Origin of the sequence: Bradyrhizobium dasycarpum, from assembly GCF_042019905.1 — a bacterium.
Taxonomy (GTDB): Bacteria; Pseudomonadota; Alphaproteobacteria; order Rhizobiales; family Xanthobacteraceae; genus Bradyrhizobium; species Bradyrhizobium japonicum_B.
The window spans coordinates 6,694,027-6,806,573 of the sequence record NZ_CP169574.1 but is presented as its reverse complement, the minus strand read 5'-3'; the positions used below and the strand labels follow the sequence as shown (position 1 = coordinate 6,806,573).

The window sequence follows — 112,547 nt, the reverse complement described above, 5'->3', positions numbered from 1 at the left end:
CAGCGAGCACAATGTGCTGCAGCTTGCCGTCGGTCACGCAATTGAGCCGGAGGGACCTTGAGCAAGAAAGACCTGAGCCTTCTGGTCCTGATCCTCCTGGTCGGGACCGTCGTCGCCCTCATCAATCCGAGATTCCTGTACGTTGGCAACCTCTCCAATACGGCCAACCAGGTCGGGCTGTTCGGCATCTTTTCCATCGCGCAAGCCTTCGTCATCATCATCGGCGGAATCGAGCTGTCGGTTGGTTCCGTGATCGCGCTGCTCGGCGTCCTGTTCATCGACCTCATCGTCAATCACGACGTCGACTGGTTGGCGGCAACCGCGATGATCGTTGCGGCCGGGCTCCTGATCGGCCTGATTCATGGCACGCTGGTGACCAGGATGCGGATCCAGGCCTTCGTGGTCACGCTGTGCGGCCTCCTGATCTATCGCGGCGCGGCACGCTATTATACCGAGGACTCGACGGCGGGGTTCGGCTTCGGCGCGAGCTTTCCGATGCTGGAATGGCTGGCCGCCGGCCGCACAAATGTCCTCGGCTTTCCGCTGCCGCACAGCGTGGTGGCGCTTGGCGTGGTGACCATCATCGCCTGGGTGGTGCTTCACCGCTCCGTGTTCGGCCGCTACCTCTATGCCGTCGGCAAAAACGAGGAGGCAGCACGCTACTCCGGCATCCGCTCCGGCCGCGTGATCATCTCGGCCTATGTCATTTGCGGCGGGCTGACCGCATTTTCAGCCATCCTGATCGCGATGTACACCCGTTCGATTTCGCCGGCCGTGCACGGCTCGTTCTACGAGCTCTACGCCATCGCCGCCGCTGTGCTCGGCGGCTGCTCCTTGCGCGGCGGCGAAGGCTCGATCATCGGCGTCGTGCTCGGCACCGTGCTGCTCCAGATGCTGCAGAATCTGGTCAACCTGCTGGGCATTCCGAGTTCGCTCAATTTCGCAGTGATGGGAACGGTGATCCTGGCCGGAGTGCTCGGCGATCAGTATCTGGTGCAGCGACGCAGCCGCGTCGGGGCGACCAAAGGCCGAGGGCAGACGAGCGCCGCGGCCGCACCGATCGAGAAACTGAAGGCGGAGTGAAGGCGACGGTTTGCGCCGGTGTGTATCCGGCACGGACGGTCGATCACGGGAAGACGACAGCACTTCCAAAGTATCCGGAGCGCGTTGAGATGAGGAAGCATCGTCATCACGCTCCAGGCTATTGTTTCAGCATGAGCTTCTCGGAAAGCCGCTGCGCACTTCTCCGGATCAGGCCTTAGAACGTCACCCGCATCCCCGCATAGAACGCGCGCGGCCTGGCCGGGCTGAGCGAGCGCGGGTCGGTGAATTCGGCTCCCCCGTTGGCGAAGTTCGGCAGCGCTTCCCTGTCGAAGAACGTGCCGAGCGTGGAGTAGCGATTGTCGAAGATGTTGTTGACGCGCCCATAGAGCTGGATGTTCCGGGTGATCTGGTAGGAGCTGTGGAGATTGAACACGGCGTAGGACGGGAGCTGTGGAAACTGGTTGGACTCGTCGCCGACGTAATACTGGCTCGAAACAAAGAGCGCGTCGCCTCCGACTTTCCAGACGTCAGTCACCGCATATTCGACGCTGGCCTTGATGAGGTGCCGCGGCAAGCGCGGAATCTGGTTGCCCGGCAGGACCTGGATGTTGCCGTCGGCGTCTGCGAACGGGCTATCCGAGCCCAGCGTTAGCGCATCGAGGAAGCGCGCATCGAGGAATGCATAGCTCGCCTGGAACTGCAGCACGTTCGACTTCACGCTCACCTCGGCTTCGAGCCCCTGCCTGCGCGTGCGACCAATGTTCTGGAAGAAGCCGAAGCCGGTCAAGCCGGGGATCGGCGTCGCAACGATGTCGTCGTAATTGGTGGCCCGGAAAGCGCCGATCTTCCATCCGAGCGAACCGATCTGCAGTTCCTTGGTGCCGCGGAAGCCCGCTTCAACGGTCTTGGACACGACTTGCCGCAGCGGAGGATCGGCGACCAGGAATTGTCCGATGATGCAGGGCCTCGCCGGATCGGCGCAACCCAGCTCGAGCGGCGTCGGCACCCTGTTGGCCTCGGAATAGCCGGCATACGCCGTCACTTCGGGCGTGATCCTGAAGGTGCCTCCGACGATGGGATTGAAGCGGTAGAAGGCATGATCGCCGTTGAGCGCGGTGCCGAGCTGGTCCATCAGGGAAATCTGGGCGGCATTGAACCGTCCGCCGCCAGTGACCGCAAAACGATCCGTCACGTCGAACGTGTCCAGTGCATAGAGGCCCTGATACTGGTTGACGGTGCGAAGCGACACCGGACCGATCGACGTCGGCTCGCCCGACTGACCGAGGAATATGCCGCTTCCCGTGACGACGTAGTTCGTGCCGATCGTTCCCAGTTCGGTGCTGCCCGTGAAATGCGTCTTGCTGAGGTCGTAGCTTGCGCCGACCACGAAGCGGTTGCCGTGACCGAATAGCTGATCCGTGTTGGTCGCCTGCCCGGATATGCCGAACGACGTCGACTTGGTGGAGGTGCGATCGATCTGGCTGAGGATGGCATCGGGGCCGAAGGTATTGGCGAGCTGCACGCCATTCAGGCCGAACGCGGGGACGTCGTCGTCGTCGAAGCAAAGCAGCGTCGGGTCGGCGCAAGGCACGGTATCGGTCGGGTTACCGTCGACGGTACTTTGCTTGAAGTGCCGCAAACGCGCCGTGCCTTCGAAGGTCCAGGTCGGCGTTGCCTCCACCTTTCCGGTGAAGTTGAGATAGCCGACCTTGTTGGAGATGGTCTGCGGCGTCGTATAGGTGGCGCCCCAATATTGCTGGAGCAATTCGGCCGGAACGGTACTGGGGCCTGCCAAGGAGTTGTTGGCGACGCCGCCATTGAGATGGAATTCGCTGCCCTCGAAGCGATATCCGACATCGCCATAGAAGCGTCGCACGTCGGACGATGAAAAGTTGCGAAAGCCGTTGTCGTGAATGCCTTCGAGCGCGCCGTAGACGGACCAGTTCCTGTCGATCTGCTTGCCCCATTGCGCGGAGCCCTGAATGCGGCCGAACGAGCCGCCCATGACGTCGATCTCGGCGCCCTGATAGTTGAAGCCGTTCTTCATCTGCAGATCGATGGCACCGCCGAGCGCATTGAGCCCATAGGCGGGATTGTTGGTCACCGCGACGGCTGATCGGATCGCAGCCGTCGGAATGAGGTCCCAATTGACGATGTCGGAGAAGGCCTCGTTGATGCGGACACCGTTCTGGTAGACGGCGAGACCTTGCGGCGTCCCGGCGAGCGGCGACGCGACGTAGCCGCGAAACTGGATATCGGGCTGGAAGGGATTGCCGGTCACCTCATTGATGCTGACGCCGGGCACGTGCTGCTGCAGGGCATCGGCGATGTTCGGCGAGTTGGTGCGCCTGATCTGGCCGGCGTCGACCGCGTTGATCGCCGAGGGGACCTTGTCGACGTCGAGACCTCTGCCGCTGCCCGGCGAGGTCGGATAGACGTAAAGGCGGGTCCTCGGCGCGGCGGACGACGGGCCCCGATGCGCGCGACCGGTCGCGTCGGCGCCGCACGCCTCGCCGCCGATGGCGGCGCCGCCACTTCGACCGGCGGCAAGTTCTGGACGTTGGTCTCCTCGTCTTGCGCGGCCCCGCGGGGCTCGCGAAGACCATCCCGGACACCAGACCGGTCGACACTGACGCCATCAACGAACGACGCTTGAACCAGAGAACCTTGCCCATCCCCGCCTTCCCCATCCGTAACCACCGGCTGTTTTGCCTTTCGCCGATTGGTCGGGAGGAGTGTAATCGGCGGCAATTCGCGCGCCAGCCACAAAAGATCGGGCAATATCCGCACCCGTTTTCCCGACTAAATCGGGAATTTTTCCCGGTCATTTCGGGCGCGGTCAGGCGGCCGCGGTGGGAACCAGCGCCTCCACCGTCACCCCTCCGTCACCGGACACGACATTAAGCGTGCCGCCCAGCGCCAGGATCCGCTCACGCATCCCGACGAGGCCGAAGCCGAGCTTCTGGCCGGGCTCCATGCCGCGGCCGTTGTCGCTGACCCGCACCCGGGCGCAGGAGCGGCCATCGTGAGCCGTCCGCTCCGCCGGCTCGATGACGACATTGACCGAGGTCGCGCCGGCGTGGCGGAACACATTGGTGAGCGCCTCCTGCACGATGCGGTAGATGGTGAGATCGGCGGTCTCGCCGGTGGGCCCGAGCTCGGGTGAGATCACGGTCTCGACCGCGACATCCGGATGCGATTCCCGCCATAGCCGCGACAGCGATTCCAGCGCCTGGCGCAGGCCGAGCTCGGCGAGCCCGACCGGGCGGAGGCGCTCCAGCACGCGGCGATTGAACTGCTGCAGGGCGTTGATCTGCTCCAGCATGGCGCTGCCGTGCTTTCGCACGGCTTCCGCATTGGGAACCCGTCCGTCCGCCTGCTTCGCCAGCGCGCCGGCATGCGCGCGCAACGAGAACAGATACGGCCCGAACTCGTCGTGGAGCTCGCGCGCGATCTCCTTGCGCTCGATGTCCTGAAGCGAAACCGCTCGCTCGGCGAGGCGCCGCTTGTCCTCGACCGCCTCATGAAGCGTTGCGGCAAGGTGGTTGAGCCTGGTGCATATCGCGGCTAGCTCCGGCGCACCGCCCGGCGTGACGCGGGCCTCATAGTGTCCGCCTTCGAGCTTCCCCATCGCCTCCGCCAGCGACTGCAGCGGCGCCAGCGCCCGGCCGACCACATTCATCATCAACAGGAACAGCGCCAGCGCGATCGCCGAGCCGACCTCGAGCTGGGTCACGATGCCGTCCCAGATCTCCGCGATCTCGTCATCGGGATGCGAGGTGATCAGGAGCGAACCGGGCCGGCCATGGACCGTCACCGGAACGCTCACCGCGGTCTGGTCGGGATGAACCAGGCTGACGAACCAGGCTGGTGGCCCGTGCGTGTGGGCATCGGCATCGGCCCGCGGCGGCGTCAGCGGATGGCCGGCGGCATCCCGGAGCGTGATGCTGACATGGCGCAGACGGCTGAGATCGCGGGCGATCTGGTTCAGCCTGGCGTCCGGATCGGGGGCTTCGTTGAGGTCGGCCACGATCATTTCGATGAACTCGCGCGCGAGGCGGATCACGCTCTGGTCCTCGGCCTGCACGCGGGGACCTGCCTCCGCGACCTGGCGGCCGATATTGACGGCGAGCCCCAGCGCCAGCAGCAGCGCCAGCAGGAGGTTGATGCGCCCGCGCAAGGATAGATTTTGCCACATGAATATCGCTCGTGCCTCGCGAAGCTCTGCCCGCCGCTGTCCGATGACGTTGACAGGGGCGGAGCGGCGGATATCTAATCGGAAGCGTACAGCAATCCCGGCCGGGTTGCATGAGGCGAGCTCGGACACATCGCTCACGCGCCTGTCCCAGGTCGGTATCATGCGGCGCAGAGCAGGCAAGTTCGTCGCAGGAAACGCTGTCACGGGGAACGCCTATGCGCATTCTGATCGTGGATGATCATCCCATCGTCGCCTCCGGCTGCCGCGCCGTGCTGGCCGACGAGGGCGAGATCGAGATTTTGAGGCCGCCGACGCCGAAGACGGCGAGTGCGTCTTCATCGTCGAGCGTCCCGACCTCTGCATCATCGACATCAATTTGCCGACCGTCTCCGGGTTCGAGCTCGCGCGCCGCATTCTCGAACGCGCGCCCGAGGCCCGCATCATCATGTTCAGCATGAACGACGACCCGGCCTTCGCCGCGCGCGCGATCGAATGCGGCGCCAAGGGCTACGTCTCCAAGACCGGCGATCCCGACGACCTCGTCGAGGCAATCCGCGCCGTCGGCAGCGGCGGCACGTACCTGCCGAGCGCGATCGCACGCAGCATCGCCTTCGCGGGGCCGACGCTGGCGCAAAGCCCATTGTCGAAGCTGAACGCGCGCGAGATGGAGATCCTGCGGCTGCTCAGCGCCGGAAAGAGCCTGTCGGAGATCGCCTGGCTGGTGCAATCGTCGTACAAGACGGTCGCCAACACCTCCTCCATCATGCGGCAGAAGCTCGGCGTGAAGACCTCGGTCGAGCTGGTGCGGCTGGCGATCGACAGCGGTGTCGCCTGACGCGGGCCGCCGCCACACTTTCGCTCACACAAGCGCTGCAATGTTGATGTGGTGAGATGCCACGGAGCTAGGGCATGACGATTCAGACTGTCTCGACCAACAAATCCTACGGCGGCGTGCAAGGCGTATACCGCCATGCGAGCCAGGCGACCGGAACCGACATGGTGTTCTCGGTCTATGTTCCCCCGCATGCCGAAGGCGCGAAGCTGCCCGTGGTCTGGTATCTGTCCGGCCTCACCTGCACGCATGCCAACGTCACCGAGAAGGGCGAATTCCGCAAGGCCTCTGCCGAGCTCGGCCTGATCTTCGTCGCGCCCGACACCTCGCCGCGCGGGCCGGACGTTCCCGGTGATGCCAACAATGCGTATGATTTCGGGCTCGGAGCCGGCTTCTATGTCGACGCCACGCAGGAGCCGTTCGCGCGCAATTATCGGATGTGGAGCTACGTGACGGACGAGCTGCCCGAGCTCGTGGCGGGAAATTTTCCCGTCGACGCCAAGCGGCAATCCATCATGGGCCATTCGATGGGCGGTCACGGCGCGCTGACGGTGGCGCTGCGCAATCCGCACCGCTATCGCGCGGCGAGTGCGTTCGCGCCGATCGTGGCACCCTCGCTCGTGCCCTGGGGCATCAAGGCTCTGACCGGCTATCTCGGACCGCACAAGGAGGCCTGGCGCAGCCACGACACGGTGGCGCTGATCGAGGACGGCGCCAAGTTCTCCAGCCTGCTGGTCGACGTCGGCGAAGCCGACAATTTCCTGAAGGAGCAGCTCAAGCCGGAGCTGCTCGAAGCCGCCTGCACCAAGGCGGGCATCCCGCTGACGCTGCGCCGTCAGGCGGGCTATGACCACAGCTATTATTTCATCTCGACCTTCATGGGCGATCACCTGCACTGGCATGCAGAGAAACTGAAGGGGTGAGGCCCTCTTACCCTCCCCTGGAGGGTCCGGGACGAGCGTAGCTCGCCCGTGGGTCGCAGCGCATGAAGCGCAGCGGAATGCGATGCGGGGTGGGGTGATCTCTCCACTCGGGCACCGCCTCACAGGGGAGACTGTCACCCATCCATCCGGTACCTATCTATCCGGTCTGGACAGCGATCGACCCTCCCCCTCCAGGGGAGGATAAGAGTCCCCTACTCCGACCGTCCGTAATTCGGCGCGAGCAAGCGGTTGCGGATCAGGTAGCTCATCGCGCGCGTCCAGGCTTCATCGGTGTTGCCGCGCATGTCGACGCTCGCCGCGGTGATCATGGTGCCGGTCTTCACATCGCGCAGATAGACGTTGAGGTTGATGATCAGATTCGAGACCTTCTGCACCATGCCGGTGATCTCGAGATCCGCTCCCAACTGCCCGGCGAGCTTGAGATCGCAGCCGCCGCAGGCCTGTAGGTTGGCGCGGCGGGCGGCGTCCCGGACCGGCGCGATGTCCAACACCTGGAACCTGCCGGAATCGGTCAATTCCTTGCGGAGCTGCTCGCTGATGCGCAGGAGCCGCGCCTCTTCGGGCCTGGAGCCGTAGAACTCCCCGGGCAGGCTGGTGTCGATCAGCTCGAAATCGAACACGGCCAGCTTCGGCGGGTCGGCGCGCGCGACCGAAGGCGTCAACAACAAAGCGACGACCATCATCGATGCTCGCATGATCGTGATTCCGGACGCCGCCAGTGCGCGGACGAAATGCGGGGTTGCATGCCCTGACAAATTGGTCATGCTTGAAGCAGAGACAATTCTCCACCTGGGGTCAAGCCGGGGAGATCGTCCGGAGGAAACATGATCCGATGGTTGGCCGGTCTGATCGGCATTGGTCTTGCTGCGACGAGCGCGCTCGCGGCGGAGCCTATCCTGATCGGCGTCGGCTATCTCGGCGTCGCCGCTCCCCGATCGACGCTGTCGCTGATCGAGCAGCCCGCGGAGAATGACGGCGTCGCTGGCGCCCGCCTCGCGATCGATGACAACAACACCACCGGAAAATTCCTCGGCCAGCGGTTCGCGCTGGAGGAGCGCCGCCTCAAGGAAGGCGAGGACCCGGTGCAGGCCGCGACCGCGCTGGCCGAGAAGAACGGCTTCATCATCGCCGACCTGCCGGCCGATGCGCTGCTGAAAGTCTCGGATGCCCTGCGCGACCGTGGCACGCTGCTGTTCAATGCGGGGGCGATCGACGAGCGGCTGCGCGAGGCCGATTGCCGCGCCAACGTGATCCACACCGCGCCGACGCGCGCGATGCTGGCCGATGCGCTCGGGCAATATCTGGTCTGGAAGAAGTGGTCACGCTGGCTGCTGGTGGTCGGCTCGCACGACGAGGACAAGCTGTTTGCGGACGCGCTGCGGCGCACCGCCGCACGGTTCGGCGCCAAGATCGTGCAGGAGAAGACTTTCGAAGACAAGGGCGGCGCGCGGCGCACCGACAGCGGCGTCACGCTGATCCAGCGCCAGATGCCGGTGTTCACGCAAGGCGCGCCGGCCTATGACGTGCTGGTCGCTGCCGACGAGAGTGAGGTGTTCGGCGGCTACCTGCCCTATCGCACCTGGGATCCGCGCCCCGTCGCCGGCTCGGCCGGGCTGGTGCCCCGCAGCTGGGACGCATCGCAGGACCAGTGGGGCGCGATCCAGATGCAGAACCGCTTCGTCAAGCTCAACTCGCGGCGCATGACGGCGCGCGACATGCAGGCCTGGACCGCCGTGCGCATGATCGGCGAAGCCACCTCGCGCACCAATTCAGGTGACGTCAAGAAGGTCACGGACTTCATCAAGGCCCCGGATTTCTCGGTCGCCGCCTTCAAGGGCACGCGATTGACCCTGCGCGACTGGAACTTGCAGCTGCGCCAGCCGATCCTCCTGGTCGACGGCCGCATGGTGGTGTCGGTCTCGCCGCAGGAAGGATTCCTGCATCAGGTCTCCGAGCTCGACACGCTCGGCTATGATCGTCCGGAGAGCAAATGCAAATTGAAGTGAGCGAAGTGATGCGACGGAGCCTCCGCAGAGATGGTGCGCCCCCTCTCCCGCGTGCGCAGGGCTATCGCATATGGGAAGTGGCTATGGGCACCGACTGTCTCCACAGCGTCATGGCCGGGCTTGTCCCGGCCATCCACGCCTTTCCACGCGGCACAAAGAACGTGGATGCCCGGGACAAGCCCGGGCATGACGACCTCTGCAAAATTCAAGTGCGATTGCCCTGCCCGCGTGCGGGAGAGGGTTGGGGAGAGGGTCTCTCCGCTCGCGAGAGCCCCCAAGAGGAGAGAGCCCTCTCCCGTATCGCATCTGTCGATGCGATGCGACCTCCCCGCAAGCGGGGGAGGTAAAGACCGCCCGCGGACAGATGTCGCTCATGCTGGGGACAGCTTTGCTGGCGGCATTCGCGCTGACCACCGCGCCCGCGCACGCTTTCATCGCCTATGTCTCGAATGAGAAGAGCAACACGGTCTCGGTGATCGACACCGACAGCTGGACCGTGACCAAGACCATCAAGGTCGGTCAACGCCCGCGCGGCATCGATTTCACGCGCGACGGCAAGTTCGTGCTGGTCGCGGTCGGCGACGACGACACCATCCAGATGATCGACGCCAAGACGCAGAGCATCGTGGACAGCCTGCCCTCGGGCCCCGACCCGGAATTGTTCGCGCAGGATGCGGCCGGAAAGATCGTCTATGTCGCCAACGAGAACGACAACACGGTCACTGTAATCGACCTCGAGAAGCGGGTTCGGCTCGGCGACATCCAGGTCGGCGTCGAGCCCGAGGGCATGACCATCAGTCCTGACGGCAAGACGCTGATCAACACTTCGGAAACGACCAACATGGCGCACTTCATCGACACGGCCTCGCGCCAGATCGTCGCCAACGTGCTGGTCGACGCCCGGCCGCGCTTTGCCGAGTTCAAGCACGATTCGTCCGAAGTGTGGGTGTCCTCGGAGATCGGCGGCACCGTCTCGATCATCGATCCCAGGAAGCACGAAGTGATCGGCAAGGTCACGTTCGAGATTCCGGGCCTGCGGAAAGAGGCGATCCAGCCGGTTGGCATCGGCATGACCAAGGACGACAAGACCGCCTTTGTCGCGCTCGGACCGGCCAACCGCATCGCCGTGGTCGATGTCGCCTCGCGCAAGGTGACGAAATACCTGCTGGTCGGGCAGCGGGTCTGGCACATGGCGTTCACGCCCGATGAAAAATATCTGCTGACAACCAACGGCGTCTCGAACGACGTCTCCGTCATCGACGTCGCCGCGCAAAAGGTGATCAAGACCATTCAGGTGGGCGAACTGCCCTGGGGCGTCGCGATCGCGCCATGACCAGCCCCGCTCCGGTTCCCGAACCACAGGAGGCGCCGAGGCTGGAAGCGGCAACCCCGCCGGCGCTGTCGATCGACGGCGTCAGCCATGCCTATGGGTCGCGCCGGGCGCTGATCGATGTCTCTTTCGATGTGCAGCCGGCAAGCTTTACGGCCCTGCTCGGCCTCAACGGCGCCGGCAAGAGCACGCTGTTCTCGCTCATCACGCGCCTGTTCGGCATCCAGTCCGGCCGTGTCGTCATCTTCGGTCACGACATCAGCACGAGTCCCGGCGAGGCGCTGCGGCTGCTGGGGGTGGTGTTCCAGCCGCGCACGCTCGACCTCGACCTGTCGCTGACGCAGAACCTGCTCTATCACGCCGCACTCCACGGCATCGGCCGGAGCGACGCCGCAGCGCGCAGCGCCGAGCTGCTCGGCCGCATCGGGCTCGAAGAGCGCGCCGGCAGCAAGGTCCGCGATCTCTCGGGCGGACAGATGCGGCGGCTGGAGATCGCGCGTGCGCTGCTGCACCGGCCGCGGCTATTGTTGCTCGACGAGCCGACGGTCGGCCTCGATGTCAAGGCGCGCGCCGACATCATCGGCCAGGTCCGCCAGCTCGTGACGGAGCAAGGCATCGGCGTGCTCTGGGCCACGCACCTGTTCGACGAGATCATGCCCAGCGACGACCTCGTGGTGCTGCACCAGGGCAAGGTGCTGGCGCGGGGGCCGATGAGCCGCGTCGTCGCCGAAGCCGGCGCGCAGGATGTCAACACCGCCTTCATGCGCCTGACCGGTGCGCAAGCGATGCCGGGAGGCGGCGCATGAGCAGCATCACGGCGCGCGAGGCCCCGCGTGGCTTCTCATTCGCCGAGTACATGACCTGTCTCACCGGCATCGTCTGGCGCGAGGGCCTGCGCTTCCTGCATCAGCGCGAGCGCTTCGTCTCGGCGCTGGTGCGGCCGCTGGTATGGCTGTTCATCTTCGCCGCCGGCTTCCGCCAGGTGCTCGGCATCTCCATCATCCCGCCCTACGAGACCTACATCCTCTACGAGGTCTATATCGCGCCCGGACTGATGGCGATGATCCAGCTCTTCAACGGCATGCAGTCCTCGCTATCCATGGTCTACGACCGTGAGATGGGCAACATGCGCACGCTGCTGGTGAGCCCGCTGCCGCGCGGGTTTCTGCTGTTCTGCAAGCTGCTGGCGGGGACCGCGGTGTCGCTGCTCCAGGTCTATGCGTTCCTTCTGATCGCCTGGTTCTGGGACATCACCCCGCCGTCATCGGGCTATCTCACCGTGCTGCCGGCGCTGATCCTGTCCGGGCTGATGCTGGGCTCGCTCGGCATGCTGATCTCCTCCGGGATCAAGCAGCTGGAGAACTTCGCCGGCGTCATGAACTTCGTCATTTTTCCGATGTTCTTCGCCTCCTCCGCGCTCTATCCGCTCTGGCGGGTCCAGGAAGGCAGCCCTTATCTGTACTATCTCTGCGAGGCCAATCCATTCACCCATGCGGTCGAGCTGATACGTTTTGCACTCTACGGGCAAATCAACTGGATCTCGCTGGCGGTGGTCACAGCTTGCACAATCGTCTTCATGATCGGTGCAATTCTGGCCTATGATCCCTCACGTGGGCTGGCGCGACGGGGGCCCGCAGGAGGCGAAGGATGAAGGTTCTGGCGATGGCTGTTCTGGCACTCGCGCTGTCGGGCACGGTCGCCCGCGCGGCCGATCCGCGCTACCCCAACTGGCCGTGCACGCAGGCCAAGGTGCCGGAGATCTCGCTCGCCGCCGTCTGGGCGGGGCCCGCGCTCGACGACGCCGAGACCAGGTGGAAGAACGACACGAAAATCACCGCGCTGGTCGCAAAGCTGTCGGCGCGCAAGACGCCGATGGACGAGGCCGCGAAGCTGGTGAAGGACTTCCTGGCCGCCTCTTCCGCCGACAAGACGGCCAACGCAAAGCTGCTGTTCGCCGGCCTGTTCGATACGCTCAACGCCCAGCGTTCGCAGGTCATGAACGGACTCGAACGCGTCAGCCGCAAGCAGCGCGAGGCCGCCGAGAAGATCCGCGAGGAGGCAATCCAGCTCCAGGCGCTTCAGAGCGCCACGCCGCGTGACGAGGCCAAGGTCGAGGCGCTCAGCAACGAGCTGATCTGGAAGACCCGCATTTTCGAGGACCGCAACAAGGTGGTACGGTTCGTCTGCGAAGTTCCAACCACGATCGACCAGCGCCTGTTCGCGCTCGGCCGCGTGATTCAGCAGGAGATGGAATAGCGTCAGCGCCTGACGTCAGTCGTAAGTTCCCGCGATAACGTCACGATCGTTAACCCTTGCCGCGGCTATCCGGCGGAACCAAATCGATCTAGGATGGCTTGTCGAAGTGAACTCCAGAGTCGGGAGGCCTCGATGGGAACCACCAAGTATATCTGGGCGGGTGCTGCGGCCCTCAGCCTGCTCGCAACCAGCGCTCTTGCTGACGACATGACCGGCATGGTGATGCGGATCGATCGACTCAATGGCACGATCTCGATCCAGCAGACACAGAAGGGTACGGTCGGCGCCAGCACCGGAAGTGCCGGCGCGCTCCAGGAGTACAAGGCCAAGGACGCCGCGATGCTGGACGCCGTTCATGCCGGCGACAGGGTGAACTATTCCGCGACCGACAATAACGGCACCGGCACCCTGACGAAGCTGCAGAAGCAGTAGACGCCTGCTTTGCCTTCCCGCAAGCGCGGAGAGGCAACACGGCCTCGCTCGCTCGCCTATTGCTCGGGCCGCGGTTCCGGCTGCGACTCTTCTGTCGGAAGCTTGGCCCGCTCCCATCCGTCGGTGCCGTCGGGGTACCAGGCGATGTTGGAATAGCCATAGGCCAGCGCGCGCTTGGCGGCGTTCCAGGACATCCAGCAGTCGGCGAGGCAGTAGATCACCAGCAGCGCGGCCTTGTCGCCGCCCGAGGCACGAGCGAGCCCGCGCTGGAAATAGTCATCCATGGCCGCTGGCAAAGTGCCGTAGCCGGTATCCGGCAGCCAGACGCTGCCAGGAATGTTCCTGCGCGGCGCATCGCGCCACACCGTGCCTTCCGGAAGGTTCTTCGGCTTCGGCGGGCGCGGCAGCACGTCGATGAAGACGCCGCTCTTCGCCCGCCAGATCGCTTCGGCTGCCGCCGTCGTCAGCACGCGCGCGCCGGCCAGCGTCGCCGGCACCGGCGCGCGATAATTGTCGGCGCGATAATTCTCAGGCTCGAATGGCTCCTGCTGCTGCGCTTGAACCGGCACCGCCAGCACGGCAGCGACGAGCACAACGGCGGGAAGCCACCTCATGGCGTCTGCCTCACGGCGTTTTCTTGGCCGTCTCCGCATTGAGCGGCCGGTCGCTCTCATCGAGCAGCGGAACGCCGAAGTCGAGCAGGATCTTGTTGATCTCGCCCTGGTTCTCCTGGATCAGCTTGTTGAGCTGCCGTTTCCAGTTCTGATCGGCGGGACGCACGCCCATTCCGATGCGGTAGACCAGCTTCGGCCCCGTGGTCTCCTTCACCAGCGGCGTGACATGAAGCGATCCGACCTTCTTCGCGTAGTAGCCGGCCATCGGACCCCACAGCACGCCGGCGTCGATCTTGCCGGCCGCGAGGTCGTCGATCATGGCCTGCGCCGAATTGTCGTAGCGCGTGTCGACCATCAGCGGATAGGGTTTTGCATTGCTCATCAGGCCGGCAATGGCCATGTTGGTCGCCGGCGGGGTGCCGGCGACGATGCCGACATGCTTGCCCTTCAACTTCGGGTCCTCCAGCGTATCGACGCCGTCGAGCCCGCTGCCGGTCTTGGCGACCAGCGCATAGGTCGTGCGGTAATAGGGATTGGTGCCCTGCACGACGTCATCGCCCTGCGGAAAGCCCATGATGACGTCGCAGCGATGCGCGCCCAGCGTCATCCGCACGAAGCCCGTTGCTTGCGGGAAGAACACGTAGTCGAGCTTCTTCTTGAGCCTGTCTGCAAACAGCTCGGCCAGCTTGTTCTCAAACCCCTCGCCTTTCTCGTTCGAGAACGGCAGATTGCGTGGATCGGCACAGACGCGCAGCACGTTCGGGTCGACCAGCTCGAACGAGAGGTCGCCGCTGTCATTGGTCTGCGCAACGGCGACATCGCCGAGCGCGCAGGACGCAACCAGGACCCACAGTGAAACCAACCAGCGACGATGTCGTCCGGCCTCCGTCATCGCGCTTCCTCCTCGTTTTGTTAATGCTATCCATGCAACGCATGACGCGCCATGTTTTGCCAGACCTTGCTGGGTTTCTTTGTTGCAGTGCAATGCAGGCCATCCTTTGAACTGAGGCGGAAAAGTGTCTCGCATCGCTCGAGTGATCGCAGCCTTGTCCCTGCTGGGGACAGCAACGCTAGCACGGGCCGGGGCGGCCGAATTGCCTGTGAGCGAAGTCGCGCGGGGAATCTTCGTACACTCCGGGGCCATTGCCCTGATGAGCCGTGAGAACGAGGGCGACATTGCCAATGTCGGCTTCATCGTCGGCGATGATGCCGTGGCTGTCATCGACACCGGCGGCAGCGTGCGCGAAGGCGAGGCCCTGCTGGCGGCCGTGCGGGCCCGTACGCCCAAGCCGATCCGCTATGTCATCAACACCCACGGCCACCCCGACCATGTCTTCGGTAACGCGGCCTTCGCCACCGCAGGCGCAAGCTTCGTCGGCCATGGCAAGCTGCCCCAGGCGCTCGCGACGCGCGGACCCCACTATCTCGACAATTTTCGCCGCATCATGGGTGCCGAGCTGATCGATCCCGTGAGGATCATTGCTCCGACCCTCCTGGTTTCGGACACGATGACACTCGATCTCGGGTCACGTCGCCTGACCTTGCGCGCCTGGCGGGCCGGACATAGCGACAACGACGTCACCGTGTATGACGAGACGACCAAGACCCTGTTTGCAGGCGACCTCGTCTTTCTCCGCCACATTCCAGTCATGGACGGCAGCATCCGCGGCTGGCTCGACACGTTGAAGGAGCTGGAGGCGATTCCAGCGCAGCGTGTCGTTCCCGGTCACGGGCCCGTGAGCGACTGGCCCGCCGCGCTGGCCGACGAACGGCGTTACCTGTCAACGCTGCTGTCCGACGTCCGCGCGTCGAACAAGAAAGGCGAGCCGATCCGGGCCGCCGCCGACAAGGCGGCTGCCGAGGAGCGACCGCGCTGGGAGCTGTTCGGCGATTACAACGCCCGGAACGCAACTGCAGCATTCTCGGAAATTGAATGGGAGTAGCCGGCGCGCTAACATACGCACAAGATCGGCTTCGCTGACATCCGGGGACGAGATCGGCTTCGCTGACTCAGAGGACCATGACCATGACGGGATGCACACGCCGCCTGCCCCTGATCGCCGCACTGCTCGGCATCGCCTTTGCCCTGCCGGTGCAGGCCGAAGAAGCCTACGATCCCTGGCCGGGCCTGGTGCAGGACATCTTCAATGGCCGGCCGATGAATGACGGCAGCGCCGTCATCGGCATCGAGATGCCGTATCGCGCCGAGGACGCGGCGATCGTGCCGGTCACGCTGCGCAGCAAGCTATCGCCCGCAGACAGCCGACGGATCCGTTCGATCACGCTCGTGATCGATCGTAACCCGGCGCCCATGGCGGCGAAGTTCGAGCTCGGCGCCGATGCCAATGTCACCGAGATCTCGACGCGCGTGCGTGTCAACAATTACACCGACGTCCACGCGGTGGCCGAGCTCAGCGACGGCCAGCTCTATGTCTCGAAGGTCTACGTGAAAGCCTCCGGCGGCTGCTCGGCACCGGCGGGAAAGAATGTCGAGGAAGCCAACAGCCGGCTGGGCAAGATGCGCTACCGGCAGTTCGCGCGCGAGGAGGCGCCGGCGAGCCGCGTCCGCGAAGCGCAGATCATGATCGGCCATCCCAACAATTCCGGCCTGCAGATGGACCAGGTCACGCAGCTCTATATTCCCGCCTTCTTCATCAACCAGCTGAAGCTGATGCAGGACGACAGCCCCGTGCTGTCGATGGAAGGTGGCATCTCGATCTCGGAAGATCCCAATCTGCGCTTCACCTACGTCTCCAACGGCGCCAAGCGTTTCCGCGCGGAAGCCAGGGACACGGAGGGACACGTGTTCCGCAACGAATGGGACGTCGAGAAGCCAGGGACGTAGTAGTCACGCCGTCATTCCGGGGCGATGCGAAGCATCGAACTCCGGTGCGCAATTGCGCACCTGAGGTCTGGTCCTTCGGACCCGGAATGACGCGGCTAGATCAAAAACACCGCACTTCGGCTTCCGCCTGCGCCCGCCGCAGATCGTTCATCGCCGTGTTGGCCTGCTCCGAGGTGCGGAACTGGACGCCGAGATTGCCACGCACCTGCGACATGCTGAGCGCGGTCTCCGCGGTCACATAGCGCTCATAGGGGATGATCGAGGCCACCACGTCGATCGAGCAGGAACATTGCTCGATCGACTGCCGGCTCTCGCCGTTGGCCTTCATGCAGCCATAGACGTACTCCGCGCGCGCCGACGTGGGATAATCGTTGGCGTCCTCGGCCTGCGCAACGCACGCCGTCGCCGCCAGCACCGTCAATGCGGCGACAATCGGTCGTAGCTGTCCGGCCAGTTTCATGCGCATCCTCCCGCTGGTTGCGATCGAAGCTATGCTATGCGTATTGTCCTGAAAAGCACTCTGTCAGAGGAAACGGCTCACAAGGTGATGAGAGCACTTGGCCTGATAAGGGCATTTGGCCGACCGTTGGCGGTCGCGGCGACGCTGGCGCTGACGCTCGCCGCACCCGGCCGCGCCGCGGACACCATCCGCCTTGCGGTGCAAAAGACCGGAACATTCTCCTGGGAGCTGGCCGCGATCCGCGCCAGCGGGCTCGACAAGGAAGCCGGCCTCGCGCTGGAGGTCACCGAGCTCGCGAGCACCGAGGCCGGCAAGATCGCAATGCGCGCAGGCAGCGCCGACATCATCCTGTCGGACTGGCTGTGGGTGTCGCGCGAGCGGGCGCTCGGTGCCAAGCTCACCTTCTATCCCTACTCCAGTGCCCTCGGCGCGGTGATGGTGCCGGCGTCATCGCCGATCGAGTCGCTTGCCGACTTGAAGGGCCGCAAGCTCGCCGTCGCGGGCGGAGCAATCGACAAGAGCTGGCTGCTGCTGCAGGCGCGCATGAAGCTGGACGGCATCGACCTGAAGTCCGAGGCGACCGTCGTCTATGGCGCACCGCCCCTGCTCGCCGCCAAGGCGCTCGACGGCGAGATGGAGGCGAGCCTCAACTTCTGGAATTTCTGTGCCCAGCTCGAAGCCAAGGGTTTTCGGCGCCTCGCCGGCATCGAAGACATTTTACCGAAGCTGGGCGCCAAGGGCGCCGTCTCCGCGGTCGGTTACGTCTTCGACGAGAATTGGGCCGCGAGCCATCGCGACGCCGTGGCGCGCTTCATCGCCATGACCCGCAAGGCCAAGCAATTGCTGGTCAGCTCGGACGCGGCCTGGGACAAGATCGCGCCGCTGACGGGCACGAGCGATGTCACCCTGCTCAAGACCTATCGCGAGCGCTATCGCGACGGTATTCCACGCCGGAGCATCGCTGAGGAGGAACAGGACGCGCGCGTGCTGTATCGCGTGCTGGCCGAGATCGGCGGCCGCGACCTCGTCGGCCCCGCGGCCGAGCTCGATCCGGGCACGTTCTACCACGCCGTGCCTGGAGACTGAGGTGCTGCGTCTTCTCTCCTTCGCCCTGTTGCTCGCGACCTGGTGGATTGCCGCGCTGTTCGTCGGCGGCGCGAAGCTGCCATCCCCGCCGGCGGTGCTCGAGGTGATGATTGCGGAAGCCTCATCCGGCGCGCTGTTCCTGCATCTCGGCGCCACGCTGGCGCGCGTGGCGCTCGCCTTCGTGCTGGCGATGTCGCTCGGCAGCGCCATCGGCTACCTGATGGGACGGGTCAGGCTCGCCGACCGGCTCGGCGATCCCTGGCTGATCCTGCTGCTCAACCTGCCCGCACTGGTCGTGATCGTGCTGGCCTATATCTGGGCCGGGCTGACCGAGACCGCCGCGATCGCGGCGATCGCCATCAACAAGCTGCCGACCGCCGTCGTCACCTTGCGCGAGGGCACCCGCGCGCTCGACCGCTCGCTCGACGAGATGGCGAGCGTGTTCGCGATGCCGCGCTGGCGCGCATTCCGCCATGTCGTGCTTCCGCAGCTTGCGCCCTATACCGCGGCCGCCGCCCGCTCCGGACTGTCGCTGGTGTGGAAGATCGTGCTGGTCGCCGAGCTGCTCGGACGTCCGAACGGCGTCGGTTTCGAGATCGGCGTCGCCTTCCAGCTGTTCGACACGCCGCGGCTGCTGGCCTATTCGCTGACATTCGCCGCGGTCGTGCTCGTGATCGAAACCTTGCTGGTGCAGCCGTTCGAAGCCCGCACAACACGGTGGCGGCCCCGTGCGGCTTGAGGTCGACATCACAGGCAAGACGTTCAGGAGTGCCGCGGGTGGGACCCATGAGGTGCTCGCGCCGCTCAAGTTCGCGCTTTGCCCCGGCGAGGTCGGCGTACTCATCGGTCCGTCCGGCTGCGGCAAGAGCACGATGCTGCGCATCATCCTCGGGCTCGACGACGATTTCAGGGGCCATATCGCGCGGCCGCCGCAGGCGCGGATCGGAATGGTGTTCCAGGAGCCCCGGCTGTTGCCGTGGCGTTCGGTCGAGCAGAATGTGCGGCTGGCGGCCCCTGATGTGACCGAGGCGAAGCTGTCGGAGCTGTTCAGGATTCTGGAGCTGGAGGCGCATCGCAGCCACTTTCCCGGCGAGTTGTCGCTCGGCCTTGCCCGGCGCGTCGCACTCGCCCGCGCTTTCGCAGTCGAGCCCGATCTCCTGGTGCTCGACGAACCCCTCGCCTCGCTCGACGACGCCCTCGCCGGCCGGTTGCGCGACGAGATCGCAATGCTGGTGGCGCGGCGTCCGGTGATGACGCTGCTCGTGACCCATAGTATTGACGATGCGATCCGGCTCGGCGACCGCCTGTTGGTCTTGTCGCCGCGCCCCGCGCATATCGTGCAGGAGGTGCCGATCACCATTCCGCGCGCGATGCGTAGCGAAGCCGATCTCGGCCGCATCAGGGCCGAGCTCGCGGCCTTGCCGCTTGAATCGAAATGACAACGCGTGGTCAACTGGACCGACATATCGAGGGAGATTCACCCATGCGGCGAACGCTGATTGCGATCGGCCTCCTCCTGGTTGCGGTGCCGAACGCCGCACTGGCGCAGGCCAAGGGCAAGGGCATCAGGCTGTGGAACCTGACGACCGAGACGATCTCCGGATTCCAGCTTTCACCGGCCGGCAAGACCGATTGGGGTCCGAACCAGTGCCTGAACGACAAGGACAAGGAGGTCGACCACGACGAGCGGCTACGCATCGCCGGCGTCGAGCCCGGCCGCTACGATGCCAAGGTCGGCTATCCCAACGGACGTCAATGCGTGGTCCGCGACATCGAGATCAGGGCCGACGCAGTATTCTCGATCGCCGACAAGGATCTGAAGGACTGCACCAAGTAGCTAACCCCCTCATGGTGAGGAGGCGAAGTGCGTCCCCTCACCATGAGGGATCAAGGTTGCGAGGCATCACGCCTTGTCGTTCGGGTGCGGATATTCGCAGCGCCACCGCACCGCCTGCCACTTCGGATGCTCACCGACCCATTGCGCGATATAGGGCGGCGCCGCCATCGCGCATTGCTGGGGCGACCCCGAATAGTTGAACAACAGATGCTGCTCCTCGCAGGTCGCCGGCGAGAGCACCGCACACACAGTCACCACCAGGTCAATCGGGTTCATGCCGGATTCCTCTCGCAAGGGCGGCCAAGATTAACACAAAGAGCTACGCTCGATGGAGGGGTAAGTTTCAATTTGGCGGGGGGAATGAGCTGGAACTGGCTCGGTCGGTTCGCTGCTGGCGCATCGCAAAACGCCGCCACATCGTCTGACCGGGCTCGTCCCGGCCATGAGGTCCTCCTTCTAGAAGTTCACCCCGAACACCATCCGGGCCTGATGGCGCTCGAAATTGACGAGGTCGAGATTTCCGGTGGATCCGGCCGGGCGTCCCCAGGCCTGCATGCTCCAGCTCAAGGTCAGGCGTGAGCGGTTGGACAATTGGAAATAAGCGGTCGGGCCGACGAACAGGGCCTGGCCGGAAAGCTCGCCAAGGCCGATGCCGTCATATTGCCGGAAGTAGCGCAGCTCCCCGCCGAGCAGCACATTGGGCCGCACACGCACCAGGCCAGCCAACGCCGCGCCGATTGTCGAGCTCCTCTCGGACACGCCCGTCACCTCGAAGCGCGCCCATTCCGGCTGATAGATCAGGTTGAGAGCGCCGATGGCGAAGTTCGGAACGAGCTCGCGGTCGAACGCCAGCGTGAATTCGGTGCCGTACATCCGCCCTTTCGCGCCGCTGGTCTCGTCGATCCGGTCGCCATGGAGCTCTCCGGCGATGGTGAGGCCGAACGGCGCACGCGCGCGGTCGAGCAGGCGGTAGCGCAGATCGAGCGAGGCGCCCTGGAAGTTGAACTGGCGGCGGTCGTCGCTATCGGGGACGCCGGTGATGTCATGCAAGCTCGCCGTTCCGCCGACCTCGATGCGGACGTTCGGCACCGGCACGACTTCGATCTCGAATTCGTGCTCGAGGGCGCGATATGTACCGCCGCCCTTGCCGAAGCGCCCCGTGGTCTGGCTTTGGAATTCGCGCTCGCCGGGATTGCCGATATCGGTGCCGATCATGAAACCGAAGATGTGCTCGGTATCGAAGCCGTCCTCGGCGCTGACGCAGGCCGGCAGAAGCGTGACCGCGCAGGCAGCAATCGTCCAGAAGCTGTTGGCTCTCGCGCGCATTTCCGACACTACCACGGCTTCGACGGCGTTTGCCATCGAAGCCGCGGCAGGTCGTCAGACTTACTTGCGCGAAGCGCAGGCGTACATGTTGATTTCCATGCCGACCGGCACTTCCACGATCTTCGGAGCTTTCCAAGCCATTCGGGGTCTCCCGGTATTGAGCGCGACATCGCGCGGCGCAAAACCTAGGGCTGCGTCAGATGCAGTTCAAGCCTCGATCTGTCTGCCGAGCGCGTCTGTGTCGATTCTTCGCGGCTGCATTTCTCTCTCGGACAAAGCCAGTTCGCTCTTGGTCAAGCACGACCTGCGGAGACGCTGGCTGTGCGACGCAGCGCGCGTCGAATCGATACGAACGAGACCGCGCCGTCAGCAGCCTTTGTCGGCCATTGCCGAGCCGCTCGGCTTGGCGCCGTCGGCACGTTGAGCCGCCGTCGGCTCGCTTTGCATTTGCCGCTGCGCATCCTCAGACGACGCCGGCGTTTCGCCGCTCGCACGATTCATCGTGCTGGTCGGCGGATGCTGGCTGGAATCGCCGGCTGAACCGGACGAGTGCGATTGCGCTGCGCCCACGGTGACCGGACCAGAGCCAGCATCCTTGTCGGTGCTGGCACTGCCCGTGTTGCACGGTCCGGCGACGGCAAGGCCGGCGCTCAAGGTCAGGATCGCGCAGGCGGCGAGAACGGAACGTTTCGTGGTCATCTGCATCTCCTCTTCTCCCGCCGCGCGGCCCCGGCGCCGGGCGGGATATCGCGGAGAGAACAGACCGAGCTGGCTGATGTTCCCAGTGCCGGCTCGCAAAAGGCACCCTCGTCAGGCTTGTTCCGATTGCCCGCTCAGCGCATCAATCGCAACAGCGCGCGGCCGGCGCGGGAGTTCAGCTCCTTCGCGTCCAGCGTTCCATCCTTGTCGGGGTTGGCCGCATTGAAGCGCTGCTCGACCACGGACAGGTATTCGTCGAGCGTCAGTGTCCCGTCGCGGTCGGGATCGGCGGCGGCAAGTTGTTTCGCCGTCAACCGTCCGCGCAATTCGCGGGCATCGAGCGTGCCGTCGCGATCCGGATCGAGCTTTGCAAACAATCCGGCCGCCACCTTCTTGACCTCGGCCAGATCGAGCGTGCCGTCGTTGTCGGTATCGAACAATTTGGCCGCATTGCCGGAGGCCGACCACGCCGGACCGGACAACAATGCAATCGAGAGCGCAAGTGCAACTGAGCGACGCGAAATCATCAAGACCTCCAGACCAAGAGCCCCGGTGCGGGACGGGCCAGCAACGAGATAAAACCGCAAGCGGGTCCGGTTCAAGCCCTGAATTACAACTTGTGCGCGCCACAACTCACGGAAAACCCTGCGGCTCGGCCAGACCAGCCTGGATCGGAGCCGCTTCGTGGCGCGGAATTCTCCAGCGTCTCTGCACAAGTCGACCGGCTTCCATGAAGTAACCGGCGCGGTCGTCCAACGATCTCGGCACCACACTTACGACTTTCGTATTGACGAGTTTTGCATTCGGGCGGAGATTTGTACTTGCAGCGTCAAAAGGCGCGCATATTGGGAGGAACGGATGAAACGCTTTGCGATGGCCGCGGGCCTCATCGCGCTTGCGTCGACGTATGCAAGTGCACAGACCACCGAGCAGTTGGTCAAGGGCGCGACCGACACATCGAATGTTCTCAATTACGGGATGGGCTACCACCTGCAGCGTTTCTCGACGCTGAACCAGATCAACAAGGATACGGTCAAGAATCTCGTCCCGATCTGGAATTACAGTTTCAATGACGATCGGAGTGAGGAATCCCAGCCCATCGTCTATCAGGGCGTCATCTACGTGACCTCGCACAATGCCACGATGGCCGTCGAAGCCAAGACCGGCAAGCAGATCTGGAAAACCAAGGTCGAATATCCCGCCGAGACGCCCCGAATCGTCTGCTGCGGCATCATCAACCGCGGCGTCGCAATCCACGAAGGCAAATTGTTTCGTACGACGCTCGATGCCCATGTGATCGCGCTCGACGCCAAGACCGGCAAGGAGCTGTGGCGGCAGAAGGCGGCCGACTTCAAGGAGGGCTATTCGATGACGGTCGCGCCGCTGGTTGCCGACGGCGTCGTCATCACCGGCATCTCCGGCGCCGAGTTCGGTACGCGCGGCTTCATCGACGGCTGGGATCCCGCAACGGGCAAGCACCTCTGGCGCACCCATTCGATCCCCTCGCCGGAGGAGCCCGGCGGCGACACCTGGAAGGGCGATACCTGGAAGCTCGGCGGCGGCTCGACCTGGATCACGGGCTCCTATGACCCCGAGCTGAACACCGTCTATTGGGGCATCGGCAATCCCGGACCTTTCAATTCGGCGGTGCGTCCCGGCGACAACCTCTACACCTGCTCCGTGCTGGCGATGGATCCCAAGACCGGCAAGATCAAGTGGCACTATCAGTTCTCGCCGAACAATCCGTTCGACTACGACGCGGTCGCCGAGATGGTCCTCGCCAACATGAACGTCGAGGGCAAGCCGGCCAAGGTGCTGATGAATGCCAACCGCAACGGCTTCTTCTACGTGCTCGACCGCACCAACGGCAAGCTGCTCGCGGCCAATCCTTACGTGAAGGTGAACTGGGCGACCGGCGTCGACATGAAGACGGGCCGTCCGATCGAAACCGACGTCGCCAAGGATGCGCGCGAGGGCAAGAAAGTGACGGTCTATCCGTCGATCCTCGGCGGCAAGAACTGGGAGCCGATGTCGTTCAATCCGCAGACCGGCCTTGCCTACGCCAACACGCTGAACTTCGGCGGCAAGTACAAGGCCGAGCCCGTCACCTTCAAGCAGGGTGAATGGTATCTCGGCATGGACCTGAGCGATCCCTGGGAGTTTGGGGACGGACCGCGCGGTCACCTCAAGGCCATCGACCCCATGACCGGCAAGTCGAAATGGGAGGCGCCGAGCGACATTCCGCGCTTCTCGGGCGTGCTGTCGACCGCGGGCGGCGTCGTGTTCTCGGGCGCCCTGACCGGCGAGTTCGAGGCCTTCGATGCCGACACCGGCAAGAAGCTCTGGCAATTCCAGACCGGCTCCGGCATCGAGGGACAGCCGGTCACCTGGCAGCAGGATGGCGTGCAATATGTCGCGGTGACCAGCGGCTACGGCGGCGTCTACTCGCTGTTCTCCGGTGACGAGCGGCTTGCCAAGGTGCCGCCCGGCGGCTCGCTGTGGGTCTTCGCGGTCAAGCAATAAACGCAGGCACGATGCTGAGAGAAATGCTTCACAAGACGGTGGCGAGCCTCGCCACCGTCGCGGTGCTGACGGTCGCGCTTGCGGCGACCGTCCGTGCCGCGGACGACGCGAATGGCAATCCGCTGCAGGCTCAAATCGACCACGGCAAGTCAACCTATGCCTCGAAATGCTCGCACTGCCACGGCCCCAACCTGATGAATTCCGGCACCATCACGCCGGACCTGCGCGCCATTCCCGACGACAAGACGCGCTTCGTCACCACGGTGAAGAACGGCAAGAACAACAAGATGCCGCCCTGGGGCGACATCCTCTCCGACGACGAGATCGGGAATCTCTGGGCGTTCGTCTCCAGCCGGAGAAAGCCATGAGGAGCCGGTCCATTGCATGGAGCGTTGCTGCGCTGCTTTCGACGATGGCGTCGGTGGCGCTTGCGGCCGACGATCCCCTGAGGATCTGTCTCGACGAGGACCGACCACCGCTCTCGATGCATCGCCGCGGCAAGCCGGATGCCGGCTTCGACGTGCTGCTGGCGCAGGCGGTGGCCGAGCGGCTCGGACGGAAGCTGACGATCCAGTGGTTCGAGAGCAAGCTGGACGAGGATTCGAGTCCCCAGCTCGAGGCCAATGCGCTGCTCTCGGATGGGCGCTGCTCGCTGGTCGGCGGCTACGCGCTGACGCAGGATCTGCTGGTTGCCCCCGGAATGAAGACAGCGCGCTTGCCGGGCTTCGCCGGGGCCACGCGCGACGACCGACGGCGCCGCGTCGCCGTCGGCGTGCTCGCGCCGAGCCAGCCTTACGTGTATTCGCCGATGACCGTGGTGCTCGGGCCGAAGGCAAGCGGCCGCAAGATCGGCGACATCGGCGATCTCGCCGGGCTTCGCCTGGTCGTCGAAAGCGGCTCGCTCGGCGACGCCATCCTGATGACCTTCGACAAGGGTCGGCTGATCGACAGCATCACCCATCTCGTCCCCGGCCGCGACGATCTCCTCGACGCGCTGCAGCGCGGCGACCATGACGCGACGCTGATCGACCTTGCGCGCTTCGATGCCCACCGCGCCGGGCACCCCGACACGACGATCACGGGGTCGGGCTATTACTATCCGATCGGCGCCAATCGCGGCTATGTCGGGCTAGCCAGCGATGGCGCGCTGATCGAGGCCGTCAACAAGGCGCTGAGCGCCCTCGCCGCAGAGGGCAGGATCGCCGAATTCGGCAGGCAGGCCGGCCTCACCTATCTGCCGCCGCGCGAACCCGCCATTCTGGGCGACGTCTGGACGAAGATCATCCAGCGGTAACCGGAGAGGCTCGGCCTGCTGGCAGCGCGACGCTACGTCCGGGCCACCAACGCCGCGCTCGCCATGCCTCGCCTCTGCCCGACGGAATGCGCCAATCTGTCTCGCCTGACGCGCGTGGCAGCGCCAGCCTGGTGCAGTACCCTGCCCGGAACCGGGAGAGAATCATGTCCAAGAAAATCGATCGCCGCCACTTCATCGCCGCCGGAGCCGGCGCATTCGCGATGCCGTTCGTCTCGCGCGGCGCCTCGGCGCAGGCTGCATCACAAGGCCCTTGGCCGTCGCGGCAAATTCGCATGATCTGCAGCTATCCCGCCGGCGGGCAGACCGACCTGCTCGCGCGCGCCTACGGCGAATTCATCTCCAAGCAGGTCGGCAAGAACGTGGTCGTCGAGAACAAGCCCGGCGCTTCCGGCGCGATCGGCACGGCGGAGGTCGCCCGCGCCGAGCCCGACGGCCACACCATCCTCTGCTCGATCTCGACCACCTACATCATGAACCGGGTGGTGATGAAGAATCCCGGTTACGACATGGACAAGGATCTGACCCTCGTCAGCGTCATTCCGGGCGCCGGCCTGTTGCTGGTGGCCAACCCGAAGACCGGGGTCAAGACGCTGGAGGATTTCGTTGCCTTCGCGCGCAAGAGCGGCAAGGTGAACTTCGGCACTTACAGCGCGGGCTCGGCCCCGCACATGACGATCAACGAGCTCAACAAGCAGTACGGTCTCAACATCGAGCCGATCCATTACCGTGGCGAGGCCCCGATGTGGACCGGGATGCTCGAAGGCACGCTCGATGTCGCGATGGGAAGCTACACGGCAGCCCAGTCGGTCCTGCAAAGCGACCGCGGCACCGTGTTCGCGGTGCATTCGAAGAAGGTCGACGCAATTCCGGCCATCAAGACCCTTCCCGAGCAGGGCGCGACGTCGAAATTCTTCACCGTCAGCGGCTTTTCGGGGTGGGCCGTGCCCAAGGCAACGCCGCAGGCCGTCGTCGACCGTCTCGCGGAGCTCTGCGTCGCGGCCAACAAGGATCCGAAAGTGAAGGAGGTTCTCACCACCTTCGTGCTCGAGCCTGCCATCGGCTTCAAGGAGACCAACGAACTCTATCAACGCGAATTGCCGATCTGGATCGAGAGTGCGAAGTCCCTCGGCCTCGAACCGGCCTGAGTCTCCGGGCAGGCGCCGGTCGGTCTTCGCGGTCCGGGACTCGACCAAAGTCCAGTGCCGGACACGCATTCTGCCGCTATGATTGCGCGTCTCCGCCGACAACAAGGGCCGAGCGCATGACACCGGATGCAGTCGCCGTCGCCGTTTTGATCATCCTGCTCTTCCCGATGGGCTATTTCACGCTTGCCTCGCCCGCCTTCCTGCTGGTGAAGCTCGACATCCGGCCGGTCGGCATGCTGCTGCGCGGAATGTTCAACGCCCATTTTCTGGTGATGCGCGTTGCGGGACTCATCGCGACGGTGGCTTTGCTGCTCGATGGTCGTCCGCTCGCCGCGATCGGCGTCGGCCTGCTTGCAGCTCTCGCGATCGGCGGCCGCGGCTGGTTCTTGCAGCGGATGGACGAACAGCTCAGCGCCAGCGAAGCTGGCGATCCCGGTGCCGCGGGGCGGCTGCGGAGGCTGCACTGGAGCGGAATGCTCTGCAACGCCGTGCTGCTTGCCGCTCTCCTGGCCAGCATTCCCTACATGTCTGCGTCGGCGTGAGCGGGATTTGGTCCATCGAGCGAATTGATCGCGGCAGAGGCTTCGGCAGCGTCTAATCTAATGCTCGTTCGAGTTCGCCGCGCTCTGCTGCGCCTTGTGGATCGAGGACGGCACCACGCCGAAATATTTCCGGAACACGCGGCTGAAATGCGACGAGCTGGAGAAGCCCCAGGAGAAGGCGACATCGGTGATGGTCTTGCCGGCGTGAGCCTCGAGTTCCTGGCGGCAGTTCTGCAGCCGCGCCTGCCAGATGTAGTCGCTCACCGTGGTGCCGCGCTCCGAGAACAGCATGTGCAGATAGCGCTTGGAGCAGCCGAGCTCGGCGGAGATCTGGTCGATGCACAGATCCGGATCACGCAGATGCTCGCGGATGAAGAACTGCGCGCGCACATACATCGCTTCGGGCCCGACCCGGTCGAACATGGTGTCGGCTTCGCGCAGCGGCAGCAGCAGCAGGTCGATCAGCGAATCGGCGACGCCGACCGCGCTGTTCGCTGACAGCTTGGCCGCCTCGTCGAAGGTCGCATGGACGAAATCGTGGGCGATCCGTCCCGTGCCCGTCTTCGCCGACAACTTGCATGCCGGCATCCGCTGCGAGGGGAAGCCGCGGTCGCGCAGCAGCGCCTTCGGCACGATCACCACGTCGTGACGCGTGAAGGCCGGGCTGATGATCGAATGTGGGCAGGAGACGTCATAGGCGATGATATCGCCGGGATTGATTTCGATATGACGGCCTTCTTGTTCGAAATATGACACGCCGTAGGTCTGGAAGTGAATCTTGATGTAGGGGTGCTCATTGGCCTTGGCGCGCGCCAGCGTGTGCGCGATGCGATGCTGGCTCACTTCGATCTGGCAGAGCTTCAGGCGCGAGACGCTCGTATAGTCGATGCGGCCTTCGAGCGAGGACGCCTCCAGCGGATCGACGTCGAAATGCCCACACAGGCTCGTCAGCCCGTCGATCCAGCTCTGGATCTGGCGCTTCGGCGTCATACCGGTCGTCGAGAGCGTGTGAATGGTGTCGGACATTAATCCAGCCACTGTTTTGATCCGGAGATTCGACGCGAATCGCGACCAGTGCTTGCTGAAGCCCTCAGCCGTGATTGCGTGACGTTTACCTCGAATTTGAGCGGTCTCTTGGCACGAGCGCCATCGTTCCATTGCCACCCTTGAAAGTTAATCCTCCGCCTTAGTTGCACCGCCGTCAAGGGGAACCTGAGCGTTGAAAGCGCCTCCATGCCCCGCGGAAGCCGCTGAATTCGCTACTGCAAAATCAAAATCTTTTCCTCCGTGCGCTGTCGAGCAAACCGGGTTCTCTCTTGGGCAAGTTTCCCGATGACGAAGTCGTTAGGGATTGCGGCAGGAACAACAAGAACGGGCCGCTCCTGCACGTGGACCCGTGGCTCTCATCAGGAGGAGGAAACAGCACAGCATCGTTTCTGGTCCCGATCGTGACCGCCCTGCACGAGCAGACGCCGGACGAGAAGTCCGGTGAATCAATAAAGCTTCGGAAAAATAACGAGACCAACGGAGGAATGACTATGCGCAAGGTGCTACTGGCGACCTTTCTTGGCTCCGCGGCGGCTCTCGCCGTCGGGAGCGCCTCAGCCAATGACGAGCTGATGAAGATGTCGCAGAACCCGAAAGACTGGGTAATGCCGGCCGGCGACTACGCCAACACCCGATACTCCAAGCTCAACCAGATCAACGCACAGAACGTGGGCAAGCTCCAGGTGGCCTGGACCTTCTCCACCGGCGTGCTGCGCGGCCACGAAGGCGGCCCGCTGATCATCGGCAACATCATGTACGTCCATACACCGTTCCCGAACAAGGTCTACGCCATTGACCTTTCGCAGGAGAACAAGATCATTTGGAAGTACGAGCCGAAGCAGGATCCGAACGTGATTCCCGTGATGTGCTGCGACACGGTCAACCGTGGCGTGGCCTATGGCGACGGCAAGATCTTCCTGCATCAGGCCGATACCACCCTCGTCGCGCTCGATGCCAAGACTGGTCAGGTTGCATGGAGCGCCAAGAACGGCGATCCCGGCAAGGGCGAGACCGGCACATCGGCACCGTTGGTCGTGAAAGACAAGGTGCTGGTCGGCATCTCCGGCGGCGAGTTCGGCGTTCAGGCCCACATGACCGCCTACGACATCAAGACCGGCAAGCTGGTCTGGCGCGGATATTCGGAAGGCCCGGACGATCAGATCCTGGTCGATCCCGAGAAGACCACCGCGCTCGGTAAGCCCGTCGGCAAGGACTCGAGCCTCAAGACCTGGCAGGGCGATCAGTGGAAGATCGGCGGCGGCGCCACTTGGGGCTGGATCTCCTACGATCCCGAGCTGAACCTGGTCTATTACGGATCGGGCAATCCCTCGACCTGGAACCCGAAGCAGCGTCCCGGCGACAACAAATGGTCGATGACCGTCTGGGCACGTAATCCGGATACTGGCGTTGCCAAGTGGGTCTATCAGATGACGCCGCACGACGAATGGGATTATGACGGCGTCAACGAGATGATCCTCTCGGATCAGTCGATCAACGGCCAGCCGCGCAAGCTGCTGACGCATTTCGACCGTAACGGCCTCGCCTACACGATGGACCGCGCGACGGGCGAACTGCTGGTCGCCGAAAAGTACGATCCGAAGGTGAACTGGACCTCCGGCGTCGACATGGACAAGAACTCCCCGACCTACGGCCGTCCGAAGGTGGTCACCCAGTATTCGACGGAAGCAGGCGGAGAGGACAAGAACACCAAGGGCATCTGCCCGGCCGCGCTCGGCACCAAGGACGAGCAGCCGGCGGCCTACTCGCCGGACACGCAGCTGTTCTACGTTCCGACCAACCACGTCTGCATGGACTACGAGCCGTTCAAGGTGAGCTACACCGCGGGCCAGCCCTATGTGGGCGCGACGCTCTCGATGTACCCGCCCCCGGGCGAAACCCACATGGGCAACTTCATCGCCTGGGACAACAAGACCGGCAAGATCGTCTGGTCGAACAAGGAGCAGTTCTCGGTCTGGTCGGGTGCGCTCGCAACCGCCGGCGGCGTGGTGTTCTACGGCACGCTCGAAGGCTATCTGAAGGCGGTCGACGCCAAGACCGGCAAGGAACTCTACAAGTTCAAGACTCCCTCCGGCATCATCGGCAACGTGACCACCTATGAGAACGGCGGCAAGCAGTACGTCGCGGTGCTCTCCGGCGTCGGCGGCTGGGCCGGCATCGGTCTGGCGGCAGGTCTGACCGATCCGACCGCAGGTCTCGGCGCAGTCGGCGGCTACGCGGCCCTCAGCAACTACACGGCACTCGGCGGTACGCTGACCGTGTTCGCGCTGCCGAACTAGGCCCATCAGCATCGCTCCGGCGCGTGGATCAGCTCCACGCGCCGGCTCGTCTCCCCGGGCTCCTTCGAGGATAATCTCTTGCGTAGAATCTGCTCTGTCATTGCTGCGATGATCTTGGTTGCGTCCGGAGGAATTGCGGTCGCGGACGGTCCGGGCGATCCGGCCGCGGTGAAGAAGGAAGACGACGGCAAGTGGCTCGATAAAGAGGGAACACCGACCTACAAGATTTCGGCCGACGGCACCGTGGACTGGTTCACCTATTCCGGATACCGCCGCTATCACTCCGACTGCCACGTCTGCCATGGGCCTGACGGCATGGGCTCCACCTACGCGCCCGCGCTCAAGGATTCCGTCAAGACGATGAGTTACGGCGACTTCCTCGGCGTGGTGGCCTCCGGTCGCAAGAACATCTCGACCGCACAGGAGAACGTCATGCCGGCCTTCGGCGACAATCCGAATGTCGCCTGCTACATGGACGATCTCTACGTCTATCTCCGCGCCCGCTCCACCGAAGCATGGGGCCGGCAGCGTCCCTCCAAGAAGGAGGAGAAGACAGAGGCCTACACCAAGGCGGAAGACGCCTGTATGGGCAAGAAGTGAACGCTACGAGGACTGCCAAGATCAATTCCTGGCGTCTTATGAGAATTTGAGGAGCTACCGATGAAGACACGTGCCGCCGTCGCTTTCGAAGCCAAGAAGCCGCTCGAGATCGTCGAGGTCGACCTGGAAGGCCCGAAGACCGGCGAAGTCCTGGTCGAGATCAAGGCGACGGGCATCTGCCATACCGACGCCTATACGCTCGACGGCTTCGACAGCGAGGAATCTTCCCGTCGATCCTGGGGCATGAGGGCGCGGGCATCATCCGCGAGATCGGCCCCGGCGTGACCTCGGTGAAGCCGGGCGATCACGTCATTCCGCTCTACACGCCGGAATGCCGGCAATGCAAAAGCTGCCTCAGCCAGAAGACCAATCTCTGCACCGCGATCCGCGCGACGCAGGGCAAGGGCGTGATGCCCGACGGCACCAGCCGTTTCTCCTACAAGGGCAAGCCGATCTACCACTATATGGGCTGCTCGACGTTCTCGAACTTCACCGTGCTGCCCGAGATCGCGGTCGCCAAGATCCGTGAGGACGCCCCGTTCGACAAGAGCTGCTACATCGGCTGCGGCGTCACCACCGGCGTCGGCGCCGTCGTCAACACCGCGAAAGTCGAGCCGGGCGCCAACGTGGTCGTGTTCGGCCTCGGCGGCATCGGCCTCAACGTGATCCAGGGCGCCAAGATGGCCGGCGCCGACAAGATCATCGGGGTCGACATCAACGACTCCAAGGAGGAGTGGGGCAAGCGGTTCGGCATGACCCACTTCGTCAACCCGAAGAAGGTGACCGGCGACATCGTCCAGCACCTCGTCGGCCTCACTGACGGCGGGGCCGACTACACCTTCGACTGCACCGGCAACACCACGGTGATGCGCCAGGCGTTGGAAGCCTGCCACCGCGGCTGGGGCACCTCGATCATCATCGGCGTCGCCGAAGCCGGCAAGGAGATCTCGACCCGCCCGTTCCAGCTCGTCACCGGACGCAACTGGCGCGGCACGGCGTTCGGCGGCGCCCGCGGCCGCACCGACGTGCCGAAGATCGTCGACTGGTACATGAACGGAAAGATCCAGATCGATCCGATGATCACCCACGTGCTCAAGCTCGAGGAGATCAACAAGGGCTTTGACCTCATGCACGAGGGCAAATCCATCCGTTCAGTCGTCGTGTTCTAGCCCGAAACCGTCACCCCAAGGAGGATCGACCCATGACTGTTGCACTCCATCCCTCGATCGACAACGGCCTCAAACAGGGCAGCGGCAGCTTTGCCGGCGGCACGCTCGTCTGCAAATGCAAGGACCATCCGGTTAAGGTCGGCATCAAGGGCGACGTCGCCCACAATCATGCCTGCGGCTGCACCAAGTGCTGGAAGCCGCAAGGCGCGACATTCTCCGTCGTCGCCGTGGTGCCGCGCCAGAACGTCACCGTGCTCGAGAACGGCGACAAGCTCCAGATCGTCGATCCTTCCGCGGTGATCCAGCGCTACGCCTGCAAGGCCTGCGGCACCCACATGTACGGCCGCATCGAGAACAAGGGCCACCCGTTCTACGGCCTCGATTTCATCCACCCCGAGCTGTTCCAGGAGCAGGGCTCGCAGGCGCCGCAATTCGCCGCCTTCGTCTCCTCGGTGATCGAGTCGGGCGTGAAGCCGGAGCAGATGGCGGGCATTCGTGCGCGGTTGAAGGAAATCGGGCTCGAGCCCTATGATTGCCTGTCACCGGCGCTGATGGACGCGATCGCGACCCACGTCGCCAAAGCCAAAGCTGCCTGAGCAAGGCCGCCAGACGTTCGCCGGCCCCGTCCGCTCGATGGCTTCGACCAGCGCCAGCGAAGCGGACGGGCCCCGGCTCCGGGACGATCGCGGCGATGCCGCCTCCTCTGCAACTCACGTGTCCAGGAGGGTGACGAGCTCCCTCAGTCCTGGTCTCTGAATGACTGCGTAGCGCCGCCCACTTCCGTCTCGAAGTCCCGGCGTCTGCGTTTCTCCCTCCCTCGACTGAGGCATCCTGCTTCGTCCGTACAGTCTTGCTGGCGGACAAAGCCTTTTTCGCCGCAGTCACCGTTTTACGAACGCGACGTGCACGCGGCGCGCTGATGCGCCCTGCTTTTGACAAATCATCGATGCAGTCTTTTCCCGGTGAGAACACCCGGCTGTGAACGCCGGGCGGGCGCGATCTCTGCTACGATCGCGCCGTCACGATGCCGCGCGACATACAATCAAGAACAAACGGGAGGTATCGAACACATCCGGACATCGAGATTCGTATTCCTGACCCCTGCCGGGATCTGCCCGTGCGGGATCGTGGGCCGGGATGCGATGCAACTGGCATTACGCCGACCGGCGTCGGCGATTTTTCAATTTGGCATGCTTATGAAGAGCGAGGGATGACCATGATCAAGGTGAAGATCAACGGACAGGAACAGAGCTGGGACGGCGACCCGGATCTCCCGCTACTCTGGTTCCTGCGTGACGAGGTCGGGCTGACCGGCACCAAGTTCAGCTGCGGCCAGGCTCTGTGCGGCTCCTGCACCGTCATCGTCGACAAGCAGGCGGTGCGCGCCTGCGTCACGTCGGTCAACGACGTTGCCGGACGCGAGGTCACGACGATCGAGGGGCTGCATCCGAACGGCGATCATCCGGTGCAAAAGGCCTGGCGCCAGGTCAACGTGCCGCAATGCGGCTTCTGCCAGGCCGGCCAGATCATGCAGGCCGCCGCGCTTCTGATGGACAACCCGAAGCCCTCGCATGACCAGATCCGCGAGGCGATGTCCGGCAACCTCTGCCGCTGCGGCTGCTACCAGCGCATCGAGAATGCGGTCCATCTCGCATCGACGGGAGTGTGACATGAATTTCATCGACAATCCCCGCAAGCTTCGCGGCTTCGAGAAGCATATCAGGGTCGAGAAGGTCTCGCGCCGCAGCATCCTGAAGGGGCTCGGCGTCACCGGCGGCTTCGTCCTCGCCGCCCCCGTGATGTCGCGCCAGGCGCTCGCCTATGAGACCGGCGCCGGCAAGATGCCGCACGGCGTCGTGGTCGATCCGCGCGTGTTCGTTTCGGTCGCCCCGGATGGCATCGTCACCATCGTCGGGCACCGATCGGAGATGGGCACCGGCGTGCGCACCAGCCTGCCGCTGATCGTGGCCGAGGAGATGGAGGCCGACTGGAACAGGGTCAAGGTGCAGCAGGCCCACGGCGACGAGGTCAAGTTCGGCAACCAGGACACCGACGGCTCGCGCAGCACGCGGCACTATCTGATCCCGATGCGCCAGATCGGCGCCGCTGCCCGTACCATGCTGGAGCAGGCTGCGGCGAAGCGTTGGGGCGTACCGGCGACCGAGGTCAAGGCGGTCAATCATGAGGTCGTCCATAGCGCCAGCGGCCGCAAGCTCGGCTTCGGCGAGCTCGCAGCCGACGCCGCCAAGCAATCGGTGCCTGCAATCGAAGGCCTCAAGCTGAAGGACCCCAAGGACTTCCGCTACCTCACCAAGGGCCAGATCGGCATGGTCGATCTCCACGACATCACCACCGGCAAGGCGCGCTACGGAGCCGACGTGCGGCTGCCGGGCATGAAATATGCCGTGATCGCGCGCCCGCCGGTGACCGGCGGCAAGCTCGTCTCGTTCGATCCGGAGGCGGCGCTGAAGGTCCCCGGCGTCGAGAAGGTGATGAAGGTTCAAGGCTGGCCGTGGCCGTCGAAGTTCCAGCCGCTCGGGGGCGTCGCCGTGATCGCGCGCAACACCGGCGCGGCGATCAAGGGCCGCGACGCATTGAAGCTGACCTGGGACGATGGCGCCAACGCCAAGTATGACTCGGTCGCCTACCGCAAGGAGCTCGAGGAGGCCTCGCGCAAGCCGGGCCTCGTCGTGCGCAAGGAGGGCGATGCGGAGGCGGCCTTGAAGGGCGCGGACAAGGTGATCGTCGGCGAGTACTACCTGCCGCATCTTGCTCATGTCAGCATGGAGCCACCGGTGGCGGTCGCCGACGTCAAGGGCGACAAGGCCGAGATCTGGGCGCCGGTGCAGAGCCCGGGCGGCACCCGCGAGGATGTCGCCAAGACGCTCGGCATTCCCGAAGGCAATGTCACGGTCAACGTCACGCTGCTGGGTGGCGGGTTCGGGCGCAAGTCGAAATGCGACTTCGCGCTCGAAGCCGCCCTGCTGTCGAAGGAGCTCGGCGCACCGGTGAAGGTGCAGTGGACGCGCGAAGACGACATTCACAACGGCTTCCTGCACACCGTCTCGGTCGAGCGGATCGAGGCCGGCCTCGACAAGAGCGGCAAGGTGATTGCCTGGCGCCACCGCAGCGTGGCTCCCAGCATCGCCTCGACCTTTGCCGCCGGCGCCGTGCATCAGGCCCCGTTCGAGATCGGCATGGGCCTCGCCGACCTGCCGTTCGAGATCGCCAACATCTCCTGCGAGAATCCGGAGGCAGCTGCGCACACCCGCATCGGCTGGTTCCGCTCGGTCTCGAACATCCCGCGCGCCTTCGCCGTGCAATCGATGGTCGGCGAGATCGCGCAGGCGACCGGTCGGGACCAGAAAGACATGCTGATCGAGCTGATCGGCTCGCCTCGCATCGTCAAGCCGAACGTGAAGGACCTCTGGAACTACGGCGAGCCCCAGGACAGCTACCCGATCGACACCGCGCGCCTGCGCAAGGTGGTCGATCTGGTCGCGGAGAAGGGCGAATGGGGCCGCAAGGTGCCGAAGGGCCACGGTCTGGGCATCGCGGTGCACCGCAGCTTCGTCAGCTACATCGCGACCATCGTCGAGGTCGCCGTCGACGACAAGGGCAAGCTGACGGTGCCGCGGGTCGACACCGCGATCGACTGCGGCACCTATGTCAACCCCGAGCGCATCGCCTCGCAGATCGAGGGCGCGGCGATCATGGGCCTCAGTCTCGCCAAATACGGCGAGATCACCTTCAAGGACGGCAAGGTGCAGCAGAAGAATTTCGACGACTTCCAGCTCGTCAGGATCGACGAGTCCCCTGCGGTGACCAACGTCTACATCGTGCCGCCCGGACCCGACACGCCGCCGAGCGGCGTCGGCGAGCCCGGTGTCCCGCCCTTCGCGCCGGCGCTGATCAACGCGATCTTCGCGGCGACAGGCAAACGCATCCGGAGCTTGCCGATCGGCAAGCAGCTGGAGGCGTAAGACGGAACGGAAGCGGCCTCGCGCCGTTTCCATCGATCTGACAGGAGCAGATCGATGACCAACCTCTCAAAGGCGCTCGCAGTGTCGCTGTCGAGCGCCTTTCTTTTGACGGCCGCAGGCGCATTTGCCCAGAGCAATACCGCGCCGCCGACCTCGGCCACCCGTCCCAGCACGCCGGACCAGACCTCGCTGCCCAACGCCAATGCCCCGCCCGCCTCGACCACCCAGACCACCGGGCAGCACAATCCCGATCCGAAGGTTCAGGAGATGAACCAGAAGGAAAAGGACAAGGTGGATCGCCAGGGCAAGTAAGCTTTTGCGAGCTCATGCCGTCATGGCCTGGTCGATCCCGGCCATCCACGGCCTTTGCCGTGGCACGACGAAGGTAGATGCCCGGAACAGGCCCAGGCGTGACGACGAGCATGCGGCCCGCGGGCAATCCAGCGCACAAACAAAAATGCGGCGGACGTTGCCGTCCGCCGCATTCCCACCCCTGCTGCTCCGCTGTCTTCGATCCGCCCGCGGAGCTATTTCTTCAGCGCGAATACCCAGACGACGCCGCCTTGGGGCACATTGGCTTCGATGCCGATGTTGTTGGTCACCAGCGCGTCCTGGATGCGCTGCGCGTCCACGCCCCAGCCCGACTGAATCGCGATGTACTGCGTGCCGTCGATCTCGTAGGACACCGGCATGCCGACGATGCCGGAATTGGTCTTCTGCTCCCAGAGGAGCTCGCCGGTCTTGGCGTGGAAGGCCCGGAAGTTGCGGTCGTTGGTGCCGCCGACGAAGACGAGGTCGCCGGCCGTCGCCGTCACCGATCCGAACAGTTGCGACTTGGGGAAGTTGTGCTGCCACACCTTCTTGCCTGTGGCGGGATCCCAGGCCTGGAGCTCGCCGAAATGATCCGCACCCGGCCTCGTCTTCAGGCCGATGTCTTCCGGCTTGGTGCCGAGCCAAAGCTCGCCCGGCTTGAGCGGGACCTTCTCGCCGGTGAATCCGCCGCAGAAATTCTCGTTGGCAGGCACGTAGACGAGGCCGGTCCTCTGGCTATAGGCGGCCGACGGCCAATCCTTGCCGCCCCACAGCGACGGACAGAACTCGACGCGCTTGCCCATCACCGGCTTGTGCGCGGGATCCACGATCGGCTTGCCGGTCTCGTCGATGCCCTTCCAGACGTCCGTATGAACGAACGGCCAACCGGCGACATAGTTGATCTTGGTCGGAGTCCGTTCGAGCACCCAGAAGATGGCATCGCGTCCCGGATGCACCAGACTCTTGATGGTGCGGCCGTTGCGCTGCAGATCGATCAGCATGGGCGCCTCGACCTCGTCCCAATCCCAGGAATCGTTCTGATGATACTGGTGGTAGGCCTTGATCTTACCGGTGTCCGGATCGAGCGCGAGCACCGAGGAGGTGTAGAGATTGTCGCCGGGGTGGGAGTCGCCGGGCCACGGCGCGGCGTTGCCGACGCCCCAATAGATCGTCTTGGTCTCCTTATCGTAATTGCCGGTCATCCAGGCCGAACCGCCGCCGTTCTTCCAATCGTCGCCCTGCCAGGTGTCGTGGCCGGGCTCGCCTTCGCCGGGGATGGTGTAGGTCCGCCACAGCTCCTTTCCGTCCTTGGCATCATAGGCAACGACATAGCCGCGCACGCCGAACTCGCCGCCGGAGCCGCCGACGATGACCTTGCCGTCGACGATCAACGGCATCAGCGTCAAGTACTGGCCCTTCCTGTAGTCCTGGACCTTGGTATCCCACACCACCTTGCCGGTCTTGGCGTCGAGCGCGACCACGTGATCGTCCGTGGTGGCGAGGTAGAGCTTGTCCTCCCACAAGCCGACGCCCCGGTTGGTCGGATGCAGCTGGAACAGATCGTCAGGGAGCTGCCGCTTGTAGCGCCAGTATTCGTCGCCGGTCTTCGCGTTGAGCGCGATCACCTGCCCCATCGGGGTCGTCACGAACATCGCGCCATTGTTGACGATCGGCGGCGCCTGGTGGCCTTCGACCACGCCGGTGGCAAAGGTCCAGACCGGCGTGAGGTTCTTCACGTTCGAGGTGTTGATCTGGTCGAGTGGACTATAGCCGTGCCCGTCATAGGTGCGCCGGTAGAGCATCCAATTTTTCGGCTCCGGATTCTCCAATCGCTGTGCGGTGACCGGCGAGTAATTCTCGATCGGACCGGACACGGCGGCAGTGGATGCAAGACACGTGAAGGCGACGAAGCCGGACAGTAACCATTGCTTCCTGGTCATGGAAGTTTTCATGGACGTTCCCCTTTTTCATCCGTTCTGAATTCTTGTTGTGAATTCTTGTCGTTCGTCCCCCGTCCGCCGTTGGCGGATGCGGCCTTTCGCGACACGGGCCCGGCCCGCGACCGTCCATCATCCTGGCTGCGTGCCACCTACCTTTCCCATGAAATTGCCGGCGATGCTGAGCGAACCGTCAGCCAGCGCCAGCGGCAGCGCGGCGAGCCGTCGCGGCGCCGGCCCGAACACGACTTGCGCGCCGGCGCGCGGGTCGAACTCGGAGTTGTGGCACATGCATTTGAACACCTCCTTGTCGCCGACATCGCTCTTCACCCAGGCGGTGACAGGGCAGCCCGCATGCGAGCAGATCGCCGAATAGGCGATGACGCCGTCGACGGCCCGCGCGCGGGTCTTCTCGTCGAGCTCGGCGGGATCGAGCCGGATGATCAGGATCTCGTTGAGCCGCGAGCCGCTGCGCACGACCGATGTGTTGGGATCCTTCGGCCAGGCATGCACCGGCGGTCCGCCGGCGTTCAGATCGGCCGCGGTGATCAGCTTTCCCTCCTTGTCGCCTTCGGAGTAGACGAGCACATCGCCTTTCTGGGGCCGTTCGTCGGCCCCCGGCGGGTCCTCACCTGCGCGCGCATGCGCGGAGCAACCGAGGCAGGCGGTGGTGGCGAGCGCGCCAAGCAGGACCGTTCGCCGCGTCTGCTCGGCACAGCCCTCGGCGTCGGGTTCCCTGGAGCTTTCGGACGATAAGCAATTGGTGGTGAACGATGCGCGGGACATGTTCACAAGCAGGCGCTGGAACTCTGCCGAAAACAAGGCGAAGAATTGGCGCCGCAGTGCATCAATATGGCTTTACTCGCACTGATTGAGCCAGACCGAATGCATCCAAACGCGTTTTCGCGATTGCAACGTCGCGTCGCGCGATCGGCATGATGATTTTGCAGATCAGACTGATGATACCGGAATTGGTGCAGTGCGCTTTTCGTCGCGCTGCGCAAACGCAGCGCGACCGCCGCTGCATAGGCTGCAGGCAGCCGGTCCCGTCAGGACCTGAGCACGTGGCGCGGTGCGGCGATCGAACCGGCAACGGTTGCCGATGCCATTTCGAAACTGTCGGCGATGCGCCGCGCCTTGTCGATGAACAGGCCCGCCGCCGGCGGTGGGCAGACCTCGCGCGCGGTCTGCTCGAACAGATCGAGCCAGCGGTCGAAATGATCACCAGCCAGGCCGAGCTGCAAATGCGCCCGCATCGGCGAGCCGTGATAGCGGCCGCTCATCAGCACGACCGAGGACCAGAAATCCCTGAGCTTGGCGAGATGCTCGTCCCAGTTCTGCACGACTCCAAACACCGGACCCAGCTTTGCATCTTCGCGCACCCGTCCATAGAAGCGGGTGACGAGTTCCGCGATCATCTCTTCGGTGATCCCGGTGCGCTCGATCGCATCCTGCGTCAGCAGGCTTCGCCGTGCGGCCGCCGCCTCGCGCTCGGCCTTCAGTCGATCCGACATATCTCTGTGTCCGTTCCGTTGTTCCCGCGGGTCCGCTCGACATTGTCGGGCCGGTTGCGCGCGGCGTCTTTGTCGCAGCGCAAAGTGCGGGATCCGGCGGCGAGCGCGAAGGCCCGCCGCCGGCCGCCTGATCAGGCGCTGTAGGTGTAAAAGCCCTGCCCGGTCTTGCGGCCGAGATGGCCGGCATCGACCATTTCCTTCAGCAGCGGCGCTGGCCGATATTTAGGATCGTTGAAGCCCTTGTAAAAGACCTCCATCACCGAAAGCATGGTGTCGAGCCCGACCAGATCGGCCAGAGCCAGCGGCCCGATCGGATGGTTGCAGCCGAGCTTCATGCCGGCGTCGATCTCTTCCGCGGTCGCGATCCCTTCCTGCAGCGCGAAGATCGCTTCGTTGATCATCGGACACAGGATGCGATTGACGGCAAAGCCCGGGCTGTTCTTGGCGGTGATCGCCACCTTGCCGACGCGCTTGGCGAAATCGAGCGCCTTGGCATGGGTGTCGTCGGAGGTCTGCAGGCCGCGGATCAGCTCCAGCAGGGCCATCACCGGAACCGGGTTGAAGAAGTGCATGCCGATGAAGCGATCGGGACGGTCGGTCGCGGCGGCGAGCTTGGTGATCGAGATCGACGAGGTGTTGGTCGCGAGCAGCGTGCGCGGCGACAAGGTGGCGCAGAGGTCCTTCAGGATCTTGACCTTGAGCTCCTCGTTCTCGGTCGCGGCCTCGATGACCAGGTCGCAATCCGACAGCTTCGCCCGGTCGGTGGTGCCGGTGATGCGCTTGAGTGTGGCGTCGCGGTCGGCCGCCGACATCTTCTCCTTCTTGACCAGGCGCTCGAGGCTGCCGCCGACGGTCGAAAGCCCGCGGTTCACGGCCGCATCGGAAATGTCGACCATCACGACCGAGAGCCCGGCCGCTGCGCAGACCTGCGCGATGCCATTGCCCATGGTCCCTGCCCCGATGATGCCAACGGTCTGGATCATTGCCTCATATCCTTCATCCTTGCGGGCGCGCCAGCCGGCACGGCCCATTGTTCCTGCACCAGGGTCTAGCACCGCCACAACGCGGCCGCGACCTGATCCGCCCTCTCCTTAAAGCATCCAGAGCCGGAATAAAGCCGCCCTCGGCCGCGAAACGGCACGATTTTGCCGCCCGGCAAGCGGTTTGACCCCCGAATTTGGCCCGGCGCCGCCCGGCGGAGAGACGGGCCGGCCCGGACGCTTCGGATCGCCCTTGAGCTCCACGAATGGGACCACGCGGCGCCCGCTTCTGGAAATCGCGCCGTGAATCGTGGTCTAGTCCGCCACAGGCCTGTTGCCGGCTCGCCGCGGCGAGACCGCGCGAGGGTCCGGAAGCAGCTCAGCCGCTGCTGAGCGCGGGGGCTTTTCGAATGGACGTGATCATCTACCACAATCCCGAATGCGGCACGTCGCGCACGACGCTTGCAACCATCCGAAACGCCGGCATCGAGCCGCATGTGGTCGAATATCTGAAGACACCGCCATCGCGGGCATTGCTGCAGCAGCTTATCGCACGCATGGGGATCTCGGTGCGCGAGGCGGTTCGCGACAAGGCGCCCGCTTACGCAGAGCTCGGGCTCGACGACCCGGCGCTGACAGACGATCAGCTGCTCGATGCGATGATGGCGCATCCGATTCTGATCAACAGGCCGATCGTCGTGACGCCGAAGGGCGTCAGGCTTTGCCGTCCCTCCGAACGGGTGCTCGATCTGCTGCCGGCGCAACAGCGTCAGGCCGGATGAACGACTTCGCACGATCCATTGGCGCTGCGTTCTCGCTCATCGGCGAAGCCGACGCCGAGCTGCTCGGCATCGTCGCCTTGTCGGTGCGCGTCAGCCTGACCGCGAGCATCATTGCTCTCATGATCGGCGCGCCGATCGGAGCCTTGCTCGCGATCACCCGTTTCCGCGGGCGGCAGGTGATCATCGTCCTGACCAACGCGCTGCTTGGCCTTCCGCCGGTCGTGGTCGGGCTCGCGCTCTACCTGCTGCTGTCGCGCTCGGGCCCGCTCGGGGCGGCCGGGCTGTTGTTCACGCCGGCCGCCATGATCATCGCGCAGACGCTGCTGGCCGCTCCCATCGTGGTCGCCCTGGTGCACCGGCCCGCAAGCCTGCTGTGGGCGGAGTACGGCGACCTGGCGCGGATCGACGGGCTGTCGGCCCTGCGCAGCATGGCACTCCTGTTCGCGCTGGGCCGGACCTCGCTGCTGACGGCCTTTCTTGCGGCGTTCGGCCGCGCCATCGCCGAGGTCGGCGCCATCATCATCGTCGGCGGCAACATCCGCGGCTTCACCCGCACGATGACGACCGCGATCGCGCTGGAGACCAGCAAGGGCGACCTGCCGCTGGCGCTCGGCCTTGGACTGATCCTGCTCGCGCTGAGCGTGGCGGTGTCGACCGTCGCGTTCCTGCTAGTGGGGCGCGTTGGGGAAAAATAGCTGCTCGCCGCCGACCTTGTAGCCGGCGATCGCGTCCTGCCCCTTCGACGAGACGAGCCAGTCGATGAAGGCCTGCCCGTCCTTCGCCTTCACGTTCGGGTGCTTCTCGGGATTCACCAGCATGACGCCGTACTGGTTGAACAGCCGCTTGTCGCCCTCGGTCAGGATGGCGAGCTCGCCGCGGTTCTTGAAGGAAAGCCAGGTGCCGCGGTCCGACAGAACATAGGCGTTCGACGACGACGCCATGTTCAACGCCGGGCCCATGCCCTGACCAATCTCCCGGTACCAGCTGTCCTTGCCGGAATTGAGGTCGACACCCGCCTCTTTCCACAGCCTCAGCTCGGCCGCATGCGTGCCGGACTTGTCGCCGCGCGAGATGAACGGCGCCTTCGCGGTCGCGATCTTGCGCAGCGCCTCGACCACATCCTTGCTGCCGGATATCCGCGCCGGATCGCTCTTTGGCCCGACCACGATGAAGTCGTTGTACATGACGTCGAAGCGCTTCACACCCTGCCCTTCCGACATGAACTTGTCTTCGGCGGGCCGGTCATGGACGAACACGACGTCGGCATCGCCACGCCGGCCGATGTCGAGCGCCTGGCCGGTGCCGACGGCGACGACCTTCACCCTGATGCCTTCGGCCTTCTCGAACAGCGGCAGCAGATGGCCGAACAGGCCTGATTGTTCCGTCGAGGTGGTCGAGGCGACCGTGATGGCGCGATCCTGCGCGACCGCGATGGTGGACCAGAGCAGCAGCGCTCCAAGGGTGGCAATCTTCCTCATGCGGCGTTCCTAGCAAGCAATGACGGTCCCTCAATAGCCGCTTGGGACGTTGACGGGAACCAGCAACGTTCAACCGCTCAGGGTTGAAGCGATGGCCGCAATTCGGCAGGAACGTCGCCGGCGCAGGCGGATTGTCTGGGATGTAAAGTCAAGGAGAATCCCATGAAGAAGCTCGTCTTGGCATCGGCATGCATCATGGCGCTGGCGACCGGTAGCGCCGTCGCGCAGACACAACCCGCCCCGGGCGCCTCGGGCCAGAGCGACGTCGGCCCCTCCTCGCGAGGTCCCGCCACCAAGGGCATGACGACCGGACGCTCGTCGAACATGCAGAACGAGGCCAGCGACGGCAAGGGTGCGCAGCAACCATCAGTCGGCGGCACCAATACGAACAGCACGGGCGGCCAGACCGGCGGCAGCGCGGGCGCCGGCAAATAGTCGGAAGATCGAAAATCCCGCTTCGCCGTCCTTCGCCTTCGAAGCAGCGTGCGTGACGCGGCTATTGTGGTCGCGTCACGTCGGCGGCGGCCGAGGACGCTCGGACTTCACGGCGATTGGTCTGTCGGTGATGACTGACACTTCATCAGGTCACCCACCGGCACCGACCACTCTGTTTGATGTTCTGCAATTGATCTCGGCTACATTGACAGAGGTGTGACGGCCGGGGCAGTTTTTCACATTGCTGGCGAATCAGCGATTGCTTCACGCCGAGTATCTCTTGGACAACGCCTAGTGCTTTCGAGACTGATATCGTTGCTGCGCCGTATCCCTGCGGTGAAATGGGCGTTCACCCGGCTTCGGCCCGTGCCGCAGGGCGGTAGCATTGACGCCACACCGCCCGCAGCAGACGTCTCGTCCATCATTGCCCAGGACATCGAGATCCAAGATGTCCCGGCCCAAAACGTTCCGACCCAAGACGTTCCGGCACAAGACGTCGCGGAAGTCGCTTCGACTCAGGTCGCCGAAATTAGCACGGCCTCGCGGCTCGACGAGGCCGTGAGCGAGGACGCGGCTCCGTCCGCCGAGGATGATGCCGCGATCTCCGTCATCGCGGAGAGCCCACCGGCAGCGCCGACCGAGGCCGTCGCCGGCGACGATTCCGCCCGGCACGCGCCGTCCGACATTGAGCCGGTCGTCGAAGAGAAGGCTTCGGCCGCCGAGATCGAAACCACGGCGGAAGATGCTCCCGAGCCAGCCATCAGCAACGATCCGGTCGCGGCCGAGGCCGCAGTGGAGACATCGCCGTCGCCCGACGCGGTCGGGCGTGATCCGCTTGATGGCCCCGCCCTTGCTGTAGACGACGATCGCTCCTCTGATGCCATCGTGGACGTTGAGCGAAGCGGAGACGCGCCGTGCGTCACGTCTGCCGATGCCGACGTCCTGGCAGAGCCTGTCTCCGAGACCGATGTCGACAGCGATCCTTCGCCGGACGATGCGGCCGCCCTCGCGCCGGTAGTTGCGGAAAGTGCTGCGCCCGTCGCGGCGGTGGCCGCAGAGCACGACCCCGCCGACACGGCCAGCGTCATCACCGAGATCGCGCCGGCGCTCGTGTCGCCTGCTCGGGAAGTCCGCAGCGTGCCGAAGGTTCGCGCGAGAGCCGCGGAGCCCGCCGACCGCACCGCGCTGATCCGGCAGCGCTGGGCGGAAAGCGGGATCAGGATGTGGAATCCGCGGCTTCACGGCACCGGCGAAGCCACGCTGAACATCCAGGGAAGCGTCGGGCTGTTGCCGCCCGCCCCCGGCGAGACGATGCCGCGCTATGACAAGCTCGAGTTCAGGATGCTTGGCGGACAGATCGTCTGCGAGGGCGTCATCGTCGAGGCTCCCGCGCAGGCGAGCCAGCGCAGTTTCACGCGGCTCGCCGAGCCTGCGAAACTCGAGCGAGGCCGCGAACCGGCCCGGGAGCGCCAGGCCGCTCTGGCCTGATCCTCTACTCCTGCAACGAAAGCCGCGATGTGCTCGGCTGATATTCCGACAACGGAGATCGCTGTGCGCCAGCTCGTCGCTTCTGGTCGTGATCGCCGCCTTTTGCGTCTTGCAGCCGGGCTTTCCTAAAGCGCAGTGTGTTTTGGTGAACCGATGCGTAACGAGAGCGCAGATCACTTCCCCCGGGCGAGGAGAGGTGGGGCATGACGTTGCGCCGACACGCATGGTTAGCAGAACGTAGCCGCAGCTTCTTGCCGGACCTTGCAGCCGATGCGCCCGCTTCTGCGGCCCCTTATCGTTAACGCGGCCTCACCGACGCCTGCGAACGGAAGAGACGCTGTGGCGCCCGACCCTGTCCGTCGGTGCGCGTCAATCTAACGCGCCCTTTACCCCCGTCATGCAAGATCGCCGGCGTTTTCAGGATAGCCGGGGCTCGTATTTTCAATGCCTGTTGCAGATTTGAAGTCTCTTCTCGCCGCCGCAATCCGGCTGTTTCGCGTTCCGGCCGACAATCCGGATCTGATGCGCGCGCAGTTCGGCGCCTTCTCCAAGCAGGTCCCGCTGCTCTACTTCATCCTCATGAGCAACACGATCGCGGTGGCCTACACCTATATGAACGTGGCGCCGGACTGGCTGACGATGATCGTGCCCGGCGTGCTGACCGTGCTCGCAGGCTTGCGGGCCTATTGGTGGCTGCGCCAGCGTCACCTGGTGCGCAGCGACGCCGACATCCTGCGCAATCTGCGCGCGACCAACTGGCTAACCCTGCCGATCGGCGCCGGATTCACCGCCTGGTCCTTCGCGCTCTATCCCTACGGCGATCCCTTCGCCAAGAGCCAGGTCGCCTTCTACATGGCGGTCACGGTGATCGGCTGCATCTTCTCGCTGATGCATCTGCGCTCGGCGGCGCTGATCGTGACGCTGATCGTCGACGTGCCTTATGTGCTGTTCTTCTTCGCCACGGGCGAGCCGACGCTGAAGGCGACGGCCGTCAACAATCTCCTGGTTTCCGGCGCGATGGTAACGGTGCTGTTCATCTATTACCGTGATTTCGCCGATCTCGTCGCCAGCCGCAAGTCGCTGCTTGCGCAACAGGCGGCGACGCAGGCGCTCTCGGACGAGAACTTCCGCCTCGCCAATCTCGATTCCCTCACCGAGTTGCCGAACCGCCGCCGCTTCTTCGCCGAGCTGTCGAGCGCCTTTGCCGACGCCGAGCGCAGGCACGTTCGCGTCGCGGTCGGGATCATCGACCTCGACGGCTTCAAGCCGATCAACGACAATTACGGTCACTCGGTCGGCGACCGCGTCCTGATCGAGGCGGGCCGGCGCATCCGCGAGGTCTGCGAGGGCTTTGGCCCGCAGCGCGTGGAATTCGCCCGGCTCGGCGGCGACGAGTTCGGCCTCATCGTCTGCGGCGACCCCGAGGACGCGGACCTGACGCGGCTCGGCGAACGCATCGGCGATCGGGTCAAGCTGCCCTACCACCTCGACACCGCTCATACCGGCTTGTCCTGCTCGATCGGTTTTGCATCGTTCCCGGACTCCGCGACGACCTCGGAAGCGCTCTATGAATGCGCCGACTACGCGCTCTATCACGCCAAGCGCCATCAGCGCGGCCGCACCGTGATCTTCTCGAGGCGAGCTCGAGGCCGAGATCCGCAGCCGTGGTGTCATCGAGAATCTGTTGCGCACCTCCGATTTCGGCGCCGAGATGGAGCTGGTTTTCCAGCCCATCGTCGATGCCATGAGCGAGCACACCGCAGGTTTCGAAACGCTGGCGCGCTGGCACAGCCCACGTCTGGGCTGGGTCTCTCCGGCCGACTTCATTCCCGCCGCCGAGCGCATCGGCCTGATCCGTCCTTTGACACAGGTGCTGCTGACGCGCGCCCTCGCCACGGCCAAAACCTGGCCCGACGACCTCCACCTGTCGTTCAACCTGTCCGCCCACGACGTCTGTGCCGCCGAGGGCATATTGCCGCTGATCTCGATCATCGAGAAGAGCGGTCTGTCGCCCCGCCGGATCGACTTCGAGATCACCGAGACTGCCGTCACTTTCGATTTCGTCCGCGCGCAGCAGTCGATCGCCACGCTGAAGGCGATGGGTTGCGGCATTTCGCTGGACGATTTCGGCACCGGCTATTCGTCATTGAGCCACGTGCACCGGTTGCCGCTCGACAAGATCAAGGTCGACCGCAGCTTCGTCGCCGAGATCAACGAGAATCCGGTCAGCCACAAGATCATCAAATCGCTTGCGGGTCTCTGTGACGACATGGAGATCGCCTGCGTCGTGGAGGGCGTCGAAACCCGCGCCCAGCTCGACAGCCTGCGCCGGCTCGGGTGCGATTTCATCCAGGGCTACTATTTCGCGAAACCCATGCCGGCCGCTGCGATCGTCGAGTACCTGGCCAATGAACGCCAGCGCCTCGACGGCCGCGGAGCCAAGGTCGTGGCCTGAGGCGCCGCTACTTCGCAAGGCTCGGCAGATCGAGGCCCTTGTCGCGCGCGCAGTCGATCGCGATGTCGTAACCGGCGTCGGCGTGACGCATCACGCCGCTGGCGGGATCATTCCACAGCACGCGTTCGATGCGCTTCGCAGCCTCGGGCGTGCCGTCGGCGACGATCACCATGCCGGCGTGCTGGGAATAGCCGATGCCGACGCCGCCGCCGTGATGCAGCGAAACCCAGGTCGCACCGCTGGCGCAATTGAGCAGCGCGTTCAGCAGCGGCCAGTCGGATACCGCGTCCGATCCATCCTTCATCGCCTCGGTCTCGCGGTTGGGGCTCGCGACGGAACCGCTGTCGAGATGATCGCGGCCGATCACGATCGGCGCTTTCAACTCGCCGCGCGCCACCATCTCGTTGAAGGCAAGGCCGAGGCGGTGACGATCGCCAAGACCGACCCAGCAGATCCGCGCCGGCAGGCCCTGGAATTTGATGCGCGCCTTGGCCATGTCGAGCCAATTGTGCAGATGCTTGTCATCAGGCATCAGCTCCTTGACCTTGGCATCGGTCTTGAAGATGTCCTCGGGATCGCCCGACAATGCAGCCCAGCGGAACGGTCCGACGCCGCGGCAGAACAGAGGGCGGATATAGGCGGGCACGAAGCCCGGGAAATCGAAGGCGTTCTTCAACCCCATGTCCTGCGCCATCTGGCGGATATTGTTGCCGTAGTCGAGCGTCGGAATGCCCTGCGCGTGGAAATCCAGCATGGCCTGGACGTGCTCGACCATCGAGGTCTTGGAGGCACGCTCGACCGCCTTCGGATCGGACGCGCGCTTGGCTTCCCACTGGGCGAGGGTCCAGCCCTTCGGCAAGTACCCGTTGATCGGATCATGCGCGCTGGTCTGGTCGGTGACGATGTCAGGCTTGACGCCACGGCGCACCAGCTCCGGGAAAATCTCCGCGGCATTGCCGAGCAGGCCGACCGAGATTGCCTTCTTCGTCTTCGCGGCATCCGCCATGATCGCCAGCGCTTCGTCGAGATTTGCGGCCTGGCGGTCGAGATAGCCGGTGCGCAGGCGCATCTCGATGCGGCTCGGCTGGCACTCGACTGCGAGCATCGAGGCCCCCGCCATGGTCGCGGCCAGCGGCTGCGCGCCGCCCATGCCGCCCAGGCCGGCGGTGAGAATCCACTTGCCGGCGAGGCTGCCGCCATAGTGACGTCGCCCGACCTCGACGAAGGTCTCGTAGGTACCCTGCACGATGCCCTGGCTGCCGATATAGATCCACGAGCCCGCGGTCATCTGGCCGTACATCATCAGGCCCTGGCGATCGAGCTCGTTGAAATGATCGAGCGTCGCCCAGTGCGGCACGATGTTGGAGTTCGCGATCAGTACCCGCGGCGCGTCGGTGTGGGTACGGAACACGCCGACCGGCTTGCCGGATTGGACCAGCAGCGTCTGGTCGGCTTCGAGCTTGCGCAAGGCAGCAACGATCCGGTCGAAACTCTCCCAGTCGCGCGCGGCACGGCCGATGCCGCCATAGACGACGAGCTCGCTCGGACGTTCCGCGACGTCAGGATCGAGATTGTTCATCAGCATGCGCAAGGGGGCTTCCGTCAGCCAGCTCTTGGCGCTGATCTCGCTGCCGCGCGGTGCGCGGATGGTGCGGTCATTGTCCAGTCGGCGGTTCATGCGGACCTCAAATCAAGTCTCGGAAACGGATCGGATGGAAGCGCTCTGAGCGCGGTAGCGGGCAGAGTGTCGGCCTCGACCAGCGCAGCGGCCTTGGCGAGATCACCGGCCATGTAGCGATCGGCACCCAGTGCGGGCACCTGCTCCCGCAATGCGGCGATGACGGCAGCCAGCGGCCTGCTCGTCGCATGCGGCGCACGCAGCGTGATGCCTTGAGCGGCAACCAAGAGCTCGATGCCGAGGATGGCGGCGAGATTGTCGGCCATGTCGGACAGCCGTCGCGCGGCGTGCGCCGCCATCGAGACGTGGTCTTCCTGGTTGGCGCTGGTCGGCGTCGAATCGATCGAGCAGGCAGCTGCGCGCTGCTTGTTCTCGGCATAGAGCGCGGCGGCCGTCACCTCGGCGATCATGAAGCCGGAATTGATGCCGGGATCAGGCGTGAGGAACGGCGGCAGGCCGAAATTGAGCGCGGGATCGACCAGCGTCGCAATGCGCCGCTCGCTGATGGCACCGATCTCCGATAGCGCCAGCGCGATGGCATCCGCGGCAAAGGCGACCGGCTCGGCGTGGAAGTTACCGCCGGAGACGATCTCACCGGTCTCGACCAGCACCAGCGGATTGTCGGTGACGGCGTTGGCCTCGACGATCAGCGTGCGCGCGGCTTGCGTGATCAGATCGAGCGCGGCGCCCGCGACCTGCGGCTGGCAACGCAGGCAATAGGGATCCTGCACGCGTTCGTCACCATCGAGATGCGACAGCCGGATGTCGCTGCCCTCGAGCAGCGCGGTCAGCGTCGCTGCCGCCGCGATCTGCCCGGCATGGCCGCGCAGCGTCTGAATTTCGGGACGGAACGGAGCCGTCGATGCCATCGCCGCATCGACCGACAATGCGCCGGTGACGAGCGCGGCGCGCGCCAGGCGGAATGCACGCAGCACGCCCGATATGGCGTAGGCGGTCGAAAATTGCGTGCCGTTGATCAGCGCCAACCCCTCCTTGGGGCCGAGCGTCAGCGGCGCAAGGCCGGCAGCTGCCAGCGCTTCAGCGCCGGACACGGTTTTCCCGTCAACGATCGCCTGCCCCTCGCCGATCATCACCGCGGTCATATGCGCGAGCGGGGCGAGATCGCCGGAGGCGCCCACGGAGCCCTGCTGCGGCACCAGCGGATGGACACCCCGCGCCAGCATGTCCTGCAGCTGCTCGATCACCGCGCGGCGCACACCGGAGGCGCCACGGCCGAGCGAGATGATCTTCAGCGCCATCATCAGGCGAATGATCGGCTCCGGAGTCGCGGGGCCGACGCCGCAGCAATGCGAGACGATCAGGTTGCGCTGGAGCAGTGCGGTCTGGTCGGGCGGAATGCGCTTCGAGGCGAGCTTCCCGAACCCGGTGTTGATGCCGTAGACCGGCGCAGCGGCTTGCGCGGCCTTCGCGACGATCTCGGCAGCCGCCTCCACGCGCGGCCAGAACGACGGATCGAGCACGACAGGAGCGCCCGCAAGCACGCCCGCGAGATCGGCGAGGCTGACCGCTCCCGGCGTGACGACGATCGCTGCGCCCTGCTCCGTCACTGGCCCCTCCACACCCGGCAATGCAGCGGATTGAAGCCGATGCGGTAGACCAGCTCGGCAGGCCGCTCGATGTCCCAGATGGCGAGATCGCACCATTTGCCGGCTTCCAGCGTGCCGGTCTCATCGAGGACGCCGAGTGCTCGCGCCCCCTCGCGGGTGATTCCGGCAAGGCACTCGGCCACATTCATCCGGAACAACGTCGCGCCCATGTTCATGGTGAGCAGCAGCGAGGTCAGCGGCGAGCTGCCGGGATTGCAATCGGTTGCGAGCGCCATGGGAACGCCCTGCCTGCGAAAGGCCTCAACCGGCGGCTTCTGCGTCTCTCGAATAAAGTAGAACGCGCCGGGCAGCAGCACGGCGACAGTTCCGGCTTTCGCCATCGCGGCGGCGCCGGCCTCGTCGGTATGCTCCAAATGATCGGCCGACAGCGCCGAGAATCTCGCAGCAAGTGCCGCGCCGCCGAGGTTCGACAGCTGATCGGCGTGGAGCTTGACCGGTAGCCCGAGCGCTCTCGCGGTCTCGAACACAAGCGCCGTCTGCGCGGCCGAGAACGCGATACCCTCCATGAAGGCGTCGACAGCGTCGGCGAGGCCCGCCTTCGCAACGGCCGGCAGCATCTGTTTGCAAACGAGATCGATATAGCGATCCTTGTCGCCATCAGCTTCCGGCGGTAGCGCGTGGGCGCCGAGAAAGGACGTGCGGATCGCAACCGGCCGCTGGCGACCGAGGCTGCGCGCGGCCGCCAGTTGTCGCATCTCCGTCTCGGTGTCGAGGCCATAGCCGGATTTGATCTCGACGGTGGTTGCGCCCTCGCCAACCAACGCGTCGAGCCGCGGCAGCGCGCTCGCGACCAGCTCGGCCTCGCTCGCCTTGCGCGTCGCCGCCACCGTCGAGACGATGCCCCCGCCGGCGCGCGCGATCTCCTCGTAGCTCGCACCTTTCAGGCGCAGCTCGAACTCGTGCGCGCGGTTGCCGCCATAGACGAGATGGGTGTGGCAATCGACGAGGCCGGGCGTGATCCAGCGCCCCTCGCAATCGATCCGCTCGATCGCGTCCGCATCCGCGGGAAAGTCCGTCGCCGCACCGGCGTAGCTGATACGGCCGCCGCGCGCGGCGACGACGCCAGGCGCGATCTCGCCGAGATCGGGACGGTCGGCCCGCATCGTGGCGAGACGGGCATTGTGCCAGATCCGGTCGAAGCGCTCTGCCATGCAACGGTCCCTTCGCGGATGTTCCTGCGTCCTTGGGATGCTTGACTTATATGTCTAGACATATAATCGTACGGCGGTTCTGTCCAGCCGGCGTGTAATCAATCATGACCCGACTGCATTTCGCCTCCGCGCTCCTGCCCTCGGGCTGGGCCAATGACGTGCAGGTGGTGATCACCGCCGGCGCGATCGCGGTGGTGACCGCGGGCGTGCCGCCTGCCGCCGGCGACGAGCGCCACGCCATCGCACTTCCCGGTTTGGCGAGCCTGCACAGCCACGCCTTCCAGCGCGGCATGGCGGGTCTTGCGGAGCTGCGCGGCGACAGCACCGATACGTTCTGGACCTGGCGCGAGACGATGTATCGCTTTGCGCTGGCCATGTCGCCGGACGACGTCGCGGCCGTTGCGACGCTGCTTTATGTCGAGATGCTGGAGCGCGGTTTTACCCGCGTCGGCGAATTCCATTATCTGCACCACGACCGCGACGGCTCTCCCTATGCCGATATCGCGGAGATGGCCGCGCGGATCGCAGAGGCTGCCGAGGCATCGAGCATTGCGCTGACGCTGCTGCCGAGTTTCTATGCGCACGGCTCGTTCGGCGGCGCTGCGCCGCAGGCCGGCCAGCGCCGCTTCGTCTGCTCGGTCGATCAGTACGCGGCGCTGATGACGGCGTCGCGCAAGGCGATCAGCGCGTTGCCCGACGCCAACATCGGCATCGCACCGCACAGCCTGCGCGCGGCGACGCCGGACGAGCTCGCGGCTATCGTTCCACTCGCGAACGGCGGACCGGTGCACATTCACGCCGCCGAACAGGTGAAGGAAGTCGAGGATTGCCTGGCCTGGTCGGACCGGCGTCCCGTGCAGTGGCTGCTGGAGCACGCGCCGCTGGACCGGCGCTGGTGCCTCATTCATGCGACCCACATGACGGATGCGGAAGTCGGCGCATTCGCCGGGACTGGCGCGGTCGCCGGGCTCTGCCCCATCACCGAAGCAAGCCTCGGCGACGGCATCTTTTCCGCCCGCGAATTTCTTGCTGCCGGCGGCGCATTCGGTATTGGCACCGATTCCAATGTGCTGGTCGGCGTCGCCGACGAACTGCGTCAGCTCGAATACGGCCAGCGGCTCAAGCACCGCGAACGCAACGTGCTCTCCGCCGGCGCCGGCCGCTCGACCGGGCGCGCGCTGTTCGACCATGCGCTCGCGGGTGGCGCGCAGGCGCTGGCGCAGACGACGATCGGCCTTGCGCCCGGCGCGCGCGCCGACATCGTCACGCTCGACGCCGCACATCCCTCGCTGGCGGGGCGCCAGGGCGATGCGGCTATCGACGGCTGGATCTTTGCCGCCGGCAGCGGCGCGATTGATTGCGTTTGGGCCGGCGGCGCCAAGGTCGTCGAAGGCGGCCGGCACAGGCTGCGTCAGGCGGCGCGCGAGCGCTTCAACGCGGCCGTTCGGAGGCTCGTTGCATGAGCCTCGCCACCGATGCCGCCGACAAGCCGACACTCTACAAGCGGATTCGCGCCGACATCGAGAAGCGCATCCTGACCGGCGAGTGGCCGCCCGGCCATCGCATTCCGTTCGAGCATGAGCTGGTGGCGCGTTACGGCTGCTCGCGCATGACGGTGAACAAGGCGCTGTCCGAGCTCGCGCAGGCAGATTTGATCGAGCGGCGGCGGCGGGCCGGCTCATTCGTGCGCCGGCCGCAGCACATGTCGGCGGTGCTCAAGATCGCCGACATCCGCGCCGAGATCACCGCGCTTGGGCGCGCTTATGGCTATGAGCTGATCCAGCGCAAGCTGCGCCCCGCGACCGCTGCCGACCGTGATCGTCTGGGCGTGAAGAAGGCCGGCAAGGTGGTTGCGGTCACCTGCCGGCACAGCGCCGACAACGTGCCGTTCGCCGTCGAGGACCGGCTGATCGACCTGTCGTCCGTGCCTGACGCCGCGACCGCGGATTTCTCGCGCGAGCCGCCCGGCTCGTGGCTGCTTCACCACGTCCCGTGGACGGAGGCCGAGCACACGATCAGCGCCATCATTGCCGACGAACATATGGCGGACGCGCTCGCGATCGCCGTCGGCGCGCCCTGTCTGGTGATCGACCGTTACACCTGGCGCAGCGCGCGCACGATCACCGCCGTGCGCCTGCTCTATCCAGGTGACTCTCACCGCCTTGTCGCGCGATTCAAGGGAGGCTGAGGGGATATGTCGGCACAAATCGTGCAACGCTTCGAGCAACGGCCCATCGGGGCCGATATGAAGATCAACAGGACGTCAATCCACCGATCGGCAGAGGACGACAATCATGCGTAATTCGACGATATTTGCGACAATCATTGCTCTTGCGGCCGCCACTCCCGCGCTCGCCGACGACGTCAAGGTCGGCGTCGGCATCTCCGGATGGACCGGCTTTGCGCCGCTGACGCTGGCGAAGGAGGCCGGCATCTTCAAGAAGAACGGCCTCGACGTCACCATCAAGAAGATTCCGCAGAAGGACCGTCATCTCGCCATCGCTTCGGGCGACATCCAGTGCGCGGCAACGACCGTCGAGACCTGGATTTCCTGGAACGCCAACGGCGTTGCGACCAAGCAGATCTTCCAGCTCGACAAGAGCTACGGTGCCGACGGCATGGCCGTACGCAACGGCGTCGCCGCGATCAAGGACCTGAAGGGCAAGACCGTCGCCGCCTCCGCGCCCGGCACCTCACCCTATTTCGCGCTGGCCTGGATGCTCAAGAAGAACGGCTTGTCGGTGAAGGACGTCACCGTCGTGAACCTGGAGCCGGCCGCCGCCGCACAGGCCTTCGTCTCCGGCCAGAACGACGCCGCGATGACCTACGAGCCCTATCTGTCGACGGTGCGCGCCGCTCCCGACAAGGGCAAGATCATCGCCACCACGCTGGACTATCCGATGGTCATGGACACCTTCGGCTGCACGCCGAAATTCCTCACCGACAATCCCAAGGCCGCCAAGGCGCTCGCCGACAGCTATTTCGAGGCGCTCGACATGATCGCCAAGGACCAGGCCAAGGCCTATGAGATCATGGGCGCCGACGTGAAGCAGACCGGCGAGCAGTTCGGCAATTCGGCGAAATATCTGCGCTGGCAGGACAAGGCCGCCAACCAGAAGTTCTTCGCCGGCGACTTCCTGGCCTTCAACAAGGAGGCCGCCGAGCTTCTGCTCGAGATCGGCATCATCAAGTCCGCGCCGAAGGTCGAGGACCTCTACGACGCCAGCTTCATCAAGTAAGTCGCTTCAGGAGCTGCCGGCTCCGTCTCGCGGCGGGGCCGGCAGATCCGTTCACTGCCCGGATAATCGTCGATGCGTCCCCTGGACCCTGTTACATCGAAGCAGCGCGTGGCCTATGGCCTTGCGTTCTTCGTGCTGTTCGTTGCCCTGTGGTCATGGGCGACGCTCGGCGGCTATGTCTCGAAGACCTTCCTCGCCAATCCCCTCACCATGGTGCAGGAAGGCTATGACCTCCTCGCCAAGCAAGGCTTCGTCTACGACATCGGCATGACGATCTGGCGCGTCGTCGGCGGTTTTGCGCTCGCCGCGGTCATCGCGGTGCCGCTCGGCGTACTGATGGGCGCCTACAAGCCGGTCGAAGCCTTCCTCGAGCCGTTCGTGTCGTTCGCCCGCTATTTGCCCGCTTCCGCCTTCATCCCGCTGCTGATCCTGTGGGCCGGGATCGGCGAATTGCAGAAGCTGCTCGTCATCTTCATCGGTTCGGTGTTCCAGGTCATCCTGATGGTCGCCGTGACCGTCGGCGCGACGCGGCGCGATCTGGTCGAGGCCGCCTATACGCTGGGCGCCGGCGATCGCGGCATCATCCGCCGCGTGCTGCTGCCCTCCTCCGCGCCCGAGATCGCCGAGATCCTGCGGCTGGTGCTCGGCTGGGCCTGGACCTATGTCATCGTCGCCGAGCTGATCGGCTCCTCCTCGGGCATCGGCCACATGATCACCGACAGCCAGGCCTTGCTCAACACCGGTCAGATCATCTTCGGCATCATCGTGATCGGACTGATCGGCCTGCTCTCGGACTTCCTTTTCAAGGCCTTCAACGCCTGGCTGTTTCCGTGGAGGCTGGCATGACGATCCTCAAGATCGAGCAGGTCTCGCGCACCTTCCCGGCGCGCCATGGCAACGCGCCGACCAGGGCGCTGGAGCCGACCGACCTCGTCATCGGCAACAACGACTTCGTCACCATCCTCGGCCCCTCCGGCTGCGGCAAGTCCACCCTGCTGCGCATCGTCGCCGGCCTCGACCGTCCGACCAGCGGGCGCGTCACGCTCGACGGGCGCGAGGTAGCCGGCCCCGGTGCCGATCGCGGCATGGTGTTCCAGTCCTACACGCTGTTTCCCTGGCTCACCGTGCGCGAGAACATCGCCTTCGGCCTGCGTGAGCGCGGCGTGCCCGAGGCGGAGCGCCACAGGATCGCCGATGCCTTCATCCGCCAGGTCGGGCTGTCCGGCTTCGAGAATCATTGGCCGAAGCAGCTCTCCGGCGGCATGCAGCAGCGCACGGCGATCGCACGCGCGCTCGCCAACGATCCCAAGATCCTGCTGCTCGACGAGCCGTTCGGCGCGCTCGACAACCAGACCCGTGCCTTGATGCAGGAGATGCTGCTGGGGATCTGGGAACGCGACCAGAAAACGGTGCTGTTCGTCACCCACGACATCGAGGAAGCGATCTTCCTCGGCAGCCGCGTCATCGTCATGAGCGCGCGCCCCGGCCGCATCAAGGCCGAAATCGATGTGGACCTGCCGCATCCGCGCTCCTACAAGATCAAGACGACGCCGGAATTCGTCCAGCTCAAGGAACGGCTGGTCGAGGAGATCCGCACCGAAGCGCTCAGGGTTGCCGAACATGCCTGACACTCGCGCCGACGGACATCGCGTGCTCGCCGATCTCCATGCGCTGCGCGCCTTTGGCGCCTACAAGACTGGCGTGCACAAGCCGACCTTCTCCGAGCCGCACAGGCTTTCGCTGGAATGGCTCGTGCAGAAGCTGCCAGAGGCCAATCTCTCCGCGGCCGTAGACGGCATCGGCAATGTCTTCGGTACCAGCGCCAAGCCCGGGCCGAAGCTGCTGGCAGGCTCGCATCTGGAAAGCCAGAATTACGCCGGCTGGCTCGACGGCCCGCTTGGCGTCGTCTACGCGTTGGAGGCTGCGCGCGTCCTGAACACCGATCCTTCCTTCAATGGCGCGGTGGAAGTCGCCGCCTGGTGCGACGAGGAGGGACACTTCGGACATTTTCTCGGCTCGCGCTCCTATGTCGGACAGGTCACCGAGGCCGACATCGACGCCGCGCGCGACCGCACCAGCGGCCGCACCATGCGCGAAGCACTTGCCGACATGGGCCTCGCGGGACGCCCGCGCATCACCACCGAACCGGGACGGCACGTCGGATATCTGGAAGCTCACATCGAGCAGGGCGACACGCTTGAAAGCGGCCGCCTCGCGATCGGCGTCGTGACGTCCATCGTCGGCATCTGGCAGTACCGCATCAATTTCACCGGCGAGCAAAATCACGCCGGCACCACGCGCATGGCGGTGCGCAAGGATGCCGGGCTGGCGCTCGCCAAGTTCTGCGTGGCGATCGACGAACGTTTTCCGGCCGCCTGCGGTCGGCGCACGGTCTGGACCACGGGGCGCATCACGCTCGATCCGGGCGCGCCGAGCATCATTCCGGGCGGCGCCGAGATGCTGTTCCAGATCCGCGACGACGATCCCGCCGTAATTGCCAGGCTGGAGCAGCTGCTGCGGACCATGGCGGACGAGGCCAGCGCGAGCGGCCCGTGCACCGTCACCGTCGAGAAGCTGCGCACCGGCGCGCCCGCCATGATGAACGCAGGCTTTCAGGATGCGATCGAAGCCGCAACCAAGGCCATAGCCGGTGGACGATGCGTTCGCATGCCCAGTGGCGCCGGCCACGATGCGCAGATGCTCGCGACCGTGATGCCCGCGGGCATGCTGTTCGTGCCATCGATCGGCGGAATCAGCCATCACTGGAACGAGAACACGGCCGACGCCGATATCGTCACCGGCGCAGAGGTGTTCGTCGATGCCTGCCGGCGGATCCTGGCGGGTTAGAACGACGTCCCACCGCCGAACCTGAACTCCTGCACGACGTCGTATTTGCCCTTCGTGATCGGCACGGCATAGTCGAAGCGCAACGGTCCGAACGGAGAGGCCCAGATCAGGCCGATGCCGACCGAGGATCGCACCGTGCTGCCGTCGTCATATTGCAATCCGCAGGTCGGGCACGCCTTGGTGTTGACTTCGCCCGTGGCCGACCACGAGGTCGGTCCCTGATAGCCCCAGAGCGATCCGGCATCGGCGTAGACCGCGCCCTTCAGGCCGACTTCCTTGGGTAGGAACCAGAACGGCATCTGCAGTTCCGCGGACGCGCCCCAATATTTCGTGCCGCCGAGCGCATCGCCGCTGGCGCCGAAACCGTAGTAGGTGATGTCGCGCGGCCCGATGCCGTTCGAGGCGAAGCCGCGCACCAGATTCGGTCCCATCTGGAAGTGATCCAGCATGCGCAGATCCCGGTCACCGAGCTTGCTGAGCAGGCCGCCCTGGAGGTGAATCACGCTGACAATCTCGGAGACGAGCGGCGTGTAGTATTTGGTGTCCAGCGCGGTCTTCAGATAGGTGACGTCGCCGCCGGCCCCGGCGAAATCCTGCCGGAAGTCGACCAGCAATCCGTCCCTCGGGTTCTTGGTGTTGTCGAGCGTGTTGTAGGTCAGCGTGTAGCCGAGCGACGAGGTCCAGATCGCGCCGTTCGCCAGCTCCTTTCGAACCGGCAGGCTCGACTCGCCGTCGCCGTAGCAGCCGTAGCCATAGACTCCCGAGCTCGTGGAATTGGTCGGATCCGCGCCGCCCAGGACACTCTGGATGTAGGCCGGCGTCGGATTATAGGCCAGCGAGGCGTTCGACGCGTTGTTGTTGCAATTGTTGTAGGCGCTGGCGAGCGAGATGCTCTGCTGGTAGAGCGAATAGCGCAGCTGCAGAGAGAGATCCTCGCGCAAGGCCAGCCCGATGCGGGGGGAGAAACCGAGGGTCGTCACGCCATAGCTCGTATAGCTGTTCGCCTTCTGCTCCTTCCAATAGGTATCGAACCCAAGCGCCAGCCGGTAGTCGAGCAGATAGGGCTCGACGAACGACAACGATACCCCCGCGAATATTGGCCGTAGCTGACCGATGCCTTGGCATAAAGCCCGCGGCCGAGCAGGTTGCGCTCGGAGATCGAGACTTCCGCCAGTGCTCCGTCGGTGGTGGAATAGCCACCCGAGATCGAGAAATCGCCGGTCGACTTCTCCTCCATGTCGACGACCAGGATCACGCGATCACTCGAGGAGCCGGGCTCGGTGACGATCTTGACGCTCTTGAAGTAGTCGAGGTTCTTCAGCCGTCGCTCGGCGCGGTCGACCAGCGCGCGGTTGTAGGCGTCCCCTTCCGCGAGGTCGAATTCGCGGCGGATCACGTAGTCGCGCGTGCGCGTGTTGCCGCGCAGGTTGATGCGCTCGATATAGGTCCGCGGACCCTCGTCGACGTTGAACACGACGGAGACGGTGTGCGCCTCGAAATTGCGATCACCGCCGGGACGGACCACGGCAAACGCATAGCCCCGGCGCGAGGCCTCGATCTGCATCTCTTCGGTCGACTTCTCGACCAGTTCGACGTTGTAGAGCGAGCCGGCGCTGACGCGCGAATAGGTGCGGAGCGAGGCCGCGTCGAAATTGGGAATGCTCGAGCGGAAGTCGACGGAGCCGATGCGATATTGAGCACCTTCCTCGATCTTGAAGGTCACCAGAAAGCCCTTCTTCTCCGGATCGTATTCGGTGAGCGCGGCCACGACCTGGACATCGGCGTAGCCGTTCTTGAGGTAGAAGCGGCGGATCAGGTCGCGGTCGGCCTCGACGCGATCGGGATCGTAGACGTCGTTGTTGCCGAGGAAGCTGAGCAGGTTGCTTTCGTGCGTCTTGATGACGTCGCGCAGGCGCGAGGCCGAGAACGCGCTATTGCCGATGAACTCGACCGACTTGACCGAAGTCTTTGCACCCTCCTCGACCGTGAAGATGAGATCGACGCGGTTGTTCGGCTGCTCGATGATCTCGGGCGTGACGCGGACGTCGTAACGGCCGGAGCGCCGGTAGATCTCGGCGATGCGCAGCGTGTCGGACTGCACCAGGGCCCGCGAAAAGGTCCCGCGCGGCTTGGACTGGATTTCCGCCGAGAGCTGCTCGTCCTTGATCTTCTTGTTGCCCTCGAAGGCGATGCGGCCGATCACAGCATTCTCGACCACCGACACCACGACGCGGCCGCCGGCCTGATTGATCTTCACGTCCTGGAACAGGCCGGTCGCGATCAGCGCCTTGAGCCCGTCATCGAGGGCGGATTGATCGAGACGCCCGGCTGGACCGGGCTTGAAATAGGAGCGGACCGTCTCGGTCTCCACGCGGCGATTGCCTTCGACGACGATCGCCTGCATCGCCTGCGCGGCCGCCGGCTGCGGCAATAGCGCAAGCGGAAGTGCGCTTGCAATCGATACGGCACTCGTCGCCACGACGATCAGCCAGGCCCGCAAAAACGACATTCCACACCTCAACAAAACCTCGCCTGCTCTGAGACGAGACAGCTGTGGCCGCGGTGTGGCCTGAAGATTGCTGATTTGTTTCCGGTCGTTGAATTTGATTGGACGATCAGCAGCGTCAGCGCCGCGGCCGCGATGACCGCGCACACTGCGCGCGGCGACCGATCCGGCTCGAAGCTGCCGCGCAGGCGCCCTGCCCATGCAGAGGCTCAGCAACATCGCGCAACGCCGGGATTCTTTACAGCCACTTAAGCCGGTGCGAGAGGCGGCCGTATCACGAACTCGCACAGGATGTTGTCCGATGAACGCGCTTGTCACGACCAGAGCAGTGCTGGCCGTCCTCCTCGCCTCGACCTTGACCGCTCATCCCGCCACTGCCGGCAAGCGCGAGCCGCCGCGGGCGACCCAGGATGCGGTTTACGAGTACGGCCCGCGCGGCCCCAATCGGTCCTACCAGTCCGGTCCGCGCACGCGCATCTATGTCAGCAAGCGATCGTGGCTTGACGGCGGCACCGAGGTGCTTCCCGGCGAGCGCAAGTTCACCGACTATGCCCTCCCGCCCGGCGCCTCGTTGGCACGCGGCAACAACAACCGGCCGCTCGACCGGCAGCCGCTGAGCCCCGACTCGGACCTCGGTGGATTTGCGCAGCGGATTCCGATTTCGTGGTGAGTCGAGCTGTCGTGTCCCGGACAAGCCGCAACGCGCAAGCGTTGCGGTGCAGAGCCGGGACCAGGGCGACACGGCACATTGCCGCGACATGGGCCCCGGCTCTGCAGCGCATCGCAAGAGCGCTGCGCTGCGTCCGGGGCACGAGAGCGGTGTGGGCGAGGCGGTAGGCTGCTTCCTCCCATCACCACTGTCATTCCCCGCCACCGGGTCTCGCCTTCGGCGAGCCCGATGACAGGCTCCGGCGGGGAATCCAGTACGCCGCGGCTTCTCGGTTCAATCACTGCGGCCTCTGGAATACTGGATCGCCCGGTCAAGCCGGGCGATGACAGCGCGTGTGTGGTGACAGACATGCTTCGTCGCTCTCGCGGCGCAATTCGCCCGAGTTTTGCTTGATCACTCCACCCTCAAAGCCAAGAGGGCGCAGGGAAGGCCGGGTGCTGACATCGCACCCGCGGTCTGCTGCGCGAAAATGCACACGCAGGAAGAACCGCACAGCAGCATACAGGTGGTGCCGATCACTCGGCCTTCCCTGCGCGATGGTCGGACGGCTTATGCCGTGCTCTCCCGGGAGCCGAACTTTCCTTCTGGCCTCCCTCGCCGTTCGAATTGGCGATGCCGTCCGCCCGGTTGGGCTCGCGCGCATCTTCGATCCGGCTTGACCGTAGCAACGACGGCCAGGACCACACGGTTTTGCCGTACGCACGGCCCGCCCTGTCGCCGCAGTATTCCCAGCCCTGTCGACGGAGCCGGAAACTTACAAGCGAGACGAAGCCTAGCAGCGCCGTTCGTCTGCACGCGGCCACGGGCTCACAGGGACGACCCGCCCTGCCCGCACCTCTCATGCCGACGCTGCCGCGTCCACCGCAAGCCCGGCTCGCGATCAAGACGACCTCGAGATCGCCCCTCCTGGTTGAGCCGGGATGGGCGACACATACGCCAAAACCGAATTTCGATAAAGCGAAATATTTTCGCGCGGGTGGATTGACAGGGGGCGACACAGGCACGCCGGCGCGCCCGGAACATCAGCTCTTCGGCCGCGCCGAGACGTCCGGCAACACCTGTTTACATTCAGCAACATTCCGGCTGCCGAAAGGCCACGATCGGCCGGCTAGTGGCGGTTGCTTCGCCCTCTCCCATAGGACCGTGGAAATCCCTCCGGACCGAGGCCCATGGATTTCGACCGATTTGATGCCGCCATTCCCGTTCGTCGCTAGCCCCCCGCCATCTGCCATGAAGGCTCACCGTCCGCCGTTGCGCAGCCCCGTGTCGCGCACCGGGTCAGCCTGCATTGCGCTGATGCTGATCAGCGCCTTGGCCGGCTGCGCGGTAGGCCCGGATTATGCCGGCCCGCCCAGGCTCGCCCTGCCCTCGCACTGGAGCAGCAACACCGCCTCGCATCGGGACGCCGGCAAGCTCGACCGCTGGTGGCTGCGTCTGCGCGATCCCCTGCTAAACCGACTGATCGAGGAGGCCGTTGAAGCCAATCCCGACGTCGCGAAGGCGAAAGCAGTCGTGCGCGAGGCGCGCGCCACGCTGCAACAGACGGCGGCAGGCCTGTTTCCGTCCGTGAGCGGCACGGCTTCGGTGACCAACAACAAGACCAGCGCCGGCTCCTCGTCCGTCCTCGTCGACAGCGCGCCCTACTCACTTCACCAGGCCAGCTTCGATTCGAGCTGGGAGCTCGACCTGTTCGGCGGCACGCAGCGAGGCATCGAGGCGGCGCTGCGCAGCGCGGAGTCCGCCGAGGAGGATCTGCGCGACAGCCTCGTCACGCTGATCGGCGACGTCGCCGCCTATTACGTCGAGGCGCGCGGCTACCAGGCGCGGATCGCACTGGCGCAGCGGACCGCGGTCTCGCAGCGCGACACCGAAAAGCTCACCCGCAGCAAATACGAGGCCGGCAGCGGCAACGCGGTCGATCTCGCCAAAGCCACCGCGCAAGCCGCAAGCACGGAGGCCAACGTTCCGACCTATCAGGCCGCGCTTGCAGCCGACATCCACCGGCTCGGGATCCTGCTCGGGCGACCGCCGGACGGCGTCGCCTCGCTGCTGGCACGGTCCGCGCCTGTGCCAGCGCCGCGCATGCCCCTGCCCACGGGCCTGCCCGCCGATCTCCTGATGAGCCGCCCCGACGTCGCCAGTGCCGAGCGCAAGCTGGCGCAAGCGACCGCCAAGATCGGCCAGGCGGAGGCCGACCGTTATCCGGCGGTGTCACTGACCGGTTCGGTCGGCACCTCGGCGATACGTGCCGGCGATCTCGCCAAATATTCGAGCCTGAGCTGGTCGGTCGGCCCCTCGATCACGGTGCCCGTGTTCGACGCGGGCAAGCGCATGGCCACCGTCAGGATTGCGGAGGCGCAACGCGACCAGGCGTTTGCTACATTCCATTCGACCCTGCTCACCGCACTCGAGGACGTCGAGAACGCCCTGGTCTCGCTGTCCCGCGAACGCGTGCGTGCCACCAAGCTGACGGAAGCGGCCAGGAATTACCGCGAAGCCGCACGGCTGTCGCGCTCGCTGTTCGAGACCGGCAGCGCCAGCTTCATCGACGTGCTGGACGCGGAGCGTTCGCTCTATTCGGCCGAGGATTCGCTGATCCAAAGCAAGGTGTCGGCGGCCAAGGACTACATTGCGCTGGCAAAAGCGCTCGGCGGCGGCTGGTCCGATCCGGTCGACGTGTCGAGGCCGATCATCGTGGACACCAACACGGGACCTCACTTGCGAGAGACGCCGAAGTGACCGAGATCATCACCGCCAAACGTCTGAAGATCGCCGCGGCGATCGTTGCCGTCGTGGCCACCGGGGTGGTCGCGGCCACGCGCTTTCCGGGAACGGCGAGCAAGGCGCAGTCCTACATCACTGCGCCGGTGACCGTCAGCGATCTGCGCGAGGAGGTGCTCGCCAGCGGCACGCTGAAGCCGGCGCGACTGACCGCGGTCGGCGCACAGGTGTCGGGCCGGATCACAGCCCTCAACGTCCGCGTCGGCGATACGGTGAAGGCCGGCGACGTCATCGCCCAGATCGACCCCGTCACCAAGCAGAACGATCTTCGCAGCTCCGAGGCGTCGCTGAAGAACTACCGTGCGCAGAAGCTGGAGAAGGAGGCCGCGCTGGTCCTGGCGGAGGCGAACCTCGCGCGCCAGCAGGCGACATTGGCGCAACGCGCCACCTCGCGCAGCGATTTCGACAGCGCGGATGCGACGGTGCGGCAGACCCGGGCCCAGATCGCAGCGCTCGAAGCCTTGATCGTCGGGGCGGAAGCCAGCGTCGAGACCGCGCGCGTGAACCTCGATTATACCCGCATCACCGCGCCGATCGACGGCACGGTGCTCGCCACCGTGGTGCAGGAGGGACAGACGGTCAACGCGGTGCAGTCCGCGCCGACCATCGTCGTGCTCGGCCAGCTCGAGACCATGACGGTACGGGCGGAGATCTCCGAGGCCGACATCGTCAAGGTCAAGCCCGGACAACCGCTCTATTTCACCATCCTCGGCGACCAGGACCATCGCTATGAAGCGCGGCTGGAGCAGATCGAGCCGGCCCCCGAATCGATCAAGAGCGACGCCAGCTTCTCCTCGACCACCACCAGTTCGACGTCGAGCACGAGCTCGTCGAGCTCGACCAGCACGGCGATCTATTACATCGGCGTCTTCAACGTCCCGAACAAGCAGCTTTCGCTGCGAACCTACATGACCGCCGAGGTTCACATCGTCACCGGCGAAGCGAAACGCGTGAAGGTGGTTCCCGCCCTCGCCGTCATGCGCAAATCTGATGGCCGCAGCACCGTCCGCACCCTCAGCGCATCCGGCGAGGTCAGCGAGCGCGAGGTCAAGACCGGCCTGAACGACCGCAACATCGTCGAGATCAGATCCGGTCTCGACGAGGGCGAGCGGGTCGTCACCGGAGAGGCCAGCGAGCAGAGCGCATCGCGCGGCATGGCGGGCGGCCCGCCCGGAGGCCTCTGACATGGCCGATCCGATCATCGCACTCGAGATCGTCCGGCGGGAGTTCGCGGCCGGCGACGTCAGCGTGGTCGCGCTCGACGACGTCTCGCTGAGCATCCAGCCCGGCGAGATGGTGGCGATCATCGGCTCGTCCGGATCGGGCAAATCGACGCTGCTCAATATCCTCGGCTGTCTCGACCGCCCGACATCCGGCACCTATCGCGTCGCCGGTCAGAACGTCTCCGAGCTCGACGCCGACGCGCTGGCGGCGCTGCGCCGCGAACATTTCGGCTTCATCTTCCAGCGCTATCATCTGCTCGGCGACCTCTCGGCCGGCGAGAATGTCGAGATCCCCGCGATCTATGCCGGGATGAAGGCCCGCGAACGCCGCACGCGCGCCGAGCAACTTCTCGCAAGACTAGGCGTCAACGACCGGCGCGGCCATCGCCCGAACCAGCTCTCCGGCGGCCAGCAGCAACGGGTCTCGATCGCACGTGCCTTGATCAACGGCGCCGAGGTCATCCTGGCGGACGAACCCACCGGCGCGCTCGACCGGCGCAGCGGCGAGGAAGTCCTGAAGATCCTGAAGGAGCTGCACCGCGAGGGGCGGACGATCATCATCGTCACCCACGATGCCGATGTCGCCGCGCGGGCCGAGCGCATCATCGAGCTGCGGGACGGCAGGATCGCTTCCGATCGCCGCACCGAGACGACGGATACTCCGGAGCGGCCTGTCGCCGTCTCGCGGACGCCGTGGGTCAACGTCCCCAGCTGGTCCGGCGCCTTGCGCCGCCTGCGCGAGGCCTCGCGGATGGCGCTGGTGGCGATGGCCGCGCACCGGCTGCGCGCCTTCCTCACCATGCTCGGCATCATCATCGGCATCGCCGCGGTGTCGTCCGTGGTCGCGCTCGGCAACGCGTCACAGCGCAAGGTGCTGTCCGACATTTCGAGCCTCGGCACCAACACGATCGAGGTGTTTCCAGGCAAGGATTTCGGCGACGCGCGGGCCGGCAAGATCAAGACGCTGGTGCTGGACGACGCCCGCGCGCTCGACCGGCAGGACTTCATTGCCGGGGTCACTCCGACGGTCTCGACCAGCACCACGGTCCGGTATCGCGGCAACGAGTCCAACGTGCTGGTGAACGGCGTCGGCGAGAGCTATTTCCAGGTCAAGGGTGCCAAGCTCGCGAAGGGCCGCCTGTTCGACACCGACGCGATCCGCAACATCGAGCGGCAAGCCGTCATCGACGACAATACCCGCAAGACGTTCTTCGCCGACGACCAGACCTCGGGGATCGGCCGCGTGATCTGGCTCGGCAAGGTGCCGTGCCGCATCGTGGGCGTGATCGCCCAGCAGCAGGGCGGGTTCGGCTCGAACCAGAACCTGTCGGTCTACCTGCCCTACACCACCGTGCAGGCCCAGTTCACGGGCGATCATTCGCTGCGCAGCATCCTGCTGCGGATCAGCGACGATATCTCGACCAATCTGGCGCAGGACGCGGTGACGACGCTGCTGACGAAGCGGCACAACACCAGGGATTTCGTCATCCTCAACACCGACGATATCCGCCGCACCATCACCAGCACGACGCAGACGCTGGCGTTCCTGGTGGCGGCGATCGCGGTGATCTCGCTGGTCGTCGGCGGCATTGGCGTCATGAACATCATGCTGGTCTCCGTGTCGGAACGGATCAGCGAGATCGGCGTGCGCATGGCGGTCGGCGCCAGGCGCAGCGACATCCTCCAGCAGTTCCTGGTGGAGGCGACCCTGATTTCGTCGATCGGCGGCATCGCCGGCATTCTCGTGGCGATGCTGCTCGGCCTTGCCATCAACCTTGCCGTGCCCGGCTTCGAGGTCAGCTATTCGACGTTCTCGATCGGCGCGGCGTTCCTGACCTCGACCGGAATCGGGGTCGCCTTCGGCTTCTTCCCGGCCCGCCGCGCCGCGTTTCTCGACCCCGTTGTGGCGCTGAGCCGCGACTGACCCTAGGATTGTCCATGACCGCAGTGCTTCGGACGGCATATTCGTCCGCGAATCGACCAACGACCGGCGCCCCCGATGCGATTTCGACCATGACCAACGGCTGCCCGAACATCCTGATCGTCGAGGACGACAAGCCGACCCGCGATCTCATCTCGCGCTATCTGCGCGATCACAACTTCTCGGTCGAGGCGGTCGCGAGCGGCAAGGAGATGGACCGCCAGCTCTCCCGCGGCCGGGTCGACCTGATCATCCTCGACCTGATGCTGCCGGGGGAGGACGGCCTGAGCCTCTGCCGCCGGCTGCGGATGGACTCCACGACGCCGATCATCATCCTCACCGCGAAGGGCGAGGATCTCGACCGCATCCTCGGCCTCGAGATGGGCGCCGACGACTATCTGGCAAAGCCGTTCAACCCGCGCGAGCTTCTGGCCAGGATCAATGCGGTGCTGCGCCGGCGATCGAGCGGCCTCGCCGCCGGCTCCGCCCCTGCGCGTCTCACCTTCCAGGGCTGGACCATCGATCTTCGCTTGCGCGAACTGCGCGACCCGCAAGGCGCGCAGGTGCCGCTGACCAGTGCCGAGTTCGATCTGCTGCAGGCCTTCTGCGAGCGGGCAGGACGCGTTCTCACCCGCGACAACCTGCTGAGCATGACGCGCGGTCGTCCCGGCGGAGGCTTCGGCCGCAGCATCGACGTGCTGGTCAGCCGGCTGCGCCGCAAGCTCGACCGGACCGAAGGCACGTCCGTGATCAAGACCGTCCGCATCGGCGGTTACGTCTTCACGCCGGTGGTGGAGGAAGCATGAGGCGCGCCGCCGATATCGTCGCGCTCTTCAGCTTCAGGCGGATCAGCGGCCAGATCGCCGCCTTGATCCTGGGATCGCTGATCCTGATCCATGTTCTGATCGCCGGGTATCTTCTCCTCAACCAGCCGAAGCTGATGGCGGACACGCCGCTAGAGCAGATCGAGCTGATCGTGCGGATCATCGCCAACACGCCGAAGGCCGAGCGCGCGCTGGTCCTCGACACCGTCAGCCGCACCTTTCCAGCGCTCAAGCTGCAATTGCGAGACGGCGCCTCAGCCTCCACCACGCCGCTCTCGGCGCGAACATCCCTGACCATCCCCTCCCCGCTCGGGGTCAGGGCCGAGCTCATTCGCGGCGGCAGCGCGGAGGAGGAGCGCATCTGGTTCCACCTTCCGGGCGACGACGTGCTCGAAGCTTCGATCGGATCGCCCCAGATGCCGGCCTTCGTCAGCGGCCTCTGGACCTCGACGCTGCTGTTCCTCGTGGCGAGCCTTACGCTGCTCGGCGTCTGGGCCGGTCGCGCGCTCGCCTCGCCGCTGTCGGCCTTCGCGCGCGCGGCGGAGGAGTTCAGCCTGAGCCGGTCGTCCGCGCCGCTGCCCGAAAACGGGCCGGAGGAGATCAGGTCCGCGGCGAGAGCGCTCAACCGGATGCGCAATCGCATCACCACGCTGATGAACGACAGAACCCGCATGCTGGCGGCCATCAGCCACGATCTACGCACGCCGATCACGCGGCTGCGGCTGCGTTCGGAATATATCGAGGATCCGGCCCAGCGCGTGCAGACCGTGCGCGACCTCGACCAGATGCAGTCGATGCTGGAATCGGTGCTGTCGCTGCTGCGCAGCGAGAGCCGGGTCAAGCCGACGCTGGTGGACGTCGCGGCGCTGCTTCAAATGGTTTGCGAGCAGTTTTCGGATTCCGGATTTGCGGTGACCTATTCCGGTCCGGACCGGGCCGCCTTCGTGCTGCGGCCGGACGAAATCATCCGCGCGGTCACCAACCTCGTCGAGAACGCGACGCGCTTCGGAACCCATATCGACGTCGCGCTGGTGACGGCGGATGATCAGCTCGTCATCGACGTCGCCGACGACGGGCCGGGCATTCCCGACGAAAAGAAGGCGGCGATGCTGGAACCCTTCGTGCGCGGAGAGGAAGCCCGCACCATGGACGAGACGGCGGGATTTGGCCTCGGCCTCTCGATCGCGCAGGCGATCGTGACCGCGCATGACGGAACACTCGAGCTGCTCGACAACGCGCCAAGGGGACTGCGCGTCCGCTTGCGGCTTGCGGGCGGTGCCGGGGAGAATTCGGGAGCGGCTCGGACATAAAGCTGCGGCATTTGTCGGGTTGGTCGGCCGCCCTGCCCTGCTTTCCCGGAGATTCCATTGTCTTCTGCCGACCGGCCGGCGACACGCCTCGCGACCCGGCTTGCCTTCCTCGTTGCCGGCTTCGGCATCGCATGCTGGGCGCCGCTGGTGCCGTTCGCGAAGACGCGGCTCGGCGTCGACGACGGCGTGCTGGGTCTGCTCCTGCTCAGCCTCGGCATCGGCTCCGTGGTCGCGATGCTGCTGACCGGAATCGTGAGCGCGCGCTACGGCAGCAAGCCGATCATCATTGCGGGCGGGTTCGGTCTGGCGCTGGTCCTGCCCCTGCTCGCGGTCGCAAGCTCGCCCGCGACGCTGGCGCTGGCCCTGTTCGCGTTCGGCGCCGCGCTCGGCTCGATCGACGTCGCCATGAACATCCATGCCGTGGAGGTGGAGCGCGCCGCGAAACGCCCGCTGATGTCCGGCTTCCACGCGCTGTTCAGCATCGGGGGCTTCGCCGGAGCCGCGCTGATGACGGCGCTGCTCTCGCTGCAATTCGGCACGCTCGCCTGCACGCTGATCTGCTCCGTCCTGATGCTGATCGCGATGGCCGTGACCTCGCCGCGCCTGCTCCGCGCCGTGCAGGTGCAGGAGGGCCCGCTGTTCGTGCTGCCGCACGGATCGGTGCTGCTGCTCGCGCTGCTCGGTGCCATCACCTTCCTGGTCGAAGGCGCGATGCTCGATTGGGGCGCGCTGCTCGTGATCGGCGCCGGGCTCGTCACCGAGGCACAGGGGGGAGCCGGCTACATCGTGTTCTCGATCGCGATGACGGTGGGCCGGCTCGGAGGCGACGCCGTCGTTGCCCGCATCGGAGACCGCGCGACATTGCTGTGGGGCAGCCTGATCGCGATCGCGGGCTTTGTGATGCTGCTAACCGCGCCCGTTGCAGCAATTGCCATCGGTGGTTTCCTGTTGATCGGGCTCGGCGCGTCGAACCTCGTGCCGGTGCTGTTCCGCCGGGCGGCGCGGCAAACGGTGATGCCCGCCGGTCTGGCCGTCGCGGCCGTCACGACCGCAGGCTATGCCGGGGTCCTCATCGGTCCGGCCGGCATCGGCTTCATCGCACAGATTGGCGGGCTGCCAGCGGCATTCGGGCTGCTGGCGGCGCTGATGGGCCTCGTCACGCTATCAGCGCCGATCGTCACGACAAGCGCGCGTCAGGGCACGGCGAGCTAGCCGCCCAATGCGGCCGCGCGGCGCGGCAGCTTCCAGCCGGGCCGGATGAAGTGGCAGGTGTAGCCGTCCGGATAACGCTCGAGATAATCCTGGTGCTCCGGCTCGGCCTCCCAGAATTCGCCAGCGGGCGCCACTTCGGTCACCACCTTGCCCGGCCAGAGGCCCGACGCCTCGACGTCGGCGATGGTGTCCTCGGCGATCCTTTTCTGCTCCTCGCTGGTGTAGAAGATCGCCGACCGATAGCTCGTGCCGAGATCATTGCCCTGGCGATTGAGCGTGGTGGGATCGTGGATCTGGAAGAAGAACTCCAGCATGGTCCGGAAGCTGGTCCTTGCCGGATCGAACATGATCTCGATGGCCTCGGCGTGGCCTTCGTGATTGCGGTAGGTGGCGTTCTTGACGTGGCCGCCGGTGTAGCCGACGCGGGTGGAGATCACGCCGGGCTGCTTGCGGATGAGATCCTGCATGCCCCAGAAGCAGCCTCCGGCCAAAACTGCGCGCTCTGTCGTCATCTGTCCGCTCCCGATTGCTTTACGTTCTACATCTGCCGCAACATATGCTTTCGGCCGCCCGGCCGAAAGCCATGCCTTGCATGCCTGTCCGGCCGGTTCCCGAACCGTAGGCCCGCAACAGCCCCCCGCCTCAGCCCAGCTTGGCGTCGAGCGTGATCGCGGCGTTCAGCACCTTCGACACCGGGCAGTTCTTCTCGGCCTCGCCGGCGAACTTGGCAAAGGCTGCCTCGTCGAGGTTCGGCACCTTGGCACGCAGCGTCAGCGCGGACTTGCTGATCTTGAAGCCCTTGCCTTCGGGCTCGAGGGTCACGGCGGCTTCGGTCGAGAGCTCGTCCGGCGTGAAACCGGCCATCTGGAGCCCGAAGGCCAGCGCCATCGTAAAGCAGCCGGCATGGGCGGCCGCGATCAACTCCTCGGGATTGGTGCCCTTCTCGTTCTCGAACCGGGTCTTGAACGAATAGGGCGTCTGCGCGAGCACGCCGGATTTGCTCGTCAAATGGCCCGTGCCATCGCGACCGGTGCCCTTCCAGACTGCCGTTGCCTTGCGGATCATCTCGGTTCTCCTCGTTTGATTGCAGTGCCGGCGCTCGTATCCGTAGAAGGCGGCATCGGCATGACCGCCTGCCCTTCCAAATCGGCCGCGCGCCGCAGCGGTTCCGTTAGACCTATGCCGGATCGAACGCGCGGATCGGCGGCAGATTGCCGGTGAACCTCTCCACCTCGACCGTCGTCAGCTGACCGGTGCAGCCCTGCGCTAGGGATGAGGTGCCGACGTCGCGGGTGAGCACGTTGGGATTGCCGTGAACGCAGAGCGGCGCCTCGTCCTGCGGATCCATCGGATCGTACCAGGCGCCGGTCGGAAGCTGCACCACGCCCGGCGCGATGCCGTCGGTGACGTGGACCGCTGCAAGGCAGGCGCCGCGCGCGTTGAACAGGCGGATGATGTCGCCGTCCCTGATGCCGCGCGCGTCCGCGTCAACCGGGTTCATGCGTGCGACCTCGCGGCCGCGATGCTTGGCCGCGAGCGAATGCCCGCCGAAATCGAGCTGGCTGTGCAGGCGCGTCACCGGCTGATTGGCGACCAGGAAGCACGGCGAGCCGGGCTTCGGCGTGTCGGTCTTCTCCAGCCAGACCGGATGCCCCGGACAATCGGCGTCGCCATGGGCCGCGATCTTGGCCGAATAGATCTCGATGCGGCCGCTCGGCGTCGGCAGCGCGTGATTGACGGGATCTTCACGGAAGCGGCGCAGCCGGCCGCCGTCATCGGGCTGCTGCGGCACGACCAGGCTGCCGCGCGCCCAGAATTCGTCGAAACTCGGCGCCTCCAGGCCGCGCCTGGCGAGCGAGGCGCGGGTCGGCTCGTAGAGATGCTCCAGCCATTGCCGCGACGTGCGCCCCTCGGTGAAGGGTTCGCGCGCGCCCAAGCGCTCGGCGAGATCGGCGAAGATATCGTAGTCGTCGCGGGCAAGCCCAAACGGCTCGGCGATCCGGTGCATGGCGACCATGAGGGGATCGTTGGTGGAATAGCCGATGTCCTCGCGCTCCAGCGTCATCGTCGCGGGCAGCACGATGTCGGCATGCCGCGCCGTGGCAGTCCAGGCCAGCTCGTGCACGACGAACGTGTCGAGTTGCGCAAAGGCCTTGCGCAGGCGGTTGAGATCCTGGTGATGATGGAAGGGATTGCCGCCGGCCCAATAGACGAGACGGATATCGGGATAGGTGCGCGTCTCGCCGTTGTAGCGATAGGTGGTGCCGGGATTGAGCAGCATGTCGGCGATGCGGGCCACCGGAATGAAATCGGCGACGCCGTTGCGGCCCTGCCCCAGCGTCGGTCCCGGCACGTCGTTGACACGGCGGCCGTAATAGCCGATCGCCCCGAGCGAATAGGCGTAGCCGCCGCCGGGTAGGCCGATCTGGCCGAGGGCTGCCGCCAGCACCATGCCCATCCACACCGGCTGCTCGCCATGCTCGGCGCGCTGCAGCGAATGCGAGACGGTGATCAGCGCGCGTTTTCCGGCGAGCCGGCGCGCCAGCTTTCGGATCGTGTCGGCCGCGACGCCCGAGATGGCCGCAGCCCATTCGGCATGCTTGGCTTGCCCGTCGCTCTCGCCGGTGAGATAGCGCAGGAAGACCGGCCAGCCTTCGGTGTAGCGATCGAGGAAGGCCTGATCGTGCAGCCCCTCGCTCACCAGCGTGTGGACGATGCCGAGCATCAAAGCGGTGTCGGTGCCGGGCACGCAACTCATCCATTCCGCACCAGCTTCCACCGGCAGATCGTCACGCAGCGGGCTGACCAGGATGAATTCGCAGCCGCGCAACCGCGCCGCCGCCATCGCGCCGCGCTCGACGTGCTTGCTGATCGAGCCGCCGGCCACCATGGAGTTCTTCAGCGCCATGCCGCCGAAAGCCAGCACGATCTCGGTTTCGGCCGCGATCTGCTCCCAGGTGACGTTGCGCTTGGTGATGTCCTCATAGCCCGCCAGAATCTGCGGCAGCAGCACCGAGGACGCCCCCGACGAATAGGAGTTCACCGAGCGCACATAGCCGCCCATCGCGATGTTGAGAAAGCGATGCACCTGGCTCTGGGCGTGATGAAAGCGCCCGGCGCTCGACCAGCCATAGGAGCCGCCGAACACGGTGCCTGGCCCGCGCGTATCGCGGATGCGGCCGAGCTCGTCGCCGAGCAAATCGAGCGCCTTCTCCCAGCTGACCGGGACGAACTCGTCGCGGCCGCGGCGATCGTCCGGGCCCGGCCCGCGCTCGAGCCAGCCACGGCGGACCGCCGGCTGGGCGATGCGCGCCTGGTGGCGGAGCGCACCGGGAAAATTGTCGATGATGCCGTTCGGATCGGGGTCGCCCGCATAGGCCCTGACCTCCAGCCCGGCCGCGCCCTGACGCGCCGAAAACACGCCCCAATGCGAGGTGTGCGGCCTGAAGCCGTCCGACAGGTCAAGACCGGGGTCGGGAAAGCCAATCGTATCGTCCATCATCTGTTCCTTGTTCCGGCACGAGGTGGCAGTATACCGATCATCCCGGGATGTCGTCGAGATCAGCGCCGACAGGGTTGTCGTGCGCGAGCACCGGCCGGCAACCCCGGTCCGGACCAGCGGCGGCGATTCGCAGACACCGGCGCTCGCGTTGGACTGGAATGTGCGATATGCCGCTGCCCTCACAGCGACAACGGATTTCTCATGATCAAACGCGTCTTGCCGTATGAAGGTCTGCTCCACGAAGTGGTCGAGCACAACGGCGTGCTTTACATCGGTGGCATCGTCCCCGAGGACACCAGCCTCGATATGTCAGGCCAGGCCAACGACGTGCTCACCCAGCTGGCGCAGCTGTTGAAGACGCTCGGATCCGATCCAGCCCGCGTCTTGCAGGTGACGATCTACATGACTGATCTCAAGGAGAAGGCAGCGTTCAACGCGGTCTGGAAAGCGCACTTTGCAGAAGCTCATCTGCCGGCACGCGCTGCAATCGGCGTGGCCGACCTCGGTCCGGGCGTCAAGCTCGAGATCACGGCCATTGCTGCCCGGCCATAGCGGCGCGCCGAGGCCCGGCGTCGGGGCGCGCCGGCATCATCCACGTGCGCAGCAATCGACCAGCAGCTGCCAGATCCGCTGCGTCTCACCTCTCTCGTGCCCCTCCGGCACCTTCTCGGCGCCGGGCCGACCATATCGGACGATGGCGTGCGTTTCGCGAGGCACGATCCATCGTTCCGAGATCGGGTCGTACCATTTTCCGATGTTCACCTCAGTCACGGCGATCGACTCACAGATTTGATCAACGGTCTGCGATGCGCCTGCCGCGGCCTGATCGAAAGCCATTCGGCGACACGTCACTCAGTTTTACCAATCATGAGCCCGCACGATCGTTCCGCTTGCCTGCATCATCCCGGCCGGGCGGGGTGAATTGTGCGCGGATGCCGCTCATGCAGCAGCCGAGCAAGCTCCTCGCGCTCGGTCTCACGTCCCTTCATCGCGGTCTCGAACAGCGCTTCCTGGATGTCGCGAGGCATGTCGCCCCACACGTCCATCGCCGCGCGTCCGAGCAGGCCCGCAAGATGATCAATTCCATCGTTCATTCGGCCCTCCTGGTCTGGACACGGAATGGAACAGCTGCCGCCGTGGAGCGTTCCACTGCCATGATTGTGAAAAGGAGGCGTCTTTTATGGGTTTCTTCACCAAGGACATCAAATCGATGGAAGACCTGCTGCTGCACGGGCTGCAGGACATCTATTACGCGGAGCAGCAGATCCTGAAAGCGCTGCCCAAGATGATCGACAAGGCGACCAACAGGGACCTCGCCACAGGCCTGAAAGCGCATCTGGACGAGACCAACAAGCAGGTCCAACGGCTCGACAAAGTGTTCGCCAAGCTCGGCAAGCAGCCCAGCGGCACGCAGTGTCCTGCCATCGACGGCCTCATCGATGAAGCCGATGCGACCGCCGGAGAGATCGAGGACAAGGCCGTGCTCGACGCCGCGATCGTCGCCAACGCGCAGGCGGTGGAGCACTACGAAATATGCCGCTACGGCACGCTGATCGCCTGGGCGGAAGAGCTCGGCCACGACGACATCGTGCGCTTCCTCACGACCAATCTGAACGAGGAGAAGGCGGCCAACACCAAGCTGAACACGGTGGCGCTGCGCAAGGGCGTCAATGCCAGGGCGTCCGACGCCGCCTGAGCAAGCGCTGCAAAGCCGAATGGATTGGTTGAATCGATTGCTGCGGCTGCGGCACTTCTCCCGCTTGCGGGAGAGGTCGCGCCAAAGGCGCGGGTGAGGGCTTTCTCCTCTAGGGGATTGTCCCATTGCGGATGCACCCTCTCCCCGACCCTCTCCCGCAAGCGGGAGAGGGAGTGCACCGCGACTTTGAGATGAGACCTCGTCTCACCACGCCCTAATGTCAGATGAACGGCTTCCCGCCGGTGACGGCGAGCGTCGCTCCCGAGGTATAGCTCGAGAGCGGATCGGCCAGCATGACATAGGCGGTTGCCAGCTCGGCCGGCTGGCCGGCGCGCTGCATCGGGACCTGCTTGCCGAAGTTCTTGACCCTTTCCTCGGGCATGGTCGACGGGATCAGCGGCGTCCAGATCGGACCCGGGGCAACGGCGTTGACCCGAATGCCCTTCTCGGCCAACATCTGGGCAAGCCCACCGGTAAAATTCTGGATGGCGCCCTTGGTCGTGGCGTAAGCCAGCAGCGTCGGGTTTGGCATGTCCGAGTTCACCGACGCGGTGTTGATGATCGCAGCGCCCGGCCGCATGTGCGGGACGGCGGCCTTGGTCAGGTAGAACATGGCGTGGATGTTGGTCGCGAACGTGCGCTGCCATTCCTCGTCGCTGATGTCGGCGATGTCCTTGAACGTGGCCTGATGCGCCGCATTGTTGACGAGGATATCGATGCCGCCGAGCTCCTCCACCGTACGGCGCACGATGGAGCGGCAGTGATTGGGATTGCTGATATCGCCGGGGATCAGGACGACCTTGCGCCGCTCCCGCTCCACCAGCGCCTTGACCTCCGCCGCATCCTCGTCCTCGTTCAGATAAGAGATAGCGATGTCGGCGCCTTCACGGGCATAGGCGATCGCGACCGCGCGGCCGATGCCGCTGTCGCCGCCGGTGATCAGCGCCTTCTTTCCGGCCAGGCGTCCGGCGCCTTTGTAACTCTCCTCGCCGTGATCCGGCCGAGGCTGCATCGCCCGCGTCGAGCCGGGCATCGGCTGCTGCTGCGATGGATAAGGAGGCTTTGGATAATCGGTCATGGACAACTCCCGGGAAGCTCGCTGCGCTAACGGAGCGCCGCCGAAACTGTTCCTGGGATGGTCCAGCGCTATCCGGGTGAGACGGCCGCGATCTGGCCTGGCGCATCCCCTGATCGGGCCTGACGATAAAGGTGACCTGGCTCAGCCCACAGGAACCCGTTCGAGAACGGCACACCAGGATAGGCCGCCGCAAGCCGGCGGTTGCCGCCATCGACATCGTCACGACCGTCGAGCACGTCGCGAAAGATCCTGGCGACGGCAATCATGTCGCAGTCCTGCGGCGACAGGCGCAGCGAGCCGACGTTGCTCTGGCGCAACAGGCCGGCCTCGCCCAGCAGATTGGCGCAGGTGTGAGACAGGGTCTGCACGCCGTTGACGGTCAGAAAATCCTGCTGCTCCAGCGTGCTCAGGAGCAGACCATCCGGATCCTTCTCACAGACGAAGCGGCAATTATCCTTGGCGAGCTTGTGAAGGCGCGCATGATAGCAGCGTGCGGAAATCGCCAGCGGCACCCTGCCGAACGCGAACACCTCGATCGTGACATCGGGAACGGCCTTCGCGATCGCCGCCACCGAGGCCAGCGGCAACTCGGGCGGCAGGCAGATGCGCCCCGCCCCATGCGCGGCGTGAAAGGCCGCGCTCGCCTCGTTGTAGATGTTGACGAAGGGCCCGATGGCATGCGGCCGGCCTGCGAGCGCCCTGAGACAGGTCAGATCGTTCACCTCGACCAGCGCGCCTTCGGCCGAAGCGAGCTCTTCGGTCTGGCGGCGCTCGCGCCGCAGCGAGACCAGGATCAGCGAGCCCAGCAGCACCTGCTTGCCTGCCTTCTGCAGCCGCTCGACCACGGCCGGGATGTGGTCGGCGAAGAACGGCGACCGTTTCGAGCAGACGATCTCGCCGACCGATACGAGGTCGACCGGGGCTTCATCGGCGATACGGAAATAGAAGTCGCGCCAGCGTTCCGGCGCCCAATTGTACAGAACTGGACCGAGGCTGAGTTGCATCTTCCGGACCTCACATATTCGAAGAGATCAACGCCAAGTCTCTAGCGCCAGGTCTTGCGATAGGCGCCGAGCGTGGAGGCCTGGCCTTCGGTGAACGGCTTCAGGCTCGCAATATCCGCCTCGCTGCCGTTCTCGAAGCGCCGCAAGCGCGTGACGGAAATGGCGCACCACGCTTTCGACATAGGCGCGGCCGCGCTGGCGACCCTCGATCTTGAGCGCCGTGACCCCGGCATCGCGCAGGCCCTTGAGCAGCGTGGTGGCGTCCAGGCTGACGGGATCCTCGAAAATGTAACCGGCGCCCTGGGCGGTCGAGAAACGGCCCTTGCACAGCGTCGGATAGCCGGCGGGCTCGCTCGTCCCGAACCGGTTGATGGCGAAGCCGCCGAGGCTGGACTTCGTCCCCTCCGCGGTCTGTTCGTAGGTCACATGGCTCGGCGGCGAGCAGACGCCTTGCATGTTCGGCGATTTGCCGGTGGCGTAGGACGACAGCGAGCAGCGCCCCTCGGCCATCACGCAGAGGCCGCCGAACACGAAGACCTCGGTCTCGCAGGCGGACTCCCGGGTGATCTCGGCGATCTCCGGCACGCTCAGGACACGCGGCAGCACGACACGCCGCGCCCCGAAATTCTCGGCATAGAAGGCGATGGCATCCGGATTCGCGGCCGCGGCCTGGACCGAGACGTGCAAACGCTGGTTCGGGTGGCGCCGCGCCGTGTAGTCCATCAATCCGATGTCGGCGAGGATCAGTGCGTCGGCGCCGGCACTCACCGCATAATCCACGGCGCGATGCCAGATGTCGACGGCGCCGGCGCGCGGAAAGGTGTTGATGGCCACCAGGATCTTGGCGCCGCGGCCATGCGCGAGCGCGATTGCCTTGCGAAGCTCGTCGCGGCTGAAATTCAGCCCCGGAAAATTGCGCGCGTTGGTCTCGTCGTTGAAGCCGCAATAGATCGCGTCGGCACCGGCATCGATGGCGCTCTTCAGCGCCGCCGGCGTCCCGGCGGGACAGATCAATTCCATCATCTGAATTGCTCGCCTTGGCCCGATGAGCCGATCACATGGCCGCGGGCGGCCTCGAAGGCGCGCCTCGCCGGCACGCCCAGCGGGCCGAACAGCGAGGACAATTCAGCGGCGAGATCGAGCTGGGCGTCGTCGATCGCATTGCGCAGCGCCAGCACCGCCTCGACATCGCCCTCGATGACGAGCTCACGCGAGAACATCAAGGCATCGCCGTCGACCCGGCCTTCGAGCAGAGCCAAGAGATTGGCGAGCGAGGCCGAGATGCGCGCATCCAGGCCCTTCGGCAGCTCGCGCACGACGGACAGGCGCGGCGGCTTCGCCTCGACCACGAAGGCAAAGGGCAGATCGATCGGCCTGATGCCGAACCGCGCGCGCGCGTGCGCACCGAGCCGGTCGAATATCGCAGGGTTGCGCCGGTGGATGCGGCGCAGGACACCGCCGAGCGCGAGCTGCAAAGGCAGCAGAGGCAGGGGACGCATCGCCAATGCGACGAGCGGCGGAATCGTCGGCAACGGGCCGGGCGATGCGGCGGACGGGTCATTCATGGCGCCACATCTGGACGGAATGCACACCGTTGTATTTGAGCCGGAACAATGAAGACCAAAAACAGGCCGGCTAGCTGTGATTTTTTGGGAGCATCTTCAGTTGCAACGTGATGTGCCGCGATTTCGCGACTTGACCGACTTCCTGCGCTTCATCGAAAGCCGGGGGCAGTTGCGACGCATTCGCGGCAAGGTCTCCGTCGTCCACGAGATCACGGAGATCCACCGGCGCGTGCTGGGGGCACACGGACCGGCATTATTGTTCGAGCAGCCCGTCAAGGCCGACGGCCGCCCTTCGGAGCTGCCGCTCCTCACCAATCTGTTCGGAACGGTGGAGCGGATCGCCTGGGGCATGGGGATTGCGCCCGACCGCCTCGAAGAGCTTGGCGAGCTGATGGCCGAGCTGCGCGCGCCGCGACCGCCGAACGGCATCAGGGAGGCCTTCGGCAAGCTTCCGCTCGCCCGCGCCGCGCTGGCGACGCGCCCGCGCAGGCGCGCGGCGGCACCGGTGCAGGATTGCGTCACGATGGGGCCCGACATCGATCTCTCCAGATTGCCGGTGCAGATCTGCTGGCCCGGCGAGCCGGCGCCGCTGATCACCTGGCCGCTCGTGATCACCGTGCCGCCGGACTTGACGACGGCGGACCAGGAGGAGAATGTCGGCGTCTACCGTATGCAGGTGCTCGGTCGCGACCGCGCCATCATCCGCTGGCTCGCGCATCGCGGCGGCGCCCGGCATCACCAGCAATGGAAGGCGATCGGCCGCGATATGCCGGTTGCGATCGTCATCGGAGCCGATCCGGCCACCATTCTGGCCGCGGTGCTGCCGCTCCCCGAGACCATGTCGGAGCTGCGCTTCGCCGGAATCCTACGCGGCGAACGACCCGACCTCACGCCATGCCTCACCGTCCCGCTTGCGATCCCGGCCGAGGCCGAGATCGTCATCGAAGGTTTGGTCTCGGCAACCGAGACCGCGCCCGAGGGTCCCTATGGCGATCACACCGGGTACTACAATTCCGTCGAGGAATTCCCCGTGATGCGCGTGACGGCGATCACGAGCCGGCGGCAGCCGGTCTATCTCTCGACCTTCACGGGCCGGCCGCCGGACGAGCCGTCGCGGATCGGCGAAGCACTCAACCGCCTGTTCGTGCCGCTGATCCGACAGCAATTCCCTGAGGTGACCGACTGCTGGCTGCCGCCGGAGGCGTGCTCCTATCGCATCGCGGTCGCGGCGATCAAGAAGCGTTATCCCGGCCAGGCGCGGCGGCTGATGCTGGGCCTGTGGTCGATGCTGCCGCAGTTCAGCTACACCAAGCTCCTGATCGTGGTCGACGACGACATCGACGTCCGCGACTGGAAAGCCGTGATGTGGGCGGTCTCGACGCGCAGCGACGCCTCGCGCGATCTCGTGACCCTCACCGACACGCCGATCGACTATCTCGACTTCGCCTCGCCGAAATCCGGGCTCGGCGGCAAGCTCGGCATCGATGCCACCACGAAGATGCCGCCGGAGACGGATCGCGAATGGGGGTTCCGCTGACCATGGATCCCGCCGTGGTCGCACGTGTCGATGCGATGTGGGCCAATCTCGGCCTCTCCGGTGCGACCGCACGCACATCGGTCCCCGTATGAGCGGACGGCAAGGCATCGTCGTCGGCATCAGCGGCGCCTCGGGCGCCGCGATCGGCATGCGCATCGTCGAGCTGCTGGCCGACGATCCGCACTACGCGGTGCACCTCGTGGTCTCGCCCGCGGCCGAGCGAACGCTGAGCGAGGAAGTGGGCAGCGATGCGCTGGCGCGGCTGCGCGCGCTCGCCTTCCGCCATCATCTTCATTCGGACGTCGGTGCCGCGATCGCCAGCGGCTCGTATCCGGTCGCGGGCATGATCGTGGCGCCGTGCTCGATCCGCACGCTCTCGGCCATCGCCTGGGGACAGCTCGACGACCTCCTGACGCGCGCGGCCGACGTGCAGCTCAAGGAGCGGCGCCGGCTGGTGTTGCTGGTCCGCGAGAGCCCGCTGCATCTCGGCCATTTGCGCAGCATGCTGCAGGCAACCGAGATCGGCGCGATCATTGCCCCGCCGATGCCGGCCTTCTATCTGAAGCCACAATCGCTCGATGAGATGATCGACCAGATCGCCGCCCGGGCGATCAACCTGCTCGACCTGACAAAGCTTCGCGCACCCGCAAAGGCCTGGTCGGGCTCGGAAGGCGCATAGCCGGCTCGCCGGATCAATTCACCTCGGCAAAGCCGAGCGATGACCTGACGCCCGGCGAGATCATCGAGGGATGCCAGGGCGGCTCGAACGTCATGGTGACGTCGACCGATTCGACGCCCGGAACCAGGCACGCGCTGCTCGCGACCCCTTCCCTGAGGAAGGACGCGGCGGGGCAACCGCGCGTGGTCGCCGTCATGGTGATGTGGGCGGCGCCGTCGTCGACCGACACGTCATAGATGAAGCCGAGGTCGACGATGTTGTGGCCGAGCTCCGGATCGATCACGACCTTCAGCGCCTGCCTGATCTGGTCCACGAGCTCATCATCGTTGATCGTCATGCGTGCACCCTCACCGTCAGTTCATAAGAATCGTTCTGCGGCGTGAAGGCGCCGCGCCATTGATGGCCGCGCTTGCTCAACTCCCGAAACAGGAAGACCGGTTCGCGGCTGAGCAAGGCGGACAGCGTCTGGCCCGGCGCGAGCCGCTCCAGGGCAGCCAGAATCCGAACCATCGGCTCAGGCGGATCGAGATCGCGATTGTCGAGATGAACCGCGGGCTCGGGCCAATCGCCCTCTTTCGAGGCAGCGAGGACCGGTTCAGCCGCTTCGACCGAGCCGTCGTCCGGCATGAAGCGGATCTCCCATTCGCCGCCTTCGAGCTCGGCTGCCCGATGAGCAAAGCCCCTGCTCGCCATGACGTCGAACAGAGGGACCGGCTTGAAGGGAGCATAGAGCCGCAGCCCCTCCCCGGGCTCGAGCCGCTCGAGCGCGGCCATGATGATCGAGAACGGCTCGCCGCCTGCACGCAGGATCGGCCGGACATCGACGTCGATGAATTCGGTCATTGCAGTCTCCTTTCAGTTTCTTGAGACCAACAGATGAGGCACGGCTGCTCCCGCCGGCAGGCGTAGCGGCGCCGCGACATCCACAAGCCGCCGGGCCCTGATCAACTCTTCACTCAGGCCGAGCGTCGCAACCGTCACGACCGCGACAGCGACGCGAAATCCGAGTTGCGCGTCGATCAGGAGCATCAATGTCGCCGTCCAGCTTCCGGCAAAGAACAGCACGAACCATTTCGACGCGCGGCGCTCGGCGACGAGATCCTGGACGCGGGGCGTCGGCACTCTGCCCATCACCGGACCATAGGTTTCGAGCCAGGTCAGGAACGGCACGATCTTGTAGAGATTGGCGAGCACGAGGCCGGTGAGCCAGCCGAACGCGAGGAGAAAGGCGAGCGCGCCGACATGGGACGAGAAGGTGCCGGTTGCGAGACAAGCGGCGCCAAGGATTGCGACCGCGACGAGGCTTCCCAGCGCGACGAGGCTCATGCGCGTATTGAGCTCGAGCGCGCGGCGTTTGCGGCTCCTGTACAGGACGAGCACGTCACGGCCGTAGGCGGCCACCGACAGCAGCGCCGCTGCTCCTGCCAGCAGAAATGCCAGGTTCAGCCCTGTCATGCGCCAGAGTGCGAGCACGCCGCCGACAAGCCCGACGGCCAGCGCGATGGCGCCGGCGAGCCAGGCGAGGCGGCCGAGCCGCACGTCGCCGTCGGGCGCGAGCATGAACATCGCAAGCAGGCGGTAGCTGACGCCCATGGCCGTGAAGGTCAGCCAACCGCCAAGGCCGGCGAGCGCGTGGATCGGCACGCCCGAGACCAACAGTTCCGGCCATTGCGCGCCGATGGCTGTTCCGGACAGCACCAGCGAGAACAGGCCACCGAATGCCGCCGTGACGCAGATGCAGGCAAGCCCGCCTGCGACGAACCGCGCCGGCCGCGGCAGCGGACGGGCCGACCACAGTGTCATGCCGAGATTGGCAACGACCAGGGCGAAGCCGGCGATCAGCAGGCCGGCCCCAATGGGAAGCAGCCAAGACGGCCCGTTGAAGCGCCCGCCCAGAGCCAGAAAGCCTGCGAGCAGGACCATCAGCCCCAGCGTCAGCAGCGCCAGAGCCGGCAGCGTCCAGCGTTCCGCATAGAGCGGCCTTGCGACCAGGACCGGCACGAACTGAAACAGCGCGCCGCACAGCACCGTGCTCAACCAGCCGATGCTGACCATGTGGACGATGACGAGCGTGTCCGGAGCGCCGATATCGTGGTTCGGAAAACCGAACCCGACGACCATCAGTGCTTCTGCGAACAGCAACCATACGATTGCGACCGCGAAGTAGCTGATGGCCCATCTACAGAGGCTGGTTCCGATCACGGCCTGCTTCCCATCGCCTGCACAAAAATTTCCATGTCAGCGCCGAAACGGTAAGCGGCTGCAGTCGCGACCACTTTGTCGAGGCGCAAACTCCGGCGGCATTCACGACAATGGGACCGGCTTCGACGCCAACGCCATGGAAGGATTGATGCAGCGCAAGAGCACGGCCCGCGGCGCTGATATTCAAGACATTCAAACGGCAAGGAATGGTCGGATGACGCTCAAGAATTGGTGTGTGGTGCTGATGGTCTCGGCGGGCGCGGTCACGTCCGCGATTGCGCAGTCCAGCTTCCCACCCTCCCCGAACGCAAAACAGGATGCGCCCCGCCTCGCCCAAGTCATGAGCACGGCGCAGCTTCAGCATCTCAAGCTCTGGTATGCGGGCAAGGCGAAAAACTGGGATCTCGCCGCGTACGAGTTGCGCCAGTTGACGAACAGCCTGGCCGAGGCGGCGATCTTCTACCCGGCAATTCCCGTCAGCAACGTGACCACGATGAGGGAGCCGCTGCTCTCGGTCGCCGATGCGATCGCGGCAGGAGACGATCGCAAGTTTGCCGGCTCCATGCGCGTGCTGACCGACGGCTGCAATGCCTGTCACAGCTCGATGGATCGCGGCTTCATCGCCATCGCCGTGCCGACCGGCGGACAACCGCCCGCCAATCAGGTATTTTCCCCGTCGGGAAACAGCCGGAAGAAATGATGCGGCCGGGGGCTCTTTGCTCCCGGTGCCCGCCTCCTGACGACGCCGTCCGAGACCGGATTGCGTTGCATCAATCCGGGAAACGAGCAGCCCCGTACCTTGGCCTCGCCTGGATATCAGCGACCGCCGAGCCCTTCCATGATCGAACAATCCAGCCCGGCCAAGGTTTTGGCCGAGGCGTTCTGGCAAATGCCAAAGGCCGAGCTTTACCGCGCGCTCGGCTCCGGCCCGGACGGCCTCTCCAAGGGCGAAGCCGCCCGACGGCTGGCGATCCACGGCGCGAACCGCGCCGACGCCTCGCCGAGCCGATCGGCCCTGCGCAAGCTCGGCCAACGTCTGTGGAACCCGCTGATCGCCATGCTGCTGGCGGCTGCGCTCCTCTCCGGGCTGAGCGGCGATATCGGCAGCTTTGCCATCATCGCCACCGTGCTTTCCCTCTCCATCACGCTTGATATCGTTCAGGAGCACCGTGCCGAGCTCACCGCCGAAAGATTGCGGGAATCGGTCGCCATTCAGGCTGACGTCATCAGGGACGGCAGGGATGCGACGATTTCGGTAACGGCACTGGTCCCGGGGGACGTCGTGAAGCTCCGTATCGGGGATTTGATACCGGCCGACGGTATCGTCCTCGATGCGCAGGATCTGCAGGTCAACGAGGCCCTGATGACGGGCGAGCCGTTTCCGGCCTTCAAGACCGACGCTGCCTGCTCCGCTGCATTGCCGGCGGATGCCACCAACGCCCTGTTCGCGGGAACCAGTACCGTCGGCGGCAGCGGCAGGATGTTGGTCGTGACGACTGGAGGCCGGACGCGCTTCGGCGCGATCGCCTCGGCAATGGCCGCCAACGCGCCGCCAACCGCGCTCGAGCAGGGCGTCCGCAGGCTCGGGCTCCTGATCCTTCGGCTGACGCTCTTCCTCACGCTCTTCGTGCTGATGGCTCATCTCGTCGCGCAACGCAACGCGATGGAGTCCTTCCTCTTCGCGATCGCGCTCGCCGTCGGCTTGACACCCGAGCTGCTGCCGATGGTGATGACGGTCACCCTCGCCCGCGGCGCCCTGCGCATGGCGAAGCGGAAAGTCATCGTCAAGCGGTTGTCCGCAATTCACGATCTGGGCGCGATGGACACGCTTTGCGTCGACAAGACCGGCACGCTCACGGAAGCCCGCATCACGCTGCAGGCGCATGTCGATCCCGAGGATCGGGCCAGCGATCGCGTCCTGAGCTTGGCGCGCCTCAACAGCATGTTCCAGGCCGGCATCAAAAGCCCTCTCGACGACGCGATCCTGTCGGCGAGCCGCGACGATCGCGACGGCTGGGTGCGGCTTTCGGAAGTCCCGTTCGACTTCGAACGGCGGTGCCTGTCCGTTCTGGTCGGACGCGACGGCGAACAGACCCTGATCGCCAAAGGGGCTCCGGAATCCATCCTATCTCGCTGCGTGGCCGTGGAGATCGATGGTCTGGCTCATCCGCTCGACGCCGTCTGGCAACGGAAGATGGCCGACATTCAGGCCCGTTATGCCCGCGACGGCTTCCGGCTGCTCGCCGTCGCCATCAGGTCCATACCGGCAGGACAGCAGACGATCGCCGTCGGCGACGAGACCAATCTGACCATGATCGGCTTTTGTGCCTTCGCCGACCCACCGAAGCAGGATGCGGCCGCGGCCATCAAGGCGCTCGGCTCGCTCGGCGTCACCATCAAGATCATTTCCGGCGACCATGGCGCCGTGGTCGCGCACGTGGCGCGATCGGTCGGCCTCAGCGCGGACCGGATCATGACCGGCGCCGAGATTTCCGAGCTGGCCGATGCCGCGCTCATCGCCCGGGTCGACCATATCGACCTGTTTGCCCGGATCGACCCCGACCAGAAGCGGCGGATCATTGCCGCGCTCAGGCATCGCAATCACGTCGTCGGCTTCATGGGAGACGGCGTCAATGACGCCCCCGCGCTTCACGCCGCACATGTCGGCATATCCGTCACCGGCGCGACCGAGGTCGCCCGCGCGGCCGCCGACTTGATCCTGCTGGCGCCGGACCTGTCCGTGCTTGCGGCCGGCGTGCGCGAAGGCCGCAGGACGTTTGCCAACATCCTGAAATATGTCCGGATGGGAACGAGCTCGAATTTCGGCAATATGCTTTCAATGGCCCTGGCCTCGATCGTTCTTCCATTCCTGCCGTTGCTGCCGCTGCAGATCCTGCTGAACAATCTGATCTACGATCTCTCCGAAATCGGCATCCCTTTCGATGACGTCGATCGCGAGGACATTGCGCGGCCCGAATCCTGGGACATGACAAGCATCCTTCGCTTCACCATCGTCATGGGAATGGTGTCGTCCCTGTTCGACGCGATCACCTTCGCCGTTCTTCTCAAGGTGTTCGATGCGGATGCGCCGATGTTTCAAACCGGCTGGTTCCTGGAATCGATAGCGACCCAGATCCTGGTGATCTTCGTGATCCGGTCTCGCAAGCTGCCGTGGCGCGCAAACCGCCCGCACGCCATCTTGATCGCCACGTCCTTGGGCGCCCTGCTTGCCGGCGTGGCGCTTGCACTCGGCCCATGGCGAGGCGCATTCGGCTTTACCGCGCTGCCTGCGGGACTGCTTGCGACGATCATCGCCATCGCCGCGGCCTATCTGATCTCGGCAAGCCTCGCGAAGCGGCTGGCGATCTCGGATCCATAGTGTCTCAAGACGAAGGCGGGGCTCGCCGAACCGCGTCCGGATAGATCTGCTCGCGGTGAACTTCGCGGCCGCTCTCATCAATGATGACGATCTCAAGCTCGGGATGACCGTTCGGCTTCTCCCGGCGTATCCGGTCGGCCAGGTCCTTACCGTGCGCGATGGCGGCACCGTCGCTGACAAGGTCCAGTCCGGCTCTATCGCGGACTGGCACGCCGTCCTTCCTGTCGAAATAATATGTAGGCATGAAATCTTTTCTCGCGTTCCACACGCGGCTCGGTTGACGTCATCGTCCCGGAAAAACGGGGGCTGCCGAGGCCCGGGGGCGGCCGCAGCGAGCTGGAAAGCCGCATCATAAAGGAGCCAGCAGATCAAATCTTGACCCGGATCAACCCGGGAAATCAGCCAGCTCCCAGAAGCGCCCCGCCTCGTCCGGGGGTATCATGACAGGGCGCTGCCAGCGCCGTCATGCGGCAACCGGCTCGCTTTCGCCGCTGCGTTTGCCGAGCAATGGCGCAAACTGCTCGGACGTCACCGTTTCGTTCGCGATCAACAGGTCAACGCCGGCATCGAGGTCTACCCGCCGGTGCTGGAGGATGTCGCGGGCACGGCGGTCGCCCTCCTCGATCAGGTTGCGGACGGCGAGATCGATCTCGCGCCCGGTCGCCTCGGCGGCGCCAACGATCTTGTCCTGGGCCGCGCCAAGAAAGGCCTGCGGCTTGGGTGCATAAGTGCGTTGCCCCACCGTTTCGTCCATGCCGTATTTGGTCACCATCTCGATCGCGACTTCGGTCGCACGCTGAAGATCGTCGGCGGCGCCGGTCGAGATCGCCCCGTCGAAGATCAGACGCTCCGATGCGCGGCCGCCCATCAGCACCGCGATGCGGTTCTTCAGCTCGTCGACCGTCAGCAGGAACCTGTCCTCGGTCGGTCGCTGGATGGTGTACCCCAGCGCACCGATTCCGCGCGGGATGATCGAGACCTTCTGCACGGGGTCGACGCCGGGCAGGCTGGCCGCGACGAGAGCATGACCCATCTCATGATAGGCAACCCTGCGCCGTTCGTCCTTGCTCAGCACCCTGCTCTTCTTCTCGATTCCGGCCACGATCCGCTCGATCGCCGTGACGAAATCGTCGAACGTGACCTCGTCTCCGCTCCGCCTGGTCGCCGCGATTGCGGCTTCGTTGATCAGGTTCGCAAGGTCTGCCCCGGTAAATCCGGTCGTGAGACCAGCTACCTTGTCGAGGTCGACGTCGCTGCTCATGCGGATCTTGTGGGCATGCACCTTCAGAATCGCAACGCGTCCGCCCTTGTCCGGCCGGTCGACCAGGACCTGCCGGTCGAACCGACCTGCACGCAGCAGCGCCGGGTCGAGGATCTCCGGGCGGTTGGTGGCCGCCAGCAGAATGACGCCGGCGCTCGGGTCGAAGCCGTCGAGCTCGGACAGCAGCTGGTTGAGGGTCTGCTCCTTCTCGTCGTAGCCGCCGAACGACAGCGGCCCGCGGCTGCGGCCCAGCGCGTCGAGCTCGTCGACGAAGATGATGCATGGTGCAGCCTTGCGGGCCTGCTCGAACAGATCCCGAACCCGCGCGGCACCGACGCCGACGAACATCTCCACGAATTCCGAGCCGGAGATCGAGAAGAACGGCACGCCGGCCTCTCCCGCCACCGCGCGGGCCAGCAGGGTCTTTCCCGTTCCCGGCGGTCCGACCAGCAGGATACCCTTGGGGACGTGCGCGCCCAAGCGACCATAGCTCTTGGGATCCCTGAGGAACGACACCACTTCCTGCAGCTCGAACTTCGCCTCGTCCACGCCGGCGACGTCCGCGAAGGTGACCTTGATGTCTTTCTCGACGTAGACCTTCGCGCGGGACTTGCCGATCGCCATCAGCCCGCCCAAGCCCTGGCCGCCGCCCATGGAGCGGCCGATCCAGAGCCAGATCACGAAGAAAGCGATGACCGGAAAAATCCAGGACAGCAAGGTCTGCAACGCGCCGCTGCCGGGGACGCCGGTCACGCTGGCGCCCTTTGCCGCGAGCTTCTCGGCAAGGGCCATATCGACCCGCGCGGTCACGAAGGCGGACTTTCCGCTCGGAAGCGGCTCTTTCAATTTGCCTTGAATTGTATCCGGGCCGACGGAGACTTCGGCGATCTTGTCCTGGGCGAGCAGCTGCTCGAATTGGCTGTAGGGAATGGTTTCGATCGTATTGTAGGTCGACAGGCCGAATTGCAGCATGGCGAGCAGCATGCCGCCCGCCAGGATGGCGGCCATTGCGATGCCCTGCTTCCGTGAAACTCGATCGGACTCCACCCTGCTTCTCCCATCGCCGTCGACTGCGGTGCGAACGGTAATGGAGAGCGGCGGCCACCGCTTGATTCAGCTCAACGTCGGGGGAAGTCCAGCCGCCAACCGCCGTCGTCCGATCGAGCGAGATCTGGGCTCTGCTTCCTAGGGCCGCAGATCCATGTCGATCCGCACGAAGTCGCCGCGATAGGTGACTTCGCCGAGATAGATCACGGTACGGTCCGCGGTCGTGAAGATGCGGCGGACTTCGGCCACCGGCGAATTCAGCGGCACGCGCAGCAGCCGCGCCGCCTCGATATCCGCAGTGCCGATCGTCAAGGTCTGGCGCGCGCTGGCGATGGCGGGATCCCTGAGATCGCTCAGGATCGGGATCACGGTCTCGTTACGAAAACGCTTCGGCGACCTGCGGAAGATCTTCTCGTCGAGATAGATGGAAATGACGCAATATGGCTGTTTCTCGCGCGAATGCAGCCGACGCATGAAGACGTATTTTTCCGCCGGCTTGCCGTCCCCGGGAAGCAGCGGTGCATCGCTGCGGCTTTCCGAGATGTTGATGATCTCGGGCGAGGTGTCGCGGTACATGTCGGCAAGATCCGAGAGCGTGGTCTCGACCTTGAGCCAGCGATCCTGCCGCACGGTCCCGGTAACGAAGGTGCCGCGGCCCTGCTGTGCCTCGATCACGCCGTCGCGTGCGAGCAACTCCACCGCCTGCCTGATCGTGACGCGCGACACACCGAACTCGGCGGCCAGCTCCTCGTTGGCCGGCAGCCGAAAACCCTGAGTCCAGACGCCGCGTGCGATCCGCTGCCGGAAGATGTCGGCGATCTGCGCGTATTTGGGGACGTGACTATCGGAACTCAATTCCATCTCGTCCTCCGAAATTCAGGCCCAGCGATCACGCCATGACCAGCGCGGCACCGCGTTCGCCGATCATCAGGCTGGTCGCATTCGTGTTGGCCGAGGTGATCTGCGGCATCACCGAGGCGTCGATCACGCGCAGCCGCTCGACACCGCGCACCCGTAGCTGCGGATCGAGCACGGCCTGCGCGTCCCGCCCCATGCGGCAGGTGCCGACACAGTGAAACACCGTGCCCCCCGTGTTGCGCGCAAAATCCCACAGCCCGGCGTCATCCCTTGCCGCTTCGCCCGGCACCATCTCGACATCCCAGAGCGGGCGAAAGGCCTTCTGCTGATAAATCTCGCGCAGAATCTTCAGACCCGCAACAATGGTCTTGCGATCGATCTCCTCGGCGAAATAATTCGGCACGATGCGCGGCTGCTCGAACGGGTCAATCGAGCTGATCGCAAGCTGGCCGCGCGACTTGCCATGGCACTGCCAGACCGAGGCGGTGAAGCCGGAATAGCTGTGCAGGGGCTCGCCAGGCTTGTCGACCGAGAGCGGCATCACGTTGAACTGCACGTCCGGCCTCCCGCCAACCGCGTATTCCGTGCAGGCTGCGCCGCCCACCTGCCCCGCGCCGACCGTCAACGGGCCGCTGCCTGCCAGCATCCATTGCAGCCCCATCCTCGCCAGCGCGACGGGATTGCGGACCTGATCGTTGAGCGAAATTCGTTCCTTCAGGCGGACGATCAGCCGGGCCTGGTAGTGGTCCTGGAGATTGGCACCGACCTCAGGAGAATCGGCAACCACGGCAATGCCGAGCTTGCGCAGCAGGTCGGCCGGACCGACGCCTGAAAGCTGGAGGATCTGCGGGGATTGCAGCGCGCCGCCGGACAGGATGATCTCACGATCAGCCATCGCACTGTGGACCTGCCCCTTGCTGATCCACTCGACACCGGTCGCGACGCGACCGTTGAAAACGACCCTGCTGACTTGCGCATGGGTGATGATGGTGAGATTGGGACGGCCGGCGATGGGGCGCAGAAACGCAGAGGCGGAGCTGGTCCGCCAGTGCCGGCCGATGCCGAGCTGGTAGGTGCCGACGCCCAGCGTGGTGGCGCCGTTGAAGTCGGGATTGCGCGGCAGGCCGAACTGCACACCCGCCTCGACCCAGGCCTTCGAGGCCGGATTGTCATTGCGAAGGTCGGAGACCTCGAACTCCCCGAGCCCGCCGTGAAACTGGCTCTCGCCGCCGCGATAGCGTTCGTAGCGCCGAAAATACGGCAGAAGCTCGCGATAGCTCCAGCCGTTGGCACCGAGGCGTTCCCAATCGTCAAAGTCCTCGTGCTGGCCGCGAATGAAGATCAGACCGTTGATCGACGAGGAGCCCCCGAGCACGCGGCCGCGCGGCCAGACAATGGCGCGGCCGCCGCTCCCTTCCGAGGGCTCGGTCCTGAACAGGCGCGAGAATCGCTCGTTGTAGATGGTCCGGTAGTAGCCGACCGGAAGTTTCAGCCAGAAATTCCGGTCCGGTCCGCCGGCCTCCAGCAACAGAACGCGGCAAGATGGATCGGCCGACAGCCGGTTCGCAACGACGCAGCCGGCCGAGCCCGCGCCGACGATGATGTAGTCGTAGCCGCGAGCTGGCATCAGATGGTCCGGTATTGCGCGATGGAAGCGAGATCGGGCGTGATGCCGAGACCCGCCTCGTCACCGAGCTCGATCATGCCGTCGCGGACATCGAGCACGGGACCACAAAAGCGGTCGCGCAACGGGTTCTCGTTGCAGTCGACTTCGAGCAGCCCGTCGCCGCCGACGCCGGCGAGGAGATGCGCGGATGCCAGAAGACCGATGCCGGCGCCAAGATAGTGCGGACAGAACATCTTTCCCGACGCCAGGATGTCGCGGGCAATGCTGGTGCAGGCCGACAGCCCGCCCCATTTGGCGATGTCGGGCTGGACGACGCGGAGAATCGGCTCACGCAGCACCTCGGCAAAGCCGGCGTGGCTCGCAATGTTCTCGCCGGCTGCGAGCGGAAAGCGAATGGCCTCGTACAGCTGTTGCCATTCTTGCCGGGGGCGATCAGCACGGATCGGCTCTTCGAGCCAGGCAAGACCGAAGCGCTCGAGCTGCGGTGCAAGCTCCAGTGCCTGCGCCATGGTCCAGCCCTGGTTCACGTCGGCAGCAAGCAGGCCTTCGCCCACAAGACGGCGCAGCGCGCCGAGATTGGCGCGGTCAGCTGCCGGATCGAAGCCGATCTTCAGCTTCAACGCACGGTATCCGCGGCCAAGGGCTGCTTCAGCCGTCCGTTCGGACCCGACCGGATTGATGCCACTGGCGTAGACCTTGATCTTGCGCGTCGCGCCGCCGAGCAGCGTCCACAACGCAACATTCCGGCGCCGCGCGTAGAGATCCCAGACCGCGAGATCGATGCCGGCGATCGATTGCGCAAACGGGCCGGCCTCTCCGGACTGCAGCGCCAGCACCGAGATTCCCTGTGTCAGGCGCTCGAACGCGGCAGACGGCTCGGGCGCATTGAATCCGATCAAAGCCGGCGCAAGCACCTCGTTGACGAGCCGGACACGATGCTCGGCACCGGGTGCCGGAAAATTGCACCACGCTTCGCCCCAGCCGATGTTTCCGTCGGTGTCTTCAACGCGGACGAAGACGGCAGGCCGATCCGCCATCCGCCCGAAGGACGTGATGACCGGCGTGGTCAGCGGGTAGCGATAGCCAAAGGCCTGGACGCTTCGGATGGTGAAAGGCGAGGAAGTCATGCGGGAAAGCCTGCGACGCCTCCGATCAAAGGCACCACTTGTATGGTCATCCTATTTATAATATGACTTCCGAAAACATCAATCGCAATCTGGGTGGACGCGTCGAATGAACGGAGCTGGCCTGAGACGTCTTGGTCTCGGATTGATACCGTGGATCGGCGCAATCCTGCTCTGGTACGCCGTGCGCTGGAGCGGCTTCGTCAACGTCTCGCTGATCCCCGCGCCGCACCAGGTCGCCGCAAAGTTCTTCGAGCTTCTCACCAGGGAAGGGCTGCTGATCGACATCTTCGCCTCGACGCGGCGCGTCTTTCTCGGCGTGGCGCTCGGCATACTCGTGGCCGTGCCGGTCGGGTTTCTGCTCGGGTGGTATCGCCCCGCCCGCACCTTTGCCGATCCCATGATCAACTTTTTTCGCGCGCTGCCGCCGATCGCTCTGATCCCGCTGGTGATCGTCTATTTCGGCGTCGACGAGCTCGCAAAGCTCGTCATCCTGTTCTACGCCTCCTTTTTTCTCCGGGGTGATCGTGATGTATGAGGGCGTGTCGCAGATCACGCCGCTCTACATCCGCGTGGCGCAGACGCTCGGAGCGAACCAGGCCGAGATCTTTCACAAGGTCATCATTCCCCTCACTGTCCCGCACATCCTCACGGCGTTGCGCGTGGCGTTGGGCGTGGCCTGGGCGACGCTGGTCGCATCCGAGCTGATCGCCGCACAGCGCGGGCTCGGCGCCATGATCCAGAATGCCTCGACCTACTTCCTGCTCGACGTCATCTATGTCGGCATCATCTGCATCGGCTTGATCGCGCTGATCATGGACTTGATCCTGCGCAAGATCACCGCGCGGCTGCTAGTCTGGCAGGATCGGGCCATCGCATGACCAAGCGCGCGCAGTTCGACAAGGTATCGCTGTCTTTCGAGACTGCGAAGGGCCGTCTCCAGGTGGTCGAGGACGTCAGCTACGACATCAACGACGGCGACTTCATTGCGGTGATCGGCCCATCCGGCTGCGGCAAAACCACGATGATGAGCATGCTCGCCGGTTTCCAGAAGCCGACGACCGGCAAGGTCCTGTTCGACGGACGTCCCGTCGCCGGCCCCGGCCCCGAGCGCGGCGTCATCTTCCAGGAATATGGCGTATTCCCGTGGTTGACGGTGAAGCAGAACATCGCCTTCGGCCTGACCCTCAACGCCAACCGCGTTGCGACCGCCGAGCGCGAGGCGATCTGCGATCACTATCTCGGCCTGATGGGCCTGTCCGACTTCGCCAATTCCTATCCGAAGCACCTGTCCGGCGGCATGCGGCAACGGCTCGCGATCGCGCGGGCTTATGCGGTGAAGCCGCAATTCCTGCTGATGGACGAGCCGTTCGGCGCGCTCGACGCCCAGACCCGATCCAACATGCAGAACCTGCTGCTCAAGGTGCTGGAAACCGAAGGCAAGACCGTCATGCTGATCACCCATTCCGTCGAGGAGGCGATCTACCTCGCCTCCCGCATCGTGGTGGTGACGGCGCGGCCGGCGCGGATCAAGCAAATCATCGACGTTCCCTTCGCCTATCCGCGCGACGAGTCGATCCAGGAGCGGCCGGAATTCGCCGAGCTGCGAAGCCATATCAGGCAGCTCGTGATGGACGAATATCGTGCCCAGCAGGCGCAGATGCGCCCGGTCTCATTCTCGGAATAACAAGCAGGACGGAGGACACATCATGGATCGGCGGCAATTTCTGAGCACGACGGCAGGCCTTGCACTCGGCACCTTCACGGCCGCAGCACCCGCGATCGCGCAGGCAAGAACGAAGGTTCGCGTCGGCTATCTCCACACCGTCGCCGTCGACGGTCAGATCTGGACCGGCATGGATCGCGGCTCCTTCGAGAAGCAGGGCCTCGATCTCGAGCTGCGGCAGTTCAACACCGGCCTGGAGATCTTTCAGGCCCTGATCGGCGGCAGCCTCGATGTGCTGTCGACCGGCGCCGTGCTTTCGAACTTTCCGGCCCGCGGCCAGGGCAAGGTCTTCCTGATCAACGACATCGAGGTCGCGACCGCTCAGCTCTGGGTGCGTGGCGACCAAGGCATCAAATCGTTCGAGGATCTGAAGGGCAAGCGCATCGCGACCGCGACCGGCACGACCGCGCACGTATTCTTGGATACCGCGCTCCGTGCCAACAAGGTCGATCCGAAGGAGGTCGAGCTCGTCAACCAGACCATGCCTGCCGCCGTGACCGCCTTCATTTCCGGCGCGGTGCCGGCCGTCGCGCTTTGGGTCCCCTTCAACGTCACGGTCCGCGACAAGGTGCCCGGCGCGGTCAAGCTCGCCGACGCCTCCGCCTATTACCCGAAAGCCGCGATCATCGGCGGTTGGGCGGCCGCCAACGACTATTACGAGCGCAACAAGGAGACGCTGGCGAAGCTGATCCTTGGCTGGGCGGATGCCAACGATTACATCGTTGCAAACAGCGTCGAGGCCATGGAGAAGCTGCAGAAGGGCCATTACAGCCAGACGCCGCTGGCCGATATCACCGAATCGTTCAAGGCCCAGAAGATGTTCACGTCCAAGGAATGGAAGCGCATGTACTCGGACGGGACCGTGACCAATTGGCTGCAGCAATCGACGGACTTCTTCATGGCCAATGCCGGCATCAAGGACTTCACGCCTGCCAGCAAGTATTTCGATCCGAGCATATATTTGAAAACGATTGCGTGAGCGATCTGCCGTCAGCGTGTCGGGGCAAGAACGTCGGCCGCGTAGAAACTATTGCATTGAATCGCAGTCAGCGATGCACAACTCGGTCTATCCGCGTTCCGCGGCAGCGTCCCGTTCTCTTGACGATCGCATGCGGCCCAGCACCCGGCCAACATGAGGATCCACATCGACTTCAGCCCTTCGATGGGAACGCGGCGCAGCTGCCCCAATTCGCTGCCGATGACATGAAAAGAAGAAGAAGATGCCGGCCATGTCAGGCGGCATCGAGGAGGCGGCGCAGTCGGACCGCCTTCCAGACCTTTGGCCTCCCGAGACGAGCAGCAATCCGCTAGCTGTAAAAAATACCTCCGTCCACATTGAGGGCCTGGCCGGTCACGAACGCGGAATCATCCGATGCAAAGAATGCCACGGGACCGACGACATCCTCCGGCTGTCCAAGCCGATGCAAGTCCGTGACCTTTTCGAAATACGCGACGCGCTCGGGATCACGAAGATTGTTCATCCCCATCTCGGTCACGATGATGCCCGGGCAAACGGCGTTGACCGTGATGCCGAAGCCGCCGAACTCCATGGACGAAACCCGCGTGAAGCCGACCACGGCCGACTTCGATGCAGCGTAGTGGGACTGTCCCGGGCCGCCCGTTCGCGCCGCAAGCGAGGCGATATTGACGATCCGCCCGTATTTACGCTCCTTCATGTGTGGCACCACGGCCTGAGTCATCTGGAACACGCCGCGCGTGTTCACGGCGAAGGTCTGGTCCCATGTCTCGGTCGTCAGCTCGTCGATCGTCGCCAGTCGGAGGATGCCGGCGTTGTTGACGAGGACGTCGATGTGTCCCAGCCCCTGCAGGGCTTCCGCCACGACCCGCCTGCAATCCCCGAGATCGCTGACGTCGCCAAGCACCGGGATACAACGACCACCGAGCGCGCCGATCTCGGCGACGGTCTCAAGCAGAACTTTCTCCTGAGGCGCGATGTCGGTCAGCGCGAGATCATAGCCGCGCCTGGCAAGACCCATGGCGATTGCTCGGCCAATACCGCGGCTTGCTCCCGTAACGATTGCATGTCGGGCCATGTTATTTTCCCCTATCGGTAGGATTGACGTCTTGATGATGTGATCGGCTCACGCCTGAGCGGGCTTGCGCACGGGAAGCGAGTTCATCGCCTTCACGGTCTCCTCGAATGACACGAGGTTGGCGCCGGAGCCGAGACCCGTCGCGACAATTGCGGATGTCGCCGTCGCAAGCCTGGCGCAGTCCAGCAAATCCCAGCCGCGCACGAGACCCGCGATGAAGCCGCCGGTGTAGGAATCGCCGCATCCCGACGTATCACGAACCTTCACCTCGAAGGCAGGTACGGTGAACTGACGTCCGTCGCGCGTCATCACGAACGAGCCGTCGGCGCCCATGGAGATGGCGCAGGCTCCGGCTCCCTTCTCGATGAAGAAACGCGCGCATGCGGCCGGATCCGCGGTTCCAACCATCGCATGGGTCTCGTCAATGCTTGGCATGAAGAAGTCGACATAAGGCATCAGAGGCTCGACCAGTGCCAACGTCTCACCGCGAGCCTGGATCAGGTCGAGCGTCGTCGTGCAGCCGGCCGCCTTCGCATCGCGCAGCAATGCGACGGACGGCGCGCCGTCCATCGCCAGCAGGGATCCTACCCCACCGAGATGCAGAATCTTGCTGCGGCAAGCGGCCTCTTGCACTTGTGGTGCGATACGCCAGCGGGCGGACGCGCCCCTTGCGTGCATGACCGGACGCGAGCCGTCGGGCCGGATCGGTAGGATCGTGGCCGAGGTCGGACTGCCGGCCATCCGCTCCATGAGAGAGATGTCGATCCCCTCACGCTGCAGCGCATTCAGCATCCAGTCGGCCTTCTCGTCGGAGCCGACCGCGCCGACCGCGAGCGCCTTGAGACCGAGACGCGCGCATGGAACGACCGTTCCGCCGGCAGTGCCCGCGACCGCGAGCCGAATTTCCTCGATCAGCAAGCGGCCGCCGCCGGGCGGAATCTCGGTCACCGGGACGCCAAGAATGTCCAGAATGTAAGTGCCGCAGACGCTGACGTCGTGAGAGTGAGCCATGATTTCTCGCAGGATGGTGGTTTGATCGTGAGCTAGCTCGGACGCTGGGGAAGCTTGGCCGTGCCCTCGCTGTCGCGCAGGCCGTACTGCCCCCATCGCTTCAGGATGCTGTCGATTTCCTCGTCCGGCAGCAGCGGAGGAGCGCCGAGCTGAAGACAGCCGTGATACTGCTTGGCGAGCACCTCGACCTCGACCGCGAGCCACAAGGCCTTGCGCAGATTGGGCCCGACGGCGATCAGCCCGTGATGCGCGAGCAGGCAGGCGCGGCGATAGCGGAGCGCGTTCAGCGCCGCCTGCGACAGCTCGGCCGTGCCGTATTGAGCATAGGGCGCGCAGGGAATGTCGTTCCCGCCGGCGGCGGCGATCATGTAGTGAATCGCGGGGATCGGGCGATTCATGATCGCGATGATGGTGCAGAAGACCGGATGGGCGTGAACCACGGCGCCGACCTCCGGCTTCGACTTCAGGATGTCGAGGTGAAAGCGCCATTCCGTCGACGGAACGTTGCCGGCCGGCGCGCTCCACGAGCCGTCCCACTTCATGGCCACGATGTCCTCGGGCCTCATGCGGTCGTAGGGAAGACCGGACGGCGTCAGCAGCATGCCGTCGTCGGTCCGGACGCTGATGTTTCCGGACGTTCCCTGGTTGATGCCTTGCGCCGCCATCTCGCGGCAGGCATCGATGATGGATTGACGAAGTTCGAGCTCTGCTTCACGGCCGGTCATACCCTGCTCCCACCCTCGTTCATGCGCTTGCTCCGAGCTGGACCTGACGGTCGACCAACAGCCAGGTGGCTCGTGCGGTCGCCAGCACCTCCTGCTCCGCGTCGAGCAAGGCGCTCTCGGCAAAGAGCTTGCGGCCTTCCCGCCCGGTCGGCCACGCCACCACCACACATCGATCTTCCGGGCGCGGCCGGCGCTTGATCCGTGCGGCCATGCGTCCGAGCAGGGCCGTCTCGTCACCGTTCAGTCCGAGGTAACGGGCGGCCACGCTGCAATAGCCGGTCGGGCAGTCGAGAGCGGCCCAGACGAACTCGGGCGCGACATAGCCGTCATCGCCGGACAGGCTGCCGTGAGGGACCCAGGAGGCCGCGAACACGACGGGCCTGCCCGGGACGGTGCCCGGCTGCAGCGGACCGGCGAAGATCCGCAGACCATCGCCATGGCCGCGTGCGGGGCCGCAGACGAAGCATCCCGGAAGGTTGTGGGTCTGCTCGTCATAGGGCGTTCTGGCGGCTGCCTCTTCAGCCGCCTCGTAGCTCACCCTGGGAATGTCCGACATGTCGACGCCTGCTGCACGCGCCGTCGCGAGCAGCTTGCCGTTGTCGCGCAACTCGATCCCGCCGTCGGTCCCTGTCAGCACCTCGAGCGGCCGCTCCAATGGCGGCGGGGCACGCAACGTCACTTCGGCGTCTCCGGCGACGTGCCTTGCGAGACATCCGCACACATAGCCGCCGTTGCCGGAATTGGGCGGGCCCCGGAAGCGCCTGTCGATGACCAGCGGTGCCATTGCAGTCCTCGTTCGCGGCTTCAGCGTCCCATCGCGAAGAACTCGTCGTTCGGACGCATGCTGGTGACGTTGGCGAGGCGGTTCGACATGCCGAAGAAGGCCGCGATGGCCGCAATGTCCCAGACGTCTTCCTCGGTGAATCCGTGTCCCTTGAGATCGACGATGTCGGAATCGTCCACCTCATAGGCGCGTGCCGAGACCTTCATCGCGAAATCGAGCATCGCCCTTTGCCGGGGAGTGATATCGGCCTTGCGGTAATTGACGGCGACCTGGTCCGCGATCAGCGGATTCTTCGCGCGCACGCGCAGGATGGCGCCGTGCGCGACGACGCAATACTGACATTGATTGGCGGCGCTGGTCGCGACCACGATCATCTCGCGTTCGGCCTTGGTGATCGGCCCGGGCTTGTCCATCAGAGCATCGTGATAGGCGAAGAACGCCCGGAACTCGTCAGGACGATGCGCCAGTGTCAGGAAGACGTTGGGGACGAAGCCGGATTTCTCCTGAACCGCCTCGATCCGCGAGCGGATATCCTGCGGCAGCGTTGCGATATCGGGGACGGGAAAGCGGCTGATGGCGGGCGCAGACATGTTGCAAGCTCCTGTTAGACTGCCGCGAGCGCGACGAGCGTTTCCTGATAGGCCTCGAACGCATCGCGCCGATCGGCGGCGTGCGGCTCGACTCGCACGAGGCAGGTATGGGCCGAGCAGCCCTGGCCGAATTGAGAGGTGCCGATATCGAGCGTGAGCACGTTCGGATTGCCGGCGACCTCGAGGCCGCTATTGCCTGCTGGCGTGAACCAGGCGCCGGTCGGAAGCACCAGCACGCCTCGACGGACCATGTCAGTGACCTCCGCCGTCGCAAGGCACTCCCCGCGGCCGTTCCAGATGCGGATCGTCCGGCCGTCTTCGATGCCGAGAGCAGCCGCGTCGTCAGGATGAAGCCGAGCCTGTTCACGGCCGTTGCGCTTCATCGCCCGGCTCGACGCGCCGGTTTCGAGCTGACTGTGAAGGCGACCGGCCGGCTGATGGGACACCAGGTGCATCTGGCCGGCGTCGGCGGCGTTGCCGAGCCATTCAGCCGGCTCGATCCACGCGGGATGCGGGCGGCAGTCGGCATAGTCCAGCCTGGCCAGAGTCTCGCTGCCGAGCACGATCTTTCCGCTCTCGGTCTTGAGCGCGTGCGCCTCCGGCTTGCTTCGAAAGTCGGCCAAGTACGTATGGTCTGACTCGACCGGGCAGCGGGCATAGCCGGCGTTCCAGAACGCGTCGAAATCCGGCATCTCGAAGTCGAAGCGCTGCGAGGCGTCGCTGCGGCAGGCTTCGTAGAGATGCCGGACCCAGCTCATTTCATCCCGGCCTTCGTTGAACCGATCGGCCACCCCGAGCTTGCCTGCGATCGCGTCGAAGATCGCGAAGTCGGAGCGGGATTCGCCCAGCGGCTCGATGGCCTGCTTCATTGCCAGGATGAAATCGGAGCGCCTGTTGCCGGCAAGATCGTTGCGCTCGATCGACGTGGTTGCCGGCAGCACGATGTCGGCCCGCTGGGCCGTCGCGGTGAACATCGGGTCCTGCACGATGATCGTTTCGGGCCTCGTCCAGGCTTCCGACAGCCGGTTGAGGTCCTGATGATGGTGATAGGGATTGCCGCCCGCCCAATAGACCAGCCGCGTATCCGGATAGGTGCGGATCTCGCCTTCATAGCTGAACGGCCTGCCGGGATTGAGCAGCATGTCGCTGATGCGTGCCACCGGAATGAAGCTGTCGATCGGCCTTGTCAGCTGCGAAATGGCCGGAGAGCGGCCCAGATTGAGCGGTGCCCCCACGCCCCCCAGCGAAGCGTAGCCGTAGCCGACGCCGCCGCCAGGCAACCCGATCTGGCCGACGACCGATGCAAGTCCGAGCGCCGCCCAGAACGGCTGTTCGCCGTGATGGGCGCGCTGCAGGCTCCAGCTCACGGTCAGCATGCTGCGCGTGTCGACCAGGCGGCTTGCCAGCCTCGCGATCCTGTCGGCATCGAGGCCGCAGATGCCGGCGGCCCACGCGGCCTCCTTGCGCACGCCATCCGTTTTACCTTCCAGATAGCGAAGCAGGCGATCCGCGCCGCTGGTGCAGCGCGCGAGGAAATCCCTGTCGTGCCGGCCCGCTTTCACGATCTCGCCGGCAAGCCCGAGCATCAGCGCCGTGTCCGTGTTCGGCCGGATCGGCCACCACTCGGCGTTGATCCAGTCGGGTAGATCATCCTTCAGCGGCGAGACGTGGATGATCTTGACGCCACGTTCGACGATCTGCCTGAGATAGGTTTCGAGCCGATGGCTGCCAATTCCTCCGGCCTCGTTTTGCGCGGTTCGCGGCGAGAGAGCACCGAATACCACGAGCGTCTCGGTGTGCTGCGCGATGGTGTCGAGCGTATTGGCGCGGCCGCCGCATGCGTCGTCGCTGCCCAGCGTGTGGCGCAGGATCACGGGGCCTGCCGCGATCGAATAGGTGTCGACGTGCCTGGTGAAGCCGCCCACCAGATTGAGCATGCGCTTCAGAAGCGAAGACGCATGATGCAGGCGGCCGGAATTGGTCCAGCCATAGGAGCCGGCGAAGATCGACGCGTTTCCGAACGTGCCGGCCACGCGGCGCACTTCGTCGGCGACCAGCGTCGTCGCCTCGTCCCAGCTCACCGGCACGAATTTCTCGCGGCCGCGGCCCCGCCGGTCGCTCTTTTCGCGCTTGTCGAGCCAGCCCGAGCGGACCATCGGCCGCAGCACGCGCCGCTCGGGGTTGGCCCATTCGGCAATGGAATGGATGATCGGGGAAGGCGCCGGATCGTGCTCGAACGGTTCGACACCGAGGATGCGGCCGTCCTCGACGAGGATCGTGTACGCACCCCAATGGCTGCAATGCGGAATCCGCTTGATCCCGCTCATGCGTCGACGCCTACGAGATCGCGCCGCATCTGCGCGGCGAATTCGGGATAGGTCTCGGCGAGTTCGTCGAACACGCGGCCGCGGAGCAACTCCAGCGTCGATCGGTCTGGCAGCGGGGTCTGCCGCGGCTCGGCGTCATGCGTAAACTGAAAGCCGGTCGCCTGCTTGATCTCGGCAAGATCGTGCCCGGGATGGACGCTTTCCAGGTCGAACCCGGGCCGTGTCTTGTCGAATCGAAAGAGGCCCTTGCCGGTCAGGAGAGCAACGGGGCCGCCGCTGCGAAACACTCCCTCGGGGCTGACCCCGGGGGCACTGATGAAGTCCACGTGCTCGACGAAGACGCGCGGCGTATGCTCTTCGCGGAACAGGATGACCCGCGGCACGACAAAGTAGAGATAGGCCGACCCGAACGAGCCGGGCCAGCGCACGCTGGAGCGCGGATAATCGCCGGTGCCGACGAGGTTCACGTTGCCGAGGCCGTCGATCTGGCCGCCACCGAGGAAGAACGCATCGATCCGGCCCTGACCTGCACAATCGAACAGCTCGGCCGAGCCGTTGGTGAAGAAATTATGCTCGACAGAGCCGAGGATGGAGATGCGTGGACCGACGGCGCCGCCCGCTTCCTTCAGGGCACGCAACAGCATCGCGCCGGCGGCAGGAATCGGAGAGGAGGCGCCTACGGCGACATGCCTGACCCCGTCGAGCAGCCGCGCGATCGTGCAAATCAGCACTTCGCGAGGGAGAATTTCGGCCATCACGCGGGCTCCATCTGCGCCTGCGCCATGTAGGCCGAGAACCCGTCCGCCGTCCGCGCGGCCTTCGCATAGCGCGCGATCTCCGCGCTGTCGGCCGGATACTCGCCCCACAGACCGTAGGGCCATGCGCCCTTCGGCGCGCACGCGACTGCGGTAACGTAGATTGCCGGCAGCACGCCGGCAGCGCTCATCTCATCGGCGAGCAGATTCTGCTCGACGATCTGCTCCACCGTGACGAGAACCGTCTGCGAAGCGTAAGCCATGGCGGCAAGCTCGCGTCGACGGCCGACCCAGATATTGCCGAAGCGATCGGCCATCGGCACGTGGAAGATCGTGACGTCCGGCGTGATGGCCGGGATCAGCACGATCGGATCGCCGCCGTCCGCCAGCGGATTGTCGATGACGCGCCAATCGTCGCGATGGCGGAGCAGATCCGTTCCGATCAGCCCCCGGAGCGGCATGAAGGGACTGCCCTTCTGCGCCGCCATCAGGCCGGCATGAATGGCAGGGCACGTCGCGTCCTTCAATCGAACGGCGCCCTCCTTGACCGCAGCGTTGAACCGGGGCGCTGTACCGGCTTCGCCCAGCGAGACGGCGCTGGTCTCCACGGTCCGGACCAGACCGGCGCCGACAAGCTGGTCGACCTGCAATCCGCCGGTTGGCACGCAAACGAGATCGAGATTGCCCGCGCCATGCTCGATGATGGGCCGCGTCATCGCCATGGAGACGCCGGCGTAGTCGACCGGGAGCGCTACGCGCATGCCCGGCTCGATGTGCTTCGCCATTGCGCGAGGTTCGCTCAACACCATCATCCTCCCGTCTTGTTCTATATTGTAGAACGCTATTCCACGTTTATGTTAGGCGGATCCGGACAACACTGTCAATCTGACTTGGTCGGCGAAGCCCTTATCTACAGGGGATCTCACCTCCTCACGGACCGCAGCGAGGCTGCCCTTGCCCCGCGAGCGGTCGGCCCGACTTGACAAGACGGCGCGCTGCGCCAACAATAATTGGAATAGCGTTCTACAATATAGAACAGCCTTGGGAGGAGAGAATGGGTGAGCCCGCGGCTCTGCGCGCAATGCGCTCCGGCGATGCGAATGTTGGAACGTCGCCGACCGGCCGCCTCCGGGACCGCGGCGCCATCGGATCGAGCATCGCCGTCCGCGACGCGGTGAAAACCTACGGCAGCTTCCATGCCGTCGACCGCATCAGCATCGACATCGAGCCGGGCGAATTCATTACGCTGCTTGGCCCCTCCGGCAGCGGAAAGACCACGCTGCTCAACCTCGTCGCCGGATTCCAAAGCCTCGACAGCGGCGAGATCCTCGTCGACGGCAAGCCTGTCCACAACGTTCCGACGCACAAGCGCGGCTTCGGCATGGTGTTCCAGAGCTACGCGCTGTTTCCGAACATGACGGTCAGCCAGAACGTCGCGTTTCCACTTCGCATGGCCGGTGTCGATCGCGCGACTGCCGAGCGACGCGTCGCCGAAACGCTGGAGATCATGCGGCTGACGGAGCATGCGGCGAAGTCTCCTTCGCAGATGTCGGGCGGGCAGCAGCAGCGCGTCGCGATCGCCCGCGCGATCGTCAGGAGGCCCAAGGTCGTGCTGATGGACGAACCGCTCAGCGCCCTTGACCGGCGGCTGCGCGAGCAGATCCAGATCGAGATCCGCGACCTTCACCGGACCATCGGCAGCACGATCCTGTTCGTCACCCATGACCAGGGCGAAGCCCTGACGATGAGCGACCGCATCGCGGTACTCAACGCCGGCAAGATCGTTCAAATCGGCCGCCCGCTGGACATCTATCGGCACCCGATCGATCGCTTCGTCGCCTCGTTCGTCGGCGAGAGCAATCTGATCGAGGCTGAGATCTGCAGAAGCGCGGATCGACGCTGACGATGAAGAACCGTGCAGGATACGTGTTCAACGCCGAAAGCCGGGACACGATCGACGTCGGGCGCGCAACGGTGCTCGTGCGTCCGGAACGCATCGCCGTGTCGAACGAGCCGACCGCGAACTCCGCGCCCGTCAGCGTCACGTCTGCGATCTTCCTCGGCGAGATCCTGCGGATCGAGGCGCAAATGGAGGGTGGAGATCCGCTCCTGATCCGGTGCACCGACATGGCCGACCGGCCGTTGCCGAACGTCGGGGACCGTCTTCACGTGAGCTGGGGCGCCGCGGACTGTTGGGTGCTTGCATGACCTCGGCATCGATCAGCGCCCAGGCGGACCGTCCGGCGGATCTCGATCTCGTGAGGAGGTTGAAGGATCCGGCGCTGCTGCTCCTGCCTGCGCTCGCGTTTCTGGCGTTCATCTATCTCCTGCCCCTGATCGATCTCATCCGGATCAGCGTGAGCGGGCCGTCTTGGACGTCCTACTTCGAGCGGGTATTCGCGATACCGCTCTATTGGGATTCGCTTGTCCGCACGATGCAGATCTCGGTCACCGTCGCGTGCCTGTGCCTGCTGTTCGGATATCCGACGGCGCTGCTCATTCACCGCAGTCGCGGCGTTGCCCAGGCCCTGATCGCGACCGCGATCGTGCTGCCCTATTTCATCGCCATCCTGATCCGGACCTACGCCTGGATGGTCCTGCTCGGACGCAACGGCCCGGTCAACAAGATGCTGGTTTCGATCGGCATACTGAGCGAGCCCGTGCAGCTGCTCTTCAATCGCGGCACGGTGCTTCTCGGCATGACCGCGGTGCTTCTGCCGCTGATGGTGCTGACGATCTATTCCAGCGTGGCGCGGCTTGATCAAAGCCTGACCCGCGCGGCGCTGGCCAGCGGTGCCGGGCCCATTGCGGCGTTCTGGCGCGTGATGCTGCCACTGACCTTGCCCGGCATGGGCGCCGGCTTCCTGCTCGTCTTCGTCGCCGCGATCGGGTTCTTCATTACGCCGACCCTGCTCGGCGGACCCGGCGACCAGATGTTTGCCATGCATATCACCCAGCAGGCGGACTCGGTCACCTCGGAGGGCTTCCTGCAGGCGTTGGGTGTGGTGCTGTTGACGATCACATTGGCCGTGGTCGCGTTGGCCGGACGCTTCCTCGGATTCGAGTTCATCTGGGGCGGCCGCAAGCTGACGGAGGCTACACCGAGGACGATAGACCGCCACGCCGTCGATGCCGGCCGCCGCACTCTCGGCGCCTCGGCTGCCGACGCGATCGGTTGGCCGCTTCTGAGGCTGTTCGGGCGGCTGCCGGCGAGCTTCGGGACCTGGACAGTTCGCCTCATGGGCGGACTGGTCATCGCCATCCTCATCCTGCCGATCATCGTGGTGATGATCATTTCCTTCAGCAGCGCAAGCTATCTGACCTTCCCGCCGCCAGGCTTCTCGTTTCGCTGGTACGAGCAGTTCTTCTCCGATTCGAACTGGATGCGGGCGTTCTGGACGTCCTTGGTGGTCGCGGCGATGTCCGCCGGAATTGCGATCGTGCTGGGCGCGTCCGCCGCCCTCGGCATCGTCAGGAGCAGCATTCGCGGCAAATCTGCCATCATGCTGCTGCTCGTAAGTCCGATCATCGTCCCTCCGGTCGTGCTCGGCCTGTCGCTCTACAGCCTGTTCCTGCGTTTCGATATGGTCGGCTCCGTCTTCGGCCTTGCCGCGGCGCATGCGATCGGCGGCCTTCCCCTCGTCGTGGTGATCCTGTCCGCATCGCTTCAAGGCGTCGATACCAGGCTCGAACAGGCCGCCGCCGTCCATGGCGCATCGTCCCTGACGGTGTTCCGCCTGGTGACGCTGCCGGCCATCATGCCGGGCCTGGCTGCCGCGACATTCTTCGCCTTCCTGCATTCGTTCGACGAGCTGGTGCTGACGCTGTTCCTGTCGAGCGCGGAGCTGAAGACGCTCCCCTCATGCTGTGGGGTGACGTCAATTATCGGCTCAATCCGGTGCTGGCCGTGGTCTCGACGCTGGAGGTGCTGCTGGTGATCGCAGGGCTGGCCCTTGCACGACCGGTTCTCGCCACGTCGCGGAAGGCAACGTGACGCAGATCAAGTTTCAACTGGAGGAAGAGAAAATGCTGGGAATGAAACGCTTGCGACTATCGGCTTCCGTGCTGGCCTCGGCCCTGTTCGTCGCGATGGGAACGGGTCTGGCTCAAGCGCAGAGCAACGTCGTGATCATGCAGGATCCAGGCGGCGGTTATGGCGATGCATTGCGCAAGGTCATGTACGACCCCTTCGAGAAGGAGACCGGCATCAAGGTGGTCACCGTCCAGGAGGCCCGTAGCGGCCCGCGCATCAAGGCCCAGGCCGAAGCCGGCAAGGCGCAATGGGACCTGACGTTCATCTTCGACCAGGAGACCAAGCTGCTCGGCGATTGCTGTCTGGCCGACATCGACTATTCCAAGCTGTCCGACGCGGCGAAGCAGACGCTGGCGGCAATGCCGGACAATCTGAAGCGCAAGAAGGGCGTGGCGCTGCAGGTGATCGGGGTCGGCCTTGTCTACAACAAGGACAAGTACAAGGGCGAGAACGTACCGACCAGCTGGGCCGACTTCTGGGACGTGAAGAAGTTTCCCGGCCGGCGCTGCATGCCCGCCTGGCCGCGCTTCGTATTCGAAGCGGCGCTGATGGCCGATGGCGTGGAGAAGAGCAAGCTCTACCCGATCGACATGGAGCGGGCGCTGAAGAAGGTCAAGGAGATCAAGCCGCACATCGCCAAATGGTGGACGACGTCCGCACAGCCGCCGCAGCTCCTGCTCGATGGCGAGGCCGACATGTGCATGGCCTACACCGGCTCGATGAGCAAGCTCGCCCTGGAGGGCGCCCCGATCGAGCTGACCTTCAATCAAGGCTTCATCTACTACGACTTCTTCTCGATCCCCAAGGGGGCGCCGAACTATGATAACGCGCTCAAGCTGTTGTCCTGGCGGCTCGAGCCCAAGCGCGCGGCGCAGCTCACCTCGACCTTCCCGGTCGCCCTTCCCTCCCAGGTCGTGTTCGAGGCCGCGAACGACAAGAAGCTCGCGCGCTACTGGGCCAACAACCCGGACAACGTCTCGAAGGCGATCGAATGGAGCCCGGATTACTGGGGCGCGGCTTCGCCGGCCGGAAAATCCACCAATGAAGAGTACGGTCAGGAGAAGCTGAACGCCTTGCTGGCGCAATAGGCAGGCTGACCGGCCCCGATCCAAGGATCGGGGCCGGTCCCCACACGCTGGCTGTTGCGGATCGCGCGACCATGCTAGACGATGTGAAAGATCATTCTACTTTGGCTGGTGGATGGATAAGGCTTTTACCAAGGGGCTGCGTCTCCTGGAAGCACTTGCTCTGAGCGAGCAGCCCCGCGGGGTCACGGACCTCGCGAGCGAGCTGAAGCTCACCAAGAGCAACGTGCATCGGCTGCTGATGACATTGCAGTCCCAGGGCTATGTGCGCCAGATCCCGCCGCACAGCACCTACGAGCTCACGACCAAGATCTGGGCGCTCGGCAGCCACGTCATCCACCGGATGGATCTCATCAATGTCGCGCGACCGGCAATGACGAAGCTTGCCGAGATCACCGGCGAAACCATTCATCTGTCCGTGCTCGAGGATACCGACGTCGTCTACGTCGACAAGATCGAGAGCGCTCACCACATCCGCGCCCATACGAGCGTCGGCATGCGCGCCCCCGCTTTCACCATGGCGACAGGCAAGGCGATGCTCGCGCATATGCCTGATGACTATCTGGAACGATTCCGCCCGCATCTCAGGCGTTACACGGAAACGACGCGAACGACGATCGAGGAGCTGCGGGAGGACATCGAACTGGCGCGCGCGCAGGGCTATTCTTCCGTGCTGCACGGCGAATGGCGCGAGGGCATCGCGGCCTGCGCTTGCGCGATCCTCGGCCGTTCCGGCGAACTCGTCGGAGCGATCGGCATGTCGGGCCCCGACAGCCGCATCAAGCGCAAGCAGATCAAGGAGTATTCGGTCCACGTGATGGAGGCCGCCAGAACCATCGGGGCTGCGCTCGGCTATTCCAATAGGCTGGCATACACCACAGCAAGAGGCGATTCTCCGCCTCCGCATCAATCGCGACGCGCACCTTGATCTTGTCCGCCGCGACGTCTGCGGCAGTGCCGACAGAGCCTCCGTACGACCATTGGTACGATATCCATAGCGAGACCTTCGACGTTAGCACAGCACGAAGTCTAGTATCCAGGTATCTGTCGTCGAAGAATAGCGACATTGGATAGCTGGCGAGGATTTTCGGTGGCGTTGCCTCGGATGGCGAGTCCATCCCCGCTTCGATCAGAAGCACGCTTCGCTATCCATTCGCAGAAAGCCGATTGGCAAGCGCACAGCCCGCCGATCCCCCGCCGACGATCACATCGTCGCAATGCAGCTCATCCGTTCCGGTCCCGATACGTATGTGGCGGCGCGGCCAAAGGTGCAGCCGCGCCGATCGACCTCAGCGGAAGTTCCCCTTGGTCTCGGGGATCACGACGGCCCCGATGAGGTAGATCACGAACACGCCGACGGCGAAGAAGGCCAGCGACATCGGGATCTGCCCGGGGCTGCCGCTCACCAGCGAGACGAAGGTCGGCATCATGCCGCCGAGCGCAAAGCCGATGTTCCAGGACAGGCCCGTACCGCTGGCGCGAAGCGCCGTGGGAAAGCGTTCGTTCAGGAAGATCAGCACCGGCGCGTAGCCGGCATTGCCGATAAAGGCGATGGCGAACGCATACAACGTGATCTGCGTCGTGTCCTTGGTTGCGGCAAGGTTCAGATAGCATAGCGGCAACAGCACCGCCGCAAGGACGCCGATCAGCAAGAACGTCTTCTTGCGGCCGATGAGGTCGCTGAGCGCGCCGATCAGCACCGCGGCGAAGAATGCCGAGACGCTCGCACCCATCAGGATCAGCGAAGCGGTCTGGTTCGGGACCGCGTTGATCACCTTCAGAAAGCTCGGCAAATAACCGGAGGTCAGGTAGTAGCCGGCGCCGCCACCGAAGGTAATGAGCAGGTTGATCAGCAGGACGCCGCGATATTCACCGGAGAAGAGGTCCTTGACCGGGGCTTTCGAGACCTTTGCCTGCCTACTGCCCTGCTGGCGCTTGAGTTCCTTGAAGTACGGCGACTCCTCCAGATTCCTGAAGATGAACCAGCCCAGCAGAGAGCTCAGCAACCCCGAGAAGAACATGACACGCCAGCCCCAGACCGCGAAGGCGTCACCGGGGAAAATCCAGGACGTGACCAGGAAGACGAAGGACGCGAGCAATGCACCGATCCCGGCGCCGCCGCCGCCAACCAAGCCGGACATCGCGCCACGCCATTGCGGTGGGACCGATTCCGTACCGATCGTGTGGGTCGAGGCTACGACGCCGCCGACGAACACGCCTTGCACGAGACGCAGGATCAGAAAGATGATCGGCGCGATTACGCCGACCTGCGCAATGGTCGGCAGCAAGCCAAAAGCCGCGGTGCTGAGGCCGACGCCGACGATTGCGACCAGCATCGCCTGCTTGCGACCGTGCACGTCGGCATAGTGTCCGAACACCGCCGAGCCGAGCGGTCGCATCAACAGTGTGACGGCAAACGAACCGTAGACAGCGGCGAGCGACAGAGCCGCATTGCTCGACGGAAAGAACAGCGAGCCGATGACCGGCGCCACGTAGAGCAGAATGAACAAATCGAACAGATCGAGCGCCCATCCGAGCACCGATGCGATAACCGCGTTGATCATCTGCTTGTTATCGGCCGGTGCTTGCGCAGCCGCGACCGGCATATCCATCCCACTCATGTCGTCGTACCTCCCCCGTCTGATTGGCGCCGCGGCCCGCGCCATTGCGAACCGCAGCAGTTCGTGCGCGTCCCGTATCAACGGCCGACGAATTTCGGCGGCCGCTTGGCGTTGAAGGCCTCGACGCCTTCCTTGAAGTCCTCGGACTGCCGCAGGCGGCTGTAGCAGTGACCTTCAAGTTCGATGGCGATGGCGAGCGTCGAGTCCTCGGTGTCATTGAGGAGTTTCTTGGCGGTTCGTTGCGCCAGCGGCGAGAAGGTGCGGAGCTCATCGACCAGTCTGTCGGTCGCCTTTTCCAGCTCGGCGTCCGGCACGCATTCGGTAGCGATGCCCCACTCGTACGCTTGTTTGGCCGAGATCCGCTTGGAGCGCATCACGATGTCCTTGGTGCGGGTGATGCCGATCATCTTCTGCAGGCGCGCCGAGCCGCCCGAGCCCGGAATCTGGCCGAGCTTCTGCTCCGGCAGCGCGTATTGCGTCGTCTCGGAAGCGATACGGAAGTCGCAAGCCAGCGACAGCTCGAAGCCGACGCCGAAGCAATAGCCGCGATTGGCGACGATCACGGGTTTTGCGCAGCGTGCCGGGGCCGCGATGTTCCAGGCGAGCTTGGAGACGTGCTCGGGGCTCGCCTCCATGAAGCCGCCGATGTTGCCGCCACTGGAGAAGTGCTCGCCCTCGCCCCGGACCACGATCACGCGCACGCGCGGATCCTCGTCCAGCGTCTCGAAGGTCAGCCGCAGCTGGTCGCGCTGCGGCATCGCCACGACGTTGTAGGGCGGCCTCCCCAAGATGATGTCGGCGCGCTCATGCGCCTCATCGATCTCGACCTTGAATCCGTCGAGTTCTGCAAGCCGGGGATCGGTGAACGTATAGGCTGACGGCATTTGGGCTTCCCTCTGTTGATGGGTGATTTTCAGGTCGCGTCCGACGGCGGCAGACGCTCGGCCTCGTATTCTCCGGCGACGAGCAATCGTCGCAGCAGCTTACCGACCGGCGATTTCGGGATGGCATCAACGAAGACGTAGCGCCGCGGCCAGCTTGAAATTGGCGAGCCCCGAGGTGCGGCAGAACTGCTCCAGCTCACCTTCCGAGACGGCGCGATTGCGCTTGACGAAGGCAGCGACGATCTTGCCCCACTTCTCGTCGTCGATTCCGACCACCGCGACCTCGTCGACGGCGGGATGCAGCGACAGGCAGCTCTCGATCTCGACCGGCGAGACGTTCTCGCCACCCGTGATGATCATGTCGTCGACGCGACCGGTGACGAACAGATCGCCCGCGGGATCGACGAAGCCCGTATCGCCGGTGAAATACCAGCCGCCACGCAACGACTTGGCGTCGGCTTCCGGGCGACGCCAGTAGCCTTCGAACGCTTC

The 112,547-nt window shown here is 65.0% G+C and carries 100 protein-coding genes and 9 pseudogenes (2 of these 109 only partly in view); 60 read left to right on the top strand and 49 right to left on the bottom strand.

What is annotated here, in order from left to right; all coding sequences use genetic code 11:
* Together ACETMP_RS32450 and ACETMP_RS32445 are read left to right on the top strand one after the other, a co-directional pair.
* On the top strand, positions 1-61 hold the 3' portion of the coding sequence (locus ACETMP_RS32450; RefSeq protein ID WP_375159322.1) for a sugar ABC transporter ATP-binding protein. The gene continues 1,457 nt to the left of window position 1, outside the view; 61 of the gene's 1,518 nt are visible here — the last part of the coding sequence; the start codon falls outside the window, past its left edge; it ends in the stop codon at positions 59-61.
* Positions 58-1,083 carry an ABC transporter permease gene (locus ACETMP_RS32445; protein ID WP_375159321.1) on the top strand — a complete coding sequence of 342 codons (1,026 nt, stop codon included), beginning with the start codon at positions 58-60 and terminating at the stop codon, positions 1,081-1,083. Before ACETMP_RS32450 ends, ACETMP_RS32445 begins: the two co-directional genes overlap by 4 nt.
* A 175-nt stretch (positions 1,084-1,258) precedes the next feature.
* Here ACETMP_RS32445 and ACETMP_RS32440 read toward each other — a convergent pair.
* Positions 1,259-3,719 (bottom strand): annotated as a pseudogene (locus ACETMP_RS32440) (TonB-dependent receptor).
* Between the two features lie 164 nt (positions 3,720-3,883).
* Positions 3,884-5,242 (bottom strand): histidine kinase, encoded by a 1,359-nt coding sequence (locus ACETMP_RS32435; RefSeq protein ID WP_375159320.1) that lies wholly within the window; start codon positions 5,240-5,242, stop codon positions 3,884-3,886.
* 215 nt (positions 5,243-5,457) lie between these two features.
* Between ACETMP_RS32435 and ACETMP_RS32430 the strand changes: the two are divergent.
* A pseudogene (locus ACETMP_RS32430) lies at positions 5,458-6,077 on the top strand (response regulator).
* Between the two features lie 74 nt (positions 6,078-6,151).
* Positions 6,152-6,997 carry an S-formylglutathione hydrolase gene (fghA, locus tag ACETMP_RS32425; RefSeq protein ID WP_375159319.1) on the top strand — a complete coding sequence of 282 codons (846 nt, stop codon included), beginning with the start codon at positions 6,152-6,154 and terminating at the stop codon, positions 6,995-6,997.
* Between the two features lie 212 nt (positions 6,998-7,209).
* On the opposite strand, the gene ACETMP_RS32420 is transcribed toward fghA, so the two are convergent.
* A complete protein-coding gene (locus tag ACETMP_RS32420; protein WP_375159318.1) occupies positions 7,210-7,782 on the bottom strand; it encodes a DUF3280 domain-containing protein in 573 nt (190 codons plus the stop codon).
* A gap of 60 nt (positions 7,783-7,842) precedes the next feature.
* Here ACETMP_RS32420 and ACETMP_RS32415 point away from each other — a divergent pair, with 60 nt between their 5' ends.
* The 6 genes from ACETMP_RS32415 to ACETMP_RS32390 all read left to right on the top strand — a co-directional run bounded on the left by ACETMP_RS32415 (position 7,843) and on the right by ACETMP_RS32390 (position 13,042).
* On the top strand, positions 7,843-9,024 hold the full coding sequence (locus ACETMP_RS32415) for an ABC transporter substrate-binding protein (RefSeq protein ID WP_375159317.1): 1,182 nt from the start codon (positions 7,843-7,845) through the stop codon (positions 9,022-9,024).
* A 364-nt stretch (positions 9,025-9,388) separates the two neighbouring features.
* Complete coding sequence (locus ACETMP_RS32410; RefSeq protein WP_375159316.1) at positions 9,389-10,357, top strand: YVTN family beta-propeller repeat protein; 969 nt, start codon at positions 9,389-9,391, stop codon at positions 10,355-10,357.
* Positions 10,354-11,160 (top strand): ABC transporter ATP-binding protein, encoded by an 807-nt coding sequence (locus tag ACETMP_RS32405; protein ID WP_375159315.1) that lies wholly within the window; start codon positions 10,354-10,356, stop codon positions 11,158-11,160. The genes ACETMP_RS32410 and ACETMP_RS32405 overlap by 4 nt, the downstream gene beginning before the upstream one ends.
* A complete protein-coding gene (locus ACETMP_RS32400; RefSeq protein ID WP_375159314.1) occupies positions 11,157-12,005 on the top strand; it encodes an ABC transporter permease in 849 nt (282 codons plus the stop codon). Before ACETMP_RS32405 ends, ACETMP_RS32400 begins: the two co-directional genes overlap by 4 nt.
* On the top strand, positions 12,002-12,610 hold the full coding sequence (locus tag ACETMP_RS32395) for a hypothetical protein (protein WP_375159313.1): 609 nt from the start codon (positions 12,002-12,004) through the stop codon (positions 12,608-12,610). Before ACETMP_RS32400 ends, ACETMP_RS32395 begins: the two co-directional genes overlap by 4 nt.
* Positions 12,611-12,742: 132 nt before the next feature.
* Complete coding sequence (locus ACETMP_RS32390) at positions 12,743-13,042, top strand: copper-binding protein (protein ID WP_375159312.1); 300 nt, start codon at positions 12,743-12,745, stop codon at positions 13,040-13,042.
* Positions 13,043-13,098: 56 nt separating this feature from the next.
* Here ACETMP_RS32390 and ACETMP_RS32385 read toward each other — a convergent pair whose 3' ends face one another.
* Together ACETMP_RS32385 and ACETMP_RS32380 are read right to left on the bottom strand one after the other, a co-directional pair.
* A complete protein-coding gene (locus ACETMP_RS32385; RefSeq protein ID WP_375159311.1) occupies positions 13,099-13,656 on the bottom strand; it encodes a PQQ-dependent catabolism-associated CXXCW motif protein in 558 nt (185 codons plus the stop codon).
* 10 nt (positions 13,657-13,666) lie between these two features.
* Positions 13,667-14,548: a substrate-binding domain-containing protein gene (locus ACETMP_RS32380; protein WP_375159310.1), complete on the bottom strand. Its 882-nt coding sequence runs from the start codon at positions 14,546-14,548 to the stop codon at positions 13,667-13,669.
* 124 nt (positions 14,549-14,672) lie between these two features.
* Here ACETMP_RS32380 and ACETMP_RS32375 point away from each other — a divergent pair, with 124 nt between their 5' ends.
* Complete coding sequence (locus tag ACETMP_RS32375; protein ID WP_375159309.1) at positions 14,673-15,599, top strand: quinoprotein relay system zinc metallohydrolase 2; 927 nt, start codon at positions 14,673-14,675, stop codon at positions 15,597-15,599.
* 83 nt (positions 15,600-15,682) lie between these two features.
* Positions 15,683-16,501, top strand: a complete 819-nt coding sequence (locus ACETMP_RS32370; RefSeq protein WP_375159308.1) for a quinoprotein dehydrogenase-associated SoxYZ-like carrier — start codon at positions 15,683-15,685, stop codon at positions 16,499-16,501.
* Positions 16,502-16,601: 100 nt separating this feature from the next.
* Here ACETMP_RS32370 and ACETMP_RS32365 read toward each other — a convergent pair whose 3' ends face one another.
* Positions 16,602-16,961: a hypothetical protein gene (locus ACETMP_RS32365; RefSeq protein ID WP_028137786.1), complete on the bottom strand. Its 360-nt coding sequence runs from the start codon at positions 16,959-16,961 to the stop codon at positions 16,602-16,604.
* An 87-nt stretch (positions 16,962-17,048) separates the two neighbouring features.
* Between ACETMP_RS32365 and ACETMP_RS32360 the strand changes: the two genes are divergently transcribed.
* From ACETMP_RS32360 to ACETMP_RS32345, 4 genes are read left to right on the top strand one after another with little or no spacing between them, the layout of a single operon-like run.
* Positions 17,049-18,047 carry an ABC transporter substrate-binding protein gene (locus ACETMP_RS32360; RefSeq protein WP_375162044.1) on the top strand — a complete coding sequence of 333 codons (999 nt, stop codon included), beginning with the start codon at positions 17,049-17,051 and terminating at the stop codon, positions 18,045-18,047.
* A 1-nt stretch (position 18,048) separates the two neighbouring features.
* Positions 18,049-18,786 carry an ABC transporter permease gene (locus ACETMP_RS32355; RefSeq protein ID WP_375159307.1) on the top strand — a complete coding sequence of 246 codons (738 nt, stop codon included), beginning with the start codon at positions 18,049-18,051 and terminating at the stop codon, positions 18,784-18,786.
* Positions 18,776-19,486, top strand: coding sequence for an ABC transporter ATP-binding protein (locus tag ACETMP_RS32350; protein WP_375159306.1), 711 nt, complete (start codon positions 18,776-18,778; stop codon positions 19,484-19,486). Before ACETMP_RS32355 ends, ACETMP_RS32350 begins: the two co-directional genes overlap by 11 nt.
* A 44-nt stretch (positions 19,487-19,530) precedes the next feature.
* Positions 19,531-19,884 carry a hypothetical protein gene (locus ACETMP_RS32345; protein WP_257175804.1) on the top strand — a complete coding sequence of 118 codons (354 nt, stop codon included), beginning with the start codon at positions 19,531-19,533 and terminating at the stop codon, positions 19,882-19,884.
* A 66-nt stretch (positions 19,885-19,950) separates the two neighbouring features.
* Here ACETMP_RS32345 and ACETMP_RS32340 read toward each other — a convergent pair whose 3' ends face one another.
* The 5 genes from ACETMP_RS32340 to ACETMP_RS32320 all read right to left on the bottom strand — a co-directional run bounded on the left by ACETMP_RS32340 (position 19,951) and on the right by ACETMP_RS32320 (position 22,436).
* Positions 19,951-20,160 carry a hypothetical protein gene (locus tag ACETMP_RS32340; RefSeq protein WP_375159305.1) on the bottom strand — a complete coding sequence of 70 codons (210 nt, stop codon included), beginning with the start codon at positions 20,158-20,160 and terminating at the stop codon, positions 19,951-19,953.
* 180 nt (positions 20,161-20,340) lie between these two features.
* Positions 20,341-21,246 carry a hypothetical protein gene (locus ACETMP_RS32335; protein WP_375159304.1) on the bottom strand — a complete coding sequence of 302 codons (906 nt, stop codon included), beginning with the start codon at positions 21,244-21,246 and terminating at the stop codon, positions 20,341-20,343.
* A gap of 24 nt (positions 21,247-21,270) precedes the next feature.
* Entirely contained in the window at positions 21,271-21,351 is an 81-nt protein-coding gene (gene pqqA, locus ACETMP_RS32330; RefSeq protein WP_008562446.1) for a pyrroloquinoline quinone precursor peptide PqqA, read from the bottom strand.
* A gap of 225 nt (positions 21,352-21,576) precedes the next feature.
* On the bottom strand, positions 21,577-21,915 hold the full coding sequence (locus ACETMP_RS32325; protein WP_375159303.1) for a hypothetical protein: 339 nt from the start codon (positions 21,913-21,915) through the stop codon (positions 21,577-21,579).
* A gap of 128 nt (positions 21,916-22,043) precedes the next feature.
* Positions 22,044-22,436: a calcium-binding protein gene (locus ACETMP_RS32320; RefSeq protein WP_375159302.1), complete on the bottom strand. Its 393-nt coding sequence runs from the start codon at positions 22,434-22,436 to the stop codon at positions 22,044-22,046.
* A 331-nt stretch (positions 22,437-22,767) separates the two neighbouring features.
* On the opposite strand from ACETMP_RS32320, the gene ACETMP_RS32315 reads away from it, so the two are divergent.
* From ACETMP_RS32315 to ACETMP_RS32295, 5 genes are all read left to right on the top strand, one after another.
* Positions 22,768-24,432, top strand: a complete 1,665-nt coding sequence (locus ACETMP_RS32315) for a methanol/ethanol family PQQ-dependent dehydrogenase (protein ID WP_375159301.1) — start codon at positions 22,768-22,770, stop codon at positions 24,430-24,432.
* A gap of 11 nt (positions 24,433-24,443) precedes the next feature.
* Positions 24,444-24,800 (top strand): cytochrome c, encoded by a 357-nt coding sequence (locus ACETMP_RS32310; protein WP_028137796.1) that lies wholly within the window; start codon positions 24,444-24,446, stop codon positions 24,798-24,800.
* On the top strand, positions 24,797-25,726 hold the full coding sequence (locus ACETMP_RS32305) for a substrate-binding periplasmic protein (RefSeq protein WP_375159300.1): 930 nt from the start codon (positions 24,797-24,799) through the stop codon (positions 25,724-25,726). Before ACETMP_RS32310 ends, ACETMP_RS32305 begins: the two co-directional genes overlap by 4 nt.
* A 164-nt stretch (positions 25,727-25,890) precedes the next feature.
* Positions 25,891-26,892 carry a Bug family tripartite tricarboxylate transporter substrate binding protein gene (locus tag ACETMP_RS32300; protein WP_375159299.1) on the top strand — a complete coding sequence of 334 codons (1,002 nt, stop codon included), beginning with the start codon at positions 25,891-25,893 and terminating at the stop codon, positions 26,890-26,892.
* Positions 26,893-27,008: 116 nt separating this feature from the next.
* Positions 27,009-27,434 carry a hypothetical protein gene (locus tag ACETMP_RS32295; RefSeq protein ID WP_375159298.1) on the top strand — a complete coding sequence of 142 codons (426 nt, stop codon included), beginning with the start codon at positions 27,009-27,011 and terminating at the stop codon, positions 27,432-27,434.
* A 57-nt stretch (positions 27,435-27,491) separates the two neighbouring features.
* Here ACETMP_RS32295 and ACETMP_RS32290 read toward each other — a convergent pair whose 3' ends face one another.
* On the bottom strand, positions 27,492-28,460 hold the full coding sequence (locus ACETMP_RS32290) for a helix-turn-helix domain-containing protein (RefSeq protein WP_126255566.1): 969 nt from the start codon (positions 28,458-28,460) through the stop codon (positions 27,492-27,494).
* 512 nt (positions 28,461-28,972) lie between these two features.
* On the opposite strand from ACETMP_RS32290, the gene xoxF5 reads away from it, so the two are divergent.
* The 7 genes and pseudogenes from xoxF5 (at position 28,973) to ACETMP_RS32255 (ending at position 36,842) form a co-directional block, all read left to right on the top strand.
* Positions 28,973-30,778, top strand: coding sequence for a lanthanide-dependent methanol dehydrogenase XoxF5 (gene xoxF5 / locus ACETMP_RS32285; RefSeq protein WP_375162043.1), 1,806 nt, complete (start codon positions 28,973-28,975; stop codon positions 30,776-30,778).
* 108 nt (positions 30,779-30,886) lie between these two features.
* On the top strand, positions 30,887-31,378 hold the full coding sequence (locus ACETMP_RS32280; RefSeq protein WP_375162042.1) for a c-type cytochrome, methanol metabolism-related: 492 nt from the start codon (positions 30,887-30,889) through the stop codon (positions 31,376-31,378).
* Between the two features lie 60 nt (positions 31,379-31,438).
* A pseudogene (locus ACETMP_RS32275) lies at positions 31,439-32,547 on the top strand (S-(hydroxymethyl)glutathione dehydrogenase/class III alcohol dehydrogenase).
* 32 nt (positions 32,548-32,579) lie between these two features.
* Positions 32,580-33,143: an S-(hydroxymethyl)glutathione synthase gene (gfa, locus tag ACETMP_RS32270; protein ID WP_375159297.1), complete on the top strand. Its 564-nt coding sequence runs from the start codon at positions 32,580-32,582 to the stop codon at positions 33,141-33,143.
* 620 nt (positions 33,144-33,763) lie between these two features.
* Positions 33,764-34,216 (top strand): (2Fe-2S)-binding protein, encoded by a 453-nt coding sequence (locus tag ACETMP_RS32265; protein WP_375162041.1) that lies wholly within the window; start codon positions 33,764-33,766, stop codon positions 34,214-34,216.
* 1 nt (position 34,217) lies between these two features.
* A complete protein-coding gene (locus ACETMP_RS32260; RefSeq protein WP_375159296.1) occupies positions 34,218-36,530 on the top strand; it encodes a molybdopterin cofactor-binding domain-containing protein in 2,313 nt (770 codons plus the stop codon).
* Between the two features lie 54 nt (positions 36,531-36,584).
* A complete protein-coding gene (locus ACETMP_RS32255) occupies positions 36,585-36,842 on the top strand; it encodes a hypothetical protein (RefSeq protein WP_257175812.1) in 258 nt (85 codons plus the stop codon).
* 215 nt (positions 36,843-37,057) lie between these two features.
* On the opposite strand, the gene ACETMP_RS32250 is transcribed toward ACETMP_RS32255, so the two are convergent.
* The 4 genes from ACETMP_RS32250 to ACETMP_RS32235 form a co-directional block, all read right to left on the bottom strand.
* The gene (locus ACETMP_RS32250; RefSeq protein ID WP_028137808.1) at positions 37,058-38,782 is read right to left on the bottom strand and encodes a methanol/ethanol family PQQ-dependent dehydrogenase; all 1,725 of its coding nucleotides are present in this window, start codon (positions 38,780-38,782) and stop codon (positions 37,058-37,060) included.
* 129 nt (positions 38,783-38,911) lie between these two features.
* Positions 38,912-39,565: a ubiquinol-cytochrome c reductase iron-sulfur subunit gene (locus ACETMP_RS32245; protein ID WP_375162040.1), complete on the bottom strand. Its 654-nt coding sequence runs from the start codon at positions 39,563-39,565 to the stop codon at positions 38,912-38,914.
* Between the two features lie 263 nt (positions 39,566-39,828).
* Complete coding sequence (locus ACETMP_RS32240) at positions 39,829-40,293, bottom strand: group III truncated hemoglobin (RefSeq protein WP_375159295.1); 465 nt, start codon at positions 40,291-40,293, stop codon at positions 39,829-39,831.
* A gap of 131 nt (positions 40,294-40,424) precedes the next feature.
* Positions 40,425-41,276, bottom strand: a complete 852-nt coding sequence (locus ACETMP_RS32235) for a 3-hydroxybutyryl-CoA dehydrogenase (RefSeq protein WP_375159294.1) — start codon at positions 41,274-41,276, stop codon at positions 40,425-40,427.
* Between the two features lie 407 nt (positions 41,277-41,683).
* On the opposite strand from ACETMP_RS32235, the gene arsC reads away from it, so the two are divergent.
* Both arsC and ACETMP_RS32225 read left to right on the top strand, forming a co-directional pair.
* The gene (gene arsC, locus ACETMP_RS32230; protein WP_049820337.1) at positions 41,684-42,055 is read left to right on the top strand and encodes an arsenate reductase (glutaredoxin); all 372 of its coding nucleotides are present in this window, start codon (positions 41,684-41,686) and stop codon (positions 42,053-42,055) included.
* The gene (locus ACETMP_RS32225) at positions 42,052-42,750 is read left to right on the top strand and encodes an ABC transporter permease (RefSeq protein ID WP_028137812.1); all 699 of its coding nucleotides are present in this window, start codon (positions 42,052-42,054) and stop codon (positions 42,748-42,750) included. Before arsC ends, ACETMP_RS32225 begins: the two co-directional genes overlap by 4 nt.
* Here ACETMP_RS32225 and ACETMP_RS32220 read toward each other — a convergent pair.
* Complete coding sequence (locus tag ACETMP_RS32220; protein ID WP_375159293.1) at positions 42,724-43,533, bottom strand: extracellular solute-binding protein; 810 nt, start codon at positions 43,531-43,533, stop codon at positions 42,724-42,726. The two genes, ACETMP_RS32225 and ACETMP_RS32220, sit on opposite strands and share 27 nt — an antisense overlap.
* A gap of 162 nt (positions 43,534-43,695) precedes the next feature.
* On the opposite strand from ACETMP_RS32220, the gene ACETMP_RS32215 reads away from it, so the two are divergent.
* The 3 genes and pseudogenes from ACETMP_RS32215 to ACETMP_RS32205 all read left to right on the top strand — a co-directional run bounded on the left by ACETMP_RS32215 (position 43,696) and on the right by ACETMP_RS32205 (position 47,911).
* Positions 43,696-43,968 carry a hypothetical protein gene (locus ACETMP_RS32215; protein WP_375159292.1) on the top strand — a complete coding sequence of 91 codons (273 nt, stop codon included), beginning with the start codon at positions 43,696-43,698 and terminating at the stop codon, positions 43,966-43,968.
* 315 nt (positions 43,969-44,283) lie between these two features.
* Positions 44,284-45,456, top strand: a complete 1,173-nt coding sequence (locus tag ACETMP_RS32210; protein WP_375159291.1) for a hypothetical protein — start codon at positions 44,284-44,286, stop codon at positions 45,454-45,456.
* 444 nt (positions 45,457-45,900) lie between these two features.
* A pseudogene (locus ACETMP_RS32205) lies at positions 45,901-47,911 on the top strand (putative bifunctional diguanylate cyclase/phosphodiesterase).
* A 7-nt stretch (positions 47,912-47,918) separates the two neighbouring features.
* On the opposite strand, the gene hutU reads toward ACETMP_RS32205, so the two are convergent.
* The 3 genes from hutU to hutI are packed head-to-tail and all read right to left on the bottom strand — an operon-like array spanning position 47,919 to position 52,368.
* Positions 47,919-49,589 carry a urocanate hydratase gene (gene hutU, locus ACETMP_RS32200; protein ID WP_375159290.1) on the bottom strand — a complete coding sequence of 557 codons (1,671 nt, stop codon included), beginning with the start codon at positions 49,587-49,589 and terminating at the stop codon, positions 47,919-47,921.
* Positions 49,586-51,157: a histidine ammonia-lyase gene (gene hutH / locus ACETMP_RS32195; protein WP_375159289.1), complete on the bottom strand. Its 1,572-nt coding sequence runs from the start codon at positions 51,155-51,157 to the stop codon at positions 49,586-49,588. The genes hutU and hutH overlap by 4 nt, the downstream gene beginning before the upstream one ends.
* The gene (hutI, locus tag ACETMP_RS32190; protein WP_375159288.1) at positions 51,154-52,368 is read right to left on the bottom strand and encodes an imidazolonepropionase; all 1,215 of its coding nucleotides are present in this window, start codon (positions 52,366-52,368) and stop codon (positions 51,154-51,156) included. The genes hutH and hutI overlap by 4 nt, the downstream gene beginning before the upstream one ends.
* 104 nt (positions 52,369-52,472) lie before the next feature.
* Here hutI and ACETMP_RS32185 point away from each other — a divergent pair, with 104 nt between their 5' ends.
* The 6 genes from ACETMP_RS32185 to ACETMP_RS32160 all read left to right on the top strand — a co-directional run bounded on the left by ACETMP_RS32185 (position 52,473) and on the right by ACETMP_RS32160 (position 58,454).
* Positions 52,473-53,831 carry a formimidoylglutamate deiminase gene (locus ACETMP_RS32185; RefSeq protein WP_375159287.1) on the top strand — a complete coding sequence of 453 codons (1,359 nt, stop codon included), beginning with the start codon at positions 52,473-52,475 and terminating at the stop codon, positions 53,829-53,831.
* The gene (hutC, locus tag ACETMP_RS32180; RefSeq protein ID WP_375159286.1) at positions 53,828-54,556 is read left to right on the top strand and encodes a histidine utilization repressor; all 729 of its coding nucleotides are present in this window, start codon (positions 53,828-53,830) and stop codon (positions 54,554-54,556) included. The genes ACETMP_RS32185 and hutC overlap by 4 nt, the downstream gene beginning before the upstream one ends.
* A gap of 106 nt (positions 54,557-54,662) precedes the next feature.
* Entirely contained in the window at positions 54,663-55,607 is a 945-nt protein-coding gene (locus ACETMP_RS32175) for an ABC transporter substrate-binding protein (RefSeq protein WP_375159285.1), read from the top strand.
* A 72-nt stretch (positions 55,608-55,679) separates the two neighbouring features.
* Positions 55,680-56,453 (top strand): ABC transporter permease, encoded by a 774-nt coding sequence (locus ACETMP_RS32170; protein ID WP_375159284.1) that lies wholly within the window; start codon positions 55,680-55,682, stop codon positions 56,451-56,453.
* Positions 56,450-57,235 (top strand): ABC transporter ATP-binding protein, encoded by a 786-nt coding sequence (locus tag ACETMP_RS32165; RefSeq protein WP_375159283.1) that lies wholly within the window; start codon positions 56,450-56,452, stop codon positions 57,233-57,235. The genes ACETMP_RS32170 and ACETMP_RS32165 overlap by 4 nt, the downstream gene beginning before the upstream one ends.
* Positions 57,228-58,454, top strand: a complete 1,227-nt coding sequence (locus tag ACETMP_RS32160) for a Zn-dependent hydrolase (RefSeq protein WP_375159282.1) — start codon at positions 57,228-57,230, stop codon at positions 58,452-58,454. Before ACETMP_RS32165 ends, ACETMP_RS32160 begins: the two co-directional genes overlap by 8 nt.
* On the opposite strand, the pseudogene bamA reads toward ACETMP_RS32160, so the two are convergent.
* Positions 58,451-60,963, bottom strand: a pseudogene (bamA, locus tag ACETMP_RS32155) (outer membrane protein assembly factor BamA). The gene ACETMP_RS32160 and the pseudogene bamA overlap by 4 nt on opposite strands.
* 298 nt (positions 60,964-61,261) lie before the next feature.
* Between bamA and ACETMP_RS32150 the strand changes: the two are divergent.
* From ACETMP_RS32150 to ACETMP_RS32120, 7 genes are all read left to right on the top strand, one after another.
* Positions 61,262-61,630, top strand: a complete 369-nt coding sequence (locus ACETMP_RS32150; protein WP_375159281.1) for a hypothetical protein — start codon at positions 61,262-61,264, stop codon at positions 61,628-61,630.
* Positions 61,631-62,926: 1,296 nt separating this feature from the next.
* Positions 62,927-64,369, top strand: a complete 1,443-nt coding sequence (locus ACETMP_RS32145; protein WP_375159280.1) for an efflux transporter outer membrane subunit — start codon at positions 62,927-62,929, stop codon at positions 64,367-64,369.
* Positions 64,366-65,595 (top strand): efflux RND transporter periplasmic adaptor subunit, encoded by a 1,230-nt coding sequence (locus tag ACETMP_RS32140; RefSeq protein WP_375159279.1) that lies wholly within the window; start codon positions 64,366-64,368, stop codon positions 65,593-65,595. Before ACETMP_RS32145 ends, ACETMP_RS32140 begins: the two co-directional genes overlap by 4 nt.
* Before the next feature lies 1 nt (position 65,596).
* Positions 65,597-67,558, top strand: a complete 1,962-nt coding sequence (locus ACETMP_RS32135) for a MacB family efflux pump subunit (protein WP_375159278.1) — start codon at positions 65,597-65,599, stop codon at positions 67,556-67,558.
* Between the two features lie 89 nt (positions 67,559-67,647).
* On the top strand, positions 67,648-68,361 hold the full coding sequence (locus ACETMP_RS32130) for a response regulator (protein WP_375159277.1): 714 nt from the start codon (positions 67,648-67,650) through the stop codon (positions 68,359-68,361).
* On the top strand, positions 68,358-69,689 hold the full coding sequence (locus ACETMP_RS32125; RefSeq protein ID WP_375159276.1) for an ATP-binding protein: 1,332 nt from the start codon (positions 68,358-68,360) through the stop codon (positions 69,687-69,689). Before ACETMP_RS32130 ends, ACETMP_RS32125 begins: the two co-directional genes overlap by 4 nt.
* 57 nt (positions 69,690-69,746) lie before the next feature.
* Complete coding sequence (locus ACETMP_RS32120; protein ID WP_375159275.1) at positions 69,747-70,901, top strand: MFS transporter; 1,155 nt, start codon at positions 69,747-69,749, stop codon at positions 70,899-70,901.
* Here the strand turns inward: ACETMP_RS32120 and msrA are convergent.
* The 3 genes from msrA to ACETMP_RS32105 form a co-directional block, all read right to left on the bottom strand.
* Complete coding sequence (gene msrA / locus ACETMP_RS32115) at positions 70,898-71,413, bottom strand: peptide-methionine (S)-S-oxide reductase MsrA (RefSeq protein WP_375159274.1); 516 nt, start codon at positions 71,411-71,413, stop codon at positions 70,898-70,900. The genes ACETMP_RS32120 and msrA overlap by 4 nt on opposite strands.
* Before the next feature lie 130 nt (positions 71,414-71,543).
* Positions 71,544-71,966, bottom strand: a complete 423-nt coding sequence (locus ACETMP_RS32110; protein WP_375159273.1) for an OsmC family protein — start codon at positions 71,964-71,966, stop codon at positions 71,544-71,546.
* 112 nt (positions 71,967-72,078) lie between these two features.
* Positions 72,079-74,400, bottom strand: coding sequence for a molybdopterin guanine dinucleotide-containing S/N-oxide reductase (locus ACETMP_RS32105; RefSeq protein ID WP_375159272.1), 2,322 nt, complete (start codon positions 74,398-74,400; stop codon positions 72,079-72,081).
* Positions 74,401-74,604: 204 nt separating this feature from the next.
* On the opposite strand from ACETMP_RS32105, the gene ACETMP_RS32100 reads away from it, so the two are divergent.
* The gene (locus tag ACETMP_RS32100) at positions 74,605-74,955 is read left to right on the top strand and encodes a RidA family protein (RefSeq protein ID WP_375159271.1); all 351 of its coding nucleotides are present in this window, start codon (positions 74,605-74,607) and stop codon (positions 74,953-74,955) included.
* Between the two features lie 36 nt (positions 74,956-74,991).
* Here the strand turns inward: ACETMP_RS32100 and ACETMP_RS32095 are convergent, their stop codons facing one another.
* Both ACETMP_RS32095 and ACETMP_RS32090 read right to left on the bottom strand, forming a co-directional pair.
* Positions 74,992-75,240, bottom strand: a complete 249-nt coding sequence (locus tag ACETMP_RS32095) for a hypothetical protein (RefSeq protein WP_375159270.1) — start codon at positions 75,238-75,240, stop codon at positions 74,992-74,994.
* A 62-nt stretch (positions 75,241-75,302) separates the two neighbouring features.
* A complete protein-coding gene (locus ACETMP_RS32090; protein WP_028137831.1) occupies positions 75,303-75,497 on the bottom strand; it encodes a hypothetical protein in 195 nt (64 codons plus the stop codon).
* A gap of 86 nt (positions 75,498-75,583) precedes the next feature.
* Between ACETMP_RS32090 and ACETMP_RS32085 the strand changes: the two genes are divergently transcribed.
* On the top strand, positions 75,584-76,099 hold the full coding sequence (locus ACETMP_RS32085; RefSeq protein WP_375159269.1) for a ferritin-like domain-containing protein: 516 nt from the start codon (positions 75,584-75,586) through the stop codon (positions 76,097-76,099).
* Between the two features lie 220 nt (positions 76,100-76,319).
* Here ACETMP_RS32085 and ACETMP_RS32080 read toward each other — a convergent pair whose 3' ends face one another.
* The 4 genes and pseudogenes from ACETMP_RS32080 to ACETMP_RS32065 all read right to left on the bottom strand — a co-directional run bounded on the left by ACETMP_RS32080 (position 76,320) and on the right by ACETMP_RS32065 (position 79,746).
* Positions 76,320-77,177, bottom strand: a complete 858-nt coding sequence (locus ACETMP_RS32080) for an SDR family oxidoreductase (RefSeq protein WP_375159268.1) — start codon at positions 77,175-77,177, stop codon at positions 76,320-76,322.
* A gap of 68 nt (positions 77,178-77,245) precedes the next feature.
* Positions 77,246-78,181, bottom strand: coding sequence for a U32 family peptidase (locus ACETMP_RS32075; protein WP_375159267.1), 936 nt, complete (start codon positions 78,179-78,181; stop codon positions 77,246-77,248).
* A 41-nt stretch (positions 78,182-78,222) separates the two neighbouring features.
* A pseudogene (locus ACETMP_RS32070) lies at positions 78,223-79,201 on the bottom strand (peptidase U32 family protein).
* Complete coding sequence (locus ACETMP_RS32065; protein ID WP_375159266.1) at positions 79,201-79,746, bottom strand: SCP2 domain-containing protein; 546 nt, start codon at positions 79,744-79,746, stop codon at positions 79,201-79,203. The pseudogene ACETMP_RS32070 and the gene ACETMP_RS32065 overlap by 1 nt, the downstream one beginning before the upstream one ends.
* A gap of 100 nt (positions 79,747-79,846) precedes the next feature.
* On the opposite strand from ACETMP_RS32065, the pseudogene ACETMP_RS32060 reads away from it, so the two are divergent.
* Both ACETMP_RS32060 and ACETMP_RS32055 read left to right on the top strand, forming a co-directional pair.
* Positions 79,847-81,375 (top strand): annotated as a pseudogene (locus tag ACETMP_RS32060) (UbiD family decarboxylase).
* A complete protein-coding gene (locus ACETMP_RS32055) occupies positions 81,372-81,962 on the top strand; it encodes a UbiX family flavin prenyltransferase (RefSeq protein WP_375159265.1) in 591 nt (196 codons plus the stop codon). The pseudogene ACETMP_RS32060 and the gene ACETMP_RS32055 overlap by 4 nt, the downstream one beginning before the upstream one ends.
* Positions 81,963-81,975: 13 nt before the next feature.
* Here the strand turns inward: ACETMP_RS32055 and ACETMP_RS32050 are convergent, their stop codons facing one another.
* From ACETMP_RS32050 to ACETMP_RS32040, 3 genes are read right to left on the bottom strand one after another with little or no spacing between them, the layout of a single operon-like run.
* On the bottom strand, positions 81,976-82,299 hold the full coding sequence (locus tag ACETMP_RS32050; RefSeq protein WP_375159264.1) for a metal-sulfur cluster assembly factor: 324 nt from the start codon (positions 82,297-82,299) through the stop codon (positions 81,976-81,978).
* Positions 82,296-82,805: a DUF2249 domain-containing protein gene (locus ACETMP_RS32045; protein WP_375159263.1), complete on the bottom strand. Its 510-nt coding sequence runs from the start codon at positions 82,803-82,805 to the stop codon at positions 82,296-82,298. The genes ACETMP_RS32050 and ACETMP_RS32045 overlap by 4 nt, the downstream gene beginning before the upstream one ends.
* A gap of 12 nt (positions 82,806-82,817) precedes the next feature.
* Positions 82,818-84,164, bottom strand: a complete 1,347-nt coding sequence (locus ACETMP_RS32040; RefSeq protein ID WP_375159262.1) for a hypothetical protein — start codon at positions 84,162-84,164, stop codon at positions 82,818-82,820.
* Positions 84,165-84,312: 148 nt separating this feature from the next.
* On the opposite strand from ACETMP_RS32040, the gene ACETMP_RS32035 reads away from it, so the two are divergent.
* Both ACETMP_RS32035 and mgtA read left to right on the top strand, forming a co-directional pair.
* On the top strand, positions 84,313-84,864 hold the full coding sequence (locus tag ACETMP_RS32035) for a hypothetical protein (protein WP_375159261.1): 552 nt from the start codon (positions 84,313-84,315) through the stop codon (positions 84,862-84,864).
* 138 nt (positions 84,865-85,002) lie between these two features.
* Positions 85,003-87,543, top strand: coding sequence for a magnesium-translocating P-type ATPase (mgtA, locus tag ACETMP_RS32030; RefSeq protein ID WP_375159260.1), 2,541 nt, complete (start codon positions 85,003-85,005; stop codon positions 87,541-87,543).
* 4 nt (positions 87,544-87,547) lie between these two features.
* On the opposite strand, the gene ACETMP_RS32025 is transcribed toward mgtA, so the two are convergent.
* From ACETMP_RS32025 to ACETMP_RS32005, 5 genes are all read right to left on the bottom strand, one after another.
* A complete protein-coding gene (locus ACETMP_RS32025) occupies positions 87,548-87,787 on the bottom strand; it encodes a hypothetical protein (protein ID WP_375159259.1) in 240 nt (79 codons plus the stop codon).
* A gap of 219 nt (positions 87,788-88,006) precedes the next feature.
* Positions 88,007-89,851 carry an ATP-dependent zinc metalloprotease FtsH gene (gene ftsH, locus ACETMP_RS32020; RefSeq protein WP_375159258.1) on the bottom strand — a complete coding sequence of 615 codons (1,845 nt, stop codon included), beginning with the start codon at positions 89,849-89,851 and terminating at the stop codon, positions 88,007-88,009.
* Between the two features lie 138 nt (positions 89,852-89,989).
* A complete protein-coding gene (locus tag ACETMP_RS32015; protein ID WP_375159257.1) occupies positions 89,990-90,712 on the bottom strand; it encodes a GntR family transcriptional regulator in 723 nt (240 codons plus the stop codon).
* Positions 90,713-90,740: 28 nt separating this feature from the next.
* The gene (locus ACETMP_RS32010; RefSeq protein ID WP_375159256.1) at positions 90,741-92,336 is read right to left on the bottom strand and encodes a GMC family oxidoreductase; all 1,596 of its coding nucleotides are present in this window, start codon (positions 92,334-92,336) and stop codon (positions 90,741-90,743) included.
* Positions 92,336-93,463 carry a mandelate racemase/muconate lactonizing enzyme family protein gene (locus tag ACETMP_RS32005; protein ID WP_375159255.1) on the bottom strand — a complete coding sequence of 376 codons (1,128 nt, stop codon included), beginning with the start codon at positions 93,461-93,463 and terminating at the stop codon, positions 92,336-92,338. The genes ACETMP_RS32010 and ACETMP_RS32005 overlap by 1 nt, the downstream gene beginning before the upstream one ends.
* Positions 93,464-93,569: 106 nt before the next feature.
* Here ACETMP_RS32005 and ACETMP_RS32000 point away from each other — a divergent pair, with 106 nt between their 5' ends.
* From ACETMP_RS32000 to ACETMP_RS31985, 4 genes are read left to right on the top strand one after another with little or no spacing between them, the layout of a single operon-like run.
* Positions 93,570-93,998, top strand: a complete 429-nt coding sequence (locus ACETMP_RS32000; protein ID WP_375159254.1) for an ABC transporter permease — start codon at positions 93,570-93,572, stop codon at positions 93,996-93,998.
* Positions 93,991-94,341, top strand: coding sequence for an ABC transporter permease (locus ACETMP_RS31995; protein ID WP_375159253.1), 351 nt, complete (start codon positions 93,991-93,993; stop codon positions 94,339-94,341). The genes ACETMP_RS32000 and ACETMP_RS31995 overlap by 8 nt, the downstream gene beginning before the upstream one ends.
* Positions 94,338-95,147: an ABC transporter ATP-binding protein gene (locus tag ACETMP_RS31990; protein ID WP_375159252.1), complete on the top strand. Its 810-nt coding sequence runs from the start codon at positions 94,338-94,340 to the stop codon at positions 95,145-95,147. The genes ACETMP_RS31995 and ACETMP_RS31990 overlap by 4 nt, the downstream gene beginning before the upstream one ends.
* Before the next feature lie 22 nt (positions 95,148-95,169).
* Positions 95,170-96,165, top strand: coding sequence for an ABC transporter substrate-binding protein (locus tag ACETMP_RS31985; protein WP_375159251.1), 996 nt, complete (start codon positions 95,170-95,172; stop codon positions 96,163-96,165).
* Positions 96,166-96,493: 328 nt separating this feature from the next.
* On the opposite strand, the gene ACETMP_RS31980 is transcribed toward ACETMP_RS31985, so the two are convergent.
* The 8 genes from ACETMP_RS31980 to ACETMP_RS31945 are packed head-to-tail and all read right to left on the bottom strand — an operon-like array spanning position 96,494 to position 104,241.
* Positions 96,494-97,240 (bottom strand): SDR family NAD(P)-dependent oxidoreductase, encoded by a 747-nt coding sequence (locus tag ACETMP_RS31980; RefSeq protein WP_375159250.1) that lies wholly within the window; start codon positions 97,238-97,240, stop codon positions 96,494-96,496.
* A 48-nt stretch (positions 97,241-97,288) separates the two neighbouring features.
* Positions 97,289-98,251: a carbohydrate kinase family protein gene (locus ACETMP_RS31975; protein WP_375159249.1), complete on the bottom strand. Its 963-nt coding sequence runs from the start codon at positions 98,249-98,251 to the stop codon at positions 97,289-97,291.
* Between the two features lie 32 nt (positions 98,252-98,283).
* On the bottom strand, positions 98,284-98,976 hold the full coding sequence (locus ACETMP_RS31970) for an L-fuculose-phosphate aldolase (RefSeq protein WP_375159248.1): 693 nt from the start codon (positions 98,974-98,976) through the stop codon (positions 98,284-98,286).
* 19 nt (positions 98,977-98,995) lie between these two features.
* Positions 98,996-99,760, bottom strand: a complete 765-nt coding sequence (locus ACETMP_RS31965) for a PaaI family thioesterase (protein ID WP_375159247.1) — start codon at positions 99,758-99,760, stop codon at positions 98,996-98,998.
* 20 nt (positions 99,761-99,780) lie between these two features.
* Positions 99,781-100,350: a peroxidase-related enzyme gene (locus tag ACETMP_RS31960; protein ID WP_375159246.1), complete on the bottom strand. Its 570-nt coding sequence runs from the start codon at positions 100,348-100,350 to the stop codon at positions 99,781-99,783.
* Positions 100,351-100,364: 14 nt separating this feature from the next.
* On the bottom strand, positions 100,365-102,677 hold the full coding sequence (locus ACETMP_RS31955; protein ID WP_375159245.1) for a molybdopterin-dependent oxidoreductase: 2,313 nt from the start codon (positions 102,675-102,677) through the stop codon (positions 100,365-100,367).
* Positions 102,674-103,432, bottom strand: coding sequence for a CoA-transferase (locus tag ACETMP_RS31950; RefSeq protein ID WP_375159244.1), 759 nt, complete (start codon positions 103,430-103,432; stop codon positions 102,674-102,676). Before ACETMP_RS31950 ends, ACETMP_RS31955 begins: the two co-directional genes overlap by 4 nt.
* Positions 103,432-104,241 carry a CoA transferase subunit A gene (locus ACETMP_RS31945; protein WP_375162039.1) on the bottom strand — a complete coding sequence of 270 codons (810 nt, stop codon included), beginning with the start codon at positions 104,239-104,241 and terminating at the stop codon, positions 103,432-103,434. Before ACETMP_RS31945 ends, ACETMP_RS31950 begins: the two co-directional genes overlap by 1 nt.
* A gap of 245 nt (positions 104,242-104,486) precedes the next feature.
* Between ACETMP_RS31945 and ACETMP_RS31940 the strand changes: the two are divergent.
* The 4 genes and pseudogenes from ACETMP_RS31940 to ACETMP_RS31925 all read left to right on the top strand — a co-directional run bounded on the left by ACETMP_RS31940 (position 104,487) and on the right by ACETMP_RS31925 (position 109,478).
* A pseudogene (locus tag ACETMP_RS31940) lies at positions 104,487-105,640 on the top strand (ABC transporter ATP-binding protein).
* Positions 105,637-107,370, top strand: a complete 1,734-nt coding sequence (locus ACETMP_RS31935) for an ABC transporter permease subunit (protein WP_375159243.1) — start codon at positions 105,637-105,639, stop codon at positions 107,368-107,370. Before ACETMP_RS31940 ends, ACETMP_RS31935 begins: the two are co-directional and overlap by 4 nt.
* An 88-nt stretch (positions 107,371-107,458) precedes the next feature.
* Positions 107,459-108,553, top strand: coding sequence for an extracellular solute-binding protein (locus tag ACETMP_RS31930; RefSeq protein WP_375159242.1), 1,095 nt, complete (start codon positions 107,459-107,461; stop codon positions 108,551-108,553).
* Between the two features lie 112 nt (positions 108,554-108,665).
* Positions 108,666-109,478 (top strand): IclR family transcriptional regulator, encoded by an 813-nt coding sequence (locus ACETMP_RS31925; RefSeq protein WP_028137862.1) that lies wholly within the window; start codon positions 108,666-108,668, stop codon positions 109,476-109,478.
* 361 nt (positions 109,479-109,839) lie between these two features.
* Here the strand turns inward: ACETMP_RS31925 and ACETMP_RS31920 are convergent, their stop codons facing one another.
* The 3 genes and pseudogenes from ACETMP_RS31920 to ACETMP_RS31910 form a co-directional block, all read right to left on the bottom strand.
* Positions 109,840-111,171, bottom strand: coding sequence for an MFS transporter (locus ACETMP_RS31920; RefSeq protein ID WP_375159241.1), 1,332 nt, complete (start codon positions 111,169-111,171; stop codon positions 109,840-109,842).
* Between the two features lie 77 nt (positions 111,172-111,248).
* Positions 111,249-112,055 (bottom strand): enoyl-CoA hydratase/isomerase family protein, encoded by an 807-nt coding sequence (locus ACETMP_RS31915; RefSeq protein WP_375159240.1) that lies wholly within the window; start codon positions 112,053-112,055, stop codon positions 111,249-111,251.
* 29 nt (positions 112,056-112,084) lie between these two features.
* Positions 112,085-112,547: pseudogene (locus ACETMP_RS31910) on the bottom strand (AMP-binding protein); it runs 1,080 nt beyond the window's last position.

Excerpts from the sequence above, each read along its gene's own strand:
- ACETMP_RS32055 (WP_375159265.1), top strand. The coding sequence starts at position 81,372 with ATGAGCGGACGGCAAGGCATCGTCGTCGGCATCAGCGGCGCCTCGGGC.
- ACETMP_RS32000 (WP_375159254.1), top strand. The coding sequence starts at position 93,570 with ATGAACGGAGCTGGCCTGAGACGTCTTGGTCTCGGATTGATACCGTGG.
- ACETMP_RS32250 (WP_028137808.1), bottom strand. The coding sequence starts at position 38,782 with ATGACCAGGAAGCAATGGTTACTGTCCGGCTTCGTCGCCTTCACGTGT.
- ACETMP_RS32150 (WP_375159281.1), top strand. The coding sequence starts at position 61,262 with ATGAACGCGCTTGTCACGACCAGAGCAGTGCTGGCCGTCCTCCTCGCC.
- ACETMP_RS32310 (WP_028137796.1), top strand. The coding sequence starts at position 24,444 with ATGCTGAGAGAAATGCTTCACAAGACGGTGGCGAGCCTCGCCACCGTC.
- ACETMP_RS32065 (WP_375159266.1), bottom strand. The coding sequence starts at position 79,746 with ATGAATGACCCGTCCGCCGCATCGCCCGGCCCGTTGCCGACGATTCCG.
- ACETMP_RS32220 (WP_375159293.1), bottom strand. The coding sequence starts at position 43,533 with ATGAGGAAGATTGCCACCCTTGGAGCGCTGCTGCTCTGGTCCACCATC.
- ACETMP_RS32365 (WP_028137786.1), bottom strand. The coding sequence starts at position 16,961 with ATGAAACTGGCCGGACAGCTACGACCGATTGTCGCCGCATTGACGGTG.
- ACETMP_RS32090 (WP_028137831.1), bottom strand. The coding sequence starts at position 75,497 with ATGAACGATGGAATTGATCATCTTGCGGGCCTGCTCGGACGCGCGGCG.
- ACETMP_RS31980 (WP_375159250.1), bottom strand. The coding sequence starts at position 97,240 with ATGGCCCGACATGCAATCGTTACGGGAGCAAGCCGCGGTATTGGCCGA.
- ACETMP_RS32080 (WP_375159268.1), bottom strand. The coding sequence starts at position 77,177 with ATGACCGATTATCCAAAGCCTCCTTATCCATCGCAGCAGCAGCCGATG.
- ACETMP_RS32435 (WP_375159320.1), bottom strand. The coding sequence starts at position 5,242 with ATGTGGCAAAATCTATCCTTGCGCGGGCGCATCAACCTCCTGCTGGCG.
- ACETMP_RS31945 (WP_375162039.1), bottom strand. The coding sequence starts at position 104,241 with ATGGTGTTGAGCGAACCTCGCGCAATGGCGAAGCACATCGAGCCGGGC.
- ACETMP_RS31955 (WP_375159245.1), bottom strand. The coding sequence starts at position 102,677 with ATGAGCGGGATCAAGCGGATTCCGCATTGCAGCCATTGGGGTGCGTAC.
- ACETMP_RS32380 (WP_375159310.1), bottom strand. The coding sequence starts at position 14,548 with ATGACGGAGGCCGGACGACATCGTCGCTGGTTGGTTTCACTGTGGGTC.
- ACETMP_RS32300 (WP_375159299.1), top strand. The coding sequence starts at position 25,891 with ATGTCCAAGAAAATCGATCGCCGCCACTTCATCGCCGCCGGAGCCGGC.
- ACETMP_RS31950 (WP_375159244.1), bottom strand. The coding sequence starts at position 103,432 with ATGGCCGAAATTCTCCCTCGCGAAGTGCTGATTTGCACGATCGCGCGG.
- ACETMP_RS32265 (WP_375162041.1), top strand. The coding sequence starts at position 33,764 with ATGATCAAGGTGAAGATCAACGGACAGGAACAGAGCTGGGACGGCGAC.
- ACETMP_RS31995 (WP_375159253.1), top strand. The coding sequence starts at position 93,991 with ATGTATGAGGGCGTGTCGCAGATCACGCCGCTCTACATCCGCGTGGCG.
- ACETMP_RS32395 (WP_375159313.1), top strand. The coding sequence starts at position 12,002 with ATGAAGGTTCTGGCGATGGCTGTTCTGGCACTCGCGCTGTCGGGCACG.
- xoxF5 (WP_375162043.1), top strand. The coding sequence starts at position 28,973 with ATGCGCAAGGTGCTACTGGCGACCTTTCTTGGCTCCGCGGCGGCTCTC.
- ACETMP_RS32035 (WP_375159261.1), top strand. The coding sequence starts at position 84,313 with ATGCAGCGCAAGAGCACGGCCCGCGGCGCTGATATTCAAGACATTCAA.
- fghA (WP_375159319.1), top strand. The coding sequence starts at position 6,152 with ATGACGATTCAGACTGTCTCGACCAACAAATCCTACGGCGGCGTGCAA.
- ACETMP_RS32315 (WP_375159301.1), top strand. The coding sequence starts at position 22,768 with ATGAAACGCTTTGCGATGGCCGCGGGCCTCATCGCGCTTGCGTCGACG.
- ACETMP_RS31985 (WP_375159251.1), top strand. The coding sequence starts at position 95,170 with ATGGATCGGCGGCAATTTCTGAGCACGACGGCAGGCCTTGCACTCGGC.
- ACETMP_RS32100 (WP_375159271.1), top strand. The coding sequence starts at position 74,605 with ATGATCAAACGCGTCTTGCCGTATGAAGGTCTGCTCCACGAAGTGGTC.
- ACETMP_RS32025 (WP_375159259.1), bottom strand. The coding sequence starts at position 87,787 with ATGCCTACATATTATTTCGACAGGAAGGACGGCGTGCCAGTCCGCGAT.
- ACETMP_RS32335 (WP_375159304.1), bottom strand. The coding sequence starts at position 21,246 with ATGGCAAACGCCGTCGAAGCCGTGGTAGTGTCGGAAATGCGCGCGAGA.
- ACETMP_RS31925 (WP_028137862.1), top strand. The coding sequence starts at position 108,666 with ATGGATAAGGCTTTTACCAAGGGGCTGCGTCTCCTGGAAGCACTTGCT.
- ACETMP_RS32400 (WP_375159314.1), top strand. The coding sequence starts at position 11,157 with ATGAGCAGCATCACGGCGCGCGAGGCCCCGCGTGGCTTCTCATTCGCC.
- ACETMP_RS32280 (WP_375162042.1), top strand. The coding sequence starts at position 30,887 with ATGATCTTGGTTGCGTCCGGAGGAATTGCGGTCGCGGACGGTCCGGGC.
- ACETMP_RS32295 (WP_375159298.1), top strand. The coding sequence starts at position 27,009 with ATGACACCGGATGCAGTCGCCGTCGCCGTTTTGATCATCCTGCTCTTC.
- ACETMP_RS32240 (WP_375159295.1), bottom strand. The coding sequence starts at position 40,293 with ATGTCGGATCGACTGAAGGCCGAGCGCGAGGCGGCGGCCGCACGGCGA.
- ACETMP_RS31915 (WP_375159240.1), bottom strand. The coding sequence starts at position 112,055 with ATGCCGTCAGCCTATACGTTCACCGATCCCCGGCTTGCAGAACTCGAC.
- ACETMP_RS31920 (WP_375159241.1), bottom strand. The coding sequence starts at position 111,171 with ATGAGTGGGATGGATATGCCGGTCGCGGCTGCGCAAGCACCGGCCGAT.
- ACETMP_RS32160 (WP_375159282.1), top strand. The coding sequence starts at position 57,228 with ATGCCTGACACTCGCGCCGACGGACATCGCGTGCTCGCCGATCTCCAT.
- msrA (WP_375159274.1), bottom strand. The coding sequence starts at position 71,413 with ATGACGACAGAGCGCGCAGTTTTGGCCGGAGGCTGCTTCTGGGGCATG.
- ACETMP_RS31970 (WP_375159248.1), bottom strand. The coding sequence starts at position 98,976 with ATGACCGGCCGTGAAGCAGAGCTCGAACTTCGTCAATCCATCATCGAT.
- ACETMP_RS32085 (WP_375159269.1), top strand. The coding sequence starts at position 75,584 with ATGGGTTTCTTCACCAAGGACATCAAATCGATGGAAGACCTGCTGCTG.
- ACETMP_RS32370 (WP_375159308.1), top strand. The coding sequence starts at position 15,683 with ATGACGGGATGCACACGCCGCCTGCCCCTGATCGCCGCACTGCTCGGC.
- ACETMP_RS32010 (WP_375159256.1), bottom strand. The coding sequence starts at position 92,336 with ATGCCAGCTCGCGGCTACGACTACATCATCGTCGGCGCGGGCTCGGCC.
- ACETMP_RS32165 (WP_375159283.1), top strand. The coding sequence starts at position 56,450 with ATGACGATCCTCAAGATCGAGCAGGTCTCGCGCACCTTCCCGGCGCGC.
- ACETMP_RS32105 (WP_375159272.1), bottom strand. The coding sequence starts at position 74,400 with ATGGACGATACGATTGGCTTTCCCGACCCCGGTCTTGACCTGTCGGAC.
- ACETMP_RS32185 (WP_375159287.1), top strand. The coding sequence starts at position 52,473 with ATGACCCGACTGCATTTCGCCTCCGCGCTCCTGCCCTCGGGCTGGGCC.
- ACETMP_RS32325 (WP_375159303.1), bottom strand. The coding sequence starts at position 21,915 with ATGCAGATGACCACGAAACGTTCCGTTCTCGCCGCCTGCGCGATCCTG.
- ACETMP_RS32235 (WP_375159294.1), bottom strand. The coding sequence starts at position 41,276 with ATGATCCAGACCGTTGGCATCATCGGGGCAGGGACCATGGGCAATGGC.
- ACETMP_RS32075 (WP_375159267.1), bottom strand. The coding sequence starts at position 78,181 with ATGCAACTCAGCCTCGGTCCAGTTCTGTACAATTGGGCGCCGGAACGC.
- ACETMP_RS32255 (WP_257175812.1), top strand. The coding sequence starts at position 36,585 with ATGACCAACCTCTCAAAGGCGCTCGCAGTGTCGCTGTCGAGCGCCTTT.
- ACETMP_RS32135 (WP_375159278.1), top strand. The coding sequence starts at position 65,597 with ATGGCCGATCCGATCATCGCACTCGAGATCGTCCGGCGGGAGTTCGCG.
- ACETMP_RS32260 (WP_375159296.1), top strand. The coding sequence starts at position 34,218 with ATGAATTTCATCGACAATCCCCGCAAGCTTCGCGGCTTCGAGAAGCAT.
- ACETMP_RS32410 (WP_375159316.1), top strand. The coding sequence starts at position 9,389 with ATGTCGCTCATGCTGGGGACAGCTTTGCTGGCGGCATTCGCGCTGACC.
- ACETMP_RS32050 (WP_375159264.1), bottom strand. The coding sequence starts at position 82,299 with ATGACGATCAACGATGATGAGCTCGTGGACCAGATCAGGCAGGCGCTG.
- ACETMP_RS32145 (WP_375159280.1), top strand. The coding sequence starts at position 62,927 with ATGCTGATCAGCGCCTTGGCCGGCTGCGCGGTAGGCCCGGATTATGCC.
- ACETMP_RS32290 (WP_126255566.1), bottom strand. The coding sequence starts at position 28,460 with ATGTCCGACACCATTCACACGCTCTCGACGACCGGTATGACGCCGAAG.
- hutC (WP_375159286.1), top strand. The coding sequence starts at position 53,828 with ATGAGCCTCGCCACCGATGCCGCCGACAAGCCGACACTCTACAAGCGG.
- ACETMP_RS32015 (WP_375159257.1), bottom strand. The coding sequence starts at position 90,712 with ATGGAATTGAGTTCCGATAGTCACGTCCCCAAATACGCGCAGATCGCC.
- ACETMP_RS32225 (WP_028137812.1), top strand. The coding sequence starts at position 42,052 with ATGAACGACTTCGCACGATCCATTGGCGCTGCGTTCTCGCTCATCGGC.
- ACETMP_RS31990 (WP_375159252.1), top strand. The coding sequence starts at position 94,338 with ATGACCAAGCGCGCGCAGTTCGACAAGGTATCGCTGTCTTTCGAGACT.
- ACETMP_RS32095 (WP_375159270.1), bottom strand. The coding sequence starts at position 75,240 with ATGGCTTTCGATCAGGCCGCGGCAGGCGCATCGCAGACCGTTGATCAA.
- ACETMP_RS32390 (WP_375159312.1), top strand. The coding sequence starts at position 12,743 with ATGGGAACCACCAAGTATATCTGGGCGGGTGCTGCGGCCCTCAGCCTG.
- ACETMP_RS32360 (WP_375162044.1), top strand. The coding sequence starts at position 17,049 with ATGAGAGCACTTGGCCTGATAAGGGCATTTGGCCGACCGTTGGCGGTC.
- ACETMP_RS32345 (WP_257175804.1), top strand. The coding sequence starts at position 19,531 with ATGCGGCGAACGCTGATTGCGATCGGCCTCCTCCTGGTTGCGGTGCCG.
- ACETMP_RS32245 (WP_375162040.1), bottom strand. The coding sequence starts at position 39,565 with ATGTCCCGCGCATCGTTCACCACCAATTGCTTATCGTCCGAAAGCTCC.
- ACETMP_RS32415 (WP_375159317.1), top strand. The coding sequence starts at position 7,843 with ATGATCCGATGGTTGGCCGGTCTGATCGGCATTGGTCTTGCTGCGACG.
- ACETMP_RS32420 (WP_375159318.1), bottom strand. The coding sequence starts at position 7,782 with ATGACCAATTTGTCAGGGCATGCAACCCCGCATTTCGTCCGCGCACTG.
- mgtA (WP_375159260.1), top strand. The coding sequence starts at position 85,003 with ATGATCGAACAATCCAGCCCGGCCAAGGTTTTGGCCGAGGCGTTCTGG.
- ACETMP_RS32340 (WP_375159305.1), bottom strand. The coding sequence starts at position 20,160 with ATGAACCCGATTGACCTGGTGGTGACTGTGTGTGCGGTGCTCTCGCCG.
- ACETMP_RS31930 (WP_375159242.1), top strand. The coding sequence starts at position 107,459 with ATGCTGGGAATGAAACGCTTGCGACTATCGGCTTCCGTGCTGGCCTCG.
- hutU (WP_375159290.1), bottom strand. The coding sequence starts at position 49,589 with ATGAACCGCCGACTGGACAATGACCGCACCATCCGCGCACCGCGCGGC.
- ACETMP_RS32305 (WP_375159300.1), top strand. The coding sequence starts at position 24,797 with ATGAGGAGCCGGTCCATTGCATGGAGCGTTGCTGCGCTGCTTTCGACG.
- ACETMP_RS32320 (WP_375159302.1), bottom strand. The coding sequence starts at position 22,436 with ATGATTTCGCGTCGCTCAGTTGCACTTGCGCTCTCGATTGCATTGTTG.
- ACETMP_RS32405 (WP_375159315.1), top strand. The coding sequence starts at position 10,354 with ATGACCAGCCCCGCTCCGGTTCCCGAACCACAGGAGGCGCCGAGGCTG.
- ACETMP_RS32215 (WP_375159292.1), top strand. The coding sequence starts at position 43,696 with ATGAAGAAGCTCGTCTTGGCATCGGCATGCATCATGGCGCTGGCGACC.
- ACETMP_RS32175 (WP_375159285.1), top strand. The coding sequence starts at position 54,663 with ATGCGTAATTCGACGATATTTGCGACAATCATTGCTCTTGCGGCCGCC.
- ACETMP_RS32005 (WP_375159255.1), bottom strand. The coding sequence starts at position 93,463 with ATGACTTCCTCGCCTTTCACCATCCGAAGCGTCCAGGCCTTTGGCTAT.
- ACETMP_RS32170 (WP_375159284.1), top strand. The coding sequence starts at position 55,680 with ATGCGTCCCCTGGACCCTGTTACATCGAAGCAGCGCGTGGCCTATGGC.
- ACETMP_RS31975 (WP_375159249.1), bottom strand. The coding sequence starts at position 98,251 with ATGGCTCACTCTCACGACGTCAGCGTCTGCGGCACTTACATTCTGGAC.
- ACETMP_RS32045 (WP_375159263.1), bottom strand. The coding sequence starts at position 82,805 with ATGACCGAATTCATCGACGTCGATGTCCGGCCGATCCTGCGTGCAGGC.
- gfa (WP_375159297.1), top strand. The coding sequence starts at position 32,580 with ATGACTGTTGCACTCCATCCCTCGATCGACAACGGCCTCAAACAGGGC.
- ACETMP_RS32385 (WP_375159311.1), bottom strand. The coding sequence starts at position 13,656 with ATGAGGTGGCTTCCCGCCGTTGTGCTCGTCGCTGCCGTGCTGGCGGTG.
- ACETMP_RS31965 (WP_375159247.1), bottom strand. The coding sequence starts at position 99,760 with ATGGCACCGCTGGTCATCGACAGGCGCTTCCGGGGCCCGCCCAATTCC.
- ACETMP_RS31960 (WP_375159246.1), bottom strand. The coding sequence starts at position 100,350 with ATGTCTGCGCCCGCCATCAGCCGCTTTCCCGTCCCCGATATCGCAACG.
- ACETMP_RS31935 (WP_375159243.1), top strand. The coding sequence starts at position 105,637 with ATGACCTCGGCATCGATCAGCGCCCAGGCGGACCGTCCGGCGGATCTC.
- ACETMP_RS32130 (WP_375159277.1), top strand. The coding sequence starts at position 67,648 with ATGACCAACGGCTGCCCGAACATCCTGATCGTCGAGGACGACAAGCCG.
- ACETMP_RS32110 (WP_375159273.1), bottom strand. The coding sequence starts at position 71,966 with ATGATCCGCAAGGCAACGGCAGTCTGGAAGGGCACCGGTCGCGATGGC.
- arsC (WP_049820337.1), top strand. The coding sequence starts at position 41,684 with ATGGACGTGATCATCTACCACAATCCCGAATGCGGCACGTCGCGCACG.
- pqqA (WP_008562446.1), bottom strand. The coding sequence starts at position 21,351 with ATGGCTTGGAAAGCTCCGAAGATCGTGGAAGTGCCGGTCGGCATGGAA.
- hutI (WP_375159288.1), bottom strand. The coding sequence starts at position 52,368 with ATGGCAGAGCGCTTCGACCGGATCTGGCACAATGCCCGTCTCGCCACG.
- ACETMP_RS32125 (WP_375159276.1), top strand. The coding sequence starts at position 68,358 with ATGAGGCGCGCCGCCGATATCGTCGCGCTCTTCAGCTTCAGGCGGATC.